General features: G+C 45.7%; 95 protein-coding genes, 5 tRNA genes and 1 pseudogene (1 of these 101 running past the window's edge). 64 read left to right on the top strand and 37 right to left on the bottom strand.

What is annotated here, in order from left to right:
* Both ACQY3H_RS04935 and ACQY3H_RS04930 read left to right on the top strand, forming a co-directional pair.
* A protein-coding gene (locus ACQY3H_RS04935; protein ID WP_428075458.1) for a SixA phosphatase family protein crosses the window boundary here: on the top strand, window positions 1-254 show its 3' portion. The gene continues 202 nt to the left of window position 1, outside the view; only the last 254 of its 456 coding nucleotides appear in the window; the start codon falls outside the window, past its left edge; its stop codon occupies window positions 252-254.
* A gap of 1 nt (window position 255) precedes the next feature.
* On the top strand, window positions 256-1,041 hold the full coding sequence (locus ACQY3H_RS04930) for an undecaprenyl-diphosphate phosphatase (RefSeq protein WP_428075456.1): 786 nt from the start codon (window positions 256-258) through the stop codon (window positions 1,039-1,041).
* 77 nt (window positions 1,042-1,118) lie between these two features.
* Here ACQY3H_RS04930 and radA read toward each other — a convergent pair whose 3' ends face one another.
* The 16 genes from radA to ACQY3H_RS04850 all read right to left on the bottom strand — a co-directional run bounded on the left by radA (window position 1,119) and on the right by ACQY3H_RS04850 (window position 16,243).
* The gene (radA, locus tag ACQY3H_RS04925) at window positions 1,119-2,486 is read right to left on the bottom strand and encodes a DNA repair protein RadA (RefSeq protein ID WP_428075454.1); all 1,368 of its coding nucleotides are present in this window, start codon (window positions 2,484-2,486) and stop codon (window positions 1,119-1,121) included.
* 2 nt (window positions 2,487-2,488) lie between these two features.
* On the bottom strand, window positions 2,489-3,784 hold the full coding sequence (locus tag ACQY3H_RS04920) for an MlaD family protein (protein WP_428075452.1): 1,296 nt from the start codon (window positions 3,782-3,784) through the stop codon (window positions 2,489-2,491).
* Between the two features lie 30 nt (window positions 3,785-3,814).
* Complete coding sequence (locus ACQY3H_RS04915) at window positions 3,815-4,579, bottom strand: ABC transporter ATP-binding protein (protein WP_428075450.1); 765 nt, start codon at window positions 4,577-4,579, stop codon at window positions 3,815-3,817.
* A 2-nt stretch (window positions 4,580-4,581) separates the two neighbouring features.
* On the bottom strand, window positions 4,582-5,334 hold the full coding sequence (locus ACQY3H_RS04910; RefSeq protein WP_428075448.1) for an MlaE family ABC transporter permease: 753 nt from the start codon (window positions 5,332-5,334) through the stop codon (window positions 4,582-4,584).
* Window positions 5,335-5,357: 23 nt separating this feature from the next.
* Window positions 5,358-6,464 (bottom strand): alanine racemase, encoded by a 1,107-nt coding sequence (gene alr / locus ACQY3H_RS04905; protein WP_428075446.1) that lies wholly within the window; start codon window positions 6,462-6,464, stop codon window positions 5,358-5,360.
* Between the two features lie 3 nt (window positions 6,465-6,467).
* Entirely contained in the window at window positions 6,468-7,895 is a 1,428-nt protein-coding gene (gene dnaB / locus ACQY3H_RS04900; protein WP_428075444.1) for a replicative DNA helicase, read from the bottom strand.
* Between the two features lie 148 nt (window positions 7,896-8,043).
* Window positions 8,044-9,885 (bottom strand): LTA synthase family protein, encoded by a 1,842-nt coding sequence (locus ACQY3H_RS04895; protein WP_428075442.1) that lies wholly within the window; start codon window positions 9,883-9,885, stop codon window positions 8,044-8,046.
* A 137-nt stretch (window positions 9,886-10,022) separates the two neighbouring features.
* Window positions 10,023-10,535, bottom strand: a complete 513-nt coding sequence (rplI, locus tag ACQY3H_RS04890; protein WP_428075440.1) for a 50S ribosomal protein L9 — start codon at window positions 10,533-10,535, stop codon at window positions 10,023-10,025.
* A 14-nt stretch (window positions 10,536-10,549) separates the two neighbouring features.
* Entirely contained in the window at window positions 10,550-10,864 is a 315-nt protein-coding gene (gene rpsR / locus ACQY3H_RS04885) for a 30S ribosomal protein S18 (protein ID WP_428075438.1), read from the bottom strand.
* Between the two features lie 20 nt (window positions 10,865-10,884).
* The gene (locus tag ACQY3H_RS04880) at window positions 10,885-11,334 is read right to left on the bottom strand and encodes a single-stranded DNA-binding protein (RefSeq protein WP_428075436.1); all 450 of its coding nucleotides are present in this window, start codon (window positions 11,332-11,334) and stop codon (window positions 10,885-10,887) included.
* Between the two features lie 12 nt (window positions 11,335-11,346).
* Complete coding sequence (gene rpsF / locus ACQY3H_RS04875) at window positions 11,347-11,667, bottom strand: 30S ribosomal protein S6 (RefSeq protein WP_428075434.1); 321 nt, start codon at window positions 11,665-11,667, stop codon at window positions 11,347-11,349.
* 169 nt (window positions 11,668-11,836) lie between these two features.
* Window positions 11,837-13,084, bottom strand: a complete 1,248-nt coding sequence (locus ACQY3H_RS04870; protein WP_428075432.1) for a hypothetical protein — start codon at window positions 13,082-13,084, stop codon at window positions 11,837-11,839.
* A gap of 100 nt (window positions 13,085-13,184) precedes the next feature.
* Window positions 13,185-13,913 (bottom strand): RecB family exonuclease, encoded by a 729-nt coding sequence (locus tag ACQY3H_RS04865; RefSeq protein WP_428075429.1) that lies wholly within the window; start codon window positions 13,911-13,913, stop codon window positions 13,185-13,187.
* Complete coding sequence (locus ACQY3H_RS04860; RefSeq protein ID WP_428075427.1) at window positions 13,903-14,508, bottom strand: RsmD family RNA methyltransferase; 606 nt, start codon at window positions 14,506-14,508, stop codon at window positions 13,903-13,905. The genes ACQY3H_RS04865 and ACQY3H_RS04860 overlap by 11 nt, the downstream gene beginning before the upstream one ends.
* A gap of 12 nt (window positions 14,509-14,520) precedes the next feature.
* Window positions 14,521-15,165: a response regulator gene (locus ACQY3H_RS04855; RefSeq protein WP_428075425.1), complete on the bottom strand. Its 645-nt coding sequence runs from the start codon at window positions 15,163-15,165 to the stop codon at window positions 14,521-14,523.
* Between the two features lies 1 nt (window position 15,166).
* The gene (locus tag ACQY3H_RS04850; RefSeq protein WP_428075423.1) at window positions 15,167-16,243 is read right to left on the bottom strand and encodes a sensor histidine kinase; all 1,077 of its coding nucleotides are present in this window, start codon (window positions 16,241-16,243) and stop codon (window positions 15,167-15,169) included.
* Between the two features lie 126 nt (window positions 16,244-16,369).
* On the opposite strand from ACQY3H_RS04850, the gene ACQY3H_RS04845 reads away from it, so the two are divergent.
* From ACQY3H_RS04845 to ACQY3H_RS04825, 5 genes are read left to right on the top strand one after another with little or no spacing between them, the layout of a single operon-like run.
* Entirely contained in the window at window positions 16,370-18,499 is a 2,130-nt protein-coding gene (locus ACQY3H_RS04845; protein ID WP_428075421.1) for a penicillin-binding protein 1A, read from the top strand.
* 20 nt (window positions 18,500-18,519) lie between these two features.
* A complete protein-coding gene (locus ACQY3H_RS04840; protein WP_428075419.1) occupies window positions 18,520-21,663 on the top strand; it encodes a transcription-repair coupling factor in 3,144 nt (1,047 codons plus the stop codon).
* A 12-nt stretch (window positions 21,664-21,675) separates the two neighbouring features.
* Entirely contained in the window at window positions 21,676-22,509 is an 834-nt protein-coding gene (locus ACQY3H_RS04835) for a peptidylprolyl isomerase (RefSeq protein WP_428075417.1), read from the top strand.
* Window positions 22,493-23,650 (top strand): peptidylprolyl isomerase, encoded by a 1,158-nt coding sequence (locus ACQY3H_RS04830; protein WP_428075415.1) that lies wholly within the window; start codon window positions 22,493-22,495, stop codon window positions 23,648-23,650. Before ACQY3H_RS04835 ends, ACQY3H_RS04830 begins: the two co-directional genes overlap by 17 nt.
* A gap of 54 nt (window positions 23,651-23,704) precedes the next feature.
* The gene (locus ACQY3H_RS04825) at window positions 23,705-24,616 is read left to right on the top strand and encodes a PdxA family dehydrogenase (RefSeq protein ID WP_428075413.1); all 912 of its coding nucleotides are present in this window, start codon (window positions 23,705-23,707) and stop codon (window positions 24,614-24,616) included.
* Here ACQY3H_RS04825 and ACQY3H_RS04820 read toward each other — a convergent pair.
* Window positions 24,613-25,158 (bottom strand): type IV pilin protein, encoded by a 546-nt coding sequence (locus ACQY3H_RS04820; protein ID WP_428075411.1) that lies wholly within the window; start codon window positions 25,156-25,158, stop codon window positions 24,613-24,615. The genes ACQY3H_RS04825 and ACQY3H_RS04820 overlap by 4 nt on opposite strands.
* A 143-nt stretch (window positions 25,159-25,301) precedes the next feature.
* On the opposite strand from ACQY3H_RS04820, the gene ACQY3H_RS04815 reads away from it, so the two are divergent.
* The 5 genes from ACQY3H_RS04815 to ACQY3H_RS04795 are packed head-to-tail and all read left to right on the top strand — an operon-like array spanning window position 25,302 to window position 29,699.
* Window positions 25,302-25,757 carry a type IV pilin protein gene (locus ACQY3H_RS04815; protein ID WP_428075409.1) on the top strand — a complete coding sequence of 152 codons (456 nt, stop codon included), beginning with the start codon at window positions 25,302-25,304 and terminating at the stop codon, window positions 25,755-25,757.
* Window positions 25,758-25,786: 29 nt separating this feature from the next.
* Window positions 25,787-26,488 (top strand): biotin--[acetyl-CoA-carboxylase] ligase, encoded by a 702-nt coding sequence (locus ACQY3H_RS04810; RefSeq protein ID WP_428075407.1) that lies wholly within the window; start codon window positions 25,787-25,789, stop codon window positions 26,486-26,488.
* Window positions 26,485-26,706, top strand: a complete 222-nt coding sequence (locus ACQY3H_RS04805) for an OadG family protein (protein ID WP_428075405.1) — start codon at window positions 26,485-26,487, stop codon at window positions 26,704-26,706. Before ACQY3H_RS04810 ends, ACQY3H_RS04805 begins: the two co-directional genes overlap by 4 nt.
* 24 nt (window positions 26,707-26,730) lie before the next feature.
* Window positions 26,731-28,527 (top strand): biotin/lipoyl-containing protein, encoded by a 1,797-nt coding sequence (locus ACQY3H_RS04800; protein ID WP_428075403.1) that lies wholly within the window; start codon window positions 26,731-26,733, stop codon window positions 28,525-28,527.
* Between the two features lie 8 nt (window positions 28,528-28,535).
* Entirely contained in the window at window positions 28,536-29,699 is a 1,164-nt protein-coding gene (locus ACQY3H_RS04795; RefSeq protein WP_428075401.1) for a sodium ion-translocating decarboxylase subunit beta, read from the top strand.
* A 168-nt stretch (window positions 29,700-29,867) separates the two neighbouring features.
* On the opposite strand, the gene nth is transcribed toward ACQY3H_RS04795, so the two are convergent.
* The 4 genes from nth to ACQY3H_RS04775 are packed head-to-tail and all read right to left on the bottom strand — an operon-like array spanning window position 29,868 to window position 32,973.
* Window positions 29,868-30,512, bottom strand: a complete 645-nt coding sequence (nth, locus tag ACQY3H_RS04790; RefSeq protein WP_428075399.1) for an endonuclease III — start codon at window positions 30,510-30,512, stop codon at window positions 29,868-29,870.
* A complete protein-coding gene (locus tag ACQY3H_RS04785; RefSeq protein WP_428075397.1) occupies window positions 30,505-31,311 on the bottom strand; it encodes a metal ABC transporter permease in 807 nt (268 codons plus the stop codon). Before ACQY3H_RS04785 ends, nth begins: the two co-directional genes overlap by 8 nt.
* On the bottom strand, window positions 31,304-32,095 hold the full coding sequence (locus ACQY3H_RS04780; RefSeq protein WP_428075395.1) for a metal ABC transporter ATP-binding protein: 792 nt from the start codon (window positions 32,093-32,095) through the stop codon (window positions 31,304-31,306). The genes ACQY3H_RS04785 and ACQY3H_RS04780 overlap by 8 nt, the downstream gene beginning before the upstream one ends.
* Window positions 32,083-32,973 carry a metal ABC transporter substrate-binding protein gene (locus tag ACQY3H_RS04775; protein ID WP_428075393.1) on the bottom strand — a complete coding sequence of 297 codons (891 nt, stop codon included), beginning with the start codon at window positions 32,971-32,973 and terminating at the stop codon, window positions 32,083-32,085. Before ACQY3H_RS04775 ends, ACQY3H_RS04780 begins: the two co-directional genes overlap by 13 nt.
* A 70-nt stretch (window positions 32,974-33,043) precedes the next feature.
* Here ACQY3H_RS04775 and ACQY3H_RS04770 point away from each other — a divergent pair, with 70 nt between their 5' ends.
* The 4 genes from ACQY3H_RS04770 (at window position 33,044) to ACQY3H_RS04755 (ending at window position 38,018) form a co-directional block, all read left to right on the top strand.
* Entirely contained in the window at window positions 33,044-33,937 is an 894-nt protein-coding gene (locus ACQY3H_RS04770) for a DMT family transporter (RefSeq protein WP_428075391.1), read from the top strand.
* Window positions 33,938-34,037: 100 nt separating this feature from the next.
* Entirely contained in the window at window positions 34,038-34,907 is an 870-nt protein-coding gene (locus ACQY3H_RS04765; protein ID WP_428075389.1) for a DUF4912 domain-containing protein, read from the top strand.
* Between the two features lie 2 nt (window positions 34,908-34,909).
* Window positions 34,910-36,532 (top strand): glycoside hydrolase family 57 protein, encoded by a 1,623-nt coding sequence (locus ACQY3H_RS04760; protein ID WP_428075387.1) that lies wholly within the window; start codon window positions 34,910-34,912, stop codon window positions 36,530-36,532.
* 169 nt (window positions 36,533-36,701) lie between these two features.
* Window positions 36,702-38,018: a hypothetical protein gene (locus ACQY3H_RS04755; RefSeq protein WP_428075385.1), complete on the top strand. Its 1,317-nt coding sequence runs from the start codon at window positions 36,702-36,704 to the stop codon at window positions 38,016-38,018.
* Window positions 38,019-38,089: 71 nt separating this feature from the next.
* Here the strand turns inward: ACQY3H_RS04755 and ACQY3H_RS04750 are convergent, their stop codons facing one another.
* A complete protein-coding gene (locus ACQY3H_RS04750; protein WP_428075383.1) occupies window positions 38,090-38,560 on the bottom strand; it encodes a GreA/GreB family elongation factor in 471 nt (156 codons plus the stop codon).
* 72 nt (window positions 38,561-38,632) lie between these two features.
* Here ACQY3H_RS04750 and ACQY3H_RS04745 point away from each other — a divergent pair, with 72 nt between their 5' ends.
* The 8 genes from ACQY3H_RS04745 (at window position 38,633) to ACQY3H_RS04710 (ending at window position 46,727) form a co-directional block, all read left to right on the top strand.
* Window positions 38,633-39,415, top strand: coding sequence for a S1C family serine protease (locus ACQY3H_RS04745; RefSeq protein WP_428075381.1), 783 nt, complete (start codon window positions 38,633-38,635; stop codon window positions 39,413-39,415).
* A gap of 96 nt (window positions 39,416-39,511) precedes the next feature.
* The gene (locus ACQY3H_RS04740) at window positions 39,512-41,644 is read left to right on the top strand and encodes a hypothetical protein (protein ID WP_428075379.1); all 2,133 of its coding nucleotides are present in this window, start codon (window positions 39,512-39,514) and stop codon (window positions 41,642-41,644) included.
* A 136-nt stretch (window positions 41,645-41,780) separates the two neighbouring features.
* Entirely contained in the window at window positions 41,781-42,335 is a 555-nt protein-coding gene (locus ACQY3H_RS04735) for a hypothetical protein (protein ID WP_428075377.1), read from the top strand.
* A 9-nt stretch (window positions 42,336-42,344) separates the two neighbouring features.
* Window positions 42,345-43,073: a hypothetical protein gene (locus ACQY3H_RS04730; protein ID WP_428075375.1), complete on the top strand. Its 729-nt coding sequence runs from the start codon at window positions 42,345-42,347 to the stop codon at window positions 43,071-43,073.
* A 7-nt stretch (window positions 43,074-43,080) separates the two neighbouring features.
* The gene (locus ACQY3H_RS04725; RefSeq protein ID WP_428075373.1) at window positions 43,081-43,527 is read left to right on the top strand and encodes a HAMP domain-containing protein; all 447 of its coding nucleotides are present in this window, start codon (window positions 43,081-43,083) and stop codon (window positions 43,525-43,527) included.
* A complete protein-coding gene (locus ACQY3H_RS04720) occupies window positions 43,524-44,822 on the top strand; it encodes a TolC family protein (protein ID WP_428075371.1) in 1,299 nt (432 codons plus the stop codon). Before ACQY3H_RS04725 ends, ACQY3H_RS04720 begins: the two co-directional genes overlap by 4 nt.
* Window positions 44,822-45,775, top strand: coding sequence for a patatin-like phospholipase family protein (locus ACQY3H_RS04715; protein ID WP_428075369.1), 954 nt, complete (start codon window positions 44,822-44,824; stop codon window positions 45,773-45,775). The genes ACQY3H_RS04720 and ACQY3H_RS04715 overlap by 1 nt, the downstream gene beginning before the upstream one ends.
* The gene (locus ACQY3H_RS04710) at window positions 45,762-46,727 is read left to right on the top strand and encodes a tetratricopeptide repeat protein (protein WP_428075367.1); all 966 of its coding nucleotides are present in this window, start codon (window positions 45,762-45,764) and stop codon (window positions 46,725-46,727) included. The genes ACQY3H_RS04715 and ACQY3H_RS04710 overlap by 14 nt, the downstream gene beginning before the upstream one ends.
* Before the next feature lie 17 nt (window positions 46,728-46,744).
* Here the strand turns inward: ACQY3H_RS04710 and ACQY3H_RS04705 are convergent, their stop codons facing one another.
* Entirely contained in the window at window positions 46,745-48,406 is a 1,662-nt protein-coding gene (locus tag ACQY3H_RS04705; RefSeq protein ID WP_428075365.1) for a metallopeptidase TldD-related protein, read from the bottom strand.
* Window positions 48,403-50,106, bottom strand: a complete 1,704-nt coding sequence (locus ACQY3H_RS04700; RefSeq protein ID WP_428075363.1) for a metallopeptidase TldD-related protein — start codon at window positions 50,104-50,106, stop codon at window positions 48,403-48,405. Before ACQY3H_RS04700 ends, ACQY3H_RS04705 begins: the two co-directional genes overlap by 4 nt.
* Window positions 50,107-50,180: 74 nt before the next feature.
* Between ACQY3H_RS04700 and ACQY3H_RS04695 the strand changes: the two genes are divergently transcribed.
* The 10 genes from ACQY3H_RS04695 (at window position 50,181) to ACQY3H_RS04650 (ending at window position 59,065) form a co-directional block, all read left to right on the top strand.
* A tRNA-Thr gene (locus ACQY3H_RS04695) sits at window positions 50,181-50,253 on the top strand.
* 307 nt (window positions 50,254-50,560) lie between these two features.
* Window positions 50,561-51,499, top strand: coding sequence for a TerC family protein (locus tag ACQY3H_RS04690; protein WP_428075361.1), 939 nt, complete (start codon window positions 50,561-50,563; stop codon window positions 51,497-51,499).
* 64 nt (window positions 51,500-51,563) lie between these two features.
* A complete protein-coding gene (gene rpmB / locus ACQY3H_RS04685) occupies window positions 51,564-51,758 on the top strand; it encodes a 50S ribosomal protein L28 (RefSeq protein WP_428075359.1) in 195 nt (64 codons plus the stop codon).
* A gap of 104 nt (window positions 51,759-51,862) precedes the next feature.
* Window positions 51,863-54,181, top strand: coding sequence for an outer membrane protein assembly factor BamA (bamA, locus tag ACQY3H_RS04680; RefSeq protein ID WP_428075357.1), 2,319 nt, complete (start codon window positions 51,863-51,865; stop codon window positions 54,179-54,181).
* 7 nt (window positions 54,182-54,188) lie between these two features.
* The gene (locus ACQY3H_RS04675) at window positions 54,189-55,058 is read left to right on the top strand and encodes a hypothetical protein (RefSeq protein ID WP_428075355.1); all 870 of its coding nucleotides are present in this window, start codon (window positions 54,189-54,191) and stop codon (window positions 55,056-55,058) included.
* Window positions 55,059-55,069: 11 nt separating this feature from the next.
* Complete coding sequence (gene lpxD, locus ACQY3H_RS04670) at window positions 55,070-56,143, top strand: UDP-3-O-(3-hydroxymyristoyl)glucosamine N-acyltransferase (RefSeq protein WP_428075353.1); 1,074 nt, start codon at window positions 55,070-55,072, stop codon at window positions 56,141-56,143.
* Between the two features lie 2 nt (window positions 56,144-56,145).
* Complete coding sequence (lpxC, locus tag ACQY3H_RS04665) at window positions 56,146-56,976, top strand: UDP-3-O-acyl-N-acetylglucosamine deacetylase (protein WP_428075351.1); 831 nt, start codon at window positions 56,146-56,148, stop codon at window positions 56,974-56,976.
* Window positions 56,970-57,458, top strand: coding sequence for a 3-hydroxyacyl-ACP dehydratase FabZ (gene fabZ, locus ACQY3H_RS04660; protein ID WP_428075349.1), 489 nt, complete (start codon window positions 56,970-56,972; stop codon window positions 57,456-57,458). Before lpxC ends, fabZ begins: the two co-directional genes overlap by 7 nt.
* A complete protein-coding gene (lpxA, locus tag ACQY3H_RS04655) occupies window positions 57,451-58,254 on the top strand; it encodes an acyl-ACP--UDP-N-acetylglucosamine O-acyltransferase (RefSeq protein WP_428075347.1) in 804 nt (267 codons plus the stop codon). The genes fabZ and lpxA overlap by 8 nt, the downstream gene beginning before the upstream one ends.
* Complete coding sequence (locus ACQY3H_RS04650; protein WP_428075345.1) at window positions 58,241-59,065, top strand: LpxI family protein; 825 nt, start codon at window positions 58,241-58,243, stop codon at window positions 59,063-59,065. Before lpxA ends, ACQY3H_RS04650 begins: the two co-directional genes overlap by 14 nt.
* Before the next feature lie 62 nt (window positions 59,066-59,127).
* Here the strand turns inward: ACQY3H_RS04650 and ACQY3H_RS04645 are convergent, their stop codons facing one another.
* Window positions 59,128-59,610, bottom strand: a complete 483-nt coding sequence (locus ACQY3H_RS04645; protein WP_428075342.1) for a type IV pilin protein — start codon at window positions 59,608-59,610, stop codon at window positions 59,128-59,130.
* Between the two features lie 220 nt (window positions 59,611-59,830).
* On the opposite strand from ACQY3H_RS04645, the gene tpiA reads away from it, so the two are divergent.
* From tpiA to ACQY3H_RS04575, 14 genes are all read left to right on the top strand, one after another.
* Window positions 59,831-60,586 (top strand): triose-phosphate isomerase, encoded by a 756-nt coding sequence (tpiA, locus tag ACQY3H_RS04640; protein WP_428075340.1) that lies wholly within the window; start codon window positions 59,831-59,833, stop codon window positions 60,584-60,586.
* 1 nt (window position 60,587) lies between these two features.
* Window positions 60,588-61,232: a deoxyribose-phosphate aldolase gene (gene deoC, locus ACQY3H_RS04635; RefSeq protein WP_428075338.1), complete on the top strand. Its 645-nt coding sequence runs from the start codon at window positions 60,588-60,590 to the stop codon at window positions 61,230-61,232.
* A complete protein-coding gene (locus tag ACQY3H_RS04630; protein WP_428075336.1) occupies window positions 61,229-64,549 on the top strand; it encodes a DnaA ATPase domain-containing protein in 3,321 nt (1,106 codons plus the stop codon). The genes deoC and ACQY3H_RS04630 overlap by 4 nt, the downstream gene beginning before the upstream one ends.
* Window positions 64,550-64,552: 3 nt before the next feature.
* The gene (locus ACQY3H_RS04625) at window positions 64,553-65,002 is read left to right on the top strand and encodes a hypothetical protein (protein ID WP_428075334.1); all 450 of its coding nucleotides are present in this window, start codon (window positions 64,553-64,555) and stop codon (window positions 65,000-65,002) included.
* Window positions 64,999-66,108, top strand: coding sequence for a hypothetical protein (locus ACQY3H_RS04620; RefSeq protein ID WP_428075332.1), 1,110 nt, complete (start codon window positions 64,999-65,001; stop codon window positions 66,106-66,108). Before ACQY3H_RS04625 ends, ACQY3H_RS04620 begins: the two co-directional genes overlap by 4 nt.
* A gap of 2 nt (window positions 66,109-66,110) precedes the next feature.
* On the top strand, window positions 66,111-67,649 hold the full coding sequence (locus ACQY3H_RS04615) for a YifB family Mg chelatase-like AAA ATPase (protein ID WP_428075330.1): 1,539 nt from the start codon (window positions 66,111-66,113) through the stop codon (window positions 67,647-67,649).
* Window positions 67,646-68,782 (top strand): DNA-processing protein DprA, encoded by a 1,137-nt coding sequence (gene dprA, locus ACQY3H_RS04610; RefSeq protein WP_428075328.1) that lies wholly within the window; start codon window positions 67,646-67,648, stop codon window positions 68,780-68,782. Before ACQY3H_RS04615 ends, dprA begins: the two co-directional genes overlap by 4 nt.
* Window positions 68,783-68,797: 15 nt before the next feature.
* A complete protein-coding gene (topA, locus tag ACQY3H_RS04605) occupies window positions 68,798-71,086 on the top strand; it encodes a type I DNA topoisomerase (protein WP_428075326.1) in 2,289 nt (762 codons plus the stop codon).
* Window position 71,087: 1 nt separating this feature from the next.
* Window positions 71,088-71,975 carry a site-specific tyrosine recombinase/integron integrase gene (gene xerA / locus ACQY3H_RS04600; protein WP_428075324.1) on the top strand — a complete coding sequence of 296 codons (888 nt, stop codon included), beginning with the start codon at window positions 71,088-71,090 and terminating at the stop codon, window positions 71,973-71,975.
* Window positions 71,972-72,937 carry an ROK family protein gene (locus ACQY3H_RS04595; RefSeq protein WP_428075322.1) on the top strand — a complete coding sequence of 322 codons (966 nt, stop codon included), beginning with the start codon at window positions 71,972-71,974 and terminating at the stop codon, window positions 72,935-72,937. Before xerA ends, ACQY3H_RS04595 begins: the two co-directional genes overlap by 4 nt.
* The gene (gene lptC / locus ACQY3H_RS04590; RefSeq protein ID WP_428075320.1) at window positions 72,938-75,130 is read left to right on the top strand and encodes an LPS export ABC transporter periplasmic protein LptC; all 2,193 of its coding nucleotides are present in this window, start codon (window positions 72,938-72,940) and stop codon (window positions 75,128-75,130) included. It abuts the gene before it with no gap.
* A 171-nt stretch (window positions 75,131-75,301) separates the two neighbouring features.
* Complete coding sequence (locus ACQY3H_RS04585; protein WP_428075318.1) at window positions 75,302-75,820, top strand: OmpA family protein; 519 nt, start codon at window positions 75,302-75,304, stop codon at window positions 75,818-75,820.
* Window positions 75,821-75,847: 27 nt separating this feature from the next.
* Window positions 75,848-76,528 (top strand): tetratricopeptide repeat protein, encoded by a 681-nt coding sequence (locus ACQY3H_RS04580; protein WP_428075316.1) that lies wholly within the window; start codon window positions 75,848-75,850, stop codon window positions 76,526-76,528.
* 16 nt (window positions 76,529-76,544) lie between these two features.
* The gene (locus ACQY3H_RS04575; RefSeq protein ID WP_428075314.1) at window positions 76,545-77,837 is read left to right on the top strand and encodes a DUF5050 domain-containing protein; all 1,293 of its coding nucleotides are present in this window, start codon (window positions 76,545-76,547) and stop codon (window positions 77,835-77,837) included.
* A gap of 104 nt (window positions 77,838-77,941) precedes the next feature.
* On the opposite strand, the gene gatB is transcribed toward ACQY3H_RS04575, so the two are convergent.
* Window positions 77,942-79,387, bottom strand: a complete 1,446-nt coding sequence (gene gatB, locus ACQY3H_RS04570; protein ID WP_428075312.1) for an Asp-tRNA(Asn)/Glu-tRNA(Gln) amidotransferase subunit GatB — start codon at window positions 79,385-79,387, stop codon at window positions 77,942-77,944.
* Window positions 79,388-79,422: 35 nt separating this feature from the next.
* Between gatB and ACQY3H_RS04565 the strand changes: the two genes are divergently transcribed.
* The gene (locus ACQY3H_RS04565) at window positions 79,423-80,937 is read left to right on the top strand and encodes a lipid II flippase MurJ (RefSeq protein WP_428075310.1); all 1,515 of its coding nucleotides are present in this window, start codon (window positions 79,423-79,425) and stop codon (window positions 80,935-80,937) included.
* Here the strand turns inward: ACQY3H_RS04565 and ACQY3H_RS04560 are convergent.
* From ACQY3H_RS04560 to ACQY3H_RS04545, 4 genes are all read right to left on the bottom strand, one after another.
* On the bottom strand, window positions 80,911-81,900 hold the full coding sequence (locus ACQY3H_RS04560; protein WP_428075308.1) for a glycosyltransferase family 2 protein: 990 nt from the start codon (window positions 81,898-81,900) through the stop codon (window positions 80,911-80,913). The genes ACQY3H_RS04565 and ACQY3H_RS04560 overlap by 27 nt on opposite strands.
* A complete protein-coding gene (locus ACQY3H_RS04555; protein ID WP_428075306.1) occupies window positions 81,873-82,955 on the bottom strand; it encodes a glycosyltransferase family 4 protein in 1,083 nt (360 codons plus the stop codon). Before ACQY3H_RS04555 ends, ACQY3H_RS04560 begins: the two co-directional genes overlap by 28 nt.
* A 10-nt stretch (window positions 82,956-82,965) precedes the next feature.
* Complete coding sequence (locus tag ACQY3H_RS04550; protein WP_428075304.1) at window positions 82,966-83,973, bottom strand: glycosyltransferase; 1,008 nt, start codon at window positions 83,971-83,973, stop codon at window positions 82,966-82,968.
* A gap of 116 nt (window positions 83,974-84,089) precedes the next feature.
* Window positions 84,090-84,163, bottom strand: a tRNA-Met gene (locus ACQY3H_RS04545).
* A 94-nt stretch (window positions 84,164-84,257) separates the two neighbouring features.
* Here ACQY3H_RS04545 and ACQY3H_RS04540 point away from each other — a divergent pair.
* Window positions 84,258-84,806, top strand: coding sequence for a type IV pilin protein (locus ACQY3H_RS04540; RefSeq protein ID WP_428075302.1), 549 nt, complete (start codon window positions 84,258-84,260; stop codon window positions 84,804-84,806).
* 267 nt (window positions 84,807-85,073) lie between these two features.
* On the opposite strand, the gene ACQY3H_RS04535 is transcribed toward ACQY3H_RS04540, so the two are convergent.
* The 4 genes from ACQY3H_RS04535 to ACQY3H_RS04520 all read right to left on the bottom strand — a co-directional run bounded on the left by ACQY3H_RS04535 (window position 85,074) and on the right by ACQY3H_RS04520 (window position 88,047).
* The gene (locus tag ACQY3H_RS04535) at window positions 85,074-86,801 is read right to left on the bottom strand and encodes an ABC transporter substrate-binding protein (protein ID WP_428075300.1); all 1,728 of its coding nucleotides are present in this window, start codon (window positions 86,799-86,801) and stop codon (window positions 85,074-85,076) included.
* Entirely contained in the window at window positions 86,798-87,754 is a 957-nt protein-coding gene (locus ACQY3H_RS04530) for a C39 family peptidase (protein WP_428075298.1), read from the bottom strand. Before ACQY3H_RS04530 ends, ACQY3H_RS04535 begins: the two co-directional genes overlap by 4 nt.
* Window positions 87,755-87,760: 6 nt before the next feature.
* Window positions 87,761-87,833 (bottom strand) — tRNA-Pro (locus tag ACQY3H_RS04525).
* Window positions 87,834-87,973: 140 nt separating this feature from the next.
* A tRNA-Ile gene (locus ACQY3H_RS04520) sits at window positions 87,974-88,047 on the bottom strand.
* 87 nt (window positions 88,048-88,134) lie between these two features.
* On the opposite strand from ACQY3H_RS04520, the gene ACQY3H_RS04515 reads away from it, so the two are divergent.
* The 4 genes from ACQY3H_RS04515 to ACQY3H_RS04500 all read left to right on the top strand — a co-directional run bounded on the left by ACQY3H_RS04515 (window position 88,135) and on the right by ACQY3H_RS04500 (window position 90,161).
* A tRNA-Gln gene (locus tag ACQY3H_RS04515) sits at window positions 88,135-88,205 on the top strand.
* A gap of 262 nt (window positions 88,206-88,467) precedes the next feature.
* The gene (locus ACQY3H_RS04510; protein ID WP_428075296.1) at window positions 88,468-89,067 is read left to right on the top strand and encodes a DUF488 family protein; all 600 of its coding nucleotides are present in this window, start codon (window positions 88,468-88,470) and stop codon (window positions 89,065-89,067) included.
* Window positions 89,064-89,507: a DUF488 family protein gene (locus tag ACQY3H_RS04505; RefSeq protein WP_428075294.1), complete on the top strand. Its 444-nt coding sequence runs from the start codon at window positions 89,064-89,066 to the stop codon at window positions 89,505-89,507. The genes ACQY3H_RS04510 and ACQY3H_RS04505 overlap by 4 nt, the downstream gene beginning before the upstream one ends.
* Before the next feature lie 6 nt (window positions 89,508-89,513).
* On the top strand, window positions 89,514-90,161 hold the full coding sequence (locus ACQY3H_RS04500; protein WP_428075292.1) for a dual OB domain-containing protein: 648 nt from the start codon (window positions 89,514-89,516) through the stop codon (window positions 90,159-90,161).
* A 167-nt stretch (window positions 90,162-90,328) separates the two neighbouring features.
* Here the strand turns inward: ACQY3H_RS04500 and ACQY3H_RS04495 are convergent, their stop codons facing one another.
* Window positions 90,329-90,964, bottom strand: coding sequence for an ankyrin repeat domain-containing protein (locus ACQY3H_RS04495; protein WP_428075290.1), 636 nt, complete (start codon window positions 90,962-90,964; stop codon window positions 90,329-90,331).
* 80 nt (window positions 90,965-91,044) lie between these two features.
* On the opposite strand from ACQY3H_RS04495, the gene lysS reads away from it, so the two are divergent.
* The 6 genes from lysS to ACQY3H_RS04465 all read left to right on the top strand — a co-directional run bounded on the left by lysS (window position 91,045) and on the right by ACQY3H_RS04465 (window position 97,044).
* Window positions 91,045-92,559, top strand: a complete 1,515-nt coding sequence (gene lysS / locus ACQY3H_RS04490) for a lysine--tRNA ligase (RefSeq protein WP_428075288.1) — start codon at window positions 91,045-91,047, stop codon at window positions 92,557-92,559.
* A gap of 129 nt (window positions 92,560-92,688) precedes the next feature.
* Entirely contained in the window at window positions 92,689-94,167 is a 1,479-nt protein-coding gene (locus ACQY3H_RS04485; RefSeq protein WP_428075286.1) for a hypothetical protein, read from the top strand.
* 49 nt (window positions 94,168-94,216) lie between these two features.
* Window positions 94,217-94,714, top strand: a complete 498-nt coding sequence (locus tag ACQY3H_RS04480) for a type IV pilin protein (protein WP_428075284.1) — start codon at window positions 94,217-94,219, stop codon at window positions 94,712-94,714.
* 49 nt (window positions 94,715-94,763) lie between these two features.
* Window positions 94,764-95,981, top strand: coding sequence for an ABC transporter permease (locus ACQY3H_RS04475; RefSeq protein ID WP_428075282.1), 1,218 nt, complete (start codon window positions 94,764-94,766; stop codon window positions 95,979-95,981).
* A gap of 3 nt (window positions 95,982-95,984) precedes the next feature.
* Complete coding sequence (locus ACQY3H_RS04470) at window positions 95,985-96,650, top strand: ABC transporter ATP-binding protein (protein ID WP_428075280.1); 666 nt, start codon at window positions 95,985-95,987, stop codon at window positions 96,648-96,650.
* A 10-nt stretch (window positions 96,651-96,660) separates the two neighbouring features.
* The gene (locus tag ACQY3H_RS04465; RefSeq protein ID WP_428075278.1) at window positions 96,661-97,044 is read left to right on the top strand and encodes a tetratricopeptide repeat protein; all 384 of its coding nucleotides are present in this window, start codon (window positions 96,661-96,663) and stop codon (window positions 97,042-97,044) included.
* Between the two features lies 1 nt (window position 97,045).
* Here ACQY3H_RS04465 and ACQY3H_RS04460 read toward each other — a convergent pair whose 3' ends face one another.
* Entirely contained in the window at window positions 97,046-97,570 is a 525-nt protein-coding gene (locus ACQY3H_RS04460) for a type IV pilin protein (protein ID WP_428075276.1), read from the bottom strand.
* 34 nt (window positions 97,571-97,604) lie between these two features.
* Window positions 97,605-99,968 (bottom strand): DUF3536 domain-containing protein, encoded by a 2,364-nt coding sequence (locus tag ACQY3H_RS04455; protein WP_428075274.1) that lies wholly within the window; start codon window positions 99,966-99,968, stop codon window positions 97,605-97,607.
* A gap of 118 nt (window positions 99,969-100,086) precedes the next feature.
* Here ACQY3H_RS04455 and ACQY3H_RS04450 point away from each other — a divergent pair, with 118 nt between their 5' ends.
* The 4 genes and pseudogenes from ACQY3H_RS04450 to ACQY3H_RS04435 all read left to right on the top strand — a co-directional run.
* A complete protein-coding gene (locus tag ACQY3H_RS04450) occupies window positions 100,087-101,412 on the top strand; it encodes a PhoH family protein (protein ID WP_428075272.1) in 1,326 nt (441 codons plus the stop codon).
* A 163-nt stretch (window positions 101,413-101,575) separates the two neighbouring features.
* Window positions 101,576-105,949: a DnaJ domain-containing protein gene (locus ACQY3H_RS04445; protein WP_428075270.1), complete on the top strand. Its 4,374-nt coding sequence runs from the start codon at window positions 101,576-101,578 to the stop codon at window positions 105,947-105,949.
* 3,235 nt (window positions 105,950-109,184) lie between these two features.
* Window positions 109,185-109,391, top strand: a pseudogene (locus ACQY3H_RS04440) (DnaJ domain-containing protein); the annotation flags it as partial.
* A 1,700-nt stretch (window positions 109,392-111,091) separates the two neighbouring features.
* On the top strand, window positions 111,092-115,343 hold a 4,252-nt coding region (locus ACQY3H_RS04435), incomplete at its 3' end, for a DnaJ domain-containing protein (RefSeq protein WP_428075268.1).

The raw sequence follows: 115,343 nt of genomic DNA, 5'->3' as shown, positions 1-115,343 counted from the left end.
TTGCCGAAAAATTACATGCACCCGTAGAAGAAGTAAAATGGCTAAACGGATTTTTTAGTGACGAAGAAGTAGCCATCGCATTGCGCGAACGGTTAGCAAAAACAGATACGATAGTAGCCGTCGGGCACAACCCCAATATTACCTGTGTGCACAACTTACTGTGCGGACAAATCCGTCCGTTTTCACCGGGTTCGTTTGCCGTGTTGGAAATGGACAATTCCGGAAATTTCAAACAAATTTCCGCGGGAGAATAAAATGACTATTACAAATGCTATCTTGCTTGGTTTGTTACAGGCCCTTGGCGAATTTTTGCCGATTTCAAGTTCGGCACATTTGGTTTTGTTGCCGTATTTGCGCGGGCAAGTTTATCAGGGGGTTGCCTTTGATGTTATCTTGCACGCGGGAACATTGCTGGCGGTACTACTTTATTTTTGGCGCGATTGGTGGGTGCTTATCAAGCAAGGGCTCACCGCGCCCAAAAGCCGCGAAGGCCGCATGCTATGGTATTTGGCGGCGGCAACCATTCCGGCCGCCATATTGGGCTTTCTGTTTGAAGATTTAGCGGAAAACACCTTTCGCAGTCCTGCTTTAATTGCCATCAATTTGATGATTTTTGCGGCGGTACTTTTTTGGGCAGACAAAAAAGCAAAAGCCGAAAGCAACCCCCTTTTTGATGTTCCGTTTATGACGGTATTTTTGATTGGTTGTGCGCAAGCATTGGCGTTGATGCCCGGCGTATCACGCAGCGGAATCACCATTACGGCCGCCTTATTTTTAGGTCTTTCACGCAGCACAAGTGCGCGTATTTCTTTTTTACTTTCCGCGCCGATTATTGCAGGGGCCACGGTATTAAAAATCACCCAATTAACCCCCGCCGATTTGAACGGAGCCCTATTAGCCGGATTTGCAAGTGCATTTTTGGGGGCGGTGTTGGTAATCGGTTGGTTGATGAAATACATTAAATCACATACATTTAATGTATTTGTCTATTACCGGTGGATATTAGGGGCCGTGATTTTAGCCGTGTATTTTTGGCGGTAATGTATTAACAACAAATCTTTTTGAAAAATGGCACAAACTATTTTAGTTTGTGCCATTGAATCTTTAAGGAATCATATTTACCGTAGTTTCATTGCCAATCCGTTTAGGTCAGCCAGTTCCACTAACGTCATACCGTTAAGTTTAGATTTTTCTTGTTTGGAAAGCATAGCCGTATAGGTTTTAGTAAAGCCCAAACGGCGCGCTTCATCCATACGTTTTTCAATAAGTGGCACTTTGGCGACTTGCCCCAAAATACCCACTTCTGCCATAAACACGCTATCGTGCGCAATCGGGAAATCTTTGCACGAACTGATGACCGCCGCGCAAATAGCCAAATCTAAAGCGGGGTCTTTTAACTTGGCGCCGCCTGCCAAACTGACAAAAATATCTTTATTGTCCAGTGACAATCCGATATGTTTTTCAAGCGCGGCAAAAAGCATTAAACAGCGGTTCAAATCTACTCCGGTAGCCACGCGGCGCGGATAAGGAAAGCGCGTTGGCGAAACAAGGGCTTGCACTTCGGTGAGTAGCGGGCGCGAACCTTCCAGCGCCAGAGAATAAGCGCGGCCTTTTAAGGCACGTTCACGCGACGTTTCGGCAAAACATTCACTCGCGTTTTCTACCGAAATGAGTCCGCTGGCGCTCATGCGGAAAAGACCGATTTCATCGGTAGAGCCGAAACGGTTTTTATGCGGGCGCAAAAGGCGTAAAACATTATCTTTTTCCGTATCAAAGTACAATACGGCGTCCACCATATGCTCTAAAATTTTAGGGCCGGCCAGTTCGCCGTCTTTAGTTACATGTCCCAAAACAAACGTAATAATACCTTTGGGTTTGCACAGCCGCACGAGTTCGCTCGTGCACTCGCGCACTTGCGCTACCGTACCGGCAGAAGAAGTAAATTCGGGATGATAGACCGTTTGAATAGAATCTAAAATCAGCACGTCCGGGTTGACATTTTTCACCATCTCTACAATTTTCTGAATATCGGTTTCACACAACAGAAAAATGTTTTCCCCTTTCACACCCAAGCGTTGCGCGCGGCCGGAAATTTGGCTGATACTTTCTTCGCCGGAAATATACAGCACTTTTTGTGTTTTGGAAAGTTCCGCCGCCACCTGCAACATCAGCGTAGATTTGCCGATACCCGGCGCACCCGCCAAAAGAGTTAATTGCCCTTTGACAAGCCCGCCGCATAAAAGACGGTCAAATTCACTAATATGCGTAGGAATACGCACTTCGCTTACGGATTTACTGTCGGCAAGTTTTACTACTTCGCTGGAAAAATCGGTAAAACTGCGCGTGCGCGCGGGGGCTTTTTTGCTTTCCTGCGCTTTGACTTCTTCCACTAAACTATTCCACTCTCCACACTCCGGGCATTTTCCGGCCCATTTAGCAGATTCATAGCCACATTTCTGACAGACAAAAACCGTTTTGAATTTCATACTTATCTGCTGCCCGCCATAGCGGCTAACCCAAAGAACGAGGAGATATCTTGGTCGTTAAACGACAAGTTGGCCTTAACGGCAAAATCGTTAGTTTCCAACGCATCGCGCATCCACGCGCCCATGGAGAAATAGCGGTTAAACCGGAAATCTACCCCGTAGGTTAAATTCGGCTTATTAAAGTCGCGTCCGTTAATGGTGCGGTCGCGGCCCCAATCATAAAATTCGCCCGTAAAGGTAAATCTTTCTAAGAAATCAACATCTTTGAACGGTTGTAATTCCAAGGCCACACCGCCACCGCCGCGAATTAAACCGGCAGACAGTTTGGCCCAATCGTTATACAACCCGAAGCGCAAATCAAATTTGTTTTTCTCTATATAATCTCCCTCTTTAAGCCGGTCATCTTCGTTGCCCAAGTTAGCCATTCCCGCGCGGTAAAATGTATAACCGCTGGCCGGGTAAATTTCAAGGGCTAAATCACTGGAGGATAAATGCGCATCGGGCATATAGAAGAAATCATAATCCCAATACACTTTAAAGCGGCTCATCTTACCCACAAAGGTTTTGACTTCAGCCATAGTGGACTTCAAATCGGTTACGCTTTCTTTCACTTCTTCTTTCATTTGCGGATCTTTTAGCAAACTGCCGATAACACCCTCGCCGTTATTGATACTGGTAATAAGGGCATCGGCTTTAGCCATTAAATCGTCCAACTTAACGCTGGCCGAGTCCAAATTTTCCATGGTGCGCGTCATATACGGGCGCAAGGTAGCCACCATTTGATTTAAGTTGGCAGACAGTTGGCGCACTTCGGTCATCGTATCGTTTAAGCGCGCCCCAAATGCACCTTGATTATTGACACTATCTACAAAATCTTTGATACTTGCCATGGTTTGCGTGACCATAACATCTAACGGAACTTCATCAACACCGTCTAAATAATCACCGTTTTGATAGGCAGGGGCATTTTCATCGCCTTGTACTACTTTTAAGTATTTAGAGCCGATAATACCGGTCATCACTACGGAAAATTGTGCCCCGCGGTGAATGGGGATTTCGCGGTTAATTTCGGTAACGACAATAACGTCACCGTTTTCAATTTTAATTTTTTTAACTTTACCGACTTCTACGCCCGACAATTTAACAGGGGCTTTAACCGGAAGGCCGGAAACATCTTCAAATTTGACGTTTAAGTCGTAAGTGCGCGTAACGGAAAGGCCGCCTAAAAAATAAAGCGAAAAACCAAAGACGACTAGTCCAAGTATAGTAAAAATGCCTAATTTTGTTTCTGCTGTCATGAATTATTTTCTCCCTTAAAAGTAGGCGGATTATTCCCGCATCAGTTTCATTTGAATCGGCCCGTGACTGGAACCGCTCACAAATTGTTTCACATACGGATTATCCGTTTTACGAAATTCTTCCGGTGTGCCGTACAGTAAAATTTGTCCTTCATATAAAAACGCGATATAGTCGGCTATTTTGAAAGCCGAGCGCATATCGTGCGTAATCACCACTGAAGTTACCCCCAGTTTGGCTTTTAAATCTAATACCAAATCGCTGATAATATCCGACATAATGGGATCTAGCCCGGTTGTCGGCTCATCATATAAGATGACTTTGGGATTAACGGCAAGTACCCGCGCCAACGAAACGCGTTTTTTCATACCGCCGGAAAGTTCGCTGGGGTTTAATTTAGCCACATCTTCTTTAAGTCCCACCAAAGCCAATTTTTCGCGGATAATTTTAGGATATTCGCTTTCCGGCACGTTGGTTAAGTATTTTAGCCCAAACGCCACATTTTCCCCCACTGTCATGGAGTCAAACAAAGCCCCTTCCTGGAATAAATACCCAAAGTGACGGCGGATAGCGGAGAGTTTAATCTCGCTGGTAATTTTGGTAATATCTTTTCCGTTGACGAGAATTTGGCCGCTTGTAGCATCTTCCAAACGGATCATACACTTAATCAATGTACTTTTCCCGCAGCCGGAACCGCCTAAAATACACGTAACTTTGCCTTCCTCAATCGTCAAATTGACATTTTTAAGGACTTGTTTTTCGCCAAAGTTTTTTTGTAAGTTGCGTATTTCTATCATACTTAAATTCCAAATGCGGTCAAAATAGCCGTTAAGAAATAATCTAATACTAAAATTAACACAATCGTCGTAACGACGGCCCCGGTGGTAGATTTACCTACCCCTTCGGCTCCGCCGCGCGTGCTGATCCCTTTATAACAGCAGACCGTTCCTATCATAAACGCAAACAGGAACGACTTAATAAAACCGTGCATAAAATCGCTCACGCCCATAAAGGTTGTAATATCGGTTAAATATACTTCACCGGGAACCCCCAGTGCATACACTGCTACTAAATAGCCGCCTAAAATACCGAAGATATTGGAGAAAAGCGTCAAAATGGGCATTGTAAGCATAAAGCCAAACATACGCGGAATGACTAAATAACGTATGGGATTTGTCCCTAACGTATAGAGTGCATCAATTTGTTCGGTAACGGCCATCGTACCGATTTGCGCCGTAACGGCTGCCCCCGCCCGACCGGAAATAACGACCCCCGTCAGCACCGGGCCCAATTCGCGGATGAGCGAAAAGGCTACAATCGTACCCACAAAAATCGGATCACCGAAGATATTGCCAATCGTATTACCGGCCTGCAGCGCAAGCACCATGCCGGTAAACAAACTGGTCAGTGCCACTACACCAAACGATTCTACGCCGATAATCACACTTTGCTCTACGGCTTGATGCCATTCAAACCGAGCATGTAACGTCCAAAAGGCAGACGAACTAACCATGCGGGCGGCACCACCCACTTGGCTCAGCAAATTCGTCATATATTTTCCTACTGCCTTAAACATTATCTTTTATACACCCTTGGCACGCGAGCCGACAAAAGCGTGCATAATTCGTAATCAATCGTCCCGGCCTTTTGAGCCAGTTCGGCCAGCGTAATTTCTTCGCTGCCTTGTTTGCCCACCACTACTACTTCTTCGCCTACTTGCACAGGGGCCACACCGGTAATATCCACCATCATCATATCCATGGTGATATTGCCAAGTACCCGGCAACGCTTCCCCTTAATAAGCACATCGGCCTTATTGGAAAGTGCGCGCAAATAACCATCCCCATAACCTATGGGCAACGTGGCTACTTTAAGCGGTTTATCTGCTATAAAACTACGCCCGTAACTAATACTCGCACCCGCAGGAACATCTTTCACATACACAATCTGCGTTTTGAGTGATAAAATCGGTTGATATCCTTTTTCCAACCCATACGCACTATGTCCGGGGCGCACCATATCATAATGGATATCGGGCCGGGCCACTAGCGCAGCCGAGGCCGCTAAATGGCGATAGTTGACCTTGATACCGCGCAGTTGCATATTGGTTAACGTATCGCGGTAATAACCGATTTGTTCTTCGGTATAGGCAGGGTCGGTATCTACGCTGGAAAGGTGAGAATATAACCCATCCAACACAATATAAGGATGATTGGCTAATGCTTCCAACACCTCTACCACTTTACCGCGGCGCGTACCGATACGCCCCATTCCCGTATCTTGCTTCACATGGCAAAACGCGGGTTGTTTGAGTTCTTCGGCAATTTTACATACTGCCTTGGCGGCTTCCAAACTGGCAATCGTAACGGCCAGTTTGTTTTTAATAGCATATTCAAACGCTTCAAACGGGTAAATACTTCCCAACACCAAAATAGGTAATTTTACCCCCGCTTGGCGCAGTTGCATGCCTTCTTCCACCGAGGCTACACCTAGAAATTCACACAGTTGTTTTTCCTGTAAAAATTGGCTAACCGACACCGCCCCGTGCCCGTACGCATTGGCTTTTACCAGCGTAAGCAATTTGACTGAAGGCGCTACTTGCGTGCGAACGCGCGTCAAGTTGGCGGCTAGTTTGGTCAAATCTACTTCGGCAAAAGTGGGACGCAAAAACGTTTCGCTCATACGTTACTCCGGCAGCGGCCCAATTTCCGTATTTCCCGCGCTCCCTTGGGCATTTTCCATTTGCTCGGGAGCCGGATTGGTAAATAACGCATATTCACCAAAGAAGGCCAAATCGATCTCTCCCACCGGGCCGTTACGTTGTTTAGCAATAATCAGCGTGGCTTTGTTTTTCTCGGCATCATCGTGTGAGTAATACCAATTGCGGTGCAACAAGGCCACCACATCAGCATCCTGTTCAATAGAACCAGATTCACGCAAGTCCGAAAGCATTGGCTTCTTATCCGCACGGCCTTTTTCTTCGTTCTTACGGCTCAACTGCGACAGGGCCATCACCGGCACTTCTAACGTACGGGCCAAATCTTTAAGCATGCGGGAAATTTCGCTCACTTCCTGTTGGCGGCTTTCCACCCGCCGTTCTCCGCCACGAATTAACTGCAAATAGTCAATAACGATAAGCCCTAGCCCTTTGCCGCCTTGTTTTTTAAGTTCGCTGTCTAACCGGCGCGCACGCATACGAAGTTCGGTAATGGAAATGCCGGATGTATCATCTATAAAAAATGGAGAGGCGGCTAACCGACCGAGTTCACGGGTTAAATCACCCCATTTCGCTTTTTCCATCCAACCGTTACGTAATTTAGAAATTTCCACTTGTGCAGCCGAACCTAACATACGCTGAAAAATACTGTGCCTACCCATTTCTAACGAGAAAAAAGCAACCGGAATTCCGCACTCTACCGCCGCATGATGGGCAATGTTAAGCGCCAGTGCCGTTTTCCCTTGGCTGGGGCGCGCACCTAAAATAATTAAGTCCGCTTTGCGAAGTCCCCCGGTACGATAATCAAACGTATCCAACCCGGTGGGAACACCTTGAATGGTATTTTTATCCTTAATGGCCTGCTCTAATACACGCATTACTTCGGGCGCAAATTCTTTAGCCGAAATAAACCCGGATAATTTCTGTCTTTGGCTCAAGCGATAAATTTGATCAGCCGCCGAATCAATCAAAATCTGCGGGTCATCATCTTCTTCTTTATAAGCGCGTTGGACCAAGTGAGTGGCGGTTTGAATTAAATCGCGCACGACAAATTTCTTATACACAATTTCGGCATAGTGTTTGACGTGTGCCGTCGTAACGACTTTATCTACCAATTGCGCTAAATACACTTCGCCGCCCAGTTGGGTAAGCAGTTTGTTCTTTTTAAGTTCTTCGCTTAATGTAACGATATCAACGGCTTGACCGCGTTCGGCTAAGGTTTGCATAGCCGCATAAATTTTTTGGTGGGCTTCTTTATAAAAATGTTCGGGTTTGAGAATTTCTAACGCATCATCCACCGCTTCGGCAGATAATAACATGGCCCCTAAAACGGCCATTTCGGCATCTAATGCTTGCGGGGGAACACGGTTTTCCAATAAATTACTTGTTGTTGCCATACATACTACCTCATAAAGAGAAAAAAGTCCTGCCCTTTTTTGTGGGTAAAAAAGGGATAAGAGTATTGTAGCAATTTAACACCCGATTGGAAATGAAAAAATGAATTAGGACTAATTAGAAAAAGGGGGAGTATCATATCCAAACAGTTTATTTGGCCCAACGGTTATTTTTAAGCGCTAAGTAAACCGCTTTATTTAGCGCAATCATAGCGCGGTGCACATCCGATTTACTATCTGCACGCACCAGCCCGTCCGGTGTCACAAATCCAAAGTCATCTTCGGATAAATTCACAAAAGTCCATGTTTTATGGGGATCTGCCAAAACACTTTTCCCCATAGCCGCGTATGGTACAGATATATGCAACAAATCTACTATCGTGGGCAAAACATCCGTTTGTCCGGCTACTACCTCGGTTTGTCCGGCAGAGATAATGCCCGGAGCCGCCAGAATAAACGGAACGTGAAAACGCTCCCCCCCTTTGACCGGGCGTTCCCTGCGGATATGATCCCCTACTACTATAAATACAGTATCCTTATCTAACCCTTCTTGATGCAAGGTATCTAAAAATTGCCCGATACTCCAATCGGTATAAGATAAAGCCAATAAATACGGTTCCCCTTGGAATTTTTGTTCCAATTCGGCTGAAAAGTGTTTCGGTTGCAACATACCCAGCGGCTCATGGGTGGCTGTAGAAAAGAAAAATCCGGCAAAAGGCTGGGAACTTTGTTTCATCTTTTCGGCCAATACGTGTAGGGCATCTGCATCATACACCGCGGAAGCGCCATATTCTTTGCGGATTCGTTCTGTTCCGTAAGAATCAAACCCCAATAAGCGACTGATCGGACCGATATACATAGAACCGTCCTCGCAAGCACGCACAAAAACCGTTTCATATCCGGCCTGACGTAAAACATCACCCAACCCACGTTGGTTCACTTGTTCCAGTCCACGGCTATAATAAGGGAACCCTGCTACTTTGCACACACCGGACATCAACGCTCCGATTCCCACCAAACTAGATCCGTCCGTACATGAGTAAAACCGGTTGAAACTAAGTCCTTGCCGTACTAATTTATCCAAATGGGGAGTCGCCCCATATTGCGTACCGGATAAGGCATCTATATAGCGCGCGTCTAAACTTTCCAGTGCCAAAATAATGATATTTTTAGGGGCTTTTGCATAGGTAAATCGGGTACGGGTGCGTTGAAAGGGATATTGCGGATCGGGTTGTTCTCCAGGCATGATAAGTAATTCTTGCGTGACTTGTTGGCTTTCTTCATTTCCTATTTCTTGCAAAGACGGATGCGTATGATGGGCTTTGGCAGACAGAATATAGCGCGACGGATTCAAACTATACACCACACTAAACACTCCGTTTAAGGTTAAATGTCCTTGCTCTATTTGTTGGGTATAAGCCCATTGCGTAGAAATGGCTTGAAAACAAAAAAAATATCCCCGTTCGCCAAACCATAAGAAAAACCCTAACAGAAACAAAAACAAACCTTCATACAAAATAGGGCCTTTGCGCACCGGAGTCAAACGGCAAGCATATACATAAGCCCCATAAATTCCCGCCGACATACATACGCCCGCCACCAGCAAAACCGGCCAATAAGAGTAGATGGCCGTTTTAACGATTAACGGAACCGATAAGAAGAAATCAAATATGGCCGAACCGATATGTTTTTGGACATACTTGAAATAGACAATGTCTGCTATCCATAAAAAACTATACACTTCCAACACAACAATAGCCAGAACAGCCACAATACGTTGATAAACGCGGGAACGTAGGGGTAAATTCAAAAGGATAAGTACCGGGCCGCCCACTAGACAAAGCATAGAAAAATCATACACTACACCTCGCCCCATACTAATTAACAATTGCGTCCAAGTAACCGTATCAAAGATAGCCGGATATAAGAAATAGAGAAAAATGCGGGCCAGTTGGGACAAACCTAAAAAAAGCAATACAAAAAGGAGTGTCATTCTCAAACGTGTAGAATCACCACGTTTAAAAGTGATATATCCCCATATCAAGAAAAAACAAATCGTATAAATCATCAGTTATAAAAATTCCCCATACCCCGAAAGGTATGGGGAAATACAAAACGCAAACGGCTAATTTATTTGGTTTCGGCCTTTTCTTCGGCTTTCGCTTCCGGTTTGGCGTCGGCGATTTTTTCTTCTACCGTGGTCAAGGGGTTAATTTGTACCTTGATGGTGGCAGTAACCGTCGGTTTCAAATAAATGCCGACTTCCGTTTCACCCAAGGCCTTAATCGGCATATTGAGTTCAATAGAGTCTTTGGCAATTTTGTGACCCAACGCTTGCAACGCTTTGTAGATGTCGGCTTTGTTGACAGAACCGAACACTACGCCATCGGCATTGACCGTTTTGGTAAAAGGCAATACTACGCCGGTTAATTTTTCAGCGATTTTGCGCGCTTCGGCGAGTTCCGCATCAATGCGTTTTTGGCGGCGTTCTGCGCCGAGTTGCCAATTTTTAATCGCGCCTTCGGTGGCGATTTCCGCCAAGTGGTGCGGGACTAAAAAGTTGCGGGCATAACCGGGTTTTACTTCAACAACAGAACCCACCATTCCCAAATTTTTGACGTTTTCTTTCAAAATAACTTTCATGTTCGTCCTCCAACTTATTTTTTGGGTAAGGAATACGGCAAGATAGCCAAGTTGCGGTCACGCTTAATCGCTTTGGTGATTTGGCGTTGGTGTTTGGCGCAAGTGCCGGTAATGCGGCGAGACAAAATTTTGCCGCTTTCCATGGTGAAGGACTTTACGAACTGGAAGTTCTTATAGTCGATGTTGTCAATTTTTTCTGCGCAGAGTTTGCAAACTTTACGTCTGCTTTCAAAGCGCTTTTTCCCAAACGCACGCGCGGGTCTTTCCGGGCGGGCGGCCGCAGACGTAGAAGCCTCGGCAGCGGGAGTGTTAGTAATTTCTTCGGACATTTGTTTCCTCATTTTTTAGTTTAGAAAGGAACGTCGTCTTCCATTACTTCCGTAGTGGGAACGTCGTCCTTTGCGGCCGCTTGTGCGCCGTCATCGTAGGCGCCTCCGGCGGCGGCTGCGGACTCTAATAATTGAATCCGCCGGGCCGTAACCTGCAAGTTGCGGCGGGTTTGACCCGTAGTTTTATCGGTATATTCGCTTAATGTAAGGCGGCCTTCTACACTGACAGGCGTACCTTTTTTCATGCGGTCTTTGCACCGATCGGCTGCCGAGCCCCAAACCACAACGGGAACAAACACAGTATCATCTTTCCACTCGTTTGTGGTAGCATCTAAATATCTGCGGTTCACCGCAATATCACAACGGCACACGGCTTGACCTTTCTGTGTAAATGCCACGTTAGGGTCACGTGTCAACCGTCCGACTAGAAGGACTATGTTTTGTTCCGGCAATTTGATTGCTGCTGGCATACGTTAACCTTTTTATTTGACTACGACAGGAGCCGGTTTGGCTTTTACTTCCACGGCGTTCATCGTCATGGAGCGTAGTACATTTTCGTTGAGTTTCAAAGCATTGTCAAATTCTTTAATAAAAGAAGGTTCGGCTTTGAATTTCAAGTAGAGATAGAAACCATCGCGAACGTGATTGATTTCATGGGTAAATTTACGACGACCCAATTTTTCTTCGCTGGTTACTTCTCCGCCTTTGTTCGTGATAAGGGCTTTGGCCTTGTTCACGAATTCACCCACTTCTCCGTCGGAGAGTTGGGGTCTTACGATAATTACACTTTCGTACGTTTTCATAGACTAATTTTCTTTGCGTTTTGTTAGGCAAAAAATTCCGCAGGTAAAACCTGCGGCTTTTTACCTTGTATATATTATAACAAAATTTTACTAAAAAGAGCGATGTTTCGGAGTTTAAAAACACCCCTTAACTAAATAAGGGGTGTTTGCTAAATTTTATAACTCGCGTTTAGCGTTCCGGAACGAACGTACCATCCGCGTCGTCTAAAATATAACCCATACCGGGGAAATATTCCCGTATCGGCGCATTGGGAATACCCTCAAACACTGTACCGACCATCCAAGGGGCTCGGGATTTCGGGGTCGTTACCGGGGTGTTTTGAGTTCCCCCAATCGGTCGCAAAGTCAAATCGGCATCGTTCGCAATTTCCACCCCTTCTTCCGGGAAGGTTTGACGTACCGGGCCGGATACATTTTGCGGGTACCGTTGACGCAAGGAAACCGCTTCCATAGCCGGGCTGGGTGATAATTCCGCCGGTACAAGCACGTTGCTTAAGCCTCTATTAAAGTGGATCTCATTTTCCGGCGTCCAATTTAAATCGCGCGGGAATGCAACGTCCATGCTCAATTGTCCGGTAGCGGTATTGACGGCAAATTGCGGCACACCGGCTAATTGTTCATGATACCGTATATTACGGGCAGAGAAAGGTTCTAATCGTTCCTTAATCTGTTGCACAATTTGCCAAGGAGACATGGTCTCTGTGCCATTCCAGTCCGGGTTGGAATAATTTTCCGCCTGAGGAGCCTCCAACCCCTTGTGATTATCTGCCAATAAATATACATCTACTGTTGTGGCACGGGGATCTACGGCTTGTTTGAAAAACGTATCGGATTGGCCTTCCCCGATTTGGGTTCTTCCGTCAACGTGAGCCACGCTGACACGCAATACGCGCGGGCCTTGTTTGCTCACAATAGCCACCCCAACGCATTGATTGAGCCCGAAAAGCCCTACCCAACGAGGAGATTGAGCCGGCGTAGCCGAGAAAAACTCTTTCATCCCCACCAAAGACACTTTTTGTGATGGCTCAAACGGTACAAATTTGGGTGCTAACATGGCCTTTACGCGGGCCTCACTGCCGGCTTTCACCGCAATCAATTTGTCAGCTTGCTCCAAATCGCGTACGACGGCATCTCCCGCAGAACTTCTTACGAAATCTAAGGGGGCTACGGTCAATTCTTCATTATTACGGATACCTACTCCCATATCCGGGAAAATTTCACGATACTGAGTAGTTTGCGCTTCCCAAATAGAACGGGTAAGCGTATTGCGAACAGCATTCGGCATTTCTTTTGTTACTTTACTTACAGTTTCAAGGCCTCGTGCTGCCTCTTCTACCAGATTAGTTTGCGCATAAGCGCTTATACTTACTGTGCCTAAAAGCACAACTGTTCCTAATGTTTTATGTAATGTTTTCATGCGTTTATTGTAATAAAAAAAATTTTTAGCATGCAAGCGAAAAAAAGGCCCAACGGCCGGCTGGGTCTAAAGACCTAAATGCCTGTTGTGGGTAATCCTGTTAATTTTCAGGTGGTAAAACGGCTTGATCGCAACGATCCTTAAACAAACAGTTGGGGCAATTAGCACAATTGGGCGAAAAATCTTGCGCCACAATTTTTTTACCTGTTTCAATAAAAGTATCTATGATTTTGCGTTCATCAAACGCTTCAAACGGAGCACTTTGCACTTGGTCAAACGCCACAAAATAAAAGGTGGCTTTTCCCCGTTGCATATTCCATGCGCGCCGCGCGCCAACCGCATAAATACCCATTTGCAACGAATCGGTTACCGCGGCGGTAACATCCGCATCTGCTCCTGTTTTATAATCTATCACTTCCCACGAACCGTCCGGGAGTTTATCAATGCGGTCAATTTTTCCGCGAAGCGTCCACTCGCCTTCCTGAAAAATGAATTCACGCTCGGTACTATCTACGACAGTTTTACGTTCATACTCGCGTTGGGCATACGTTTCCAACATGCGTTTCCCTTTCAAGTACCATTCCATCTGTTCGCCCGCACTGGCGTATCCGGCCCCCATCCAACAATCATCATAATAGGAAAGCAGTTCGCTTGGGTCGTTGCTTTGGGCATGGTAGGCCTCCAAGGTGCGGTGAATAGAAACCCCCAAGGAAGACGCCGGCACCAAGCCTTCCCGCTTACCTTCTATATACTTATATTTATAGGCAAGCGGACATTCGCGATAAGTTTTGATTTTGGAAAAATTCAGTTCATGCGAATCACTCTGCATGGGTACTCTCCGATTTGGCACGCACCGCGCGCAAAAAATGGACCAGCGTATCACCGTATTTTTCCACGCGGTAAATTTCCAACGCTGCCGGGACAGCAAATTCTTCGGTTTTGTGAGTTTGTAAGATGATAATACCGTTCGGAGCCAGCAACCTTGCTTGTGCCACGTTGGCGAGTGCCGGTTCGGACAAGGCCAACATCTTATTATTGATATCGCGATACGGCGGGCCCATAAAAATAATGTCATACCCTTCGTTATCGCTATACGCAAGCAGATAATCTAACGGTTTTAACACGTCTCCGCGCAAAACTTTCGCACGGTCAACAAATCCCAAATGTTCCAAATTGCGGTGAATATTTTTAATACAGGCAGGCTCCCGGTCCACCATCACGGTACGCAAAGCGCCGCGCGAAAGAGCCTCTAACGACACGTTCCCCGTTCCGGCAAATAAATCAAGCATCATGGCGCCGGGCAAACGCGGACGGATAATGTCAAAAACCGATTGTTTGATCCGATCCGAAATCGGTTTGACGGGTAAATTTTTAGATACCGAAAATATCCGGCGTCCACGGGCTGTACCAGCAATAATACGCATAGTTTTCTTTCCTTATAATTGGGCAATCCCTTCTTTAAGGGCAAAGCGCACCAGTTCGGTTTGTTTATGAATACCCAATTTTTTCATAATATTGTTACGGTGCACATGAATGGTATTAAGCGACAAATGAAATGTTTTGGCAATTTGTTTGCTGCTATACCCTTCGGCAATCAACTGTAATACTTCTTTTTCTTTGGGAGTAAGCCCCGTTGCATCACGTTTACGCGAATTTGTTTTTCCCAAAAATCCTTGGACAATATATTTAGAAACCTTATTACACAGATAAAACCGTCCGGCACAGATTTCTTCAATAGCATTTATAATTTCATCGGCAGCAGATACTTTAACAATATATCCTTTGGCTCCGGCTTTGAGTGATTTTTCTACCGATATTCGGTCATCATACATACTGAGCATCACAATTTTAATATCCGGATGGCACTTTACCATCTGCTCTACCGCATCAATACCGTTAATAACCGGCATAGAGATATCTACAATATAAATTTCGTCCGGATGCGTTTTGGCATATTCCACCAATTCTTTTCCGTTAGATAACTCCGCCGAAATTTGCATTTTCTGTCCCAGCCGTTCTAATACAGCCCGTACACCGGTACGGACAATAGCATGATCATCTGCCAGTACAATTTTTTTCATACTAATTTCCCCCATAAACAACACATGGGCAAACTACTGTAATTTGCGTGCCTTTCCCCGGCGCACTCTTTACAGTAATAGAGCCCCCCAATAATTCTACGCTGTCTTTCATGGCCAACAATCCGATATGTTCTATGGAAAGTTGTTGGTCAGGATCAAACCCCATACCATCATCACATACTAACAGGTTGATATCGTTTTTTACCCGTTTAAGTTGTACACGGATATGTTTTGCATGGGCATGTTTGACCGTATTTGTCAGCGCTTCCTGTACAATACGATACAGTAAAATTTTTACATCATCAGACAACCCGAAATGATCGCCTTCTTCATCATAATCAAAAGTATATGGGATATGGCTTAACGAACTTACGTTTTCTAACAAATCACGTATAGCCCCTTCAAGCCCGCCTTTATTTTCCAAAGAGGGCGGACGTAATGAAACGATTACATTTTTTAACCGTTCAATACTTTCTTTGAGTTGTTGGTCTAATTGTTCCAAATCGCGCAAGGCCTGTTTGCTGTTGCCGGTTTTAACGCTGGCACGTACCAAACTTAACAACGCCGTTAGCATGACCGCACTGGAACCCACCTCATCATGCAAGGCTTTTGAAATACCTTTCTTTTCGGTCTCACGGGTGGCTAAAAGCAATTGAGCGAATGTGCGCGGGGCAACCGGTTCTTGCAATTCCAGCGAGATGTTCCCGTAACTTACCGGTCGGCTGATATCCCGCGAGAAAGATAATATCCCCGCCGTTTGGCTGTCCGGCAACGGCAAAGACACACAGGAAGTTTGATACACTTTGCGTGTTTTTCCGCGGGTAAACAGCCACTCGTAATGGTAAACGCCGCGTTTAAGCGTTTCTTCCCAAGCCAAACGGTGGACCGGATCTTTTTGAAAAATAGTAGCCGGCTGGTGTACCGGGCCGCCAAGTTGCCGGCTACGCCCCGTATCCATATCCGTAATCAACACAAAATCATATCCGTAAAACGTTTCCCCCTGGATTGTTTTTGGGGTGGCTTGCTTCCCCACACGTTTAACAGATTTTGATTGTTTTTTTACTGTTTTGCGTACCATAAAAATAACTCTTATTAAGTAGGAAATGCTACAAAGTATTTCTATTTTACAAAGTTTGGACGTATTTTTCACACCGACACGTAAAGTTCAAACGCGACGCGGGGCTTTTTGATATAATTTGTATATATGGCCCGAAAAAGTTTTTTCTTTTCTAAACCGTTTATTTTTACTGCGCTAGCCGGACTGTTCGTTTTGATTTTAGTAAGCGCAGTATTTATGCGTTATATTTTCTCGGGCTTGCCACCGGTATATGAGATGGAAGAATATACCCCGTCTTTAACCACCAAAGTGTACGACCGTAACAACCAGTTAATTCACGAATTTTCCATTGAAAAACGCAGCATGGTACCGTTGGAAGATATTCCGGTAGATTTACAAAATGCCGTCGTCGCCATGGAAGACCGCGATTTCTTCAAACATGCCGGATTTTCCATTCGCGGTATTATCCGCGCGTTACTGCATGACTTAATTACCGGACGCGCTAAACAAGGGGCCTCTACGTTAACGCAACAACTTTCGCGCGGTGTGTTTTTAACGCAAGAGAAAAAACTAATCCGTAAAATCCGCGAGATTATTTTGGCTATTCAAATTGAGCATAAATTCAGCAAGCGCGAAATTTTACAACTTTACTTAAACGAAATTTATTTAGGCAGCGGAGCGTATGGCGTCAAAGCGGCCGCCAAAAAATACTTTGACAAAGATTTATCCGAACTTACCACCGGTGAGGCCGCTTTGCTTGTTGGGTTAATTCCGGCTCCGGGGCGTTACAATCCTTTTGCCAACCCCGAACTGGCCCGCCAACGCCGCAACTTAGTATTAGATGTCATGTACGAACAAAATTACATTTCGCAAGAGGAACTGGAAAAGGCCAAGACCGAACCTCTCCCGGTCAAACCGCCGCAACTGGAAAAGAAACCGGGGCAATACTTTATTGAATATATCCGCCGTATTTTAGAGCCCAAATACGGCATGGACGTATTATGGAAAGCCGGGCTGAACATTTATACTACATTAGATATTGACCAACAAGCCAAAGCGGAAGAAATCATGAACCGCAAGTTGCAAGAGTATGATGAACAAGTGGCTAAAGGGCTCGGTATAGAAATTGACCCCAACGACTCGGAAGCCGATGCACCAAACCCCAATCAAGACGAAGAAGAAACCCCGGCAGAAGAACGCACCGATTATCCCCGTCTACAAGGGGCCTTTATGGTGCGTGATGTTAAGTCCGGCGCGGTGCGGGTGCTAGTGGGCGGACGCGAATTTGACGAAAGCAAATTCAACCGCGCCACCCAAGCCAAACGCCAACCGGGTTCGTCTTTCAAACCCTATGTATGGATGGCCGCCTTGCAAAAAGGATACACGCCCGCGACACTTGTTAAAGATTTGCCCACCATGTTCTATTACGACGGACGCAACTGGCGCACTTTTAATGAAAATGCCGATTTATATTCCTTAGATTTAGCCAAACAATCTTTTATTGCCAGCAAAGATTTTAATGTGTGGGTTCCGCAAAACTACGGTGGCAAGAGTGAAGGGTGGGTAACGCTGCGCAAAGGGTTGGAAAAATCTAAAAACTTAGTAGCGGTCAATTTAATTGATGCCGTTTCCCCCAAAGCCGTTATTGCCGTAGCGCGCAAAGCCGGGTTAACGGCCAAACTGCCCAACGTTCCGGCCTTAGCTTTAGGGGTAAGCGTCGTGGAAATGGACGAACATTTAGCCGCTTTAACTACTTTTGCCAACGGCGGTATCCACACCGATAACTATTATATAGAGCGCGTGGAAGACGCTAACGGACGCATTTTAGAACAACATATCCCGGTAGAAACCGCTGCGTTCTCTCCGCAACATTCTTATTTACTTATCAATATGATGAAAGGCGTAACCCAACGCGGAAGCGGTGCGTATGTAGCACGGCTTGGGCGTAACATCGCCGGAAAAACCGGAACGACACAAAGTCACCGCGATATGTGGTTTGTCGGTATGACACCGCACACCGCAGCCGCCGCATGGATGGGATATGATGATGATACTTCCCACGAAAACGGTGCCCGCTTTACCGGAAGCACCACGGCACGCTGGTGGACGGAAATTATGGAACAGATTTTGAAAGATGAACCCAATGATGATTTTGCCGTTCCGGAAGGAATTTCATTCTCGTATATCAATCCCATTACCGGCAAATTGGCTACGCCGGCCGACCGCAATAAATTTTTAGAAGCCTTTATCACCGGAACGGAACCGGAAAGTTTTTAATTTAACTGAATTATCCGCGTATGAAGGATACCCAACCGCCGTTTTCTTCTTTTATTTACGGGCTACCCAATGGGGCGGCTAAGGCGTATTTTATCTGCCGGGAAATTTTACCCACCTCGCCAAAAACGGTTTTGGTAACCGAAAATGACAGCGATGATATTGAAGCCGCCGCACGCGAATTTTCCCCGGAAAACACGCAAATCCTTACTTTCCCGCCCACAGATAACGGGCGCATCGCCGCCTTGTATCAATTACTTATCGCCCCCAAAAATTTCCAATTTATCATAACTGATTATGCGGGGCTGACTGCGGCGTTACCGACACGCCATGAATTTGAAACCCGCTTGCTGACACTTCGGCGCGGACAAACGATCCGCCGCCAAGAATTGGTAGATACGTTAGAGCAGATCGGTTATACGCGTGAAGATTATACAGAAAGCCCCGGACAATATGCCGTGCGCGGCAGCGTAGTAGATATTTTTTCTGCACAAGAACCGTTACCCTTGCGGTTATACTTTTCCGGCAACCGATTAGAAATGATTAGTGCTTTTGATTTGGATACCAAAAACACTAAAAACCAAACAGATAGCGTCGTTATTTTACCGCTCGGCTTTGAACAAACTCCGGCTACGCTGGCCGATTACCTTTCCGGCGCGGTCTGGTTATTTGACGAACCGGACAGTTCCTTTGATTTTACCGCCCACCCCAATGCACGTTTTATTACTCAACTGCCCCGCGAGGGGGCCCATAATGCAGGCCTAAAATCGCCGGTAAGTTTCCAAGCCAATATGGAACTGGCGGACCGTGAAATTTTCCAACTGCAACAGCAAGGGTACCGGGTACAAATTTGTTGTCTTAACCGCGGCGAACTGGACCGTATCGGTACGTTGTTAGCCGACCAACCGCACGCCGGGAAAGTGCCACTGGTTATTTCTTCGTTAACGCAAGGGTTTTATAGTCCGAAAGACAAACTCGCCTTTATTACTTCTAACGATTTACTCAACCGACGTTATAATGCAACGCGCGTATTAAACCGTTTTGATGTAGAAGGAGCCAAACGGGTCCGTTTCAAAGAATTGCAAGCGGGAGATTATGTCGTTCACCAAGAGCATGGTATCGGGCGGTATTTAGGGTTAGAGATTATGGATAAAGACGAAAACCCTACCGATTGCCTGATTATAGAGTACCGCCGCGGCAGCCGCTTATATGTACCAATGTATGATTTCAAAAAAGTACAAAAATATATCGGTGTAGGCGGCAAGCGGCCTACGTTATCAGTTTTGGGCGGCATCAAATGGCAAGAAGTTAAAAAACATGTCAAAGAAGAGGCGCAAAAAACGGCCCAGGAAATTTTGAAATTAGAGGCCTTGCGCCAAGCCACGCCCGCCCCCGATTTACCCGGAGACGCGCGCATGGAACGGGAATTTGCAGACTCTTTCCCTTATATCTTAACTCCGGGGCAGGAACAAGCCATTTCCCAAACGCTGCACGATTTATCCCTTTCCAAACCGATGGACCGAATTTTAGTGGGTGATGTGGGCTTTGGCAAAACCGAAGTAGCCATGCGGGCTGCGCTCAAAACGGTTCTATCGGGCAAACAAGTAATGATGTTATCCCCCACCACTATTTTAACCGCCCAACATTATAAAACATTTACTAAACGCATGGCGGGGTTTCCGGTCAACGTGCGTATGCTGTGCCGTTTCCAAACGCCAAAAGAACAAAAAGAAGTAGTACAGGAAATCCGCAACGGGCTGTGTGATATTATTATCGGTACGCACCGCCTGTTAAGTAAAGACATTGCTTTCAAAAATTTAGGGCTGGTGATTATTGATGAAGAACACCGTTTCGGAGTCAAACAAAAAGAAAAAATACGCGCCAAATGCGCCGGTGTCCATTCGCTGATGTTAAGCGCCACGCCCATTCCGCGTACGCTCAACCAATCGCTTTCGTCTTTGCGCGACATTTCGCTCATAGACACTCCCCCGCGCGGGCGCACGCCGATACAAACCGTTGTTACTCCGTGGAACGATGAATTAGCCGCCTCGGCTATCTCGCGTGAAATCGCCCGCGGTGGACAAGTCTATTATGTATATAATAGCGTACAAAGCATGCAATCGCGCGAATTACTACTCAAAAAATTAGTGCCGCATGCGCGCATTTGTGTGGCGCACGGGCAAATGGATGAAAAAGAACTAGAACAAACATTGTGGGATTTTAACAACGGTAAATATGATGTGTTACTCGCTTCTACTATTATTGAATCGGGCTTGGATATTACTAACGCCAACACGCTGATTGTAGAAAATGCGCATAACTTCGGCCTAGCTCAACTATACCAACTGCGCGGACGTATCGGGCGGGGTAACACCAAAGCCTATTGCTATTTATTCCACCCCGATTGGTTATTCAAAAAAACGCCGCACGAAGAAAATAACTTTGCCGATCTGGCCGCCGTCCGTTGGCACGAACGCGACGAAAAAGATCCCACCGAAGCCGCTAAACAACGCTTATCTGCGCTGATGGAATTTAGCGAACTGGGCAGCGGTTTCAGGCTCGCTTTACGCGATATGGAAATACGCGGCGCAGGCGAATTATTAGGTGTTAAACAACATGGACCTATTAGCGAAGTAGGATTAAGTTTATATTGTGATTTGGTGGCGGCGGAAGTCAAAAAACTGCGCGGCGGAAAAGCCGAGCCCACTCTGCGCGCTACCGTCAATTTACCGCTGGCCGCTTATATTCCCCCCGATTACTTACCCGATGACGCAGAACGTCTAAAATATTACAAAGCGCTGATGGGTGCAGACGAAGCACAAACCCAACAACTCCTAACGCGATTAGCCGATTTGTGCGGCCCGGTACCGCCGGAAATACATAACCTGACAGCGTTATTTGCACTCAGTCAAACTGCGGGAAAATTAAATATTTATCACGTAGATTATACGGACGGCAAATTAGAATTACTTTTTGCAAGGCGCTTTCACATGCCGGAAAATTTCCCGGCAGAACTCTTCAACCGTTTCGGTGCAGCGCACGTCGCATTTACAAAATCACATAGCGGAGATGGGGTGTTACTGACCCCTCCGCCCGAAAAAACACCTTTAGATTTCGCGCGCGAAACAGTAACTTTTTTAAGCACGCTACTTAAACTGCAAAAATGATATAGTATTACTATGAAGTATTTACGACTGGGTTGTATCGTGTCCGTTTTATTTTTGACCGCTTGTACCCAACAAGAGGGAACTTCTGTTGTGTGGGAAAAAACCACGAGCAAACAAGATGTCCCCACGATTACCGAGGCAGATGTACAAAAACGATTGGCTCAATTATCCAAAGAAGATACCGCCTTTGCAAGCACCCCTATCGGGCATCAAAATTTACTACAAATTATTCTGCGTGAAAAACTGATTGAAGCAGACGCCCTTGCGCAAGGGTTGAATCGCTCGCCCGATTACCAAAAATTTTCCACCGATAAACGCATGCAACTAAACGAAATTTATCAGGCTTATACACATCAGTTATTAGAAGATTTATGGTACGAAAAACAACGCACGGACGGAGTCTTAAAAGTAACGGATCAAGAAATTGAGGAATATTATAAACAATATCCTTATGAAATGACCGTTCAACAAATCATTGTAGATAATGCCCAAACTGCCGACGAAGTATTACGCACGCTGAAAAGTTATCCTTCGCGCTGGAACGATATGTCGCGTAAATATAATATCGCGCCGGAAGCCCTCCGCAACAGCCAATTTACTTTTATGCCCGGTGAGTTTTTGCCGGAAATTGAAGTGATTGCCGCCAATTCCGTAGTCGGCAGCGTACAAGGTTTTATCAAAACCGCGTTTGGATTTCATATAATAAAGAAGACGAAAGAAAGACGGCTTTCAAAAGAAGATGCTGCGCCGCGTATCCGCGCAGTGTTAGAAAATAAGAAGTTGGACAAAGCCATCGAAACATTACAAAAAAAATACGAGGTAGTTATTTATGCACAAAACGAATAAATACATAGGGGCTATTCTGGCAGCCCTATTAGTCAGTTTCAATGTGAACGCCAAAGTATTGGAAGGTTCCGTTGCCACCGTTAACGGGCGGCCGATTTTGGCGTCTGAGTATAATGCGTATTTACAAGGGGTATTAGACCAATATCAAGCCACTATGCCCCAAGCCCTTGAGCAACCGCATGCCAAAGATATTTTAGGCAAAGAAGTATTGCAAGAACTCATTACCAAGGAATTATTATTCCAAGCCGCCGAAGAAGCCAAAATACAAGTAAAAGATTCCGAAATTGATGCCGGCATCAACGAAATCAAAGCCCGGTTTATCATTGACGAAAAAACCGGCAAAGAAGATAAAGCCGGCGCCGACAAACGCTTTAACGAAGCCCTTAAAAAACAAAACATGACGTTAAAACGCTACAAAGAAAAAATCAAAAAAGAAGTAGCGGTACGTAAACTGATGACGGAACAACTCACCAAAACCGTCAAACCGGTACAAGAAGCCGACGTCAAAGCCTTGTTTGATAACGTACAAGCCGTCTTGAAAAACGACACCAAAAAGATGAAAGCACTTGAAAAGAAAGATCCGGCTAAATTGGAAGAAGCCCAAGCCATCGCGGCCAAACTCAAACAACTCACCGCCGAGCAAGTGCGTATCGGACATATTTATTTAGCCGTTACGAAAGACATGAAACCGGCCGACGTCAAAAAGAAAGAAGAACTGGCCAAACAAATCAAAAAAGAATTGGATAACGGGTTAGATTTTTCTGCCGCCGTTCAAAAATACACCGAAGATAAAGCCGCTCTTGCCAGCGGAGGCGACATGATTTTAATTAAAGGCATTGCCCCGAAAGAGATTGACGAAAAAGCCTTCACGTTAGCCGTGGGCAAAGTCAGCGCGCCGATTAAAACCGACCTCGGTTTTCATATTATTAAAGTAAAAGAAAAACGCGCCGAACGCACCGTAGAATTTAACGATATTGCCCAACAACTCGGCCAATATATTGCCCAACAACGTGTGCAAGAAGCCATGGGCGAATATGTCAAAGGGTTAAGCGACAAAGCCGATATCAAAATTACCAAAACATTTGATATGGACAAAGAAGCCCCCAAAGCCGAAGGCAAAAAAGAAGAAGTAAAAAAATAGTTTTTAATTTACCGCCCCTTTATCCAAACAGATAGAGGGGCGGTTTTATTTTGTATGAAAAAACCACTCGTCTTAATTACCGCCGGAGATCCGCTGGGTATCGGCCCGGAAATTACCGTTCGCGCTTTGCAGAACCTGCAAGTACGGCGCAGTTGTACGCCGGTAGTTATCGGCGAGCCGACTTCGCTTTTGCGCGCCGGGTGGACGGATAAATTAGGCCGTTTAATTGCCGTAGAAAGTATCAAAAAATTACCCACTAAACACGCCCCCAGCCGCGTGGGCGGAGCGGTTTCTTTTCAGGCAGTCAAATTAGGAATTAAACTATCGTTGCAACACCATGTTCCATTAGTAACCGCACCTATTTCCAAACAAAGTTGGACGTTGGCAGATGTGCCTTTTACGGGCCACACCGAACTCTTGCGTCATGCCACCCAATCAGACGGGCTTATGATGTTTGTCAGCGAACATTTACGTTGTGCGCTAGTTACCGAACATTTTGCGCTGGCCCACTTGCCGCTTTCCAAAAAGCGCGTGGAAGAAACAGCCCTTCACTTTTGTCAAGCACTCAAAAATTTAGGAATTAAAACACCAAAAATAGGGCTTTGCGCCGTTAATCCGCATGCGGCCGACAACGGCAAATTCGGCACCGAAGAAAATGAAATCTTACGCCCCGCGATAAAAAATTTACGGCGAAAAGGCCTAAAAATAGAAGGGCCTATTGCGTCAGACGCGGCGTGGTTGGCTCACCTAAAAGGCCAATACGACGGCCTACTTTGCACCTATCATGATCAGGCCTTACTCGGTCTAAAATTAGCCGCCAAAAAACCGATTGTTCATTTAACAGCGGGGCTGCCGTTTTTGCGCACTTCCCCCGCGCACGGCACCGCATTTGATATTGCAGGCAAAAAAATAGCCGACCCACAAAGTATGGTATCGGCTATCCTGTTTGCAGTAAAAAAGAATTAGTGAATCTTATACACCGTACCGGTCCCGATTCGCGAATTGACCGCAGAGAAAGCTTCCCCGGTTACCACCGTTCCGCCTAAACTTTTGCACACTTTATTGGCGATATCACCGTTAGCCACGCAACGGATTTCCCCCGGGTGGGCCGAATTATCCAACCACATCAAATAAGCCAATTTAATGTTAGTATCCATACCGGCTACGGTTAACTGTCCGCTATCCATCCGGTCAAAATAAATTCCGTTCGGGCAAATAATCCAACTGGTGCCGTCGTGTCCGCTACAATCGGTGGCCACTTCCACCGCAAAGCCGACGTCGGTGGCACTGTCGCCGTCCGGCGGATAACCGCCGTTAGCCATATGATATATTTCCATACCCTCTTTCATGGCTTTTACGGTGGGAATCAGTTTAGTAAATTTACTTTTGGCAACCGCCACTTGATATTGCGGCAAAGCCACCGAGGCTAAAATACCGATAATAAGCACTACTACTAAAAGTTCGATTAACGTAAATCCGCTCACTGCGTCCGACATATTGGTTTTCATAAAAATGCTCCCTTTTACTACTTCACATCGTTTTATAAAATCTAGCAATAAAAAAAACCTCTGTCAAGTATTTTAGCGGTTGCATCGTTTATACAAAAAAGCAATAATATAGTTACACAAATCAAAAAACAAGGAAAACTTTTATGAAAAATAATCAAGCCTTTACCCTTATTGAATTGTTAGTGGTAGTTTTAATTATCGGTATATTGGCAGCGGTAGCACTCCCCCAATATCAAAAAGCGGTGGAAAAGGCCCGCATGAGCGAAGGCATTACTTTAGTAGAATCTATTGCCAAAGCCAATGATATATACAAAATCGCTTCCGGCGATTATACCAATAACATTGCCGATTTGGATATTGAATACCCGGGCGAATTAGCCAACTATTGCGGCATTGTTTCTAAAAAAACAAAAAACTTTGAAGTAACCGCCAGTAATTGCGTGGGAGACCAACACTTAAAAGCCCTTGCCCAACGGATTCCTGCCGGTGAGAAATATGCTTTAACTATTTATTTCAGCGGAGCCAGATCCTGTGTGCTTTATGCCAAAGCATCCACTTACGAACGGCAACTCTGCAACGCTTGGGCCGCCGGGCAGTAAACCCACTCCTAATTTGATATAATATCTACATGAGCCGGTTGCTACATTTAGACGAGGTAGATTCTACCAATACGTACTTAAAAACGCACCGGGCCGAATTGTCCCATGCTACCGTGGTATATGCCGACAAACAAACCGCCGGCCGCGGCCGTTATGACCGCACGTGGGTATCACAAGCGGGTGGACTTTATTTTTCCGTTCTTTTAAAACCGCCGTACAATCCTTTTTTACCCAACTTAACCCAACTGATGGCTGTAAGTATTTGTAAAGCGTTGGAACAATTTTCGCTAACGCCCACTATCAAGTGGCCCAATGATGTGCAAATAAACGGCCAAAAAATCAGCGGTATTTTAAGTGAAGCCGTTTTTGATAAAACTGTTTTTCAAGCCGTTATATTAGGAGTGGGTATTAACGTTAATCAAACCGATTTGGAACACGTCGGGCAACCGGCTACGTCGCTTAAATTAGCGGGCGTGCAAACAACCCGCGAAACGGTGTTGGAAAACGTCTTGCACTTTTTTTGGCAAGATTATCCGGCCTTATGCGAAAAAGGATTTGAAACGATTTTTGCCGCATATACCAAACGCTTTGCGGCATTAGGTAAAGAAATTACCGTCAAAGACGGCGATAAAACAATTTTTGGCAGGGTGGAAGGAATTTCCCCGCGCGGTACTTTATTACTGCAAACCGCCCAAGGCCCAAAAGAAATATATATAGGAGATGTATTATGAGTGCAGATAGTTTAATTTTGCAAGCACTTAACATTACCGTTATCGGTATGCTGATTGTGTTTTCGTTCTTAATCTTGCTGATTTGCATGATGAAGATTTTAGGCGCGTTTGTAGCGTGGATGGAAAAGAAATTTCCGGATGCTGTCCCCGCCGCTGCCGGAGCGGATAATGCGCTCTTGGCCGTTGCTATTGCCACTGCAAAAAGATTTTCAAAATAATTTATAAAAGGAAATAAAAACACTATGAAAAAAATTAACTTTATGCTCACTGCGTTTCGCGACGGATTTCAATCCGTTTACGGTGCGCGCGTACTCACCAAAGACTTTATGCCCGCGGTAGAAGCGGCCCGCCACGCCGGAATTTCCCACATGGAATTTGGCGGCGGTGCGCGCTTTCAGGCGTTGTTCTTTTACTGCAACGAAAACGCCTTTGATATGATGGACACTTTCCGCAAAACCGCCGGACCGGATGCCAACTTGCAAACCTTGGCCCGCGGTGTCAACGTAGTGGGGCTTGACAGCCAATCTTCCGATGTCATCAAAGCCCATGCCGAACTTTTCAAAAAACACGGCACCACCACCATTCGCAACTTTGATGCATTAAACGATGTGAACAATTTAATCTATTCCGGCCAATGTATCCACGACGCCGGGCTTAAACACGAAATCTGCGTAACCATGATGTCCTTGCCTGACGGTTGGGACACCACCGGCAAAATTCATACGGCTGTATTTTACGAAAAAGTACTTAAAGATATTTTGAAATCGGGCGTTCCGTTTGACTCCGTTTGTTTCAAAGACGCTTCCGGTACTTCTACGCCTAAAACCGTCGGCGAAACCATTGCCATGGCGCGCCGCGTTTTACCGCAAGGCACCAAAATTGTTTTCCACACGCACGAAACCGCGGGGAACTCTATTGCCTGCTGTTTAGAAGCCATTAAAGCGGGGGCGGACTCGTTAGATTTATCCATGAAGCCCGTTTCCGGCGGCACCTGCCAACCCGATATTTTAACGATGTGGCATGCCTTACGCGGTACGGAATATACGTTAGATATTGACCCGAAGAAAATTCAAGAAGCCGAAAACGTGTTCCAAGATTGCATGAGCAAATACTTCTTGCCGCCCGAGGCCACCAAAGTCAACCCGATTATTCCGTTCTCGCCGTTGCCCGGCGGTGCGTTAACCGCCAACACGCAAATGATGCGCGACAACGGCACCTTTGACAAATTCCCCGAAGTCGTTAAAGCAATGGGCGAATGTGTAAAACTCGGCGGATTCGGTACGTCCGTAACTCCTGTTTCGCAATTCTATTTCCAACAAGCATATGCTAACGTTATGTTTGGCCCGTGGAAAAAAATTACGGAAGGGTACGGCAAAATGGTACTCGGTTATTTTGGTAAAACTCCGGTCAAAGCCGATCCGGAAATTGTCAAAATCGCGAGCGAACAATTAAAACGCGAACCCACCGACAAAACGCCGCTTGAAATCAATGACGCCGACCCGAAGAAAGGCTTAAAAGTGGCAGAAGCCAAACTCAAAGAAGCCGGACTTCCTGTAACCGATGAAAATAAATTTATCGTCGCCACGTGTGCCGACAAAGGGCTTATGTACTTAAAAGGCGAAGCCAAAGTGAACGGTATTCGCTGGGCGGCGGATGCTAAACCGGCTACCAAACAAGAAGGCCCGGTCAGCGTAACCGTGGAAGGCAAAACGTACACCGTGTCTTTTGAAAATGACTCCACTGCTGTCGTCAACGGCAAACGCTACAATGTGGGCGTCGGTGCGGCGGCAAACACGCCGGCCGCAACCAAAGCCGCAACGGGCGGAGCCGGTGCTACCGTCAATGCACCTGTACCCGGTGCGGTACTACGCTTTAGCGTCAAAGAAGGCGATAATGTAGCCGAAGGGCAAGAAATTCTCGTCATGGAAGCGATGAAGATGGAAACCCCGGTTGCCGCTACGACCGCCGGAACGGTACACTTTGTTGTTAAACAAGGCGACCAAGTACAAACGGGCCACGCATTAGCTGAGATTAAATAGGAGTTGCTATGGACTTTGCACAAGCATTTAATCAAATTTGGCAAACAACGGGTATTTACTCCGTTTCGTGGCAACAATTAGTCATGATTGCCGTTTGCTGTTTCTTGTTGTGGCTCGGCATTAAAAAACAGTTTGAGCCGCTGCTTCTCGTGCCGATTGCCTTTGGCGGATTACTGGCCAATATCCCCATGCCGGTTGGCGAAGAAATCGCCGGGCCGAACGGCTTTTTAGGCATTGTATTTAACGCCGGGATCAATACGGGATTATTCCCGCTGTTTATCTTTATGGCAGTTGGCGCGATGACAGACTTTGGGCCGCTGATTGCTAACCCCAAAATGGCATTACTGGGCGGTGCGGCGCAGTTTGGTATTTTTGCTACGCTTATTGGTGCAGTAGGTTTATCGTACGTTTACATCGGCGATAACCAACTGTTTGCCTTTGGCTTAAAAGAAGCCGCTTCCATTGGTATTATCGGCGGGGCGGACGGCCCGACATCTATTTATTTGACGTCACGTTTGGCACCCGATTTACTCGGAGCCATTGCCGTAGCCGCTTATTCATATATGGCGCTCGTGCCGATTATCCAACCGCCTATTATGAAACTTTTGACCACCGATGCCGAACGCAAAATCCGCATGACGCAATTGCGCCCGGTATCTAAACGTGAAAAAATCTTGTTCCCGATTGTTATTTTGTTACTGTGCGCGTTGTTGTTGCCGTCTGCCGCACCGTTAATCGGGGCACTAACGTTTGGTAACTTGGTCAAAGAATCGGGCGTAGCCGAACGCTTGAGCAAAACTTTGCAAAACGAATTTTGCAATATCGTTACTATTTTGCTCGGGTTGTCCGTAGGATCCAAATTACAGGCCGATCACTTTTTAGTTACCGAAACACTTGGTATTTTGGTACTGGGTATTATTGCGTTCTCTATTGCCACCGCGTCAGGTGTGCTATTGGCTAAACTGATGAACGTATTTAGCAAAACAAAAATCAACCCGCTTATCGGTTCCGCAGGCGTATCTGCCGTACCGATGGCCGCACGCGTATCTAACAAAGTAGGGCTTGAATATGACAAGCAAAACTACTTGTTAATGCACGCGATGGGCCCCAACGTAGCGGGAGTCATCGGCAGCGCAGTAGCGGCCGGTGTATTACTGGCGTTGTTAAAATAAAAACAATCGTATCCTTATAAATATACAAGCAAGGCCGCAAACACATGATTTGCGGCCTTGTTTGCGTATTTCCGATATTCCAACCGAATTTATCCATTGAATTGACAAAGAAAAAAATTCTAAAGGGAACTTCTCTGGGGAATTTTCACAGCGTGTAGGCCTATACACTCAACTAATTTTCACACCGCGTTTAGCACAGTATTTTGCAAGTGTGCATTTGTCGCACGCAGGTTTTCGCGCCGGGCAAATATTGCGTCCGTGTAAAATAAGCGCAATCGCCACCCACCCCCAATACTTATACGGAATAAGTTTTGTCAGGTCTTTTTCCACTTTAACGGGATCTGTTTGTTTGGTAAGTCCCAGCCGAAACGCCAAGCGTTTGACGTGCGTATCCACCACAATACCCGCGGGTTTTTTGAAATAATCGCCGAGCATCACATTGGCCGTTTTGCGCGCCACGCCGCGAAGCGTCAGCAAATCATCCATCGTTTGCGGGACTTCGCCGCCGTACACATCACAAATGCGCTTGGACATTTCTATCAAAGAAAGGGCTTTGCTATGATAAAAACCCGCCGAGTGGATAATTTTTTCCACATCTTTAATATCGGCTTTGGCTAAATCATACACGGTAGGGTATTTTTTGAATAAATGCGGTGTAATGGTGTTCACGCGCGCGTCGGTACACTGGGCCGATAAAATAACGGCACATAATAACTCCCACGCGCTTTTGTGGTGCAAAGGGATCACATGTTTGGGATATAGTTTTTTTAATTCTTTTAGCAGCTGCTCAACGGGAAGTTGCTTGTTATTCACGGCCCACCCCTTTGCATACATAGCATGCCGCCAAAACAATCAAATTGACTAAAATAATCGCCGCGCCCGACGGGATATTAAGCACGAACGACCCATACACCCCTACCCACACGCTGGCCACCGCAAAAACGGCGGACAGCCATAATACTTGCTTAAACGTACGCGAGACAAGTAGCGCACTGACGGGCGGAATAATAATAAGGGCGGAAATCAAAAAGATACCTACTACCTTAAACGATAGCACTACGGCTACGGACGTAATCAGTACAAGGGCCGTATTGACCGTGTGCGTAGGAACACCGCGCGTATGGGCAAAAGATTCATCAAAGCACGTCGCCACAAGTAAACGGTAAAAAGCCAAAATTCCCCCCGCCACTATGGCAAGCAATACACCACACAAGAGGGCTTCACCTACGGTGACCGTTAAAATACTGCCGAATAAATAACCCAGCAAATCGGTATTAAACCCACCGGCCAGTGCCGTCAAAAGCAACCCGACAGATAACCCCGCCGCACTTACAATACCGATAGCCGCATCCCCGTAAATTTTGAATTTTTGTGTCAGTTTCATAATTCCCAAAGACGCCGCCATCACTACCGGGATAGACACATACACCGGGCTTGCACCCATCAGTAATGCTACCGCCACCCCCGTCAAACACACGTGGCTCATGCCGTCGCCGATTAAAGACAATCGCTTGAGCACCAAAAATACACCTAAAAGCGCACACGCGGCGGCCACCAAACTCCCTGCCACCAACCCGCGTTGCACAAAACCATAACTTAAAAACTCAATCATGGTGGCACTCCTTACAGTTAGCCCCGAGCGGACAATGCCCGTGCGTATTATGTAAATGGTCAATAGTATGTTGGGCAAAGGGGCCTAATTTTTTGGCAACGGCCGCCGAGTGGCAAAATTCTTCTTTCGTGCCGAAAAACACAAGCGATTTATCCACATACATAAATTTAGAAATATATTTTCCCACTTCGCCCGTATCGTGCGTAATCAGTAAAATGGTGGTATGATATTTGGTATTAAGTTCGCCCAGTAAATCAAAAAACATTTCGCGAGACTGGGCATCCAACGCGGTGGACGGCTCATCTAAAATTAAGAGTTGCGGCTTGCTGACGAGTGCCCGCGCTAAAAGAACGCGTTGTTGTTGCCCGATAGATAAATCGTTAAAAAGCCGACCTGCGTATTTGCGCGTGCGGGTTTGTTGCATAGCATCATATACTTCTTTTAATTCGTTGCGGCTGACACCGGCCCCGCGGCCGGGAAGCCCCATCAAAACAACTTCTTCGGCACAAATCGGAAAGCGGCTTTGTGCTACCGGGCTTTTTTGCGCCAAATACCCGATTTTATCCCACCCTGTAAATTTTTCCAAGGGTGTACCGAACAGGTTGATTTCTCCCTTGCCTTTTTGCAAACCAAGCAACACTTTCAGTAGCGTCGTTTTTCCGCCGCCGTTCGGGCCGATAAGGCCGATATAATCGCCCGCTTGCACCGTAAACGAAATGTTTTCCAATACGGGTAACCGAGCATAGGCAAACGTCACATTTTTCGCGTTGATTACTTCTGACATTTTAACCCCTCTTGTAAACTTGCTAAGTTCCGGTGCATCAATTCCTGATAAGTGGCCCCGCGCTTGAAATCATCCTTGGAAATATCTTCTATTGTATATAAGGGTAACAGTTGCGCTCCGGTTTCTACTGCCACCGTTTGGGCTAAACGCGGCGAAACGGCATCTTCCGTAAATAACGCTTTTACGTTAGCCGCACGGATATGTTTAACAAGTTCCGTAAGCCTTTTGGCCGAGTGTTCGCCGTCGTGCGACGACCCCGCCAGCGCGGTAAGTGCTAAATTATACCGCTTGGCAAGTGCCCCAAAAGCCAAATGACCGATATGAATAATTTCGCGGTTTTCACACGATAATAATACTTGCTTAAATTCGCCGTCCAACGCGGAAATTTCTTGGGAAAAACGGGTAAAATTTTCAGCATATAGCGAAGCGTTTTTCGGGTCAAGTTGTGATAAAGTTTCTTGCACCAGTTGTGCCATTTTGACCACATTATCAAAGTCCATCCAAACGTGCGGATCATCCGTAGGAATAACCGCATCAGCTAAAGCCACCACACGCGTATTTTCACCGGCGGCGCCCAACACGTCTTTAACCCAAGGCTCCAAGGTGGGCGAAACATAAAAAAATGCTTGCGCGTTATGCACCGCAATCAGACTTCCCGGGGACGGCTCAAAACTATGCGGTTCGGATCCGGGAGCAAGTAACATTTCCGGCGTGATACGTCCGCCGCTGATTTCGCGCACTAATATATACGGCACATAGCCCGACGTAACAACCGCGACTTGCGAAGCAGCCCTTTTCGGGGAGACCGGTTTTCGCAAACAAAACACCGCCCCTACGATTAAAATAATTACAAGCACAAATCCTAAAAATTTTTTCATCCTATATATTATACGATTTCCCACGAAATTGCGGTTATTTTACGACGCAAAATTTATTATAATAAAAAATATGAGTTATGTTTTGGCATTTTGTTTGGCCCTGTGTTGGGGAACGGCTTATTTGGCTACCAAAAACATGGTAGAAGTTCTTTCGCCGTGTTGGGGAACATTCTTTCAAGTAGTAGCTGGGCTGATATTCTTTTTATTTTTCTTTCGTTTCCGGAGGGAACATTTTCAATATCCGGTGCGTGAATTATGGAGACCGGCTCTCATTAGTTTTTTGCTGATTTTATTGCCGTTTGCGGCGCGTGCCTGGGCGTTGCAATATACCGCCCCCACCGTGGCCGGAATTTTCAACGGGACATCCCCTATATGGAGTTTTATTGCCGGCGCTATCTTGCTAAAAGGCGTAGACCGCTTTACATGGCGGCGGGCGGCAGGAGTGCTGATGGGGTTGGCGGGGATGATAGTCATTATGTATCCGCAACTACGCGCAAGCACACCCGAGAATATGATGGAGTTGTTGGGTTGCGGGGCACTGCTTATTATGGCGGTTTCGTATGGGCTGGCCAACGTACTTACCAAAAAAATCATGGTAGATAAGACTTCCATTTCGTGGCAAGCCAATACCCAATACCAATATATTTTCGCCGCGATTCTATTGTTACTGGTGGCATTAATTACCGAGCCGTTGCCGCACTTGACCGACTTTACCCCCAAAGTAATTATTTCTATTGTGTGTGCGGGGGTATTTTCTTCCGCGATTGCTTTCTTATTGATGGTAGCCTTAATCAAGCGCTGGGGCGCTACGCGTATGGCCTCGGTAACGTATATTGTTCCCATTGTGGCTATGGGAACCGATATTATCTTCCGCGGGCGAATCCCCCATACCACAGAACTGATAGGGCTGAGTTTATTATTTATCAGTTTGTGGCTCATACAAAAGAAAGTAGACGCAAAATAATTACCCCCGGTTTGTTTTCCCCTTTTTAAGGTTCAAAAATGGTATAATAATAAAGAGTAACAAAACTATCATTTTGAACTATATAAAGAGGAAAAAAATTATGGAAAACAACTTATCTTCGGGGTCACTCGTAAGAAATATACAAAAAGATATCCACGCGGAAGCTGACATCCCCGCTGGATACGGCAAAACAGAAAGTTACCTTTTGCCCAAAGACCCGGCCTGGTTATTCTTATTTTGGGAAATCACCCAAAACACATTAGATTGTGTAGCCAGCCAATACGGGCAAGAAACCTTGAATAATGCCCGCACCATTATCCGCTTGCACGACGTAACCGATGTGGAAGTATTTAACGGCGAAAATGACGTTTGCCATTATGATATGCCGGTTATTTTTGAAGCACGCAGTTGGTACATCAACGCCCCACAATCCGGCCGCAGTTATGTAGCCGATTTGGGTTATCTAACCGCTGACGGACGTTTTATTCTCGTTTCGCGCAGCAATATGACCGCGTTGCCGCCCGGCAGAGTATCCGATATTATTGACGATAAATGGATGATTGTGGAAGGTGACTTCCAAAAACTCTTAAAACTTTCCGGAGCCGATTATATCGGTTTAGGCGCCAGCGAACGCATGCAAGTAGTCAGCCAACGCTGGAAACTGACCGAACTGACACCTTCCGGCGCCCCGAGTTCGTGGTCGTCTTTCTCTTTGCATTTGGATAAAGTACAAGAAGACGAAGATATTTGGCTCAAAGCCGATTGCGAAATCATCATTTACGGATCGGCTTCCAGAAACGCCATTGTCAGTATTAACGGGAAAGACATTGAACTTAAAGAAGGCAAATTCTCCATCCGCCAGCATTTGCCGGCGGGAAGCGTGGTAGATTTGCCTATCCACGCGCGCAACGCTAAAGGCGATAAGACGCGCCATATCAACATCAAAGCGCTCCGCGAACAAGGGAAATAAGTATGGGACAAGAAAAAGGATATTTAGCACTCGTCTTACACGCGCACTTGCCGTTTATTAAACACCCGGAATATCCGGACTTTTTGGAAGAAGATTGGTTTTACGAAGCCATGGTGGAAACCTATATTCCGCTGCTTAACGTCTTTGAAAACCTGACCGAAGAAGGTACCGATTTCCGCCTGACCATGACGCTTACTCCGCCTCTTTGCAACATGATGGAAGATCCGCTCTTAGTAGAACGGTTTGCCCATTACTTAAACCAACGGGTGGAATTATCGCAAAAAGAACTCAACCGCACCCAAGGTACCGAATTTGAAGGCGTAGCGCGGATGTATTTTAACAAGTTCCGCCGTTACCAAGATTTATTTGAAAACCGCTATCATCGGCACGTCTTGCAAGGGTTCAAAAAATTCCAAGATATGGGCAAGTTGGAAATTATCACTTGCTGTGCGACACACGGTTATTTACCGCTGATGGTGCACAAAGAAAGTGTCAATGCCCAAATCAAAATTGCCGCGCATGACTACCGCAGCCGCTTTGGTAAAAATCCGCGCGGAATCTGGCTGGCCGAATGTGCCTATAATCCGGGCGATGATAAATTTTTACGTGATGAAGGAATCCGCTTCTTCTTTACGGAAGCCCATGGTATCTTGCACGGAACCCCGCGCCCCAAATATGGTATTTACGCCCCGGTGTATTGCCCGCAAACGGGCGTAGCCGCGTTTGCGCGCGATATGGAATCGGCCCAACAAGTGTGGAGTGCCGAATCGGGTTACCCCGGTGATCCGCGCTACCGCGAATTTTACCGCGACCTTGGCTACGATTTAGATTACGATTATATTAAACCGTATCTACACTCCGACGGTGTACGCCGCAATATCGGTATGAAATACCATAAAATTACCGGTAAAGTGGCCTTAAACCAAAAGCAAGCGTACGACCCGTATGCCGCACGTGAAGTGGCCGCCCAACACGCCGGAAACTTTATGTTCAACCGCCAAAAACAGATTGAATATTTAAGCACCATTATTGACCGCAAACCGCTCGTCGTTTCTATGTATGACGCGGAACTCTACGGACACTGGTGGTATGAAGGGATTGATTTCTTAGAGTATTTATTCAAAAAAATCTATTACGATCAAAACGAAATTAAACTCATTACTCCCAGCGAATATTTGGAAATGTACCCGCAAAACCAAGTGGTACAACCTTCCATGTCCTCGTGGGGCGACAAAGGATACCACGACGTATGGCTTAACAGCGGTAACGACTGGATTTACCGCCATTTGATTAAATCGTCCGAACGCATGATGGAATTGGCTAATAAATTCCCCAATGCAGACGGTTTATTGCGCCGTGCGTTAAATCAACTCGCGCGTGAACTTGTATTGATGCAATCGTCCGATTGGGCGTTCTTGATGACAACCGGTACCGCTAAAGAGTACTCTACCAAACGCACCAAAGATCACGTCAAACGGTTCAACGAATTGTATGAGCAAGTACAAGGCAACCGCATTAACGAAGGATATGTCTATGAATTGGAACAAAAAGATTCTATCTTCCAACAAATGGATTATAACGTCTATTCGTCTGCGTCCAAAGAAGCCGTCTTGCGCAAATACTAATTCAACGTTGTCATTTTCCCCCGCCTGTCTTACAGATAGGCGGGGTTTTTTATAAAAAAGTCCCAGATATACTTTAGGCCTTTTGGCCCTTGCACTTGTTTTAATTCTCGCATACAATATAAGTACCGAAGCACTATAAACCGACTATATAAACAGGGAGATTAACTCCATGAACATTTTTAATAAACAAATCGGATATATACTAATTGCCTTGCTATTAGGAGCCCTGCCGTCGGTCGCCCAGGCCCCCGAGGAAATAGCCAAGGGCGTCGGTGAAGCACTCAACACGGCTATCCGCGCTTCAGAGCGGGCGGTAGGACAAGGCACCCGAGCCGCAGAGCAAAGTGCGTATTTAATGACATCTCATGCAAACGAAACGATCACAATTCCTCTCTTACAAATAGACAAAAATGTTAAGTTTGAAGGCAGTTTATATCCCTATACATCCGATTATGTATGGCGAACTTACAAAGATGTCCAGACCGGAAAATTCGGTACCTCCCAAACACATGACATTTCCACGAATCCGGAAACACGCCGTATTGATTTGCTCCAACAAACACAGGAAACCCGCGCTTTAGAAATGCATGCAAAGGAACAAAAACTTTTCCACACGCTTACGCAGGACGGAATTGCATTATATACCGAGGCCATGCAAAGTTTGGATCCGCACTATGTTACTCCGCAATCCATAGAATGGGTACAATCACATGTGGATAAATTACCGGATTATTCTCTGCGGGAAGTATTAACCAATTCTCTTATACGCGGGGACCAAGAAACTTTCTTAAAAGACGTATCCGATTATTATGCTTTAGAAGGGGACGTTATTGATTGTGCCATCAGTTACTTAACCCGTAATCCGCACAAAATGACTATGTGGCTTAATAATATGATGTACAATCCGTTAGTTACGCCGACGTTTCGTAAACTATTCAGAAATTTCTTGTCGGCCAGTACGATTTCGGCCAACCAATCGCCTATTTTGCGCTCGTTATTAGAGAAAATCCGCGACAGTTACCAAATACGGATTTCCATAGCACAAGACCAACAAATCATTAAAGATCGTCATGACTTTTTACAAGATACTATTAAAAAGACAACCGAATTTATTGAGAGAAACGGCCGACGCCCCAGCCGAAATACATTAGATCCGGAAGAACAAATTTTAGTTTTAGATGTGGAATGGGGCTTAATCGTTATGCCGGGATATACTAATTTTGAACCGTTAATTTCCGATTTGAAGCAACTTCAAACATTGTGGGAAGCAAACGAACCGGTCTTATGGGAATATGAAAAAATGATGGAAGAACTGGAAAAGTTCTATGTGCAACATCATACGCTCCCCGGTCCGTATACCCAAGGCGGAAATGTTTCGGCCCAAGAAGCGGAGTTATATGACCAATGGATGGGATGGGCACTCAGAGACTCCAAAACCACGTATGACACCACGCTTATGCAACATAAATATAAGGTCGCTGATTAAATTTGGCAATGTATCACAAAAAAGGAACGGCTTAAAAAACCGTTCCTTTTTTGTTGGATAATTTACAGCAATTATTTATATTCCAATTTGATTAGTTTATATTTTTTCGGTCCGCGCGGCAAAATGGCTTCAAATTCTTCGCCTTGTGCATGTCCAAGCACTCCGTTGGCCAACGGCGATTTGACCGACAACAACCCTTTCTCCGGGTTTGATTCCATAGATCCCACCAATGTATAGGTAAATTCCAAATCGGCATCTATATCTTTAATAGTAACGGTTGCACCGATACGGGCTTTTGTTTTATCTACGGCTAAATCATCCGTAATTTGGCAATTACGAAGTCGCGTTTCCAATTCGTCAATGCGCCGCAACGTTTCGGCTTGTTTTTCTTTGGCGGCATGGTACTCGGCATTTTCTTTCAAATCGCCTTGTGCGGCTGCCTCACCGATTTCGTTGGACAGTTGTGCTTTCACTTCCTGCAACTCTTTGAGTTCATTGACTAACGCTTCATATTTTTTACGGCTTACATAAAATTGTTCCATACGTTTTACTCCTTACTACTTAATTAGTCTACAATTTATCCACAATTATTTCAATTATTATATAATCAAACTATGCGGAATTTATTGACATTTTTGTTGATTTTTTGTGCATTTGCCGCCGTGGCCGAAGAACAACCTCGGGAACGTATCGCGCGAGAAAACACCCCGGCAATCGTGGCAATCAATGTGCTCAAAGAAGATGGCTCTACGTTTACCGGCACGGGGTTTGTGCTCACTCCGGACGGACTAATTGCCACTAGCCGACACGTTACCGCAGATGCCACTTACGCCAATGTCACCTTTAGCAATGGGGCCGTTTCCGGCGAAGCCAAAACGCTCGCCCAAGCGTCCAATGTAGATTTGGCTTTGCTTAAAATTGAAGCACAAAATTTACCTACCGTTGTAGTAACCTCATCGGCGGTTGTCCGCCCCGGACAAGAAATTACCGTTATTGGCAACCCGCGGCGATTGCAAAATACGGTTTCTTCGGGGTTAATCAGTCAGGTGCGTAAAAAAGCCGACGGTACGATTTGGCACCAAATCAGCGCGCCGATTTCCCCCAGTTCCAGCGGCAGCCCGGTTTTTAACCAAGACGGAAAAGTTATTTCCGTCGCATTTGCCAGTTATCCCGGAGAAAATAACCAAAACTTAAACTTTGCCGTTCCGTCCGATTATTTATTACGCTTGGTGCAGGTAGCCGGTTTCCAACTGCCGCAGACCGATAACGACCAAGCCCAACTGCCAGCTACGGTCAATGAAAATCCTTTGGCCCGCCATTGTAAAAAAGCCTGGGAAATACTCAAACGATTATTTAATCAACCTAGGTCTAAAGGCCCAACCCAATCTAGGGCTTAATATTTCTTGCAAATCGCCGTCAAAACAACTACACTATTAAAAAGATAAACGGAGAAAGATTTTTCTCCGCATATCCTCTTTGGATAAGGAGTTTTTATGAAAAAATTAGTTAAATATTTAGGCATAACGGTTTGCGTAGCCTTGTTTATTTTTTTAATGTTACCTTTTTTAGAACCGCCAACCTTAAATAACGATAAAGCCAATACTGAAAAATCAGAACAACTTATCCCGCAAATTTTTACGTCTAATCCGCTTACCGATATCGTCAAACGTATTGCCCGTTTTTTTGGCAAGAAAGAGACAGGCGACCAATCAAAAAATTCGTTAATGGTTGATCGTGCCGGCGTTGCGTTAGATGCCCGCCACGCTGCCTTGCCGGAAGACGAACGCAATTTGTTGATTTCCGCAGCCGCCGGAGCCAACGTAATTCCGGCAGATATTAACGCGGAAGATCCTACTTCTTATCAAGTACAAGACGAAGAAGGTGGATGGGTGCTCGTCCGACAACGCATGCCGGAAGCCGCCCAGTTGGGAATGCACGAAATTTCCGTTAAAGATGACGCTTATGAACGTTACGTCAAACAAGAACGCGCCGACCGTTTCACACCTACTATCGTAAAGAAGAGACAACAAGCGGTCCCTGATTCCAAATTAGCCCAATTGTTTAAGCCGATTAAACAGTTCTTCGGTTTTGATAACGATGCAACAGCCGCTAACCATCCGCAGGGAAGTACTACGGATAACAAATTTGCAAATTACTCCTTGGCAACCGATACCGGACGTACTTCACGCCTCGGCAAAAACAATAATACGCCGACACGTAAAGCACCCAAAGCATTAGAGGCCGATTTACAACCCAAAGATTTTCAATCGGTCAAAAAAACCGGATCTTCTGCCGATATTGATGCGGCCGGAGCCGCCTTGCAACAGGAATTGGATATGTTAAGTGTCGTTAATTCGGCTGCCAATTTAGTGGCCAATTCCACGCCGTCCTCCGGCAATTCCCAACAAGACCAACAACAACGAGAACAAGTCCGGCAAGATAAATGGAACGAATATACCGACCTGTGGAAAGCGGCTAAAGAAAAAGATTTGATGAACCGGAGCGGCGGGCAAGCAGCCGTTGATTCTTTGCCGGCCAAAGAAACGGGGTGTGACGTACACAAAGGCTTGTTGGAACCCGTGTCAGAAGGTATCTGCAGTGGGGAAATGAAAACCGCCGCCGAATTGGCTGAGAAAAACCGGGAACACTTTTTGGAACAGTTAGCCTTGGATGCGGCGGTAAGCGCCGGCGAACATCCGGATCAGACGGCGCCCGATTATTCCAAACGGGACAAGGCCCTTTCCCAAGCCCCTTTGATCCCTATATTGGGAGTGGCAGATGCTTCTTCTTATGATCAAATTGAAATTGCTCAACAAGATATAGATGAGAGATCTCCGCAATGGGCTACGAAAATGCTCTATCTGTATATGCTTGAACAAAATAATTGTTCCAATAATTCCTGTTTCTGGGTAGCCAATTCCCCGCAACCCAACCCGGACCCATCCGTACGAAGAGCCGAAAGCGAACTTCCGGAGACGGTGGAAGCGGCCGGATTTGCTTTTCAAGGAGACCCCTTAAATCTCTATCCGCAAATAAAACAACAATGGATGAACGAGCAAATGGCTGCGTACGACGAGTACAACCGGGATAACCCGGAAGCAACCCCGGAAGATCGCCAGCAATTTGAAAAAGATTTACAACAAGCCGCACCGCCTTACGTGCTTTATTCAAACGAAAAAGCCCAACAATTGGCACAACGATCACGCATGGGCAACCATAATCAAGATGCAAAATTGCCACATAATGCTGTTGTCTATTTTGCCGATGCGGCTGATGCTAAGGCCTTTTCCGACCGATACGGTTATGATACCCGCGTCGCCTATGGTACCACCGGGCACGCCGTGTTCACCAAATTTGGTCCATCCAATAATCCAATCATGGGGCTGAACCCAACGCCAACGGAGCCCGCCGAAGATTCTTTAGAAACACGTTCACGCAAATTAACCGATCACGTGGTTAACAGTGTGATCCTTTTCCGTCATGTTTCTAATGAAATTCAACAAAAGGCACATCAGGAAGCCTTACAGAATGTGGTAACCCCCAAAATACAACAAATTCAAAAAGAGTTGCAGCAGCAAATGAAGGATATTGACAGCAGTATCGATGCCGGTACGCATTCACGCTAATATTTAGCAAGAGAAACCCCGCCAAAAGGCGGGGTTTTTTTATAAATAAATTTACGGGTTTATTTTCCCCCCAAAAACGGGTATAATTTGTAGAGTGGGCAGTAAGCCCACTATCTCACTAAAAACAGGAGTTTTTATGTTGAAAAAAATAATCCCTTTTGTTGTATTATGTTCGCTCATATTTGCGGCCGGATGTGCCGGACGCAAAAACTCGCCCTATAACCGCAATCCCGAAGATACATATGAACAATTTTTAAGCAAACACGTTTTCGGTGCGTGTGAAAATATAGATAAACCTTATGCGCTTTATTCGCTGGCCAAACTCAACAAAACCCCATCCAACGATGATCCGCGCTATAAAATTACGTTTGTCAATGGCCCCTGTAAAGGCCAAACCGTTTGGACAACCCGCGTCATTGTAAAAACCGAACCGGTCGGTGCTGAAGAAATTCCCACCGGCACGGTGTTACTTCGCAACTACCGCAACCCCGAACCGAATGATAAAGAAAAAACCGATCGTTGGAACGTCGGCATTGTCACTAGCAACAGCCGCGTTAAACAAGGCATTGTAGATTTGGCTTTCCCGCGCGACCGCAACGATTTCAACCCGGCACGCGAAAGTATTTATACCCATAACGTACGCTACATCGTCCAACCGGAAATAAAAGATGTGCGTGTGTTTATTCACTAAAGGAGCGTTATGAAAAAATTTTTAACTCTGTTTGTTAGTTATGTTTTGTTTCCCGCGGTCTTGTGCGCTGCCGTAGGCGACCCGGTTAGTTTGGAAACAAATATTTTAGATATTCCCACCGCCGACGTATTAGACCATTACCAAGCCTCCTTTTCAACACGTGCCTATGACCATGGGACTGTAATGGAAACCATTGATTTTGGCGTCTATCCGCGCATTAATTTAGGGTTTTCTCTGGCCGCGCATGAACTCATCGGCTCATCCGATTCGGTGCGTGTGCTCAACCCGGATTTTCAAGCCAAGTGGAAAATTTATGACGGCAGTTTATATTTGCCCGCCATTGCTATCGGTTATGACGGACGCCGTTACGGATATGGCTACGATAGCAACCGCCGTTATACCCGCACTAAAAAATATTTGGATGACCGCAAGGGCGGATATTTAACTTTTTCTCGTGAAATTATTGTACCCGGCTTGAATGCCTCTATCGGCGGCAACTTTTCCGATTTTGATTTTGACCGCTTATACGGTTTTTTCGGTTTATTTTACCGCATAACCGATTATATTAACATCTTGGCGGAATGGGATAACATCCGCAACGTGCGCGATTCGCGTGCCAATGTGGGAATGCGTTTTTATTTACACCCGTCGCTCGCGTTAGACGGAGCCGTGCGCCGTATCGGGCGCGGAGATGAAAGCGAACGCATTTTGCAAATCCGCTACGTGACAAATTTTTAGGAGCGTTATGTCCACTCAACAACCTACTGCCCGGCGCAATACAATTTTTATTAAAAAGAAGTTACAACTTCGCTATATGTTGCTGATTTTTTTAAGCGTGCTGTGTGGCTTAGCCATTATGACGTTTGAACTCACTGCCACATTAAGCGATTTATTTGATGCGCACCCGGTACTTATGCAACCGGTATATGATGAATTTATCCCGATAGTTGCTAACTTCTTCTACAAGATTATGATTTATCTGCTCTTTGTAGTAATTATCTCGGCCTTTTTATCACATAAAATGGCGGGGCCGGTATATCGTTTTGAACAAGTCTGCAAAGCAATTGCCAAGGGAGATTTTTCCCAACGGGTACACTTGCGCCGCGGCGATCAATTTACCGAATTACAAGATGATTTCAACGCTATGATGGATAAAGTAGAAGAAGAAATCAATAAAAATAAAAACAAATGAAAAAAATAATTTATCTATTCGCATTTTTTTTACTCACGCTTCCGGCAACCGCCCAACAAGAGTACGGGCTAAAATTTTCCAGTTTGATTAGTGATAATCTTTCGCTGGAAAATGCGATTCGGTTAGGGTTAGAAAACAATTCTGATTTTTTGACTGCCCGTCAAGAAATCATTGTGGCTGAACAAAAAGTCAACGAAGCCAAATTCCAATTTTTACCGCAACTGGCCTTGCAGGGAACAGCCACTTGGTACGACTTAGATTACCCGATGGTATTGCCCGATTCGGTAGCCAACCGCTTTTTGCCCGGCGCCAGTTTAGCCGATAAAAGCAACCAATTTTTCGGCGTAGGTGTAACGGCCACCCAATATCTCTATTCCGGCGGACGTATCCGCAATACATTAAAAATTGCCCGGGCCAATTTGAAACAACTTCAAAGCCGGTACGAAGCCATTAAAAACGCCACGGTATTAGACATTAAAAAATCATTTTATAACTTACTGTTTGCCCAAGAATATAACAAACTGATACAACAAGTAAGCGACCAAGTGACCGCGTGGAATATACGTTCGTCCGGCGATGTATGGGCGCAAATGCGCATACAAAGTGCGTTAGCGCGTTTGCAAGTTAGACATCACGAAGCCACCCGCCAACTTGCCCAAGCACGACTGGCTATGCTGGTCAGTTTGAACAAAGAAACCAACGCCGATTTATCCATTACCGGTGATTTTTCCCCGGTGCGTGTAGATAAAGATTTAGCGCAACTCAATTTGCGTGCTATGGAATATCGCCCGGAATTAAAATCTGCTCTGTATGCATTAGAGTTAGATAACATCGCTATTGATTTGGCATTGTCTAAACGCTATCCGGATATTATCTTAAACGGTACCTATGAACAACTCGGCGACGATTCGCTAGGCGATACAAACAAACAAATTTCATTAGCCGTACGTTTGCCGCTACCGTATAATTTCTCGTCACAAATCTCGCAGAAAAAGGCCCAACAGCAAAAAAGCACGTTGCGTCGCGCGATGATTGAAGATAAAATCCGTGTGGAAGTAGCGCGCAGTTTTGAAGAAGTACGCTTTTGGCAAAACGAAGTATTATCTCGTCAAGAACAATTTACTACGTTAAAAAATTTATTTGACAAAGCAGAGCGTTCCGCCGCCAAACAAGGGGCGGCCCCCATTGAAGCGGCGTTGTTTTATACACAAACCGCCTATGATTATCTAGACGCCCTACGCCACAACTTAACCGCCAAAGCCGAATTGGAATGGGCCGTCGGGCAGGATTTATAATGAACAAAATGCGGCGTTTTATAATTACACTAGCGCTGTTGTTAGGGTTAGGTATATTTTCCACCGCCGCAGAAATGCAAACCGACGACGATGTCTTGCGTGATTTTTTATGGCAAGATTTTATCAACCGTCCCGCTGAAATCCGTCCTAAAATCGGGTTGGCCTTATCGGCCGGCGGAGTACGCGGATTTGCACATGTAGGAACGTTAGAAGTATTGTCCAATGCCGGAGTTCCCATTGATGTAATCTCCGGTACATCTATGGGTGCGGTAGTCGGCTCGTTATATGCGGCCGGGTTACCTACGGACAAACTGTGGCAAATCAGTTCTCACTTATCCATGCAAAATATCACGCCGGATTTGAACGTCATAGGGTTATGGCGTTTTTTGTTTGCCAAAAAATTACCGTCGTCAGCCAATTTGGCGAATTTCTTTCACGAGCAAGTAGGAGATGTCCGTTTTGAAGATTTGAAAATTCCTTTTACTTGTGCCGCCATGGACGCAAAAACCGGTGAACGGGTAGTGTTTAACTCCGGCCCGCTAGCCATTGCGGTGCGGGCCAGTATGAATTTGCCCGGCGTATTTGAGCCTGTACAATACCGACACCGTCTACTTGTGGACGGAGCCGTGGTAGATTATTTACCGGTAGAATCCGTAAAAAAAATGGGCGCTGATTATATTATTGCCTCTGTTACCCCGCCTGATTTTTTCTCCAAAACGCCCCAAACCGTAGCCGCTTATTTGCTGCGCGTAGGGGATGTGCGCGGAGCCGCCATGATTGAAGAAGCCGCCCAAAAAGCCAATTTCGTTTTAACCAACCGTGTCTTAGATGTAGGCACTTTAGAATTAGATAAATTACACAAAGCCGGAGAAGTGGGAGTCGTGGAAGCACATCAACATTTAGAGGAGTTGCAAGAATCTATCTTGCTATTTGCTTTGTATGACATCTTATAAAAATTATTTGGTAATCATAACGGGGCTACTCTGTTTGGCAGGCTGCTCGTCCGGTTTTTTAGGGATTGCGCCGCTTGGCGACCGCAAAGAATATGTGCACGCACGGGAAGAATATGACGTGGGGAATTATCAGGCAGCCGCCCAAGAATTAAGCGATTATATCTATAAAGCCAAAAACGTTACCCGGCGCGAAGCGCGCGCTTACCGTTTATTGGGGCTTAGTTATGAAAAAATCGGCTTGCCGGAAAAAGCCTTGGAAGTTTATTCCGAAGCGCTGGAATTTCACCCCAAAAACGTACCGTTGTTATTAGAAGCCGGAAGATTATATCAAGCCAACGGACTTACCACCCAATCTATAGAAATGTATGAACGTACGCTTGCCCAAGATCCCAACAACGAAACGGCACTTATCGGACAAGCCGAAAATTATACCACGTTAGGTTTTTATTCCAAGGCACGCCAATTTTATGACCAATTTTTTACAGTCGCTCCGGAGATTTTGCCCATTTACCGGGCCCGCTATGCGCGCACTTTCTTACGTGAACGCAATTACGAACAAGCCTTTTTACTCATTACCCAAGCCCTGCAACAAGAAAATACGCAACCTGATTTTTGGCGTATCAGCGCGGAAGCCTTGCGCGGGTTAAACCGTCCGCAAGAAGCACTTGACCATTTGGAAATCGCGCTTATCTTAGAATCCGAACGAATTGATTTGCAAGCCCAAAAAGCCTTATGGCTTTACGAAGCCAATGAAATAAATTCATCCTTACAAACCGCACAAGAAATACTGAGCAAACACCCGGATAATGCACTCGCCCAACTGATACAAGCCTTAAATTGGCAGAAGCAAGGCAAAAAAAAGGCCGCGCAAAAGCAGTTAGAAAAAATTGCCCAAAATACACCTAACTCTTTTGTCGGCCAAGTAGCCAAAAAACTATCCGAAAGAAAATAAATTTATTTTCGCAAACTTTATTTAGGCCGCTCAATAAACGGCTTACGATGCGGCTTGGGATCTTTGGGAACGAGTTCCATTTCGCTAAGCAAAATGGAAGGCGTAATGGTTACCTCATAATCATGTACCAGTTCTTTCTTTCCGCCAACAGCAAGCACACTACGCAAATCCCGTGGCATAAAATTGAAATTGTCGGAATCGGTATTCAAATCAAGTATAGTTTCTTTGTGTCCGTCAGCCGTATAAATACGTTCTATGCCTAACGGGCCGAACCCATCATATATGATATACCCATATTCTAACCCTAATTCACGACAACGTGCCAATAATTTTTCTTCCATTTGCCGGTCAGTTAACTGTTCCTTGGGTTCTACAAATACGTTCGTTAACCGCTCGCGCAAACTCTGCACAGTTACATTCATGGCAAAATAGTCAAAAAATCCATGGCCGTTACTGCGGTGTTTAGGTGAAATCGGCCGTTGGGAAAGCGGTATCTCTTTGACATATCCGTTTTCCACTAATGTAATATTTTCACTAGCCACGCCTTCGTCATCTACCGGAGAAAACCGGGCCAGAGCAATCCCTTCAAAATCACGCGCAAGCGGACGATCGTAAATAGTGAGCAAATCGGTACTGACGCGCACGCCGCGTTTTTTATTTAATTTACCGGCGGAAGGGTCGTCATCATCATGCGTATCTGTGCGAAGCAGCGGCTTGGTTTGCTGCATATCATTCAAAATCGCATTCCACAACAGGGTGGCAGCCATTCGGGGTTTTAATAACACCGGCCCAATATACGTATCCCCCGATTTTGCACCGTGAGCCCGTTCAATGCGTGCTAAAAATTCTTGTGCATATACTTTCATCTGGGCGAGTGAGGCGTCCGATGTGTCCGGCAAATCGTACTTTAACATTTCATTTTCCTTTTTGCCATTGGGTTGACGCCAGGATGCACGCAAGGTTAACGATACTTGCGGACGCATATATTGTGCAAATGCTCCGCGACTGTTTAAGAAATATATATCATTTCGGCCACTATTTATACCGGCCGAAAAATTCTCTATAAAAGCAATTTCATTTCCCAAGGCAGACATTTCTTTAACGGCTTGTTCTAACCGGGGCAAATCGGGCCGCTGAAACGGCGGGATTTCTTCTACAAATCGGCCCGGTTTAGCCGGCACAATATCCGGTAATTTATCCTGAATGTTTTTCTTTTGTTTATACGCTTTTTTGGCTTGATACAAATTTACTACGCTCAAATATATATCATCCGTCAATTCCCATAACGCTTGACGTATAGATTCATACCCTACCGGGACAGACGCGCGCGTACTTAATATCACACCGGGCATATACGTTGAAGCATCCACAAAATTCAGTGCATCTTCTTTATCCGATCCCACCGACACCAACGCGCTTATTTGAACGGGAATTTTATTTTTGCTTGTGTCTGCCATAGGCACTAATGTACCCATTTGAGCCCTAACGTTAACCGAATGCGATTGTTTGGCCCAATACGCTACATAATACGGATCCGGATGCCCTTTCAAGCGCAATTGTTTGAGCGTGCGTTGCATTTCATCATTCATAGCGCGGAAGAACTCGTTATTGGGCCATGGTGCGGCGGTTAATATTCCGGGTACTAAAAACAAAACCATTACATATAAGATACGTTTCATTTCTTCTCTCCTTGCAAGGCATACGGGGGCGGTAACAACGGCGGCTTAAAATTGCTTTTCCCGGTTTTTTCTATTTCCAATGATCTTATCAATACACTGGGTGCAATTGCCGATACCGGCACCCAACCCGATTCGGCCCCGCACGTACCGTTAAATACCGCGTCATCATTGGCCGCCGCCAGTATTTGGCTAAAACTGACTAGCGGCGTACCTACAATTTCGGCCCCGCGTACAACTTCTTTTCGGCCGTCGGGATATAAGCGATAAACTAATTTAGGTTCCAATTTGAATACCTGCGGAAAAAAAGTATCCGTCATGGTAAAACCACCGGACAAATCATCAATAATATAGCCATACGGTTTATGTTGGGCACGAATTTCAGCCAGTAATTTTTTTTCTAATTCATCATACGAAACTGTTTGGCTGGCCATAAGCCGCGTTACCCCCATGCGGGCAACCGGCAAAGCCCCAAGTTCAGCCCGCCCGTGTCCATTGGAAGTCGGAAAGCCGTTAATAGGACTGCTGGACATCAAAAACCCGCGCAAAATACCGTTTTCCACTAACGTAACGGGACGGACTTTAACGCCTTCATCATCATATTCATAAAATCCGCGCAAGGGTTCGCCGTTAAATGAAGATAAAGTGGCATCATCCACAATAGATATAAACGGAGCCGTAACCAATTGGCCGACTTTACTTGTAAATGTTTTTCCGAACGAATCTAATTTTTGGCGGTGGCCTTCTACGCGATGGCCGAGCACTTCATGCACAAATACTGCCATCGCGCGGTTTTTCAAAATAGCGGGAACGGTTATCGGGTCGGCTTCCGGGGCTTTAGATAACTTTTCCAATTCTTCTAACGATTGCCGCACATCGGCCAGCAATTGCTCTTTCGTGGGGAGTTGATTCTCGTTAATTACATCATACGTACGAAAACGATATAATTCGGATCCGTCATCCAGTAAATTTATCAAATTATAAGATAACCGGGCAAAGAGTACGGGTGTTTTTAGTTGTGTACCTACGGAATCGGTAAAATAACGGTGTCCTTGTTCCAATGAAAAGGAAAAATTGCTGTCCTGCACAAATTTGTTTCCGCGGACCAACGTAGAGACTTCGTTAAGTAATTCACCGATTTTTTCCAAATCAAATGATTGCGGCTCTTGTTCGTGGCAATACATAGAAGCGGGTGGTAAGACAAAATCATCCGAATCGTCTTGGCGCACCGAAGCCGTTTTGCTGTTAATTTGTACGCGGGCAAATCCTTCTTGGGCTTTTTCCGCCATATTTTGCGTAGCCGACCATAAAGCCATCTTAAACGCAAGGGGATTGTCATCAAACGGCGTTACTCCCATTTTTACTTGTAACGAATTTTCGCCTTCCGCATTACCGCCTTTTAACGGACGGGTATTGTCCATTTTGGGGCTGCCGGCCCGGGCAAACACCGAAACAGCGGTCGTACGATCGCCTCTGGAATATAACGCGCCTTGTCGCGCCAATAACGTTTGTCTGGTGGTATCTTCATACGTATAAGAAAGATAATAGACGGGTGGCTTTAACTTTTTGAATGTTTTGATACTGCGTTTAATTTCGGCAGACATTAGTTTTAACGGAAGTTCATCCTGTACACGGCAGTTTTCCTGCGCTAATAAAACCAACGAAGAACTGAAGAAAAAGAAAAGAAATAATAATTTTTTCATAGTACGCTCCGTAAATGATTATAGCAAATCATTGGAAGATTACCGAAAAAATGATATGATATAAGTAGAAAGTTGCCGAGGTAGCTCAACTGGCAGAGCAACGGTTTTGTAAACCGTAGGTTGTGGGTTCGATTCCCATCCTCGGCTTTTTTGTTGCCCATTTTGTCTTAATACTTCGTCCTCGCTCGTTCGGATACCTCGGGCTCCGCCCTTTTACAGTATACGCTCACTCGCTGCGTTCTCGTCTTAAAACAAAATTGTTACAAAAACACGCTGCTACTAACAAAAACATAAGCGCGAGGCCCGGCCCGTAGGTGTTTTGTGTCAACAAAACAACCGTAGGGGACTCCCATCCTCGGCTTTTTTGTTGCCCATTTTGTCTTAATACTTCGTCTTCCTCTTCAAACAAAAAAATAACAAAATGATATAATACCTTTACTTCTTTGGGGGTATTATGGAACCTGTTTCTACATCTGTTTCTGTCGGGCTATGGATTGCATTTTGGGTCGTTGTATTAGCCGCCTTGTTTGTGGACTTAACCGTTCTCAATAAACATCATGGTAAGGTAAGCATTAAAGAAGCCGGGCTCATGGTCTGTGCGTGGATATCATTAGCGCTTGTTTTCGGTGGAGCAATTTGGTTATTGGAAGGCTCTAAACACGCTTTAGAATTTTACACCGGATACGTGTTGGAATATTCTCTTTCCGTAGATAATATGTTCGTATTTATCCTTATCTTCGGTTACTTTGCTATTCCGCACGAATTGCAACCTAAAGCCTTATTATGGGGTGTATTGGGAGCCGTCGTTTTGCGGTTTTTATTTATCTTTTTAGGCGTCAAACTGATTTCGCTTTTTTCGTGGACGATTTATGTGTTTGGGGCACTCTTAATTTTTACCGCATTAAAAATGTTACTGCAAAAAGAAGACGACAAATTTGATCCGCAAAATTCGGCCGCGCTTAAAATTTTGCAAAAATTTTTCCCCTTAAAAACCGATTATCACGGCGAAAATTTTTTCGTTGTGGAAAAAGCCAAACGTTACGCCACGCCGCTATTGGCTGCGGTGGTAGTGATAGAAATGTCCGATCTCATTTTTGCGGTAGATTCTATCCCGGCGGTTTTATCTATTACGCAAGATACATTCTTGGTTTATTCGTCTAACATTTTTGCCATTATCGGTTTGCGCTCGCTGTATTTCTTACTTTCCGGCATGGCGGGCAAATTTCCGTATCTTAAATACGGCATATCGGTTATTTTATTTTTCGTGGGCGTCAAAATGCTGTTGTCGCACGTCGTTCACGTGCCGATTGTACTATCGCTGGGGATCATTGTGAGCATTTTGGCGGTCTCTGTACTGGCCAGTAAAATGTTCCCCCCGGAAAGACAAAACTAGACAGCGCCCCGATTATTTACTACAATATAGTAACTTAATTTATTTCATATAAGGAAGGAAAATTATGGCGTATAAATGTGCAATTTGTGGCAAAGCCCCGGTTTCCGGCGGTTCTTACAGCCACTCTAACTTGAGAACCAAACGCTCGTTCAAACCGAACTTGCAAAAACAAAAAGTCGTCTTAGAAGGCAAAACGCAAACTGCGTACATCTGCGCGAACTGCATCAAAAGCGGCAAAGCGCAAAGACCGACTAAATAGTTGTTTTGTTAGAAAACGTGCCCGCGCTAACTTTAGTGCGGGCTTTTTGTAAGGAGGATAGGCTTACGTTTGGAAAAAGAACCTCAGTTTTAATGTTGAGCCTTTTGGCTTTTTTTTCATACGCGCGCGCGGACGAACCAACGCCCGTCGAATTAGACCCTAACGGTCCGTGGATGATTTGCCATATCGGCGTACAAGGCAATAAAAATATCCGTCCCAAAACCGTTACCAAACACGCATCGGCTAAAAAAGGCCAGTTGTACGAAATTTCCCAAGTATCCGACGACATCCAATCCATTTCCGCGTTAGGCAATTTTGTTAGCGTAGATATTGACATCACCCCGGAAAACGGCACCCGCAAAACCAAAGAAGGCGAAGCGGAACTTTGCCACCGCTTAACGTATATCGTAGCGGAAAAACCGATTTTTGATCATTTATCTTACGAAGGGCGCAAGCATTTAGGCAAAGGGGCCATCACCCAAGCCATGACGCTCAAAATTAAAGACCCGTTTAATGAAACAAAACTTCAAGCCGATCTGGAACGCATCAAAGCCAAATACGCCGAAAAAGGCTACATCAGCGCGGAAATCTCTTATGAACTGACACAAGACGAAAAACAAAATGTCGTCTATGTCAAACTGATTATCAACGAGGGCGAACGGGTACGCGTGGGAGATGTTACGTTAGAAACGGCCCATGAACTGCCCGCCCAGAAAATTATTAAAAAAGCATCCAACCGCCCCGGCAAAGTATTTAAGCCGCAAAACTTACAACGCGATTGGGTCAAAATGATGCTTTACGGGCGCAACAAAGGATACAGCGAATTTAATTTGTCCCAACCGCAAGTTACCTTTAACGACGAGAAAACAAAAGCCAACTTGGTTTACCGCCTTACCGAAGGCGAAAAAGTAGATTTCGGGACGGTAGCGTTTGAAGGCAACAATGTTTTTACGCAAGAAGAATTACAAAAGCAAGTCTTCTTCCGCGACGGGCATCTCTACAATCAAAAAGATTTTGACGATACACTCGCCGCCATTCAAGAACAATATGCCAACAAAGGGTATTTGCAAGCCCGCGTAGAACCCATTAAAAACATTCAAGACGGCAAACTCAATTTGACGTTTGATATTTCCGAGGGCAATATCTTTTACATTGATAACGTGGACGTTACCGGATACCAAGACACCAAAAAATACGTCTTTACGCGCGAATTGGCTATCCACCCCGGCGACTTATATGACAACGCTAAAATACGCCGCAGTCAAACTAAAATCATGAACTTAGGTTTCATTAACGACGTTCAAATTGATTTGCAACCCACCGCCGATCCGCAAAAAGTAGATTTGGATTTTAACGTCGTGGAAGGTCGCCCCGGCATGTTCACCGCCGGGCTTGCCATGAGTTCTATGGACGGTTTGTACGGGGAATTGTCCGTCAATCACATGAACTTATTCGGGCGGGCGCAACGTTTGTCGTTACGCACGTTATTTGGTAAAGAAATTTTGGATTACACCGTCAGTTGGATGACACCGTGGATATACGATAAACCGACGTCTTTGGGTGTAGATTTATTTAATACCCGCCGTTACCGTTCGTTCTCCACCGACAATCAGGCCTATACCGAAAAACGCATCGGCGGACGTGTTAAAGTCGGGCCGCGTTTTAAGGATGATATTTATTTACTCTCTCTGGGTTACTCGTTTGAGAACATCAATATTTATGACGTAGATGACCGTTTCAAATGTCAACCCGGGCAAGACCCCGCCACCTGTATCGCTGACGGGAAAACCGATTTATCTACCTTTAGTGTAGATTTTGCCATTGATACGCGCGATAATATCTGGGATCCGACAACCGGGTGGCGCAACTCGTTAGGGTTGGCTATTGCCGGTGGGCCTATCGGCGGCGATTTAGATTTGTGGTATGCAAACGCCCGGTCTATTTTCAACTATACAGTGATCAATCCCGGCGGAAATTATCCGATCGTGTTTGTACTCTCTAACAAATTCGGTTCGGTCAAACGCTATGGCCGCACGCAAGAAGTTCCCCCCTATGAAAAATTTTTCTTAGGTGGTGCAGATACCATCCGCGGCTATGAACGTGCCGGAGAAATCGGGCCGGAGTACGGCGGCGAATTGTATTATGTAATGAACGCGGAATTGCGCTTCCCGATTGCGCGCGAAGGCCGACGCAATATGGCACAGTTTGCGTTCTTCTTTGATTTAGGAAACTCGTGGAATCATTTTGACGATTTGAAGTTCTCACTCGGGCCGGAAGAAGAACAGTTCAAAGCCGGCGTCGGGGTGGGGTTGCGTTTTACAACGCCCTCTTTGCCTATTCGTATTGACTGGGGATACGGCTTAAATCACCGCCCGGGCGAAGATCGTTCCCACTTCTACTTCAATATCTCAAATATGATGTAAGACGCGTATGAAAAAAAGTTGGGCAGTTTTTCTAGCCGTATTATTGACCGGTGTTGCGGGGGCGCAAACGTCCGACACGCCGGATACGCTGTCGGCCCAAGAAGCCGCTGCGGTAGCGGCTTTACTCGCCAAAGATGCCGCAAACCGTGAACAAGCCGCTAAAGAGCAAACCCAACAAACCGCCCCCGAAAAAGAAGAATCGCAAGAATCCGCGCCGGAAGAAACATCCAAAAATGCGGTCTGTTTGCCCGTAGCCTTTGTGGATATTGATGAAGCCTTTAACGAACATCCGCGCACGATTGCCGTCAAAGAACAAATCCGCGAAAAAATCTTAGCCAAAGAGCGTGAAGTGGCTCAAGCCAAAGAGGATATTGAACAACGCCGCCAAGAAAATGCGCGGCTGACCGCGTTGGGGCGCGAACTCAAACCGTTTTACGAACATATTGTAATAGAACCACACCCGTTTTTACCTAAAATAGAAGAATCCGCCGATTCGCTGGCGCTAAACAATTTATTAAACCGCCTGACATTTGCACAAACAACGGTGCTGACCGCCAGCCCCTTAGATACACCCGCACAATTAGAAGATATCACCGCGCGCATTGCGGAAAATAAACGCGTGATTGAAAAGCAAAGTTTTTTTATAGATAATTATAAATATACTACACGCGAAGAAATTTTAAAATTAGAACAACAAGAAGTGCAGGAAATTCTGCAAGACATTTACCGGGAAATAAAATCGTTTGCCCAAAAGCGTAATATCGGGGCTATCGTACGCAAAGATGAACTTTTATACGGTAATAAACCCGTCAATGTAACGCAAGACTTTATTAACCGGCTTAAAAAATCACGCAAATACCGCAAACGCGGCAAATAACAAGGAGAATTATGCAACTGACTATCACCGAAATTGCCAAAATTACTCAAACCCAGCCAAATAAAACTTCCGATACGGTAATTACCCGTTTATGCTCGTTGGAAGATGCACAAGAAGGCGGCATCTGTTATTTGACTTCGTTAGACAAATCCGATTTACTCAAAGACTTAAAAGCATCCGCCCTGATTGTGCCGCAACAGGCCCAAGATAAAGATCTTCCGTTTGCGGGAACGCTCTTATATGCACAAAACCCGGAGTGGTCATTTATTTTACTCATGAAATATATAGATGCTTTGCGCACCAAACATACTCCCGGCATCCACCCCACCGCCGTCATTAGCGATAAGGCCAAACTGGGGCAAAACGTATCCGTGGGAGCCTACACCGTTATTGAAGACGGCGTAACCGTGGGAGATAACACCGTTATTTTCCCCCAATGCTACATCGGCAAAGATGTCACTATCGGCAAAAACTGCTACATCTATCCGCAAGTAGTTATCCGCGAAGATTGTGTCTTAAAAGATTATGTAATTTTACAACCCGGCGCGCGTATCGGTGCGGACGGTTTCGGTTTTACCTTCCATGACGGGCGCCACCAAAAAATTCCACAAGTGGGCAATGTGGTACTCGGCAACGATGTGGAAATTCAAGCCAATGCTTGTATTGACCGCGCCAAAATCGCCAGCACTGTCATCGGCGATAACACGAAAATTGATAACTTGGTTCAAGTTGGGCACAATGTACACGTAGGGCAAAGCAGTATTTTCTGCTCGCAAGTGGGCATTGCCGGCACAACCGAAATCGGCAACGGTGTTATTTTAGCCGGGCAAGTAGGCTTGGCCGGACACATGAAAGTGGGCGACCGCGCCCAAATCGGTGCGCAATCGGGCGTGATGGGAGACGTCCCCGCCGGGCAAACGTATTTCGGCTTTCCGGCTATTCCGCAAAAAGAAGCCTTCCGCCAAATGGCCGTTGTGGCCAAATTGCCGGAAATCTATAAAGAATTTAAGCAACTTAAAAAGCAACTCCAAGAAACGCAACAACTGTCTTTCTGGGGCAAACTTAAAAAACTGATAGGACGTTAATTATGCGAAAAACATTAGCACAAACAACCGTTATCAAAGGCATCGGCTTACATACGGGCGCGCCGGCGGTTATGACGTTCAAACCCGCCGAAAACGGTATCACTTTCTTACGCACCGATATCGCCGGAGCAAAACCGATTATAGCCGATGTTTTCCACGTCGGTTCCACGCTGCGCGGTACTAATTTGAAAAACGACACGGCCGAAGTCTGCACGGTGGAACATGTACTGTCTGCCTTGCATGCACTCGGTATTACCGATGTATGCGTGGAAATGGACGGCCCGGAACCACCGGTTACCGATGGCGCCAGTGACGTCTATGCGGACGCTTTCTTGCAAGCGGGTTTGCGTGAATTATCTGCCGAACAACCGCTTTTAGATATCAAACGCACTATCACATACACCAGCGGCAACATTTCGTACAGTGCTACTCCGGCTGATAAACTTACTTTTACATTCGTGTATGAACATAAACATCCGCTTGTTTCGCATTTAGAATACACCTTGGAATTTACACCGGAAAATTACATGAATGAAATTGCCCGTGCGCGCACCTTCGGGTTTGAAGAAGAATTGGAATTCTTAAAGGCCCATGGGTTAGCCAAAGGCGGTAATTTAGAAAATGCCGTCATTATCGGCAAAGACCGTTTCCTAAACGAACGGCGCTATCCCGATGAAATGGTACGTCATAAACTGTTAGATTTAATCGGCGATATCAGTTTAACCAAGCACAAACTCCCCCCGCTTACGATTGTTTGCCGCGGCGGCGGGCACAAACACAACGTAATTTTTGCTAAAATTTTACTGGCGAATAAAGAGGAAAAAGGATGGTAAAAACAACTTCGTTAAAACATTTTTTGACGCTTCCTGTTCAAACTGTTTATAGTTTAGAGGATATCAAGGCCAACATTCCGCATCGCGAGCCGTTTTTACTGGTGGACGAAATACGGGTATTGGAAAAGCGCAAAAAATACATCGGCGTACATCAAGTACGTGCCGATGAGTTCTATTTCAAAGGGCACTTTCCGGGCCATCCGGTTATGCCGGGAGTGTTGGTAGTGGAAAGTATGTCGCAAACGCTCGGCGGGGCTTTAATGCCCGAAGTAATACAAGAAGGTCGTTCCTTACCGCTCTTTTTGAGTATAGAACAAGCCAAATTTCGCGGGATGGTTTGTCCCGGCGATACATTAGAAATGCCCATTGAAATTTTACGCTTGGGCCGTATTTCCAAAATTTACGGTGAAGCGTACGTCAACGGTAAATTGTGCACGCAAGCCACACTTAATTTTATTGTAGGAGATTCCCCCCATGACTAAAAATATTCACCCCACCGCAGTTATTGATCCTTCCGCCCAAATTGACCCCTCTACGGTCATCGGGCCTTACACCGTTATCGGGCCGGACGTTGTTATCGGTAAAAACAATCACATCGGACCGCATTGTGTAATAGAAAATACCACCATGGGCGACAATAATGAACTGATTGCCAGTTCGTTTATCGGTGTCAAACCGCAAGATTTATCCTATAAAGACGAACATACCCGCGTGGTATTGGGCAATGGTAACAAAATCCGCGAGTGTGTAACTATTCACCGCTCCACCGATGTCAATGTACCGACCACAGTCGGCAATAACTGCCTGTTAATGGCCAACTCACATATTGCGCACGATTGTCATTTAGGTAACAACATCATTATTGCCAATAGTACCGCCGTTGCGGGACATATTACCATTGAAGACCGCGCGGTCATTTCGGGCTTAATCGGTATCCACCAATTTTCTCGTATCGGCACAATGGCTATGTTATCGGGCGGCACCATGGTGCACCAAGATGTTCCGCCTTATTGTATTGCCCAAGGGGCACGCGCGCGCTTAATCGGGATTAACTTAGTAGGCTTGCGCCGAAACGGATTATCCAAAGAAGCCATTTTAGAAATTCGCCGCGCTTATAAAGCCTTATTCAGAAGCGGTAAATTACTCGGTGAAGCCTTGGCCGAGTTGGAAGCCACCCACCCGTGCCCGGAAGTGCAACATATGATTGATTTTTGCAAAAATTCCAAACGCGGTGTAATTGCCGCTAAACGCAGCATGAGAGAACATGACGACGAATAAAATAGGACTCATCGCCGGCGAAGGGAAAATGCCCGTTTATATCGCCCGCAAAGCCGCCGCCAAAGGATATGAAGTGGTGGTAGCGGGCATTAAAGGCAATGCCTTTGCCGAAGACTACTCCTGCGCAAGCGTTTTTCAAACCATGCGCATGGGGCAGTTGGGGGCGTGCATCCAATTTTTCAAGAAGAATGGCGTTTCGCGCGTGATTATGGCAGGACGCGTGCAACATACCTCTATATTTTCTAATATCGTACCGGACCTACGCGGCGCGAAATTTTTAGCCACCTTAAAAACTATGCAGACTAAAAATATTCTCTCGCGGCTGATTGATGAGTTCAAAAAAGACGGTATTGAATTTGCCAGTTCCGCTTCGTTTTTGGAAGATTTCTTACCGGAAAAAGGCGTTTTATCCAAACGACAACCTACCGAAGAAGAACAAAAAGCCATTGATTTCGGATTTCAAACCGCTAAACAAATTGCGGGGATGGACATTGGTCTTACGTGCGTAGTCAGCCAAAGTGCGGTCATTGCCGTAGAAGGGATGGAAGGGACTGACCGCTGCATCCGCCGCGCCGGGGAACTGGTCAAAGAAGGAGCGGAGAAAAAAGCCGCCGTAGCGGTAGTGAAAGTGGCCCGCCCGAATCAAGACAACCGCTACGATTTACCCGTTATCGGCAAGGGCACCATTGAAAGCGTCGTGCAAGCGGGCTTTAGCGTGCTTGCCTTTGAAGCCGGGAAAACTTTAGTGATGGACTTGGAAGAAGTAGTAGCATTAGCCGACAAACATAAAATCTGTTTGTGCGCGGTGTAATAAGTTAACACAAATTGTAAAAATCCCCCGCTACTTGCTGTATAAGCAAAGGCAGGGATATTTTAGTATATTTGATACCGTATATAACTTCCATCGTCTCCATTTGGTAAAACCGACCCATAACTTTTACAAACCTTTTCGTACATGGTGTTTTTAGGCACATAACAATAAGTCATTCCTGCCCATTCCGGTTTATCACTGCGGTGGTCAAAACTGGTTACAATATCCATCAATAATGTACTCCCTTGATACATATTTGCATGAACAGTTCCAGCACTCACACCCGTAGCAATTAATTCCAATGTCCACCCGGAAGGCAAACCGCCTTCTACCGCTATTTCTTCCATATCCGCCGTATAGGTACCATTGGCTAAATAATACACTTCCTCGGCATTTTTCACTGTTTTCATATAGGAAAGCACTTGCGCCACCCTACTTTTGAGCACTGCCTTATTGTATTGTGGCAACGCCACCGCCGCCAAAATGCCGATAATAAGTACAACGACCAATAATTCAATAAGCGTAAAAGCCCGATTGTTTTCCATAGTTATCTCCTTTTTTGTTTCCTTGCTTTATTTTATAAAATCTAGCAAAAAAAACAAATCAAGTTTTTCCTTGCAAGCAGACAAAAAAACTAAAAATTTTTATCCATAACCTAAATTTAACTTTTCTTTTTGCCCTATTTTATGATAGTATTTAATGGAAGGAGTCTCGCCCCAACAAGCGAGAGGCCATTACTTTATATATTACAGAGGAATTTTAATTATGACACAACGAACTCCCATCATTGCCGGAAACTGGAAGATGCACAATACTATTACCGAAGCCGCCGCGCTTGTTACCGCGCTTACCAAAGCCGGAAATAAAAACCATGCGGAAATTATCGTCGCTCCGTCTTATACATCGTTACACATTGTTACCCGTCTTACCAAAGACAGCGAAATTCAAGTAGCCGCGCAAGATGTACACTGGGAAGATAAAGGTGCTTTTACGTCTGCCGTTTCCCCTATCCAAGCCAAAGATGCAGGTGCCACTCTTACCTTAATCGGTCACAGCGAACGCCGCAGTGTGTTCGGCGATACCGATGAAATTTTAAATAAAAAAGTAGCCGCCGCCATGCGCCACGGATTAAAAGTAATTTTCTGCGTCGGTGAAACCTTGCAAGAACGCGAAGCCGGAAAAACCATGCAAGTGATTGAAGGCCAACTTAAAAACGGACTTGCCAATTTCACCGAAGAACAATTAAACGGCATTATTATTGCGTATGAACCCGTATGGGCCATCGGCACCGGCAAAACCGCCACGCCCGAACAAGCGCAAGAAGTGCATGCGGCTATCCGCGCGTATTTAGCCAAAACGTATAGCGATAAATTCGCCCAAGCCACCCGCATTTTGTACGGCGGCAGCGTCAAAGATACGAACGTAGATGAAATTATGGCTAAACCCGATGTGGACGGTGCGCTCGTTGGCGGCCAATCGCTTATTGCGGAAAAATTCGCGCGTATTATTAACTTTAACTAATATGACCGTCGCCCAACACATTGACCATACGCTCTTAAAGTCTGCCGCCACGCGGTCAGATATTCGCCGCTTGTGTGAAGAAGCCAAACAGTACGGCTTTTGCAGCGTATGTGTCAATCCGTTTTGGGTGTCTTACGCCAAAGAATTACTCGGCGGCAGCCCTGTTAAGGTATGCACCGTTATCGGTTTTCCGCTCGGAGCAAACACAACTGCCGTCAAAGCCTATGAAACGGCGGAAGCCGTCAAAAACGGCGCAGACGAAATTGACATGGTAATTAACATCGGTGCGTTGCGGGCCAAAGAATATGAGATAGTGTTGGCCGATATACAAGCCGTACGCCAAGCGTGTGCGGGCAAAGTGCTTAAAGTGATTTTGGAAACATCGCAACTGACAGATGAAGAAAAAATCAAAGCCTGCGAACTGGCCACCAAAGCCCAAGCCGATTTTGTCAAAACGTCCACCGGATTTGTAGGGGGCGGAGCCACCGTTAACGATGTGGCACTCATGCGTAAATCTATTGCGCCGACCATGCAGGTAAAGGCTTCGGGCGGAGTACGTACACGCGCCGATTACGACGCGATGACCGCCGCCGGAGCGACTCGCATCGGGGCCAGTAGCGGTATTGCAATTGTAGAGGGAAAATGATTACGAATTGGGATATTATTTCGCAAAGCAACTCCATCGGAAACGCATTTACACTTGTAATAGACGGAACCGAGCAAGACGTCCGTTTAATTGCGCGTAAATTAGCCGGCTATGTGCAAACGCCCAAAGCCGCCCAAGCGCCGTTTACCTATGCTTTCGGTTTGCCATCTAATTTAGATGAAACTACCTTAGAAAAAATTCGTACCGCTGTGCGGGAAGTAGTTGCCCAATCAGGTAAAATCAATGAATTTGCCGCCGGAGGAAATCTGGGCAGCCCGCTATTTAACGGGCAAACAAACGACTCTGCCGCTAAAGAAAACACACCGCAAGTGGACATTAACCCGCAAGACAGTTTTTTAAGCAGTAATAATACCCCCACCGATTCCGGGGCCGCCTCTTTGGAAGAAGTGTTCCAAGACAAAGATGCCCCCCAGGAAGAAGAACAAGCCGATTCCAACGATTTGCCTTTTAGCGATAAAGATATGTTGATTAAAGATATGGAAGATACGCTACTTGGCAAAATGCCGTTACAGGATATTTTCTCGGCAGAGACCAAATACGATATGTTTTTGGATGTCAATAAGATTAAGGCCGACAAATCATCACAAACGGCTCGCGATAAAAAACTGGATCAAGCAGAAAATGCTTCCGGTGCGGGAAACGGATTTAATATCTTTGACCAAAAAATCAAAGACCAAACCAGCATTTTAGATTTAGACCAACTCAACGCTATGGCGGAAACATTACCCGAACAAAACGCCGTAGAACAAGAAGTATTAAAAACATCTTCGTTACTCAAAGATTTATCCGTACAAAGCATCCAACCGGATACGGAAGAAACTATCCGCGTAGATGCCATTACGCATGTGCCTTGCCCGGTACCGGAAGAAATGAAATTAGAAAATACGGTCCCGCCGGCGGAACTCGTCACCCAAAACGGTCAGGACAATCTGCCCGATATTACACCGCATACAGAAGACTCGGATGCTTCAAGCCGTGAAGTGGAATCTTTGGAAAAAACCTTCAATTTAGAGGCGACTATCAGCACCGAAGTCATGCGTTCCCAGTTTGCCAAATCGCAACATACGGAAAAAGAATTGACACCGCAAACACCGGACGTACCGGAAAACATGGATACGCTGACCGAAGAAAATTCGCAAAATCCCATGTATGAAGTTTCTACTATTTCCACCCAAGAAGATGACGACGAAGAATCGGAAGAAGTTTCTGTTGATACCAAAGATATGACGCGCATTGATATCCCGGACGATTTAGATGTTACGCCACAACCGATACTTGAACCGCAACCGGCTGAACAAAAGGCACCCGCTGCGGCACCCAAAGCGCAAAAACCGGAAATATCCATGCCGGAAATTCCTATTCTCGCCCCCAAAAAGGCCGCCCAAGTCGGCACTTCGGAAATCACACCGGACATTGAACCGATCACCGAGCCAAAAATAACCGAACAAAAACCGGCCGTATCGGATCAAAAGGCCCCATCGGGAAAAACAATTTTACACCTGCGGACGCCACAGCAACCGCCCGCTACTCCAACACAGGATGCTCCTATTGCGGAACAACCTGAATCTATTGTTACTCCGGCACCCGTTGCTGTGCCGCAACCTGAAGAAGAACCCTTAAAAACGGCACCGTCAGGTAAAACTATTTTACGTCTGCGAGAGCAAACACCATCTGCCGAACCGGTTGCCCCGGCTCCGACTACACCGAGGACTCCTATTATGCCTAAAAAAATTGTTATTCCGTCAGTTACTCCACCTGCTGCACCCAAACCCGTTGCGCCGAGTGCGCCGGTTCCTCCGCCACCCGCGGTTCAACCGCCCCAAGCACCGGTAGCGCCTGCAGCCCCGGTGGCACCGACGGCTCCAATAGCCCCGGCAGAGATGACAACGCCTCCGGCTCCGCCAGCCATACCGGCAGTTGAGCAACCCGCTGCCCCTATACCGGCACCGGCTATGCCTTCTTTGCAACAATCTTCCATGCCGGAAATGCCGAGCGCATCCGCCACTCCGGCTCCCCAAATCCCGGAAGAAAATGATCCTATGGAAAAAACAAAAACAATTGACTATTCCATTGAATTACCTCTTTCGGAACTCAAAAAACACAATTGGCCGTTGGAAGTGCCGTTACTTCCGACATATACCTTGGAAAATTTGGTATTGTCCGTCAACCGTTTTGCACACGCTACCGCTATTTCCGTATTGGATAATCCGGGCAAAATGTATAACCCGCTTGTGTTCCACGGAACAACAGGGACCGGTAAAACCCACTTCTTAAACGCGATGGCGTATGGGTTCTCTAAGAAATTCGGGCAAGAAAATATTTTCATGACCAACGGGGTGCGTTTATCCCGCGGTATCCAACGCTATGCGCTGGAAGGCAACATGGAAAAATTTGAAAAATTTATGGACACCGTCAAAGTGCTTTTGATTGACGATATCCACTTGCTTGCTATTAACGAACAAAACCGCGCCCACATTTCAAAATTACTTAATAAATTTTTGAAAGAACAAAAACAAATTGTGGTAACGTCTAAATATCCGCCGGAAAGTTTAGGCAAATTGGAAGATTTAATCCAATTCCATTTAGACTCCGGTTGGATCTCCGAACTCAAGGCAGCCAGCGGGCATTCTCATTTCAAAATCGTTAAAACAATGCTCATGGGAAACGGCGTAGATTTAACCGATGCCCAAATTTCCCAATTCTTTAACGATACACACATGACGCTTAGTGCCATCAAACGCAGTATTCACCGGCTGAAAGTGTTGGAAAATTTAATTTTCCCACACATAGACGAATCCCAACGCTCCCAAGCGGATATGTTGGAAAAATTACTTGCTACGACCGGAGAAGACCCCAACAGCGAATTATTAACCAAAGAACCTGCCTCTATTTCCTCTATCAGCACCGTAGGAAACGGCGAATGGGGACGCATCGGTTTCTTCTACCCGAGCAATAATTCCAGCGCGATGAACTGGATGGTTTATGCCTTGGAACAACGCGCCAAAGAATTAGGTATTAGCGGTGGGTTTGATATTGCGGTACGCTCGTCATACTCTACTGAAAATATCATTTCGTCGGCCTTTAAAATTGCCAACTTGTGTGATAACAAAAAATTACACGGAGCCGTGATTTTAGGGCCCGCCTTAAACGTATGCGAACCGTCTGTGCGCGAAAACTTCTATGATATTTTAACGCATATGTTGGAAATTATGCTTATCCGCTGCGGTGTTATCAATACCGAAGCCATGCGTTTGCCTAGCACGTATGTAAAGGTAATCGCCGAATTGTTGAGATAATTTATGAAAAAAATATTCTGTCTGTTCGTATCCTTAATTTGTTTGGGAGCCTGCTCTTCCGGCTTAAAAACAGCCGTCAAAGACGGAAAAATTGCCCCGTCTTTCAATGATATGTTACTAACGAACGATTATTTGTGGGTTCGCGGCTTGGGTGCGGTTAATCCCGCCCACACCAGCGATTCACAACGCCGCATCATGAGTCGTGAAGCAGCCATTGCGCATGCCTACCAACGTGCTACCGAAATTTTGTACGGGGCCCAATTAGATAGCCACGTGCAAGTAGTAGATGCCGTTTCCGTTGGCAGTACCGTGGAAACATCCGCACAAGGGCTTATTCAACACATGGAACTCATTTCCACCGAATATTTAGACGATGGCGGATGCAGTGTAATTATGCGGGTAAACCGCGCCGCGCTTAAACAAGCCGGAATTGAGCCGGAGCAAAAGAAATGAAAAAACAACTGGCTTTTGTATTAACTGTTCTACTTACTTTAACCGCCTGCAGTGCTTGGCGTATCGGCCCGAAAGGCGAAGGCGAATATGTTATCGCCGAATCATTAGTACCGTATGATGAAAACAACTTGCGGCAAATGAAAAAAGACGGTATTTTAGCCGCCCAAAAAGCCGCCGTAGAAAAAGTAGCGGGGGTATTTATTTCTTCGGCTACTACCGTTGATCAAGCCCAAATCGTAGAAGATAAAATCACCTCTAAATCGGCCGGGTTTATTCGGCACAGCCACGTACAAAAGGCCTATCGCAAAGGCGATGAGTATTACACTAAACTCAAAGCCATGGTGTTAGTCAAAGACATTGGCGACATCATCAAACAATCGGAAGCCGATTCCTTCGCTAAAAAAACGACCATTATCGTGGCTTCACACGAAACAGTAGGTGAGGAAGTTTCCCTGCGCCAAGATTGCAAACAAGCCATTTACCGCGCCTTAAAAGCGCAACCGTTTGCATTGGTCAATGGGGATAATTTAAGCCAAAATAATATAGACAACCCCAACCCGACTATTGATAAAGCCCGCACGGAAGGCGCCCGCTTTTTAATTGTTGCCGACACGGCTACCAATCCGTTGGAAAATTTAGCCACCGCTACGGTCTCTCCGTTCAAAACGTACCGTGCGCGCGCTAATATTCGTGTGTATGCGACTAACAATTATGCCGTCGTAGCAGAAGGAGCGCAACAGCAAAGCGGTTTGGATCCGTTGCCGGAAATTGCGGCCCAAAAATCTATTTCCGCTGCGTGTGAAAATGCCGCCAAACAACTCATTGAACCTGTCAATGCCGCTATCAATTCCGCCAAAGTTTTTCACTTAACCGTTAAAGATGTCAAAACGATTGAACGGCTTAAACAACTGCAAGATATCTTGAAAGAATTGCGTGAAATTGAAGATTTCAATTTGGTACGCTATGCTAACTCCAGCGCCCAATTTGATATATCGGCCAACACCTCCACATCGGAAGAATTGACCGCTAAAATTATTCGCAAATACAATACAAATTTTACGGTAGTTTCAACTACTCCGTCCGGCATTGTGTTGAGTTTTAACTAATTATGTTAGCCAATATCCGTACAGGAGCCATTAAAGGGATAGAAGGGTTTGAAGTCTCGGTAGAAGTTGATATTGCGCCGGGGCTTCCTTCGCTTTCCGTGGTGGGATTGCCGGATATTGAAGTGCGAGAAAGTAAAGACCGCGTAACCGCTGCCGTACGTAATAGCGGTTTTGATTTTCCATCCAAACGCATTACCGTTAATTTAGGGCCGGCCGAACTACGCAAAAGCGGCACCCATTTTGACTTGCCGATTGCGCTGGGCATATTGGCCGCCAGCGACCAACTCTCTGCTAACGCTACCCAAAAATTATCCCGATTTTTAGTCCTTGGGGAACTGGCACTGGATGGCTCGTTGCGCCCTTGCGCGGGCGTACTGCCCATGTTGATTTCATGCAAGAAACTCAACAAAACAGCCGTTATCCCCCCGCAAAATGTATTAGAAGGGCAAGTGTCAGCCGCCCCGTTCATTACGCCGCACACACTGCGGGAACTGGTAGATTATTTGGAAGAGCGCATAGATGAAACGGCTGTTAAAATCCAATTTATTCCGCAGGAAGAAACAGCCCCGCAAACGGAATTAGATTTTTCGGATGTTAAAGGCCAAGCATTAGCCAAACGTGCCTTAGAAATTGCCGCTGCCGGCGGACATAATGTGCTGATGATCGGGTTGCCCGGTACGGGTAAAAGCATGCTTGCCAAACGTTTCCCCGGTATTTTGCCTCCCCTTACGCAAGAAGAAGCGTTAGAGATTACCAAAATTTATTCTATTTGCAACTTGATGGGCAAAAGCAAACTCCTAACGCAACGTCCGTTTCGCGATCCGCACCATACCATTTCCGATGTGGCTTTAATCGGCGGCGGTTCTAATCCGCGCCCGGGCGAAGTGTCGCTGGCGCATAACGGAGTGTTGTTTTTAGACGAATTTGCCGAATTTTCCCGTTCGTCGCTGGAAGTATTGCGCGAGCCGTTGGAAAACGGACAAGTAACCATTTCTCGCGCGAAAGAAACCGTTTCGTATCCGGCACGTTTTACGCTGGTAGCGGCCATGAACCCGTGTCCGTGCGGCAATTTAGGAAACCCCTTAAAGCCGTGCACGTGTACGCCCATGCAAATCAACCGTTACAAATCGCGCATTTCGGGCCCGTTGTTGGACCGCATTGATTTAACCGTTAATTTGAACCCCGTAAAATATACCGATTGGAACAAACACAGCGAAGGCGAAACATCCGCCCAAATCCGCGAGCGCGTATTAAAAGCGCGGGAAATTCAGCGCAAGCGTTTTGCCGGCACAACCACTACCGCAAATGCCTTCATGACTCCCGCACAACTCAAGGCATTTTGTCCGCTACCGCCGGGGGCGGATACTATTTTAGAAGCCGCCATGCGCAAATTCGGTTTAAGCGCACGCAGTTTAGATAAAATTTTGAAAACAGCCCGCACCATTGCCGATTTGGAAGGCAGCGAAAATATTGAAACCAAACATTTAATAGAAGTGATGCAATACCGCCCGTTAGACCGCAAAGGAGTGGCTGACGTATGAACCCATCCATTTCATCTGCGGAACGCTTAGCGCGTATCCAATTAAATGCCTTTTTATATTTACGGGCCGACTGGTTGGAACGGCTGATTGAAATTTTCGGCTCCGCGCAAGAAATTTTGCGTCAAGATGCCCAAACATTAGCCGCGCAAGCCAATTTGAACCCCGCTACTGCCGCTAAATTATTACAAGCGGCTTTTTCCGTTAACCCGCAAGAAGAATGGGATAAAACCGCCGCACTGGGCGGACATATTTATCTGCCGGAAGATGATGAATATCCGCAATCATTACGCAATTGTAAAGAAGCACCGCTAGCCATTTATGTACTAGGCAAATTGCCGCCGGAAGCGCACGCGTGCGCGGCACTGGTCGGCACGCGCAAAATTACACCTTACGGCCGCCGGGTAGCACGCAAACTTGGCGAAGAACTCGCCCAATGCGGGGTAACGGTTGTCAGTGGGCTTGCCCGCGGCATTGACAGCGAGTGCCACGCCGCCTGTGTGCGCCTTAAAAAACCGACTATTGCCGTAATCGGCACCGGTATCGGGCGGTGTTATCCGGCGGAAAACCGCGCCTTGGAAAAAGCGTTATTAGAACAGGGCGGTGCAGTTATTTCCGAACTTCCTTTTCACAGTCCGCCAAATGCATTTCACTTTCCGCGCCGAAACCGTATTATTGCGGCTTTATCGCAACCGGTCGTCGTTATTGAAGGCGAAGTAAAATCAGGCGCACTCATTACAGCTAAACTGGCGTTAGAAATGGGAAAAGACGTTTTAGCCGTCCCCGGCCCGATAGACAGCCCACAGTCGGGCGGGCCTAATATGCTCATTCGCCAAGGGGCGGGGGTTGTAACTTCCGTCGCAGATATACTAGACTATATACCACAAGAGTCCCGCTTTGGGTTAGACCCGCGGTTTTTTGAACGTGTGGAAGATACACCGGTAAAACCGCAGGAAACTTTGTCGCCGCGCGCCAAGCAAGTGATGGAAATTATCGGCACGGGCAGTTGCAGTTTAGACCAAGTAGCCGAAGCCCTACAAGCCGACGTGCCCGAAACGGCAGGACTGTTATTTGAACTGGAAGTACAAGGATTTTTATCTTGCGAAAACGGATTATACAGCAAGAGCAAATTTTAAGAAGGAAGTGAAATTATGGTAACTAATGTAAAAGGGAAAAAACTCGTTATTGTGGAGTCTCCCACCAAACAAAAAACAATCAGCAAAATTTTAGGAAGCGACTATATTGTACGCAGTTCATTCGGGCACGTGCGTGATTTGCCCGAACGTGATATGGGAGTAGATATTGATAATAATTTTACCCCCACCTACCGCCCGGTGGACCGCGCCAAACGGTTAATCGGCGAACTGACTGCCGTAGCCAAAAACGCGCCGGAAATTTACCTTGCTACCGACCCTGACCGCGAAGGGGAAGCCATCGCGTGGCATTTGGTGGAACTGTTAAAACTTCCCAAAGAACGTTATCAACGTATTTTCTTCCACGAAATTACGCCGGCAGCCATTAAAGAATCTTTTTCGCACGCACGTAAAATTGACGAAAATCTCGTCAATGCCCAACAAGCCCGCCGTATTTTAGACCGCATTGTAGGTTATAAATTGTCTCCGTTACTTTGGAAAAAAATTACCCGCGGTTTATCAGCGGGGCGTGTACAATCGGTGGCGGTGCGGTTACTGGCCGAACGTGCCAAAGAAATCGCCGATTTTAAAGAACAAGAATATTGGACAATCGGTGCCCAATTTGAAAAACCGCAAACCGCCCCTAAATTCTGGGCGCGTGTAACGAAATGGCAAGGCAAAAACGTGGAACAAACGACCACCTATCACCTATTTGCCGAAGATTACAAAGTTAAAAATACCGTCTTTGACAGCGAAGCCAAATTAGCCCCGATTAACGAACTGTTACGCAAAGGCCCTAATACCGTTGTTAAGGTAGAAAAAAAGGAAGTCAAACAAAAACCAAAACCGCCTTTTATTACCAGTTCCATGCAACAAGATGCGTATAACAAATTAGGGTTCTCATCTCAAAAAACCATGATGACTGCCCAAACGCTCTATGAAGGTATTGAAGTGGAAGGGCAAACCATCGGGTTAATTACGTATATGCGTACGGACTCGTTTAACGTGTCTAAACTGTTGCAAGAACAAACGAAAAAATTTATCGGCGAGAAATACGGCCCGCAATTTGTTCCGGCCAAACAACCCGTCTACAAAAGTAAAGTGATGGGCGCACAAGAAGCACACGAATCTATTCACCCGACCGACGTACGCCGCACGCCGCAAAACATGAAACCGTTTTTGACGGCCGACCAATACAAACTCTACGAACTGATTTGGTTACGTTTTGTGGCCAGCCAAATGGCCGATGCCGTGTTCAATACTGTAGCCATTGATATTGCCGCCGGGGATGAAAAAACCTGTTTGTTACGTGCTAACGGACGGACGGTTAAATTCCCGGGTTATTTATCTATCTACAAAGATCAAGACGAAGAAGAAAATAACGAAGACAGCCAAAGCGCGTTGCTTCCGGCGTTGGAAGAAGGCGACCAACTGACCGTATTGGATATCAATTCCAAAGCGCACAAAACAACTCCGCCGCCGTGCTACAACGAAGCAAGTTTGATTAAAACACTTGAAAAACACGGGATCGGTCGTCCGTCCACTTACGCGCCCACCATCAAAACGATTTTGGACCGCAAATATATCGCCCGCCAACCCAAAACGAGTAAATTAGTGGCTACCGATTTGGGCATTACGGTAACGGAAAGTTTGAAAGGATTTTTCAAAGAAATTATGGACTTATCCTACACCGCAGGCGTGGAAGAAAAATTAGACCAAGTGGCCGAAGGCGCCCAACAATGGGTGGCCTTATTGTCCGATTTCTACACTAATTTCAAACGCGAATTAGAAGAAGCCGACAAAGGCATGCAACGTCCCGCCGCCCAACAAACGGAAGAAAAATGCCCTGTCTGCGGTAAGTTTATGCTTAAAAAACGCAGCCGCTTCGGGGAATATCTTGTCTGCAGTGATGAGACGTGCAAAGGCAAAATCAACCTCTCCAGTTCCGGCGAAAAAGTCGCTCCCGAACAAACAAACGAAGTGTGTGACAAATGCGGCGCCCCGATGGTGCTTCGCACCGGACGGCGCGGGAAATTTTTAGCCTGCTCGGCTTATCCTAAATGCAAAAACACCTACTCGGTGGACGCCAACGGAAACAAAGTGGCCTCTACGGGCCCGATAGTCACCGACCGCAAGTGCGAAAAATGCGGGAAGCCGTTTGTGTTGCGCTCGTCAAAACGCGGGGAATTTTTGGGCTGTTCCGGATATCCTAAATGCAAAACAATTGTGCAAGTAACGCCGGAAGAAATTGCCCAAATCAAAGCCGCGCACGAAGCCAAACAAAAAGCCAATTCAGCGGAGAAATAACGTGGAAGAATGGGTGTATGCGTTTTTGCTACATTTGCAAAATAAAAACTTCTCGCCGTTAACGATTAAAAGTTACCGGGCCGATTTAGAGGAGTTTTTGGACTTTTGCAACAAACGGCAACTAACCGATATTAAAGAATTTACATCGGCCAATATCCGTTCGTTTTTAGCTGCGCTGCAAACCCAACATAATCCGGCCCGTAATACTATTTTACGCAAGATTGCATCCTTACGCAGTTTTGCGGCCTATTTACTGGACCAAGGGGAACTGGCGCAAAATCCTTTTAAGTTACTCCCCGCTCCCAAACGTCAAAAATTATTACCGAAATTTTTAACCGAATCGGAAACCGAACAACTCTTAGATACCGCCGCCCATACCAAAATGGCCCCGCGAGATCGGGCGTTATTTGAACTGATGTATTCCAGCGGACTACGCCGAAGTGAAGTAACAAACTTAAAAATTGCAGATGTAGATTTTTTTAACGGCATTGTTAAAGTGTTCGGGAAAGGCTCCAAGGAGCGGCTTGTTCCCGTTACGGATACTGCCCTTGCCGCCTTAAAAGATTATTTGGCAAGCCGCCCCAACCCCCAACCGCAAGAGGCACTTTTCTTAAACCATAACGGCAAACCCTTAACGGGTGACGGACTTGCTTATATTTTCAAAAATACCGCTATTAGCGCGCATTTGGTACGCAAAGTAACTCCCCACAGTTTACGTCACTCGTTTGCAACACACTTACTTAACAACGGGTGCGATTTACGCAGTTTGCAAGAAATGCTAGGTCATAAAAGTTTAGCCGCTACGCAAGTGTATACGCACGTTTCGGTGGAGCGGTTAAAAAGCGTATATCAAAACGCTCATCCCAAAGGGAAGGAGAATTCACTATGATTGGCGTAGGTGTTGATATCGGCGGAACATTTGTTAAATTTTTCGTACTCAATGAAAAAGGTGAAATTTTACGCACCGAAAAAATAGAGACCGATTATGCCCGCGGGGCGAAAGGATTTATAGATCAAGTTGCCACATATATCAACCGTTTCAAACAAGAATATGCCCCCGAACCGTTAGCGGTAGCCGTCGGCGCACCGGGTGATGTGGATAACCAAAAAGGAATTTTACGCTACAACCCCAATTTAAAATTTACCGATGTGGACGATTGGCCGATTGCCCAACAACTACAGGAAAAAACAGGTATTTTACCGCGTGTGGTCAACGACGCCACATTAGCCGCATGGGGTGTGTATGAAACCGATTTGCACCGCCAAGGCACCAATGTATTAGTTGTTACATTAGGCACCGGTGTCGGCGGCGGGCTTATTCTTAACCGCGAACTTTACCAAGGCTCCAACGGCACCGCGGGCGAAATCGGTCATATGAAAATTGAGGACACCGCTACCGGCCCGTTGTGTGGCTGTGGCTCTCACGGCTGTTTAGAAGCCTTTGTGGGCACTATCGGTATTAAACGCCGCGTACATCAAGCCGTTGAAAAGCACCCGCAAAGCGAACTGGCACGATTAGTCGGCACGTCAGACGATTTTAAGATAGAACCCGTTTTTCGGGCGGCTCAAAACGGTTGCCCTGTCGCCCGACAAATTTGGGAAGATACCGGCCGTTATTTAGGTGTAGGTATTGCCAATTTAGTATTAGTGTTAGATATAGATACCGTTGTACTTACCGGCGGCGTGTCGGGCGCGGCACCGTATTTTATGCCTGCACTCAAACACGTATTGGATGCTCAACCGTTCAAGACGCCGTTTCGTGCGTTAAAATTGCTCGTATCTAAAAACCCCAATATCGGAGGAGTAGGCGCGGCCTTATACGCTATTCACCACGCTAAAAATTTCCGTTAAATGATGCATAAGACTTTTTGGAAATCGTTTGCCTTGTTGTGTTGTTGCACCGCATTTGCCGCGGCGCAAGACCGCACGTTACCCGCGCCGGATAATGACGGTTTTATTTATTTCACCGCCGACAACGCTACCGTAGAACCTTATTCCAAAAAAGTTAATCTGACCGGAAACGTAACGATTATTCAAAAAACGCCCGACGGCAAAAAACGCACCGTTACGGGAGAAAATTTAACATACGACCAAGAAAACACCACTTTTACATCGGTCGGCCCCATTACTTTGGAAGACGGACAAGGCGGTGTTTTGCACGGCACCAACGTTACCGGTAACTACACCACCAAAGATTTCAAAGCCGAAAATTTAACCACCGAATATCCCCCCTTGCGCATTTTAGGGGCAAAGGAAATTTCATCCAAAAACGGCAAACAAAAATTGCGCCATGCCGAAGTAACCTGTTGCGATTGCGAAGATCCGCACTATACGCTTTCCGTCGGGAAGTTGACCGTTTCGCCGCAAAAGCGTGTGTTTGGCACCAACGCAGTTATGCGCGTAGATGGCGTGCCGATACTGTATTTACCTGTTTTTTGGCGGTCGTTAGATTCCCAAAAACCGTGGACGACGTATGTAGATTTTACCCAAAGCAATCACGTGGGGTTTGGGGTGTTGACTTCGTCCGTATTTAAGCCGATACTCGGCTTGCGCCCGATATTAAATTTAGATTATTACACCCAATCGGGTGTGGGAATCGGGGCGGGGCTTACGGCTGTTGAGTCGCCCACCTTGCGCGGTAGTGCGGAGTATTATTTTATTAACGACCAAAACGCGAAAGAACTGGAACTCTCCGACAAAAAACGCTGGGGGCTTAAAGGCGGTTACTGGTGGGAAATATACGATTCTTCCGATCATTTCAATAACGAATCCGGGGCCTTGTATCAATTACAAACGCAATTTCGCCAAGTGTCCGATCCGTATTTTAACGATTCATTCTTCCGCAGCAACCCCTATATCTTCATGCCCGACCAAGAAACCAACTTATCCGTGGCACGCCAAACACGTCGAACGACTTTGCGCGTATCGTACGAAGAAAAAGATATTTTCGCGTGGAACAAAAACGAATTTATGGCCGAAAAACGTGTGCTGCCGGAAATTAAATATATGATTTTGCCCGTCAACGATCCTTTGTTAAAATTATCGCACCGCTTTGAAGTAGATTTCAATAATACATCCAAATTGCAATACCAAAACGACCGCCCCAACGAAGAAGGCCCGTATCAGCGGCAAGGCCACGCGCGTTGGACGGCAGAAAAATCTTTTCGTTTAGGGTATTTTACGTTGATGCCCAGCGTATTTTACGATCAAAAAATTACGTTTGATGATACCCATTATAATGATAAAGATGCTTGGGTAGGCCGCGTGGGAACGGATGTTAATATGCAAACCCGCTCCTTACTGGGCAATACCGATTTCGGCTATCAATTCACCAAACGTCTGTCCACCGGTACCATTTCATCGGATAGTTTATCACCCGATAAAGGTATTGAACGCAACCACTTATACGTCAATCATTATTACCGCCCCACGTTGCACACACACGTTAAATTGGGAGCCGGGTTTAATTTGTCCGACTATACCTACGATTTAACCGATGGTTTCGGGCGAGAAATTACGTGGGAACATCTCAAAGAACGCATAGAGCCGTTCTTAGCGGAATGGGGCTACAACTCACCGGACGGAACTATCAATTTCTTTATTCAAGATCAATACGACTTAATCAAGAAGAATTTGAATTTTATTGCCCAATCTAACTTTAATATTAAAGGACAAATACTCGGCTTGGGCTTAAATAACTTTGCCGATTATACAGACCCCGGATCTCGCTATACCACCAATGCAGACCGCTATACCGTTACCACCACGCTTGGCTTGCGTCCGCCAAATCAAAAATGGAAATTAGATTTAGGGATAGATGCCTCGTTTTTCCGCGGAAGCGTAATTGGGTTTAACAAAATGGCTCGTCTTGTGCATGATTTTCACGATGCACGGCTGGATTTAACCGTCCGCCACCGCAACGACAACTTATCTTTTGCCCTACGCTTTACGATTTTGTGCGGTGCTAAAAACCGCAACAAAGCCCAACTGCCCGAAGATACCTATTGGTATCCGTGGCGACAAGAAGGCGATTTACGCGACTAGACATTCTCTAAAAAAACAGGCCCAAAAATGTAAAAAACCGGGGCCGGAATTATATATCTTGTAATTTTCCGGTTTTCTACTCCAAAATTACAAGGTTTTTTCGTTGACCAGCATACTAAAAAGTTAGTATCATTAGTATTGTAGAAATACAAATCTAAAATGGAGAAGCACATGAAAAACTTACTCAACGTAGTTTTAGTTTTCGCCTTGGCCGCCACCTTGACCGCCTGCAAAAAGAACGTTAAAGATGATGCCAATGCGGACTTGACCGCCGGTACCAACTCCGGTGTAGAAATGACATTGGAAGAAACCACTGTGGAAGACGTAACCATCCCGACGCAAGAAGTTGCCTTGGGTGCCGTATATTTTGCGTTAGATAAAGCCACCTTGACTTCCGATGCCCGCAAAATTGTAGAAGCCAACGCGCAAGCCATCAAATCGGCTGCTACCGTAGCCAACTACAAAGTAACCGTAGAAGGCAACTGCGACGACAGAGGTACCACTTCTTACAATATCGCCTTGGGTCAAAAACGCGCCGAAGAACTCAAAGCCAACTATGTGCGCTTGGGTATTCCCGCTGCGAACATTGAAACCGTTTCTTACGGGGAAGAAAAACCCGTTTGCACGGAAGCAACCCAAACCTGCTGGGCGAAAAACCGCCGCGCAGAAACGCTCTTAAGCGTCAAATAAGGCTGTTTTGGCAAGGAGCCCGAACGCATGAAAAACTTTACGAAACTTATTTTTATGGCCGGTTCGGGCTTTTTGCTGTCCGGTTGTATTGCCAGTCAAAACGATATCAGCACGCTTAAACTGCAATTACAAGAACTTAATCGCACCATCGTCCAAATGCAGGCCAACCAAGCGGAACTGGCCGGAAAAATGGACGAGTTAAATCAAAATTTATCCGTATCTAACGAGAACTTGTCCCAAATGGACGAGCAACTCTCCAAATTTTCCACTAAATTAGATGACCTCGCCGCCTCGGTTACACGTCCGGCGGAGACCAGCAAACCGTCGGCCACCATGTTGCCTTCCGATTTATTTGCCCAAGCCAAAACGCATTTAGACAAGGCGGCTTATGACTCGGCCGCTACCGGATTCAAACTCTATATTTCCACTTATCCCGACGGAGAAAATGTAGAAGAAGCCTATATGTATATGGGCGACGCTTACAGCGCGCAAAACAAAAATAAATCGGCCGCGGTAGCGTATGCTACCTTATTACAAAAATTTCCGAAAAGCAAATTGATACCGGCGGCCCGTCTGAAATACGCACGCAGTATTATCCCGTTAGATAAAAAAGACGAAGCCAAAAAGTATCTCAATTCTATCGTGCGCCAATATCCGTCCGCACCGGAAGCCGCACTTGCCAAAGAAGAATTGGCAAAATTAAAATAAACCGGGAAACTTTATCATGAAAAAACTTATTTCATTAGCGGTTATTACAACCGTCCTTGTATGTCTTTGTGCGCCGGTTTTCGCCGCGCCCAAAACCGATGTGTATATCGGTATTACTTCGGTGGGTGACAAACACCTACCTGCTATTGGCTTACCGCAATTTGTCGCCGATGCTCAAAGCGAAAGTGCCGCCCAATTGGTACGCGAAACTTTACGCGCCGATTTACTCTTTGCACGCTATTTTGACATCAATGAAGACGGCCCCGCGTTTAACGCATCTAAACTCAGCCAAACCATGACCGGTTGGGCACGCGCCCGGGCAAGTTACTTACTCGTGGGTTCTATTTCATATAGCGAGCCGTACTATACGATTAAAATTTACGTCTATGATTTATCCACCCGCACCGCGGTATTTTCAAAAGCGTTCAAAGGCACCAAAACCAGTTTGCGCCGCTTAGCCCACATCGCTTCCGATCAAATCACCGCGGCACTTACCGGTAAACGCGGCATTGCCGATACGAAAATTGCGTTTGCCAACAACGCTACCAAACACAAAGAAATTTATATGGTAGATTACGACGGCGAGAATTTGCAAAAACTTACCAACGATAAAAGCATTGCTTTACTCCCGCGCTGGTCTAAAGACGGACGCATTTATTACACCACCTACAAATACCGCAACCCGGATATTTTTGCTATTGACTTAAAAGCGGGCAAAATTGCTCCGGTCATTATTCGCGGCGGGCTTTCACTTATCGGCGGTGTATCGCCGGACGGAAAAGCGCTTGTCTTTACGTCATCCGGCGGAGCGAACCCGAGTATTTACATTTACAATTTAGAAACACATAAAAAACAACGCATTACCAACAAGGCGTCTGTGGACGGCTCGCCGTCTTATTCACCCGATGGCAAATATATTACGTTTGTATCTAACCGTGCCGGCAATCCGCAAATTTACGTCATGGAATTAGCCACCGGGCAAACGCGGGCACTTACCAAAAATTTCAACTGGTCGGATAGCCCGCAATGGTCTCCCACCGGGGAATGGATTGTATTTTCCGGACGCGAAGCCCCGTATCACCCGATGGATATCTTTTTGGTCGATTTAACGGGCACGCAAATTCGCCGTTTAACCACCGATGCCGGCTCTAACGAAGACCCGACTTGGTCTCCCGACGGGCGGTTTATTGCATTTACTACCACCCGCAACGGCTCGCGACAGTTGTATTTAATGGATATGGACGGCAGCGCGCCGCATGTGTTGGCTGATTTACCCGGTGATTCTTTCACGCCGCATTGGAGTTTTTAATAATAAAACGTTCTTATCTTACGTTTTTGCTTTTTCAAAACACAACGCACAAAATCAATTGATTTTGTGCGTTGTTGTTTTTAATCAGGAACTTAATCGTTTCGTTATCCCAGCAATTTCGCCAGTATTTGGCTGATTACCCGGGGGTTGGCTTTACCTTTGCTCAACTTCATTACGCCACCCACCAGCGCTCCGATAGCGGCCTTGTTGCCTTTTTGGTAATCGGCTACGGCTTTGGGATTAGCGGCAATGGCTTCTTTGGCCCACGCTTCTAATTGGCCTTCGTCAGTTACTTGCACCATACCGCGTTTAGCGATAATATCCGCGGCCTTGCCGCCATGCGCGTAAATCTCGTCAAACACTTCGCGCGCTTGTTTGCGGTTGATTTTGCCGCCTTCCACAAATTCTAACAGTTCGGCCAATTGCACCGCCGACATGGGCGAGTTTTCAATTTCTTTTTTCTCTGCGTGGAGCATACCGAGCAAATCGGTTTGTATCCAGTTAGACGCCGTCTTAAGCGACACTTTACCGCTTTTGGTCACTGTTTCAAAATAATCGGCAATTTCGCGCGAACTGGTCAATACACCCGCATCATAAGCAGATAATCCCGCCGCCATAAAGCGCGCTTCTTTGCTTGACGGCATTTCGGGCATACCGGCTTTGATGTTCTCCAGCCACTCATCTTTCAGCACGAGCGGCGGCAAGTCCGGCTCCGGGAAATAGCGGTAATCTAACGCATCTTCTTTCGAGCGCATGGGGCGGGAAACACACTCCACTTTATCCCACAAGCGCGTTTCTTGTTTCACTTGTCCGCCGGCATTTAACACTTCGGTTTGGCGGTTAATTTCAAATTGCAATGCATCACGAACAGCCTTAAATGAATTTAAGTTTTTCAGTTCGGTACGTGTGCCGAATTTTTCCGTTCCGACCGGGCGCAAAGACACGTTTACATCTACGCGCAATTCGCCTTTTTCCATATCACAGTTGGACGCCCCCACCCAACGCATCAAGCGCTTAATTTCGGTGAGATACGCATAGGCTTCGTCAGGCGAGCGCATATCGGGCATAGACACAATTTCAAGCAGCGGGCTGCCCGAACGGTTAAAATCTACCAAAGAGTGATCGGCAAAGTGCGATGATTTGGCCGCATCTTCTTCCAAATGCGCGTGGTGAATACCGATACGTTTTTTCTGTAAATTATCTTTGGGGCCGAAAGTAATTTCCACATAGCCCGCACCATTAATCGGCTCATCAAATTGGGTAATTTGGTATCCTTTGGGTAAGTCCGGATAAAAATAATGTTTGCGTGAAAACGATGAGCGTTTTTGCGTTTCACAATGTAGGCTCAGCCCCGCACGCACCGCCAGCGCCACAGCGCCTTCGGTCAGTACGGGCATTGTGCCGGGGTGCCCCATACAAACAGGGCAAACGGCGGTGTTGGGTTTTGTATCTTCCCCCACACCGTTAGGACAGGTGCAAAACAATTTTGTTTTGCTGGCGAGTTGGACGTGTATTTCCAACCCGATAACAGGTTCAAATTGGGTTGTCACAGTTAAAGTTCTCCTAAATTACTATAATACTAAATATGGTTCATCTTTTTAAGCCCACTTCATACCGTACCGGGGCGGCGTTAGCCGTCGGAACGACCGCTTTGTGGAAAGGACTTTCCTTTATCAATGCACTTCTTATAGCGGCCTATTTCGGCGCGGACAGCGCCACGGATTTGTATTTTTATCTGTTAATTACCGTCGGTATCGGGTGGTATTTTTTACAGCGTCTCAATATCGCCGTCATTATTCCGCAGGCCATGATGTTAGACGAACAACAAAAGTTCGGCGGGCGCAATTTGTTAAACGGTTATCTCTATTTATACACCGCAGCAGCCATAGGGCTCATCTTATGCGGTTGGTTGTTTCCGGTTGGGTTGGTACGATGGTTTTCGCGCTTTGATATGGCTTATTTAAGCGCACAACACACGTTAATTTTTGCGGCGTTTGTCATGTTCGCATTGCAAATATTATCAACGTATTTACTGGCCATATTGGAAATGTATAAACGGTTTGCCACCGCCCTGTTTAACCCCTTAAACGCTTTATTGCCGCTTATATTTTTGCTCATTTTCGGGCGCTCGTATGGAATTATCAGCATGTTGTGGGGATTTATTCTATCATACGGCCTACAAACGCTCGTGCTTCTTATCATGCTTAAAAAAGAATTACATTGGCAATTTACTCACGGCGAAATTTTTCACTCCCGCCAATTTATGCAAAACCTGCTAAGCAACCAATGTTTGGAAGTGGGCAACATTATGGTTGGCTTATTGCCTCTCTATTTGCTCAGCGGGTTAAACGCCGGGACGGTCAGCGCCCTAAACTATGCCAAGCAACTATCCGATTCATCTAACGAAGTTTTTGTGGCGCGTATTACAAACATTTCTAAAATTCAACTAACCGAATACAGCGCCAAACAAGATTGGTCGTCCTTATCCGTGGCCTATAATACGGCGCATCATTTGTTATGGTTTTTCGTAACTCCGTTGGTAATTTTTACGATAGGATATGCTCCGCAAATTGTTACCTTGTTTTTTAAGCGCGGGGCCTTTAGCGCACAAAGCGTATATGAAACGGCTGCTTTCTTGTGCCCGTTAATGATACTGGTATGGTTGGTTGTACCGGTTTTAATGCAAAGCAATATTGCTATCGCCGTGCGAAAATTAAAAGAGTTTTTACCCTATGCGTTAAGCGGAATTATACTCTTTGTTGTTACCGTTCCGTTTGCTATTACTTATTTCGGGGCGGTAGCGTACGTGTACACGCAAGTGATTACCGTAGTTGTCGGGCTGGGTATTAACGCTTTGTTTTTTAGAAAATACACCCCGCAAATATCGCTCAAAACTTCTTTACTGGACGGTCTACGGCTTTTATCGTGTAATATAATTGCGCTTGTTCCCGCGCTTGTATATAAGTGGTACGGTGCCGGAGAAAATGTATGGTTAAGCGTAGGAATCGGCGGGTTAATTTTTGTAGCCGTGCTTGCCGCGTTGACGTGGTACAGCGGCGACCTGAAACGCTTTTTACGCGCGGTAAAACAAACGGCGTAAAAAACGCATCAACCGGCTGTACGAGAAGGAACCTTTCAAACTTTTCTCAAAGAGATACTGACGCAAACGGAATTTCAACGGACGGGTAGCAAATGTTCCCGGTGGGATTTGTAATTCGTCGCGGTGGGTGCGTAAAAATTGTTCTTCTTCGCCGGTAATGCCGTATTTCTCCATAAAACTACATAACGCTACCCGGAAAATATACTCAAACCCCGCTGCCAAATCAGTATATGTACCGTGTTGTTTAAGGATGTTACGCGCTTGCAAAAAACCTTCTGCCAAACTGATAAACCGTTTTTCCCCGCTATGGCTTTGCGAGTTTTCGCGCTGGCGGTAAAAATAATGTGCGTTAGGGGCAAAGGCAATTTTATCGGCGCGGGAAATTAACGCGGCCGCCGGAGCAATATCTTCCGCATTAGAAAGCGTGCTTGCTTGCCACGTAAGTTTATGTGCTAGTTCGCGTGCGATCAATTTACCGCATAAAGCCATAGCCGCAGAACCGTCTTCAAAAATATTCACGCGTTTTTTGCCGGATAATTCGCCGCCCTTAAAAAGGGGCGGCACGCTAAATTGCATAGGAATTTCGCCCGCGAATTTGATCAGCGGCGCCACGACCAATGGGGCGCGCGTATCTTGAGCCGTTTGGTACAAAGCGGCCAAATACTCGGGAGAAATTGTATCATCTCCGTCCACAAATGTAATATATTCACCGCGCGCTTGTGCAACGCCCGTGGCACGGGCCGCCGCTAAACCGCTATGAAGTTGATTGATGACATGGGCATGGGAGTATGTAGCGGAAAATTCGTTTAAAATTTTTTCACTACCGTCGGTAGATCCATCATTTACAAAAAGAATTTCAACGGAGTCAAACGCTTGTGCGGCTAAACTATCCAAGCAAGCAGTTAGCCAATTTTGCACATTATAAATAGGAACAATTACGCTGATAAGCGGGCGGTTTGACATAAGCGTTCGTAATCATCTAAATAATTTTCTAATGAAAAACGTTGGGTAACTTCACGGGCGCGCTCACCAAAAGCGCGACGTTTTTGTTCATCTTGCATTAAATCGGTAAGCGCGGCGGAGAAAGCCGAAACGTCATCTTGCGGCACTAAAATTCCGTCCATATCATGGCGGATAATCACGTCCGGCCCGGTACAGTTAAAACTGACCGCCGGAACACCTAACGCCATGGCTTCCAGCAAAACGAGCGGAAAACCTTCCGCCCGCGAAGACATCGCCAAAATCTGCGCGTGCACGTAAGCCGAAAATACTTCTTTTTGCGGCGGCACGAAATCTACACTTGTTGCAATTCCCAATTTGTCGGCTTGTGCTTTGAGTTTTTGTTCGTCCTCTCCGCCGCCGATAATGGCCAGCCGCCATCCGTCTTTTCGGGCCGTTTTCCACGCGGGCAAAAGTCGGTCAAACCCTTTTTGTGAAGTTAAACGTCCCACCGCAAGCACATAATTACAACCCGGTTTCATAAATGCCGGGCGAGCATACTCGGTTTTAGACGGCACAAGTGCGGGATTATATACCACCTGTGCGCGCCAACCCGGGTGATTCTCTTGTAAGAATTGTAAATCTCGCCGGGACAAAACCGTTACACTATGCGCAAAACGGAGTAAAAAATTTCGCAAAATTTCCCATTTGCGCGAATAGGTTAAATGACGAACGTCCAAATGATCTGCGTAAATATACGGAACATGCAACAGCAAGCAAGACGCCAGCACACTGATTGTCATAAAACTGATAACCACTTGCGGGCGGGTTTCTTTTAACGCACGTGTTAATTTGAATAAGCGCGCCATCCCGCCGAATATTCCGGCGGCGCGAAAAGAAGGCAAATGCACACGCGCCCGCGTCACAGACGCGGGCAGCGTATAAAAATCGGGGACGGTATCATCCAGTGTTAACAGGGTAATTTGATGGCCACGCACGGCAAGTCCGCCACACAGATACGTCATCATACGCTCCGCGCCGCCGCCGCCCAAATTACCAATCACACAGGTGATACGCACAAAATTCCCACTATTTTAATAAAGCGCAAACGGCTTGCATAAAGGCAGCAAAAGGATAGCGGTCTTTGTGTTTGCTGGCTTCTACCGCCATACCTACGCGTTTGCCCCAGTTAACCATTAAATCGTCTAACGCAATCGTAAAAGGTTCTTCTTCGCCGGCGTTGACAATAACACCATTGACGCCATTGGTAATAAGTTCCGTAACGGCCGCGGATTCGCACGCCACGCACGGGAGTTTGCTGGCCATAGCATCTAACAAAATATCAGCGTGAGCCGGGTTTAATGCCGGATACGCAAAGATATCGGCGTTGCGCAAGAAACTGTAAATGTCGCTTTTGGCCGGAACGATTTCGGTACTATCTTGTAAATTATGTTTAGCAATAAATTTTTGCAAAGTTGATTTTTGTGTTCCGTCGCCCACAATCGTTAAATGCCACGTTTTGTGTGCAGGTGCCAAACGTGCCCACGTTTGCAAGAGCGTATCAAAACCGCTTTCTTTAGTAAGCGGCCCCACGGCTAAAATATTATTTTCTTTCTTAAAGCAAGTGGGTTTATCATAGTTGTAATGTTCTACCCACACGGCCGGCTCCGTAACGCGTTGTGCATTGGCACCGTATTTGGCTTTGGCAAGCGGTTTATCGTCACTTCCTAACACAAGCACGCGTGCCGCTTTTTGCAACAAGGCTTTTTTCGTTTTGACGGGTTTATCTTCTTTGAAATTTTCATACTCTACATAGATAAACGGTACTTTGGCCTGCATAGCGGCTTCACACGTGCGTAAATTCATCACGCTAACCAACATATCCGTGTGAGATTTAGCAAGCATATCGGCTAGTTTTTTAGTAGTTGTTAAATTGGTATATTCTTTGACGGCCACGGAAGTGAACACATCTCCTTTGCCTTTGGGCGCAAACAAACTGACCTGATGACCTTGCCCTTGTAAAAATTCCGCCACTTTCACACCCAATCTGGCGGCACAAACGGTTTTACTTCCCCCTAAACTAACAACAATGTTCATAAGAAATCTCCTTACTCTAAAAATCTTTACCTTTATTTTACATAAAAAAGGGGGATCCCGCCAAAACCTCATAAAAAAACCGCCCTTTCGGACGGTGGAGATATTGTTATGAAAAATTGCGGGGGTTGGATTTGAACCAACGATCTCAAGGTTATGGGCCTTGCGAGATACCAGGCTTCTCTACCCCGCAAAATTATTATAGCAAATTGTAATCGGCGGAGCAAATTTGAATAAGGGAAATTATATATAATAAAACTAGCCACAAGAACGAAAGGAGATGTTTTATGAAAAACAACCGCGCATTTACATTGATTGAATTATTAGTTGTTGTACTGATTATCGGCATATTGGCCAGTGTAGCACTTCCGCAATATAATAAAGCGGTGGAAAAAAGCAGAGCCACAGAAGCATTATCTTTACTCCGAACCATTAACCAAGCCGTGGATGCTTACTATTTAGCATCCGGTGAATATCCTGCGTCCTTTGACGAATTATCTATAGATATCCCATGGACAGGTCGCGAAGTCGGATATGCTAGCAGCGTTGTAAAAGACAGCCGGTCTAACGGAAATTGGTCCGTACAGTTGGAAAAAGCCGGTTGCCAAAGTATTATTGCTACCCGTTTAGATGGCAAATACAAGGGAGGTGGATTTTTCGTAGAAAAAAACTGTTCAACCTCTTACCCTTGGAATAATCATGAAATTTATTGCACGGAATTTTTAACCGGGAGTAAAGTTTTTTCCGGCACGGCTGGAGATTTTTGCACAAAAATCATAGGGGCTTCGCTTAAAGGCACTTCTTCTGCTTTGCGGGCCTATACGTTACCCTATTAAGGCACAGCAAATACAAAACAATCTAAAACACAAACGGCAGACATAAGTCTGCCGTTTGTGTTTTAGATACGAAACTTACGAAGAGCCGTTTTCAAATCAGCGCGATAAGAACGAAGGCCAACACCCGGTTTTCAGTTTTTGTGCCTAGGCAAGGCCGCAAGTTGAGTGACGCGTACGTCCGCAAGACAACGCACCGCGTTGCAAGTACGCGAGCGAAAGTCGGCCTTGGATAGGCCAAAAATGGAAACCGTTACAGCGCGGTATAAACTACTTATACATCGGATAGAAGTAGATGCCCATATATACCGGGTTGTCTATAAACCCTTTCACGTTTTTATTCATCGCCCACAAGCCGGTCGGGTGTACGGTATAAATCTGCATAGCATCTTCATGCATCAAATTATGTACGGCTTTGTAAAGCGCGTTACGTTTGGTTTGATTAGTTTCTGCCACGGCTTTTTCTATCAGCACGTCCACCGCCGGGTTTTGATACCCTTGCGACAGGGCATACCGCCCCTGGCTATGCAAAAACGGGAAGTAAAAATTGTGCGCGTCCGCATAATCGGCCACCCAACCGCGGGCCCACATCGGCATTTGGCGGCGGGCTGTTTTTTCCAAGAACGCAGGCCACGTAACGCCACGCAAATCAATTTGGAATTTCGGGTTTAATTTTTCCACATTGCGTTTTAGAATTTCGCTGGCAATTTGGCGCATTTCGCCGCTGGTGTTGTAGGTAATGGTAAATTTGAATCCTTTTTCCCACACTTGGCCGCCCCACGCTTTTTTGAAGTGTTCCTCGGCTTTTTTCAAATCAAACGTATAATGTTTGAAATCATTATCGTATTTAACAAGTCCCGCCGGAGCAGGCCCGAGCGCCATTTCCGCACGGCCTTCCATAGATTCTTTCAAAAAGGCGTCGTAATCAAATGCATATTCAAACCCTTTGCGAAGATCTTTATCGCTAAAGAAATCGGACGGGATACCTTGTCCGTCCAACTTGCCGGAGCCGACATCGGGGTTGGCATCCATATTGATATCCAGCGTAAAGAAAATGACCGGATCCGTACGCAAGCGCGGCAGATTATCATATAAGTCAATCGTTTGGCTGTCTTTTAACTGCGAAATAAATTTAGGCGATAGTTCCGCCACGTCCGCATCGCCCGATTCTAACATGAGACGTAGTGTACTCGGTTCATCCACCGTCATCATTAAAATCGTTTTGAGTTTGGGCGCGCCTTCAAAATAATTTTCGTTGGCGGCCAATGTCAGGCGTTTGGCGGCAATATCCCAGCGGGCTACCTGAAACGGCCCGGTGCCGTTGGTTTTATCAAATAATGCATCGGCATCTTTGGCAAAGTTATTAAACTGTTTCCACGTTTCTTCGCTGCCGTCCCATGCGCCTTGCTCTACCGCCCACGATTTATTCATCACATACCCCCACCGCGCCAAAATATATAAGAACGGCGCAAACGGACGTTTGAGCGTGATGACTACATTGTTTCCGTCCACGCGCACGGCCTCGGCCGCGTCTTTATAACTGACGACAATTTCGCCTTTATCGTTGCGGGTGGAAGAAACCCCTAAAATCGGTTCTAATAATAGGCTGGACGGCCCGCCGGAAATATCAGAAAGCAAAAAGCGTAACAAAGAGTAGCGCACATCTTCGGGTGTTAAATCGCGCCCGTCGTGGAATTTGACTCCTTGCCGGATCGGAAATGTGTACGTGCGGCCGTCCGCGGAAATCAAGCCGTTTTCTTTAGTGGGAACTTGCGTAGATAACGACGGCAACAGTTCGGTTAAAGAACTGCCGTTAAATTTTAAGAGCGTATCATACACGTTAATAAGCATACCATGCGTTACACCGTCGTAGGAAAAAACAGGATCTAACGATTCCATTTCCCCTTTATGCGCCACGATAAGCGTATCGGACGCGGTTTGCTTGGCGCACGCGCCAAACAGCAAAACTGCACTTAACAGAAGTAATAATTTTTTCATCGTTTCCTCAAAATATACGCCGCCCCTTGTTTATTTTTAAGCCACGCGCGCGCAAAAGGGACAGCATCATACGCACGCAATACTCCGCTTGAAGTTTCGGCAGCCGGATCGGCCACTAAAATTTTGCCGTCTTGATAACCGCCGATAAGCACTAAATGTCCGGCCGTTTGCGGTTGGGCGGCATCGGGCAATTCATTTTTAGCATACGCAATACTCGCAACGACCAGCGAATTAGGCGTACAAAATCGTTCCAATTCTTCCAGCGAACTAAACCGCCGGAAATACACATCAAGCCCCTGTTGGGAAGCATACGCCGTATTAAAAAACCAATTTCCGTAAATATCGGCGGAACGGTCATACACATTTTGCAGCACACGCACGAGTGCGGTGCGCCGCCCCAAAGCATTGAGTGCCATACAGACGGAAGTCGGGCTGCAAATGCGGTTTTTATCGGGCGATTTTTGCTCTTTTTGGGAAATAGGTTCTATGCGCATCCAAAATTTTCCGCGCGGCAAACGGGCGGCTTTTTTCTCGTTAAACACAAACGGCGTGCGTACCCCGCTAACGCCTAAACCACGCAAAGGGACTTCGCCTTCCATACGTAACCGAAAACGGTAATAACGCATGGGCACGGACAAAATAAGTTCATCTGTGCGTACCAGTCCCCAACTGTTTAGTTGGTCGGGAAAACTTTGTTGGAAAGTTTCGGACAATAAACCGAGTTTGAAAAAAGGACTCCAATTTTTGCCGTCGCCTACTTGCACTTCCACAAGTAAGCAACCGTCAAAACATGCGCCTAAATTAACAGATAACACCAACGAGGAAAATGCGAACGGCGCTTTTTGTGGCTTGGAAATAACCGTGCAAATCCCGTCGGACACAGAACGCCCGACTACTTCCGCTAAGGTATGAACGCGGTTGAAGATACAAGAAGGATTTAGCACGTTAATCATAAAAAATCGGGGCACCCGGACTTGAACCGGGAGCCTCCCGCTCCCAAAGCGGGCGCTCTACCACTTGAGCCATGCCCCGTTGGTTACATTGTAGCAAAAAAGGACAAGGGGGATTTAACCGTTTTGCTTTTGCGTATTCGAACCCCGGCCGAAGATAAAACCGCGTGCTTGATTGAATAAAAAATTTGGGCTATCCACAAGGGATAACCCAAATTTTACTGCGCCCACCAGGACTTGAACCTGGAACCCATCGATTATGAGTCGATTGCTCTAACCAATTGAGCTATAGGCGCGAACTCTTAATTTATTATAACAAATTCTCACCCAACCCGCGGGAGTTTGTGCGTCTTAGAAAAAATGTGATAAAATATAATTGTCACTCCGGGATGGTGTAATGGTAACACGGGTGCCTCTGGAGCATTAATTCTAGGTTCGAATCCTAGTCCCGGAAAAATTTAGGCCTCGCATATGCGGGGCCTATTTTATGGGAAGAAGGCACATTCCTGGTAAGCATTTACGCAAGCAATCTATGAAACCCTTGGGCACTTTTTGGGCACACTATATCTGCCAATTCTACCGCCCTAACGTAATGTTAGATTCTATAAATAGGTGTGCCATTTTTCATGCTTTTGGGCACAGTTAATATAAAAACTCATCATGAAATAAAGCTAGTGTTATTTGCTACAATGTAGTTAATTCACCCCCGAACGCCTATGAAAAGAATATATACCATTGGATATGCCGGTTTTGATATCGACACATTTTTAACTACTTTGCGCCGATACTCCATTTCTGTACTCATTGATGTTAGAAGTGTTCCAAAAGCATCTGAATACTATGAAGCATATAGCAAGGAAAATCTTAGACCTTTCCTTGAACAAAATGGAATTATATATAGGAACTATGCACATGAGTTTGGGGCTAGACAAAATAATAGAGAATATTTTACAAATGGCTATTTAGATTTTAAAAAATTTACTCAAACAGAGACATTCAAGAGCGGAGTAGAAAAAATTGAGAAAGGGTTATCCCTAAACTATAATTTTGTGTTAATGTGCGCAGAAAAAGACCCTATTAATTGCCATAGAAATATTATGGTGGCAAAAGCAATGCGAGATATGGGGTTTGAAATATCACATATTCTTTCCGATGGTTCTCTGCAGACTCAAGAAGAAATGGATACACGATTGCTTGATTTGTACTTTAAATATCCTTCATTGTTTGATGCACCAATGGATCAAAAAGCAATGCTAGAGGAAGCATACCGACGGCAAAATGAAAAAATTGGATTCAAGGAGAAAGATATCAAATGAACTTATACACTATTGGCTTTACGCAGAAAAACGCACAAGAATTCTTTACTCTCCTAGAGCATAATCGGGTTGAATTACTAATTGATGTCCGCTTAAACAATAAATCCCAACTTGCTAGCTTTACAAAAGATCCGGACCTCAAATTCTTTCTAAGTAAGATCTCTAATGTACAATATGCACATGATATTTCATTTGCCCCCACGAAAGAACTTTTAGATAATTACAAAAAGAAACTTATTACATGGGAAACTTATGAAGCAGAGTACAATGATTTAATCACAAAACGGAAAATTGAGCGAGCATTTACAGAAATCGTTCAAGATAAATATCAAAATGTTTGTTTATTGTGTAGCGAACCCACCCCAGAACATTGCCATCGTAGGCTTATGGCTGAATATTTAAAACGTTGGAATCCCACAATCCAGATTATTCATATTTAGAGGTATATGAAAAAAGAAATTCTCCTTTTGGCTAAATCTCCCAAAAATCTTAAACTCTGTGTTGTGGGTCTTGATTTAGAAACGGGCACATTTGTTAGATTATTATCAAAAATTGGAAGCGAATTAATGCCTAATCATTTAAGATGTTCCAATGGTATTGATGCGGAAGTATTGGATGTTGTAGAAGTTGATTTTTTGGCTCCCGCTCCTTCTTTTTGTCATCAAGAAGATTGGAGAATTAATACAGATATTCCCTTCAAGTATTTATGTCCTTTCGGAGTAAACGATTTAAAAGGGATTTTGTCCACAGATCCATTTATCTTTGGAAACACCAACTATGCTCTTAGTCTTGGAGAAGCCAAGGTAGTAACGAAATCAATTTTACTAGTTAAAATTACTGATATTCAAAATACAATTTCCGTTTCTTTAACAACTAGGAAAATTAGAAATAAACTTTTTTTTAATTACAAAGGAAGGGCTTATGCAGATTTTGCAATAACTGATTTTAAATACAGGCATTCGCGTTCAAAAATATCATATAAGGAAGCGCTTGCAGTTATGACTCTTGCTAATCCTATAGATACATATAGTCAAGAACATGGACTGTGTTATAAATTCATTGCTCAGTTGTTTCCCTTAGACGATCCCATGTGAAAATCAGATAGCATATAAGCTATATCTTAATTGAAGAAGGACCGGGAGCTATAAAGAAATAGGGCACTATTTTGGTCACTCCCCCGTCGGTAGAATCCCTCTTGGTGGGCGCAAAAACTTACCCCTACCGCAAGGCAGGGGTAAATTTTTAATTTATCCGATTTGTTTTATTTCTCTTTTTCCGTTGCTATGCGCGGGCGCGGGCCGATAATAGATAAGACTTTAAGCGCAAGCGCATAATCTTCTTTTTCGGTGTCGGAAAATTTTTCATTTTTCGCCAAAATATCCGCGATATTTTGTCCGTCAGCGGGCTTAATATCCGGATCGGCACCGGCACGCAATAATTTTTTAACCATGCCGGGTGTATTAAATTGTGCGGCAATCGCAAGGGCCGTATAGCCGTCGCGGTCGGCGGCGTTGATGGGCGCACCCGCCGAAAGCAAATGCCCCAGGACCGGTTCGGACATATTATACCGTGCCGCCACCATGAGAACCGTTTGCCCGATACTGTCTGTAATGGTAGTATCAGCCCCTTGTTTAATCAAGTGTTCAATCATTTCCGGATCGGCATTATGTTGCACCGCATAGAAAAGAGCGGTCCGGCCTGTTTTATCCCGTTCATTGAGGTTATCGGCATGCCGAATCATCCGCAACACTTTTTGCTGTTCGGTTTCCTGTTCAAAAGAGCGCATCAATTTGGTGGCTCCGCGCTCGTCGGCTGCATTCGTTTTATAGCGGTAATAAAATCCGCCGCCGAATAACAAAACAACTACAACTAAAAAAATAGTAAAGTTTTTGTTCATAGTTGTATTGTAGCACTTTTTCGGCGGATACCTACAAATTTGATAAAATATAAGTAATTATTTATAAACGAGGTTTTATTATGGCTGACAATACACAAGCCCAACACAACAATTCGTTAGACGAAATTATCAAGGAGCGTTACGCCGAAGTGGATGAAATCCGTAACATGGGTATTACTCCTTATCCCAACCGCTGCGAAAAAACAATTTCCTGCGCGGGCGCTAAAAACTCTGCTGAAAATGCCGAAGTCGCCACTGCCGGACGCATTATCCAACTGCGCTTAATGGGCAAAGCCGCGTTTGCACACTTGCGTGATTTTTCGGGCCGCGTGCAACTGTACGTTGCCAAAGACCAATTGGGCGATGAACCGTATCAATTCTTCAAAAAACATATTGCCGTGGGTGATTTTGTATCCGTTAAAGGGCACATGTTTGTTACCAAAACGGGCGAAAAAACCATTAAAGTTACGTCTATGACGTTACTCTCCAAAGCCATCCGCCCCATGCCGGAAAAATATCACGGCTTGCAAGATACCGAAGTACGCTTTCGCAAACGTCATTTAGATTTAATTGCGAACGAAGAAGTCAAAGATATTTTTGTAAAGCGTGCCAAAATCATTTCCTCTATTCGCAAAACATTAGATGAAAAAGGATTTTTGGAAGTAGAAACGCCGATTTTGAATCCATCTTCGGGCGGTGCGATTGCGCGTCCGTTTGAAACGTATCACAACGCACTAAAAATGCCGCTCTATATGCGTATTGCGCTGGAACTTCACCACAAACGCTTAATTGTGGGCGGGTTAGATAAAATTTATGAAATCGGGCATATGTTCCGCAACGAAGGCATTGACACCACGCACAACCCCGAATTTACAATGATGGAGTTGTACCAAGCGTATGGGGATGTCAATTCCATGGCTGATTTGTTTGATGAAATTTTAGGCAACGCCGCCAAAGCCATCGGCGTGGAGCAAATCCATTTCCGTGGCTATGACGTAGATTTGCGCCCGCCGTTTAAGCGCCTTTACATTCCGCAAGCGTGGCAAGAAAAATTCGGTCACGATATTCACGAAGTCTTAAACGGACGCCAATTCAACCGCGCCAAATTGGAAGAAGTCGCGCGTGAACAAGGTGTGAAATTTACCGAAAACGACAGTGATTCCGCCATTTTTGACGAACTCTTTGAAGGCAAATTACTCGCCGATTACCACAACCCGGTCATCGCGTTAGATTATCCTACCGCCGTCAGTCCGTTTGCCAAAACCAAACCGGGCGACCCGGAACTGGTAGAACGCTTTGAAGTGTTTGTGAACGGGCAAGAACTTGGCAATGCTTATACCGAGTTAAACGATCCGGCTGACCAACTTCAACGCTTAAAAGACCAGGCCGCCGCTAAGGCCGCCGCCAAAGGCGAAGATGCCGAAAATGCCGATATTTTGGATGCCGATTATATTGAAGCGTTGGAAAGCGGCATGCCGCCTACCGGCGGGATGGGTATCGGTATCGACCGTATTATTATGATGCTGACCGGACAAGATTCCATCCGTGAGATTATCTTGTTCCCCACGCTTAAAAAATTAGACGAAGAAAAATAACCGCCGTCATTACGTTTCGCATAACACAAAACCCAAAACATTTGTTTTGGGTTTTGTTAATTTTTGCTTGACGTTTCTGCGTTTCCTATCTATACTATAAATATCCTCTACAAGTAACAGGGAAAACGTATGAAACGGATATTTTTTCTGGGGGCTCTCTTGCTAACAGCGCCGTTATCGGTGTGGGCGCGCACTCCGTGGGCTATTTATCAAGGGGCCGTGCATGACGATTCCTTTGCCGTGGACCATTTAATAGACCAGCGGCCCATCCTTTATGCGGTTTCCGATGAAGTCACCCCGGCCGAAGAAACAATTTTCAAAGAAAACATGCTCCGCTGGTTACAGGGAACCGAACAGTTAATCATAAAAAGCAAACGCACCAACGAGTTTCAAGACGTGTTGGATATCTTACACCACGGCCTGACGTTACGCCGCGTATCTTCGCCGGCGGAAGCAAACATTTATCTGAATGTTACGGAAGAACCGAACTGCGGCGGAAATATAGCCTGTTTTGAAGATAAAGGATACAACCCGTATCATACAATTTGGGTGCATAAACAAAACAGAGATAATATCTCGCACATTACCTTGCATGAAATCGGCCATTTTTACGGTTTGGCCGATCAAGATGGAAAATGGATTATTTTTGCTTCCGCCAATCACTCTTGTGATGTGAACCCGCAAACGTTAATGGCGAGCGTAGCGCCCGATTTAACCTACGACGATGCCGACGGTTTTATTAACTTAATCGATTTACATTTGGCCCAACGTCACGACGGTAAATTTTCCAAACGTGCCCAAAAAGGATGGAAGAGTTTAGATCCCGATTCCCGCAACATCTACCAAAATGCCCAAACCATTACCCGCCAAGCCGCGGGAACGTGGGTAGCGGAACAAGGGGACAATAAACGCGTGATTTCCCGCACTTATAAAAAAGGCACACTACAAGAAGAAAAAAACGGGTGGCTCCAGCAATCTCCGATGGAAATTTTCTATATCTCCGGCAGCGGGACCATATTGCGTGATCCCAAAACCCATCTTATTTCTTCCGTAAGCACGGTGGAGCGGCAGACGCAAGCCACCTACGGAAGATATTTCACGTACGGTAATCCCGTCAAAAAAGACGGTCAAACCGCCATCCCGGTATCTGTCCGGGAAACCATCAACGGAAAAGAATTTAACCGCCGGGAAGTATATATCAATGCCGCGGGAGAATTAACCGGAATTGAAAATATCTATTTGACCAAAAACCGCTATAATACCACGATTCCGTTGTCCAATCAAACTCTGTCTATTTACTTGGATGGCGACTTAACCGACCCCGCACACACCAGGTACACAGTGCTTGATTTTAACCAACCCCAATCGATATTAAAAGGGGAGATTAACGGGCAAATGGCCGACTTTGTATATAATGGGTATTCGGAATCTTATCCTATGCCGCCGCAAACGTGGCAAACCTTTTACCCTTTTTATTCGTTGGCTACGACTCACATGTCCTATGTGACGAGTTTCTATAAAAACTTTTACGAGCCTTTATTTGGCTTGTCGCAACAACAAGAACAAATACGCGATCAACTTAATAAATCATTGAGTACACACCGATAAAACCTTTTTTGCTGGATACCCAAACAAGATCTATACACGGATAATTTTTATGAACAACAAAGCATTTACACTTATTGAGTTATTGGTGGTGGTACTTATCATCGGCATTTTGGCAAGCGTGGCTTTGCCGCAGTATAAGTTTGCCGTAGCCAAAGCGCGTGCCACACAACTTGTTACCACTGCTAATAGTATTGTTCAGGCCGAAGATCGGTATTATTTAGCCAACAATGCTTATACTAACCAGTTAGATGACTTGGACATTGAATTTCCCGATGCGAACAAGCCGGTCGGCCAAGGAAACCTTTTAATTCAATTAATTTTGCAAAATTCTACTAATCCTGACCATGTCGTTGTTCAGGATAGACGTTTAACCGGTGTCGAGTTACGTTTTGGCTATTCGCATACTTCTTGGACCGCTTGGCAAAATTGGAGAACTTGCTATGCTACAAAAACAAATGATTTAGCCAATAAATTGTGTGCGCATATTGCCAATTCCAAATCAAAACAAGATAACGGTGGCGGAAGTTGGGTATATACCCTGCAATAGTTCTTATAAGTTTTGGGCCGTCGTTATTATTTAGTACAATAGTAATAATATGAATTTTGAACGGTTCGTCGCCACGCGCTATTTAACCCGCCGCCAAGGGTTGTTTGCCTTTATCACTACGCTTATCGGTGTGGCGGGTGTAGCCGTTGGGGTAGCCGCCCTAATTACCACTTTATCCGTTATGAACGGCTTTCAAACCGATATTAAAGATAAAATTATCGGCGCGCAAAGCCATATCCTTGTTTTCGGGCGGATGAACCCCGATACTTACCAAGAAAAAATTAACCAAGTACGCCAAAACCCCCTTGTTGCTGCGGCCGCACCGCACATTTACGGGCAAGGCATTATTACGTACGCGGGCCAAAGTTTAGGTTTAGTGGTACGCGGGTTAGACCCGGAACAAGAAAAAAACATCAACACACTTGCCGACTCTATTACCGAAGGAACTTTTACCCCCGAATGGGCCGAAGATGCACCACCGCCGCTCGTGCTCGGCACCGAACTGGCCGATAATTTAGGGTTAGATATCGGGGATGACGTGGTATTGATTTCCCCCCAATCTATCGCCACGGGCGCGGGGATGTTTCCGCGGATGAAAAAATTTCGCATCAGCGGGTTACTTCGCACCGGATATTATGATTTTGACAGTACCATCGCTTATACACTTCTCCCGCACGCAAGCGACTTTTTAGGCCTTAAAAACGGCGTAACGGGCATTTCCGTTAAGTTAAAAAATATCAATACGGCTGACGAAGCCGCCGAACAAATTCAAGAAATTGTAGGCTATGATTACTCCGTCAAAACCTTTGCCCAAATGAACAGCACGCTCTACGCCGCGTTAAAGTTAGAAAAAACGATGATGTTTATTATTTTATTCTTGATTATCGGGGTAGCGTCGCTCAACATCGCAAGCAACTTAATTTTACTCGGCACAGAAAAACTGCGCGATATCGGCATTTTGCGTGCAATGGGTGCCAGCCCGGCCCATATTCAAAAGATTTTTATGTGGGAAGCGTTAATTATTGCTACCATAGGCATTGTGTTGGGCTTACTGCTGGCGGGTCTGTTGTGTTGGATAATTGCTACCTTTAACATTGTAGAACTGCCCGGCGATATTTATTATCTCACCAAAGTACCGGTACGTATGCAATGGTTAGATATTGTAGCCGTCATTAGCGGCAGTTATTTAATTTGTTTTGCGGGCGGGTTGTATCCGGCAATAAAAGCCTCGCGCGTGAACCCCACCGACGCTATCCGCTATGGGTGATGTATGATTACATTGGAACACGTTACGAAAATTTACGGGCAAGGCCAAGAAAATTTATGCGTATTGGAAGATATATCGCTTACCTTGGCGCGCGGGAAATTTACCGTTTTACTCGGGCCGAGCGGCTCGGGGAAAAGTACGCTGCTTAATTTGATTGCCATGTTGGATAAACCCACCGACGGTAAAATCTTTGTGGACGGTACCGAAATCACCGCCCTTAAACGGGAGTCCGCCCGGTCGGCCTTGCGGCTTAAAAAAATGGGATTTGTGTTTCAATTTGACGGACTATTGCCGGAATTTTCGTTAGCCGAAAACGTAGATATGCCGGCCCGCTTGCGCGGAAAACCCGATTTGGCAGCCGCTACGAAATTACTGGAAAATTTTGGCTTGAAAGATAAAGCGGGCAAACTTCCCGCTGATTTATCCGGCGGAGAAAAGCAACGTGCCAGCATTGCGCGGGCATTGCGCAACCACCCGGCTTTACTGCTTGCCGATGAACCGACCGGCAATTTAGATGCCGCGCGCAAAATTCAAGTATTTGAAGATTTTGCCCGCATGAGCCGCGAGCAAGGTTTAACGGTAGTCATGGTGACGCACGATACACACGCCACCCAATACGCAGACGAAGTTTATACATTAGAAAACCGTAAATTAGTAAAAACAAAATAACGAGGGAATTATGGAAATTATAGAAATGCGTACAGGTATCACTTCAATTTTCGCGTTAGCGGTAGCGTTATTTTTCTTACATAAATACGCGGCTAATCCGTTAAAAACACTCCTTGCCAAAGCCGCTAAAAACGATCCGGAAGCCCAATATCAAATGGGACAAGTGTATTATAAAAACGAAAAAGAATTTGACCATTTCAGACAAGCATTCATGTGGTTTGAAACAGCCGCCAACAATGGGCACGTCCGTGCCATGATTGCGCTAGCCGATATGCTTAAAGTAGGCGAAGGCTGCAATAAAAACCTTAAACGCGCCACCAATTGGTATAAAACCGCCGCCGATATGGGCGATGCAACCGCTAAAGAACGCCTGACGCAATTAGACGAAAAATAGACTAATAATACCAATCTACATTATCCGAATTGACACTTTTGCTGGTGCCGCCGGCATCAGATTTACATACTTGATTTTGCGTAGATGATAAATTGGTATTTTTTGCCCGGCACATACGGCGGCCCGGCGTTACGGAAGAGTATTGGAAGTATTCATAATAGTTAATATCGTCTTTTAGGCTGGAACATCCCACGCGCGAGCCCCACGTATCTTCCGCCGCGACCCAACAAGATCCCCACGAAAATGTACGGGTTTCCGTAGTCGCATCCGAAGAAGATCCAACATATGCGGGAGAATCAATATCCAATTCTTCAAAATTCGGGCTATACATATTATTTGCCAAATAATATCTTTCTTCGGCTTGGGCAATAGCGGTAGCCATGGTTTTCAACTGAACCAGACGGGACTTCATCACCGCTTTTTTATATTGCGGCAACGCTACACTCGCCAAAATGCCGATAATTAAAACCACCACCAGCAACTCAATCAGCGTAAAACCTTTTCGGTTTATTCTTATCATGTTCATTTGAAACCCCTTTTTAGCAGTTAGCCTGCCACCATTATAACGCAATTTTTAATTTGCGCGCCAGTGCGCGTAAAATATCACGCGTAGCGGCTTTGTCGCCTAATTGTTTAAGCCCTAAAAAGACGAACTCTTGCGCTTTAATAATATCGGGCGAAAAGCCGAAAATCTCCGCATAATTTAGTAATTCCACCAGTTTCATAGCGGCTTGCGTACTTTGCACATCACGCGCAAAGGCGAACGCAAGTGATGTTACTTTGTCGGTTACTACCCCGTTCACATGCGGGGCAATTTTTAACCCGAGCGCTTTAACATCTTCCATTAGTTCTTCCAGTGCCCCGATATTGATATCAGCCGCGCGAATTTCATCCTTAATATCAGCGGCCAGTACCCGCTCGGCTACCGTTAAAAACGGCTTGGGAGCAGGCGCTCCGATATTTTGCAACGCACGCACAATGGGATATTGCATCTCAAACAACCGCGCAAAAGACTCATCGGTTTGCGTGTCCATGCGGCGGAAGGTGTTTTCCATGACTTTGTGACGGACATCGTTGATCATCCACGCAACCGGATATTGCTGCGGCAAATGCGAAACAATAGACTCATGCAACTCATCATATTTTTGGGCATTAAATAATGTTTCCCACTCATTACACCAAGCGGCAATTTCTTGACTACCCCGTTCGGCCGCGGCACATGTAAAGACGCCCGCCCCGCGGCGAAGAACGGCGAAACAAAGTGTTTTTTCTACTAACGTTATCGTGGATTTTAGCGTAATATCCCCACACCAAAATCGTGCATTGGCGGCAGAGAATTTGCGCGGATGGAACGACAACACATCGCACGAAAACGCACGTGCCGGATTGACGGTTTCATCGGCCATGAGCGAAACAATATGCTCCAACGTTAATTTCTCGGCACAGGACGCTTGCGGTTTTACGTATTTTTCATACACACGCGCTCCGTTTTTAAGTTCGCGTATATTGCTGGGAGCCAAGGCTAATTTTTCAATAAATGCAGGCTCCAAATCGTTCCCCGTTAAACGTTTATTAAGTTCTAACGCGCGGCAGGCATATTGCATAATCTGTACGGTCTCAATACCGCTGATTTCGTCAAAGAACCAACCGCAACTGGTGTACATAAACAGCGCATTTTTTTGCATTTCTAGCAGCATAAGCGCCCCGGCGCGGTCGTTCCATGCTTTTTCGGTAGCGTGTTTTAAGAAGAAACAATGCTGCGCGTTCAAACTGCGGTCTAACATCAGTTCCACATAATCGTTGCGTGCGGCCCACGGATCCTTAAAATACTCCCGCCCGACGGTTTCAAACGTCTTAACGAGTTCGTCGCGTACAAAATCTAACGCATCGCGTAGCGGCTTGCGCCATTTTTGTTTCCACCCGGCACGTCCCGAATTGCACCCGCAATCGGCCCGCCAACGCTCTACCCCGTGGCAACAACTCCACGATGAGTTTTCTACAATTTGCGCTTCGTAGCGCGGTGGATTTTTTTCCAGAAATTCGCCATATACCGTTAATTCTACATCCGGTGTTTCTTCCACTTTTTTCAAGCAATACGCCAGTGCCATGTCGGCAAATTTTTGATGGTGTCCGTATGTTTCGCCGTCGGTAGCAATGTGCATTAACTGGTTTTCTTCGCTATCGTTATAGGTACTTAAAAGACGGTCGGCAAATTTTTCACCCGACGACAACGTGTCCGAAAAGGCAATCCCTTGCGAAATAGGTCCGTCGTAGAAAAACAGTACAATGCTTTTCCCGTTCGGTAAATTACACAAATAGGCACGTTTAGGATCAACACCGCCGCCGACTTCTTCCCATTTTTCACTGCCGATTTTGCGCACCCGCGCACATTGACCGGGGGCCAAAATTACAAATTTCATACCGGCATCGGCCAGTGCACACAACGTCGGCGTATCACACGCTGTTTCGGCCAGCCACAAGGCTTCGGGTTGTCTGGCAAAGCGTTTGACAAAATCGGTAATACCCCATTTGATTTGCGTTTCTTTATCATGTGCGTTAGCGAGCGGCAAGATCATGTGATTGTACACTTGTGCAATCGCGCCGCCATGACCGCCAAAACGCGTTTGGCTGATTTTATCGGCTTCCAAAACGGCTTGATATACTTCCGGCGCGTATTGCTCCATCCACGACAGCAATGTCGGCCCGAAGTTAAAACTAATACGGGAATAATTGTTGGTAAGTTCGGTTAAATTTTGTTGTCCGTCTAACAAACGCGCTAACGCGTTAGGACCATAACACTCGGCACAGATACGTTCGTTCCAATCATGATACGGGGCTGCACTATCTTGCCGATCAATAAGTTCCAGCCATGCATTTTCGCGGGGCGGTTGATAAAAATGACCATGTATGCACAAATATTTCATATATATATTGTAGCCAATTTGACACCTAAAAAAACATTTACGACTATAAATGCTTGATTTTCCGCTCAAACAAGTCTATACTTATAGTAGCGGCGTTACGCCCCAGCGAGGAACTATCATGAAAAAAACTTTTATTTTAGATACCAATGTGTTAATACATGATGTAAATTGTCTGCACGCTTTTGAAGACAACGATATCATTATCCCCATGGCAGTAATTGAAGAATTAGATGCCTTCAAAAATGAAAGCGATACCCGCGGTAAAAATGCCCGTATGGTATCGCGCGAATTAGACAAAATGCGCGAACTGGGGCGGCTCAATGAAGGCGTAGCACTTCCTACCGGCGGCACACTGAAAATTGAATTGGATAAACCCAACTCACTTCCGCAATCACTTGCATTTAACAAAGCCGATAACTCTATTTTGAATATTGCTTATACACTAGGTAAAAAAGAAGGCTCGTATAAAAAGAATGCGCGTCCGGTGTTTGTCGTTACCAAAGATATCAATATGCGTTTGAAAGCCGAAGCACTCGGCCTGTGCGCGCAAGACTACACCAGTGATAAAGTCAATGTGGACGAACTCTACACCGGGGTTACCGAAGTAGAAGTGGATCCTTCCCAAATTGACACGTTCTATCAAAAAAAGCAACTCGCTATGGATCCGACTATTTATGTGCCGAACCAATTTGTTATCTTAAAAACAAATGACGGCAGTAAAAAATCGGCCATCGGGCGTATTTCCAATGATGGCAATTTTATTCTGCACCCGCTTTCCAACCAAGAACCCGTCGCTTGGGGCATTAAACCCTTGAACAAAGAGCAACGCTTTGCGATGGAGCTGTTGTTGGATGACAGTTTGGATATTGTTACGCTCGTGGGTACCGCCGGAACGGGTAAAACGCTTATTACGTTGGCCACCGGTTTGCAACGCACCATGGACGAAAACGCTTACCGCCGTTTGGTAGTTTGCCGCTCCATCGTGCCGGTTGGTAAAGATTTAGGTTTCTTGCCGGGGACTAAAGAAGAAAAATTAGAAGCGTGGATGGGTGCCATTTACGACAACTTGGCCTTCCTCGCCGACCGCAAAAACCCCGATGAAGGCGAAGAAAAAGCGCATTATTTATTGGACAGCGGCAAAATTGAAATTGCCTCCGTTACCCACATGCGCGGGCGCTCTCTGCCCGGGCAATATATGATTGTGGACGATGCCCAAAACTTAACTCCGCACGAAATGAAAACCATTCTCACCCGCGCGGGCGAAGGAACAAAAGTGGTGATAACGGGCGACCCGTACCAAATTGATACGCCGTATTTGGACGTACAATCTAACGGGCTCACGTATTTGGTAGATCGCATGCGCGGCCAAAAATCGTATGGCCACATTACATTTACCAAAACGGAACGCAGCCATCTGGCTGATTTGGCCTCTAAATTACTGTAAAAACGAGTCAGTTACGGCCCGCCGCAACCAAGCGGCGGGCTTTTTTGTTCTAGGTCCAAAGCCCCAGACAGAAATAGGCCTTTTTTCTTGTCAAATTGGGCCTTTTCAAATAGACGAAAAACAGTATAATAACAGTATAGATGTATATACTCAGGAGGCTCTTATGCTAACGTGGATAAGCCGCATTTTAATTTTTGTTTTTATCTTCAATACGATATCTCCCGAACTCTTGTGGGCACAACAAAATACCCGCCCCGACGATTTGTCCGCGGATATTTCGCGTTCATTAACATTAGCGGTCCGAGAACAAGTTCATGAGATCGATTCTTCGTGTTTCCTAGGCGTTATGCCGGAAGAATTGGAGAAATGCTATACCACGCAAAAGCAAAAACTGATGGAACTTTATAACTCCATCAATGCCATTGAAGATATGGCCGGTTTTTCTATGCTTGCAACCGTAGTGGAACAATTACATTCGTTACGGGCTGCATATCGTAAACGCCTTAACGAGTTAGCAGCAGCAGCCGACTTCTCAAATCCTCGTTTCAAACCTATGGAACCCGTTGCCGATGCCCTTTATGTTGCTCCGCGCCCGGATATGGCCTTGCGCGAGGAGCAGCTCAAAGGAAGGACCTTTTTAGATGAATTAGCCGCTAATAAATATGATTTGAACGATTTAATAGAAAAAATAGACCCTATTGAAGAACAATTTTCTCCGCTTATCAGTGCTTATTCGGCGGAAGTTATATTAAATACGTTAAATCAAAGTTTATCCGGGTTAAAAAGCGGGCAAATAGATCCTATGGCATTTGCGCTTACATTACCGCGCATACAAGTACGGGCCTTGTATCGTTTAAATCGCTTTGAGTCGCCGGAGGGAGACGAAGACAAAGCCATAGATACGCAACTCAACAGTTCTAAACCATGGTTTCCGGAAGATAGCATCATGTTCCGCGGTACATTACGCATTCTGCTTTACCAAATTCACCGTTTGTATCAAGAAATGGGCTTGGAAGACCCCATGACCGTCAAATGGGAAGAATCAGTATCTGCCATCCCGTTTATCCGCCCGACCCAAGAAACCTATCAGAAGGCGAAGAACCGATTAGAGGAAATGCACACCATGACGCCGAACACTAACAATATTGAACTGGGTACAGTATTTCCTAGCCTACTTCAACTGGATTATGACTCTTTCTGCCAATTTTACCAACGCCCCCTTGCCCAAGGCGAAACTATCCCTACCGGGTGGGAAGTTGTCCAAGAAGTAAGCGGCACGCGCACGATTAGCAAAGATGAAAGCATTTTCCGTGAATTTATGAAGAAATTTATAGATGAATTTAAGGAATTTCATAAAAAAGCCAAACCCGGCAAAAGCGCCTATGCTTTCCTCAATTTGCAAACCCAATATGTGGTACGCTATGCTTTGTTGGCGGGGTTCCCCCTTGAAATTCTCACTATGGTTGCCGTCTTGGAAGGAGATGAAGCCCCGGAAAACGAAAAAGATATCGTAGATTTCAAACTGAAATTCGGCAGTATTTTGGAGACCTTATTCGGCACCATAACGGAAACTGCCAAAATATATCCGATAGACAATGCCACGGTCGGTTTATTGCAACTTGAATTAGTAAACTTAGCCGGGCCGCAAAACGCAACAGCTACCCGTGCTTTGGCATTAAGTGCGGCGGGGTTGCTCCATGTTTCACAAAAATGGAACGCTATGGAAAATCCCTACAATAACGAGTGGTTAAACGAACAACAACGCGTGTATGCTTCCGTTAACAACAATTTAGCGTTTAACGATGACTACCGCCAAAAATTAGCCGCCTATGCGGTAGATTTGTATGCTCCCATGCAGTATCGGGTACGTCCGTTCGTATCGTCTCCCAACCGCAGCCAAGAAACTTATGGGTTGGATGCTGACCAAATGTTGGCTTTCTCTGACCAACTGACAAATGCTATTGACAATCTTTGTCCGTTACAAGAGCCCAATACTGTATGGACAAACGAACATGGTTATATCGCCGATACGGAACATCTCGTTACCATTACCGATTTAAACCGCGGCCAATTCACGGGGCAACTCCCCAACGGAGAACTCTCCAGCGGTACTATTCCCGTATTTATGTTTGATTCCAACAACAACGTGTTTGATGTGTATTTGCTGAATGCACTCAACCAACGTCAACGCCGCTTGGAAGAAGCAAAAGTTTATGTTAAATTGCTTTTTGAAGCCGCATTATGGGCCTTTGGCGGAGAGATTATTATGTTCGGTATCCGCGCTTTACAAATGACACATGGCGCCGTCGTCATGGTGCCCAAAGCCTTCCAAGCCGCTAAAGCCGCTAATAAAGGGGAAAAGTTAGCCGAATTCGGCAAGACGGTCCAACAAGGTTGGCGCTACGGCAGCACAAACTTCCGCGCCACCCATGTAGGGGCTACCTTTACCACCACCCGGACCGAAGAAGTCGTCCGCCATACGGCCGAATCCGGTGAACATATTGTCAACGGACAAAAAGCCGCACGCACCACGTTAGAAGGCGTGGGAGCGACAGAAAAAATACAAGCCCCTGTTACACGTTATGGTTCCGGGTATTACAACCCAACCGCTATGGATATTACCGGCGCGGAATATGCCGGAAAAGGTTGGTTGGGCCGTACATGGAACGGCTTTTGGCACGGAACGCCGGAAATTGAACGCGTAACCGTTTTCCAAAACGGACAAGAATTTACTCTCAATGCCAATAGATTAGGTGAATTAGGCGTCAATACCCGCCGGCTCTCTACGAGTGATAAAATTGCGATCTGGCGTGAAATTGAAGGGATGGAAGGGTTCAGCCTTAATCCGTATAATTATACCCATCCCAACTGGTTACATCCTTTTGATTTTGGCCGGTGGTTTGGCGGAAGAAAGGGCGGATTTGGCGGTTTTTCCAGACCGGGTACCACTAGCAGTAATGCCATGTCCGAACAAAGAGCCGCTGAAATACTTGGATTAGAGGGAGACATCACAGAAGCCTCTTTGAAAAAAGCCTATCGCAACCTTGCACTTAAATGGGCCCCTGATCGTTGGATGGCTACCGGTACCGAAGCGGAAATCGCTTTTGCTTCTAACAAAATGGCTGAAATTAACGCAGCATATGAAATGCTATCCAAAGGTGGGGCTTCCGGCCTTCGCATGTCCGCCACAGTCGGCATGCCGGAAGGTTTTGATATGCCCTTGCAATTAACCCGCAATGCAACTTCGCCTTCAGCCCGTCAAGTATTATGGAACAATGCGTTGCATCGCGGTTGGAACACATTTACCGATGCCGCCACTTGGTTTGGGCAATCGTATTGGGCCAACTTAAAATTCTTTACCTTGTGGCACTTGTGGGATAAAGCCATTTATCCGGCCCAATGGGCGATGATGGATCATACCATCACTACTCAAACGCAAGAGGCGATGGATAAATATGGCAATTCGTTCAAACCCGATCCGTCAGATCCGGCGCCCAATCCGTATGCAGCAGAAGGCCGCGTGGATGTGGTAAGCGATGTCAATAATTCTGCCAGCCAACGTACTGCTTACCAAGGGGCTTTAATTTCCACCCCGATATTAGGCACTATGATCTTGTTTGGCAAAGATTTTACCAAAGGCCAAACGCAAACGCAATTGAGAACCTTGTCCAAGAGAATAGATTATACACGGGCTCTCAATAAACGGTCGCAAGCGCAAAACCAAGCACTGTTTGACAGCAATGTCAAAATGCACTTAGGGGCTTTGGCTCGCCAACGCCAATCTTATCAACAGCGTATGGCGAAAGATAAAGAGCACCTCTTTACACAAGAATGCAAAGCCATCTTACTGGAAATAGATAAAGCCGAGGCCACTTTGAACCAACTTGCAAATAGTGAAGATAAACTGGCCGATAAGTTCACCCAATTTGTTACTTGGGCCGAACTGCCGGACTTACATAAAGCAGAAAATGCATATTGGCTTAAGATTATAGATACAACTATCACCCAAATGGAAGAGAATATGCTCTTGGTAGGAGATGGCTTGTCCAACGAACAACGCTATCAAATCCATCAACTCTTAGCGCAAGCCAAACAAAAACGTGCGGCTAAAGATATTGATGGCGCTCTACAAGTCATAGAAAACATTAACAAGACTTGGACCGAGGAAAAAGCAGCCACGGCGGCGTTGACCTTGGAGCAAGAACGCGCCTTAGCCCAAGATGATGCATTGGCTATGTTAGCGCTCTATGAAGAAACTTATTCTTCCGTAATAGGTTTGACTCCTAAAGAGCAACGTCAGTTAACTAAGCAGATAAAGGCCCTTACCAAACAAGCAAGGAAAGAAATTCTTAATGTCTCGAAACAAAAAGACTTGACGTTGTCGGAATTACAAATTCAGTATACAGACATTTATAACAATCTGTGGTTACAAATCGAAACGGTGCTTAGTGCCTATGCCAAAGACAAGCCTTCATCAAAAGTTACCACCAAAGGTATAACGGAAATAGATGAAGACAACGAACTTGGAATTCAATAGATTGTTCCGTTCCATATCCCCCGGCTTAACCCGGGGGATATTTTTTCTAGGCCTAAAGCCCCAGAGAGGCATAGGCCTTTTTTCTTGTCAAAACGGGTCTTTTCAAATAGACGAAAAACAGTATAATAACAGTACAGATGTATATGCTAAGGAACCCTTTATGCTAACGTGGATAAGCCGCATTTTAATTTTCGTTTTTCTGTTTAATACCGTTTCCCCCGAATTATTGTGGGCCGAATCGGCTACCGCAACGCCAAATTCTTTGCGTCAGCAAATTGTAGACAACCTTCAAGAAGAAATAGAAAACTCTTATGAAGAAGATTCAGATTTGCCTTCGCTTATTACGCACGCCCCGCAAGACGAATGGGAAGCAAAAGATTTAGATTATGCCACATTCTTATTCCTCCACAAAATAGATAAAGAAGATTTAACAAGTGCCAAAGACGTCGGCAAATTACGTGAGCACTATGCCGACATCGCTTGCTCTCTGCGTGATATGTATAATATCTTGGACACAAACGGACAAGGGGATGCGCTACGGGCCTTATGGAGACTCTTAGAGGCCATGCATGATTGGGGCCAACGATTTACTGTCGCCAAATGGACCCGCTTTCCGCACACCCAAAATCTTACTTCCTATCAAGTGTGCCTGTTGCGGGACAAAAAACTCGCCAACCAATTCAATCCACACGGCAAGGACCCATGGAAAGCCTCTGCCGCAAACGCAACGATAGACGATTTTGATGTAACCACCCCGGCAGATTTTTTAGCCAAATTAAAACGCGGAATTTTCTCCCTTGAAGATCTCATGGAATTTTTGGACCCGCTAGACCGATTTGATAACGATTCCGTAACAATTTCCGCTTATGCGGCAGATGTCATCACGCAAGAATTAGCCGCTACTTCCATTCAAAATTTATCGCCGGAACAGATAGAGGAACTTAAACCCCTAATTCTTCGGTTATGGTTGCGGGCGGTGATGGTTCAGAATAAAGTGTTTCATAATCTACCGACAAACTCTTTGCCCTCTCTATCAAGAAACAATGATGAGGAAGAAGAACCAAAACTATTGGAAGAGTTTGCTCCCGGTGAAGATATCGTCATCCTTGGCACACTACGCAGGTTAATACTCGTGCTTGATCAATGGATGAAAGCATTAAACATCCCCTTTCACACGCACGTAACTACCGGAAATACAGACATAACGGTTTGGAAATTACGCCCCAAAAAAGAAGCCTACGAAAAATTTGTACAAGACGTTGAAAAAAAACGTATTAAAATTGAAGGAGAAATTCCTTCTTACCGGCAGTGGTATGCCCAACATGTTATGGAATATATGGAAGAACCGGATATTACCATCCCGTCTGACTATTATTTATCCGAAGAAATAAGACGCATAGCGGACGACGAATTCATCACTAAAGATCAAACCCTACAAATTCTTGATAAGGCTTTACGGGACATACACTATGTGGATTCTTCAGAGCTCCCCCATGTCTATGCGAAAATGCAAACACGAATACAATATTTTGTCACGTATGCATTGGAAGGGAATCATCCCGAATATTTACGAAAACTTTTAGATAAATTCACCAAACTGGATGCACCATCCTCCGGGGATGCAACCCTAGCAAACATTGGCAATTTGGTATCGGAATCATTCGGAGGGAAGGGCGTTGAGCAACCCAGCCGGGACAATATTGAAGACATAAACGATGTAACGGCCCGAGATTTCATGGAAGTACTCTTTGCTTCTATCCCATATGCGGCACAAAGCAATCTGGTTACCCCAGCCACGTTAAATGCGGTCAAATCATTTTTAATGCAAGAAGCCGGATGTCGCACAACGGCCAGACGCGTCATGGCCATCGGAGCCGCGGCCGTTATGAACTATAATGCCAACCCCGTTTATTGGGGAGAGACCGACAGCCACGCCTATCCGCAATTGGGTTTTTCGCATGATCAACGGCAGAAATTGGTCGGTTATGCGGTAGATATTTATGCCCCGATGCAATGGAAAACAGATGCGCCGTATCATCCGGCCGGTTTTTCCGCCCCGAACCGCAAACAAAAGACTTACGGATTGGACAGCCAACAAATGGTGGCACTGTCCGATCAATTAGCAGATTCTATTGAAATGTTTTTGCCGGTGACAGCCCCGACCAGCGTCCGCGTAGAGCATACGGAAAGCCATCGGGCGCCTGTTGAATATGTACCCGGCCCAAAATTTGAACGGGAAAATATGTGCACTAACGACATAACTTACAAAACTCCCAAAACCGACGGGCAACCCGGTTTTATGTATAAAGAGGGCATTGTGCCCCTCTATTTCTACGATTCCAACGGAGAAGTCTTTAACGTAGAACCGCATAACACTCCCAACGCTTACAAAGTATATGCCGAACAAGAAGCCGCCTGTGCAGCCTTTGTGTTTGACATTATAGAATGGTTTGTGCTGGGCGGTGCGTTCAAATTGGTGTTTAAGGGTATTAGTCTGGTACGCAATTATGTCATCGTCGGTCGCGCTACCTTTTGGAGCACCCAATGGGGTGGCACATTAGGAGTCGGCCGCAAATTTGCCGCAGCACAACGCCTGGCTAATACGAGTACCAAATATAAGTGGGCATCCACGACCCGTATAGAAAACGTTAAATATGCCAACCAAACAGCATCGGGCACCGGTACGGGCGCCGCTGCAATTGGCAGGAATACGGCCAAAGCAAAAAAATGGACAAATCCCCTCCAAAGAAACAAAGTTCCTCAAATACCCACCTCGGTAACGCGCAACGGCACTAATTTTGGTGTGGGAAATCTGACCGATGTAAAAGGCGCAGCAAGGTGGTGGCAAAGACCGTTTATGAGACCATCAAACATCGAAGAAGTGACGATTTTGGCTTACGGCAAGCCGATTTCGCTTGGAAAAGAAACTTTGAAGAAAATTTTAGGTAAAGAAGTCGGCCGTCTTTCCCAATCGGATAAAATGAAGATTATAGAGTGGGTGGAAGCCAATATGGACATTCCGCGAAGGGCGTTGTCCTGGAATATTAAACAAGGCATTAAGAATATGTGGCAGGCGGACCGTACCGCTGATTTCTTCAACGCAACCCGCAAAGCTCTTGAAGCCGACAAAGCCGGCAGTGAATTCTTTGACTATTGGGCTTTTAACGGTAAGGCTTGGGAACGTATTGACCCGACAGATTTTTATCAACGGTTAAATTTCTTAAAAGTCGAAGAAATGGCTTTGGGTAAAGGCGGATTCCCGAATTATTATGAAATCTTGGGGGTTGAACGCGGTGCTTCCAAAAAAGTCCTAGAGAAAGCCTATCGTAAATTAGCCATGAAATACCACCCCGACAGAAACCCCGGTGATATGATAGCGGAAGAACAATTCAAAATTGCCGCCGAAGCCTATAATGCCTTAACAAATGCCGGCAAAAAAATCACTATTGGCACAAGGACCTTGACTCTCGAGCAATATAACCTTGCTTTAGATGAAGCCCTTGCTAAAGTCGGGCAAAACGGAAGCACTCGTTTACTCAATCCGACCATTCCGTCCAACGCCAACGGTATCTCGTTGGCAATTACCCCTACTTGGGGTGGCGATATCGCTCTGGTTGAAGAAGCCGCGTTTAATCCTTTATCCGCAAAGGCCGGCGGAATCGGTATCGGTGCGGCCAATGCCGATATAGATATAGGCCAAACATTAGCCGCCCACTTGGTTCAAACCGGACAGACCGAAAGTTTGCCGATTTGGTTTCAATTGATACATAATAGCGAAATCAAATCGCTTTTCTCCATCGCCAGTTTCTTTACTAAGTGGAAATTGGGAGATATAGCACTCTCCCCACTGCGCGGGTATTATACTTCCATCGCAATTCCGGACAAAGCCCAGGAACAAGCCGAAGCGTATAATCCCGCCTATGCCACCCAACCGGAAGATTCGGAACTTGCTGATCATTCACCGGCAAGTCATCTCCTTTATCCGATTTCAACGATACAGCGCAGTGAACTATCAAGCACGGAAGGGAGTCTGATGGTAGCCCCCGTCTTAACGGGAATGCTCCTATTTGATAAGAAATTTTATAATGAGACGGCTGTCAATATTGCCGCCAGGAAAATGGAACTGAACCGCGCGTTACTCAAACGGAGCAAAGCCAAAAATCAAATCATTTTTGACAACAATGTCAACATGCAGTTAGAGGCTTTGGCTCGCCAACGCCAATCTTACCAACAGCGTATGGCGCAAGATCAAGGGCACCTCTTTACGCCAGAATACAAAGCCATCTTACTGGAAATAGATAAAGCCGAATCCGCTTTGAACCAACTTGCAAATAGTAATGACGAATTGGCTGATAAATTCACCCAATTTGTTACTTGGGCCGAACTGCCGGACTTACATAAAGCAGAAAATGCGTATTGGCTTAAGATTATAGATGCAAATATCACCCAAATGGAAGAGAAGATGCTCTTGGCAGGAGATTTCTTGCCCAACGAACAACGCTATCAAATCCATCAACTCTTAGCGCAAGCCAAACAAAAACGTGCGGCTAAGGATATCAGTGCAGTCAGCGACATAGAACAAATCAACCTCATTATCGCAGGGGAAAAATCGGTTCCGGCGTTGACCTTGAAACAAGAACGTGTCTTAGCCAAAGATGATGCATTGGCTACGGTAGTGCTCTATGAAAAAACTTATTCTTCTTTAATAGGTTTGACAGGTTTGACTCCTAAAGAGCAACGTCAGTTAACTAAGCAGATAAAGGCCCTTACCAAACAAGCAAGGAAAGAAATTCTTAATGCCTGGAAACAAAAAGAACTGACGTTACCGGAATTACAAATTCGGTATACAGACATTTATACCAATCTGTGGTTACAAATCGAAACGATGCTCGATGTCTATGAAAGAAGCCAAATTGAGTCTTCATCGAAATCTACCGGCAGCATAATAGAAATGGATGAAGACAATGAATTAGGCGACTAATAAATTCGTAATTTACTATCCCCCGGCTTAATCCGGGGGATATTTTTCTAGGCCTAAAGCCCTAAAGAGGCATAGGCCTTTTTTCTTGTCAAAACGGGTCTTTTCAAATGAACAGGAACCCGTATAATAATAATATAAGTATATATATCAAGGAGCCCTTTATGCTAACGTGGATAAGCCGCATTTTAATTTTCGTTTTTATGTTTAACGTCATTTCCCCTGAACTATTATGGGCCCAACAAAATACCCGCTCAAACGATATTGCGCAAGACATCACACGTTCTTTAGCCCAAACTGTATATAAACAATTTATCCAATCGGATCCTACCTGCTCCACTGCTCAAACACAAACAGAATTAGACAAATGCCGTATAGAGCAAAAACAAAAACTGATGGAAATGTATAACTCTATTAATCCCTGGGAAGACCCCACGGGATTTTATACCTTAAGCAACGTGGTGACCAGTTTGCATGCCCTACAAAACGAGACATCTTCTTCCCCTTTTCACCCGGATATCAGCAACTTTGATGAAAAAACAGGCAGCCAACTCTCTACGTTTTTGGAAGAATTGGCGGCCAATAAATACGAAGTTACAGATTTGGTGGAAAAAATAGACCCTATTGAAGAACCGTTTAATCCGTGGGAAAGTGTCTTTGCGGCGGAAGTGATATTCAATGAACTCCACCAAATTGAACTTAGTGCGCAATCCGGATTGGTCAATGTTCCGTACCTATCTTCATTACTGCCGCGTTTGCAAGTGAGAGTCCTGCATAGTTTAGAACGGTTGGACACTCCGGCCTATGTAAAATTTTTCAATAACTACGAGAAAAAGGAAGCCAATTTTGCTATTTATCGCAAGGCTAAATCTCTCGCAAATAAAACGGTAACGCCCTGTTTCTTAACCAATTGCGCAATGGAATTGCTTAAAGAAAAAACGGTGCTTCCCCATCGAGAGGTTTCCATTGCTTTTTTCGGGACGCTACGCATTTTACTTTACGAAATTCACCGCTTATATGCAGCAATCAATGTAGAAGATCCGTTCACAACACGGATAGAAGAAACGCAAACCACCCAAACTTTTATCCGCCCCACCAAAGAAATGTACAGACAATATGTAAACCATGTGGGCACCGGTTTATCAAGTACCTTTTCTCTTTCCGGACGGGGTATAGAAATGGCGGAACCTCCGGTGAATGTAATTTCCAATTATGAAGCATTTTGCAATTCTTTCAAACGTCCTTTTATGGAAGAAGATACCATCCCCAACGGGTGGGAGGCATTCCAAGAAACAGAAACGAAGCGTTCCGTTTCCAAAGATGAAAGCATCTTCCGCAAGTTTATGGATGAATTTATGGACGAATTCAAGGAATTGTATAACGAATCTAAACCCGGAGATAGCGAATTCGCCCTGTTAGATTTCCACACGCAATACGCCATACGTTATGCTTTGTTAGCTGATTTTCCCAACGAAATGTCCTCCATGGTAGAAATTTTGGAAGGCAAAGAAAACCCGGATGATGAAGATGATGTAACCAAATTTGACGTCAAATACAAAACCGTTCTGCAAACCTTATTTGCTACCGCTACGGAAACGGCAAAAATCTATCTATTACATAAGGATGCTATCCGCCAATTAAAACTTCAGCTGCTTTCCTTTGCCGGCCCGACCTATACAACAGCCACGCGGGCATTAGCCCTCTCTTCGGCCGGACTACTTAATGTAGTAGATAAATGGGAAACGAAAGCTGTTATGGATGACTGGGTGTCATATGCCCCCGATTCATGGAAAACTTCTCTGGAAAACAGCAAACGCCAAGAACTCGATAGCGTAGCAAACCATATAAACTTTAGTGATGAAAGCCGGCAAAAATTAGCCGCGTACGCGGTGGACTTATATGCCGCCATGGCCCCCAGAGGGAGAACCTTCTCCTCCGTAACACCTCGCAAGCGGAAACGATACGGATTAGATGCGTACCAAGTGCAAGAATTACGCAACCAATTAGCAACAGCCATTGATAATTTATTACCGTTACAGGAGCCCAATACGGTGTGGACAGATAACGGATATGCCGCCGATCCCCAACACCTAATTACCCTTACCAATATGCACCGTAATCAATTTGTGGCCGATAACAATCAAACCATTCCATCGGGAACGATTCCGGTATTTATGTTTGATTCCAAAGGCGGGATAGCGGATGTATATCTAAACAATGGCATTGACTACCGCCAAGAAAAGCGGGATGATATTTGGAAAACAACCAAAATATATGGGAAAATACTCCTTGGAGCCGCCTTCTGGGTATATGGGGGAGAAATTCTTATATTTGGTGTCCGCGCGTTGCGAATGACACAAGGTGCAATCGTTATGATGCCTAAAGCCGTTGAAGTAGCCAAAGCGGCTGACGAAGGCAAGAAATTGGCCGGATTTGGCAAGACGGTCCAACAAGGCTGGCACTATGGCAGCACAAACTTCCGCGCGACACATGTAGATGCCACCATCTTCGCTACCCGAACGGAAAGAGCCGTCCGTTATACCGCGGAATCCGGTGAGCATATTGTCAACGGACAAAAAGCCGCACGCACCACGTTAGAAGGCGTGGAGGCGACAGAAAAAATACAAGCCCCCGTTTCCCGGTTAGGTTTAGATTACTATAGTCCCATGGCGCAGGATATCACCGGTGCGGAATATCACGGTGCTAATTGGTGGGGCCGTGTATGGAACGGCTTGCGGCACGGAACACCGAAAATTGAACGTATAACCTTGGTTCAAGGGGATCGCGTATTTACATTGGCCGGCAAAGAACTAACCAGCACGATATCTAACACTCGCAGTCTTTCCACGGCAGATAAAATCGCTGTTTGGAAAAAATTTGAAAGCATGCCGGGGTTTAATCCTAACCCGTTTAATTATACCCATCCGGAATGGATCCACCCATTCCATTTCTCTCGTTGGTTCAACGGGAAACGAGGCGGATTTTCCAACCCACAAACGGTTAGTAGCACCATGTCCGAACAAAGAGCCGCCGAAATACTTGGATTAGAGGGAGATATCACAAAAGAATCTTTGAAAAAAGCCTACCGCGAACTTGCACTTAAATGGGCCCCTGATCGTTGGATGGCTACCGGTACCGAAGCGGAAATCGCTTTTGCTTCTAACAAAATGGCTGAAATTAACGCGGCATATGCAATACTATCCAAAGGTGGGACTTCCGGCCTTCGCATGTCCGCCACAGTCGGCATGCCGGAAGGTTTTGATATGCCCTTGCAATTAACCCGCAACGCCACTTCGCCTTCAGCCCGTCAAGTATTACGGAACAATGCGTTGCATCGCGGCTGGAACACATTTACCAATTTTGCCATTTGGTCCGGCAAAGCATACTGGGCCAACTTAAAATTCTTTGCATGGTGGTACTTAGGTGATGCGGCTATGGCTCCGTTGCAAGAATATATGATGCACAGCACCGTAGAAAAACAACAACAGGCCGAGATAGACAAATACGGGGATACATTCCAACCCAATCCGGATGACACCACCCCTAATCCGAATGCAACCAATACCCGAGTGAATGTGGTAGATGAAGTGACCGCTGCTGCTCACCGGCCTTATTCTCCGCAAGGCGCGCTGATTTCCACCCCGATATTAGGCACCATGATCTTGTTCGGCAAAGACTTTACCAAAGGGCAAGTGCAAACGCAATTGAGAACCTTGTCCAAGAGAATAGATTATACACGGGCCCTCAATAAACGGTCGCAAGCGCAAAACCAAGCGTTGTTTGACAACAATGTCAACATGCACTTAGAGGCTTTGGCTCGCCAACGCCAATCTTATCAACAGCGTATGGCGCAAGATCAAGGGCACCTCTTTACGCAAGAATGCAAAGCCATCTTGCGGGAAATAGATAAAGCCGAGGCTACTTTGAACAAACTTGCAAATAGTGAAGATAAACTGGCTGATAAGTTCACCCAATTTGTTACTTGGGCAGAACTGCCTGACTTACATAAAGCAGAAAATGCATATTGGCTTAAGATTATAGATGCAAATATCACCCAAATGGAAGAGAATATGCTCTTGGTAGGAGATGACTTATCCAAAGAGCAACGCTATCAAATCCATCAACTCTTAGCGCAAGCCAAACAAAAACGTGCGGCTAAAGATATTGATGGCGCTTTACAAGTCATAGAAAACATTAACAAGACTTGGACCGAGGAAAAAGCAGCCACGGCGGCGTTGACCTTGGAGCAAGAACGTGTCTTAGCCAAAGATGATGCATTGGCTACGGTAGCGCTCTATGAAGAAAGTTATTCTTCCGTAATAGGTTTGACTCCTAAAGAGCAACGTCAGTTAACTAAGCAGATAAAGGCCCTTACCAAACAAGCAAGGAAAGAAATTCTTAATGCCTGGAAACAAA

Source organism: Candidatus Avelusimicrobium luingense (assembly GCF_902757105.1).
Taxonomy (GTDB): Bacteria; Elusimicrobiota; Elusimicrobia; order Elusimicrobiales; family Elusimicrobiaceae; genus Avelusimicrobium; species Avelusimicrobium luingense.
Note: the sequence above shows the minus strand (reverse complement) of the source record. Positions and strands in the feature narration are given on the sequence as shown.

Excerpts from the sequence above, each read along its gene's own strand:
- ACQY3H_RS04450 (WP_428075272.1), top strand. The coding sequence starts at position 100,087 with ATGAAAAAAACTTTTATTTTAGATACCAATGTGTTAATACATGATGTA.
- ACQY3H_RS04585 (WP_428075318.1), top strand. The coding sequence starts at position 75,302 with ATGAAAAACTTACTCAACGTAGTTTTAGTTTTCGCCTTGGCCGCCACC.
- lpxD (WP_428075353.1), top strand. The coding sequence starts at position 55,070 with ATGCAACTGACTATCACCGAAATTGCCAAAATTACTCAAACCCAGCCA.
- deoC (WP_428075338.1), top strand. The coding sequence starts at position 60,588 with ATGACCGTCGCCCAACACATTGACCATACGCTCTTAAAGTCTGCCGCC.
- ACQY3H_RS04495 (WP_428075290.1), bottom strand. The coding sequence starts at position 90,964 with ATGAACAAAAACTTTACTATTTTTTTAGTTGTAGTTGTTTTGTTATTC.
- dprA (WP_428075328.1), top strand. The coding sequence starts at position 67,646 with ATGAACCCATCCATTTCATCTGCGGAACGCTTAGCGCGTATCCAATTA.
- ACQY3H_RS04650 (WP_428075345.1), top strand. The coding sequence starts at position 58,241 with ATGACGACGAATAAAATAGGACTCATCGCCGGCGAAGGGAAAATGCCC.
- ACQY3H_RS04760 (WP_428075387.1), top strand. The coding sequence starts at position 34,910 with ATGGGACAAGAAAAAGGATATTTAGCACTCGTCTTACACGCGCACTTG.
- lptC (WP_428075320.1), top strand. The coding sequence starts at position 72,938 with ATGATGCATAAGACTTTTTGGAAATCGTTTGCCTTGTTGTGTTGTTGC.
- ACQY3H_RS04775 (WP_428075393.1), bottom strand. The coding sequence starts at position 32,973 with ATGAAAAAATTTTTAGGATTTGTGCTTGTAATTATTTTAATCGTAGGG.
- ACQY3H_RS04750 (WP_428075383.1), bottom strand. The coding sequence starts at position 38,560 with ATGGAACAATTTTATGTAAGCCGTAAAAAATATGAAGCGTTAGTCAAT.
- ACQY3H_RS04920 (WP_428075452.1), bottom strand. The coding sequence starts at position 3,784 with ATGACAGCAGAAACAAAATTAGGCATTTTTACTATACTTGGACTAGTC.
- ACQY3H_RS04895 (WP_428075442.1), bottom strand. The coding sequence starts at position 9,885 with ATGACACTCCTTTTTGTATTGCTTTTTTTAGGTTTGTCCCAACTGGCC.
- radA (WP_428075454.1), bottom strand. The coding sequence starts at position 2,486 with ATGAAATTCAAAACGGTTTTTGTCTGTCAGAAATGTGGCTATGAATCT.
- ACQY3H_RS04865 (WP_428075429.1), bottom strand. The coding sequence starts at position 13,913 with ATGCAGAGTGATTCGCATGAACTGAATTTTTCCAAAATCAAAACTTAT.
- lpxC (WP_428075351.1), top strand. The coding sequence starts at position 56,146 with ATGCGAAAAACATTAGCACAAACAACCGTTATCAAAGGCATCGGCTTA.
- ACQY3H_RS04880 (WP_428075436.1), bottom strand. The coding sequence starts at position 11,334 with ATGCCAGCAGCAATCAAATTGCCGGAACAAAACATAGTCCTTCTAGTC.
- ACQY3H_RS04445 (WP_428075270.1), top strand. The coding sequence starts at position 101,576 with ATGCTAACGTGGATAAGCCGCATTTTAATTTTTGTTTTTATCTTCAAT.
- ACQY3H_RS04470 (WP_428075280.1), top strand. The coding sequence starts at position 95,985 with ATGATTACATTGGAACACGTTACGAAAATTTACGGGCAAGGCCAAGAA.
- ACQY3H_RS04870 (WP_428075432.1), bottom strand. The coding sequence starts at position 13,084 with ATGAAAACATTACATAAAACATTAGGAACAGTTGTGCTTTTAGGCACA.
- ACQY3H_RS04825 (WP_428075413.1), top strand. The coding sequence starts at position 23,705 with ATGAAAAAACCACTCGTCTTAATTACCGCCGGAGATCCGCTGGGTATC.
- ACQY3H_RS04580 (WP_428075316.1), top strand. The coding sequence starts at position 75,848 with ATGAAAAACTTTACGAAACTTATTTTTATGGCCGGTTCGGGCTTTTTG.
- dnaB (WP_428075444.1), bottom strand. The coding sequence starts at position 7,895 with ATGGCAACAACAAGTAATTTATTGGAAAACCGTGTTCCCCCGCAAGCA.
- ACQY3H_RS04715 (WP_428075369.1), top strand. The coding sequence starts at position 44,822 with ATGAACAAAATGCGGCGTTTTATAATTACACTAGCGCTGTTGTTAGGG.
- ACQY3H_RS04710 (WP_428075367.1), top strand. The coding sequence starts at position 45,762 with ATGACATCTTATAAAAATTATTTGGTAATCATAACGGGGCTACTCTGT.
- ACQY3H_RS04930 (WP_428075456.1), top strand. The coding sequence starts at position 256 with ATGACTATTACAAATGCTATCTTGCTTGGTTTGTTACAGGCCCTTGGC.
- ACQY3H_RS04730 (WP_428075375.1), top strand. The coding sequence starts at position 42,345 with ATGAAAAAATTTTTAACTCTGTTTGTTAGTTATGTTTTGTTTCCCGCG.
- ACQY3H_RS04530 (WP_428075298.1), bottom strand. The coding sequence starts at position 87,754 with ATGATTAACGTGCTAAATCCTTCTTGTATCTTCAACCGCGTTCATACC.
- ACQY3H_RS04840 (WP_428075419.1), top strand. The coding sequence starts at position 18,520 with ATGAAGGATACCCAACCGCCGTTTTCTTCTTTTATTTACGGGCTACCC.
- rpsR (WP_428075438.1), bottom strand. The coding sequence starts at position 10,864 with ATGTCCGAAGAAATTACTAACACTCCCGCTGCCGAGGCTTCTACGTCT.
- ACQY3H_RS04560 (WP_428075308.1), bottom strand. The coding sequence starts at position 81,900 with ATGTCAAACCGCCCGCTTATCAGCGTAATTGTTCCTATTTATAATGTG.
- ACQY3H_RS04745 (WP_428075381.1), top strand. The coding sequence starts at position 38,633 with ATGCGGAATTTATTGACATTTTTGTTGATTTTTTGTGCATTTGCCGCC.
- ACQY3H_RS04550 (WP_428075304.1), bottom strand. The coding sequence starts at position 83,973 with ATGAACATTGTTGTTAGTTTAGGGGGAAGTAAAACCGTTTGTGCCGCC.
- ACQY3H_RS04725 (WP_428075373.1), top strand. The coding sequence starts at position 43,081 with ATGTCCACTCAACAACCTACTGCCCGGCGCAATACAATTTTTATTAAA.
- tpiA (WP_428075340.1), top strand. The coding sequence starts at position 59,831 with ATGACACAACGAACTCCCATCATTGCCGGAAACTGGAAGATGCACAAT.
- rpsF (WP_428075434.1), bottom strand. The coding sequence starts at position 11,667 with ATGAAAACGTACGAAAGTGTAATTATCGTAAGACCCCAACTCTCCGAC.
- ACQY3H_RS04455 (WP_428075274.1), bottom strand. The coding sequence starts at position 99,968 with ATGAAATATTTGTGCATACATGGTCATTTTTATCAACCGCCCCGCGAA.
- ACQY3H_RS04835 (WP_428075417.1), top strand. The coding sequence starts at position 21,676 with ATGAAGTATTTACGACTGGGTTGTATCGTGTCCGTTTTATTTTTGACC.
- ACQY3H_RS04830 (WP_428075415.1), top strand. The coding sequence starts at position 22,493 with ATGCACAAAACGAATAAATACATAGGGGCTATTCTGGCAGCCCTATTA.
- ACQY3H_RS04505 (WP_428075294.1), top strand. The coding sequence starts at position 89,064 with ATGAACTTATACACTATTGGCTTTACGCAGAAAAACGCACAAGAATTC.
- ACQY3H_RS04765 (WP_428075389.1), top strand. The coding sequence starts at position 34,038 with ATGGAAAACAACTTATCTTCGGGGTCACTCGTAAGAAATATACAAAAA.
- ACQY3H_RS04630 (WP_428075336.1), top strand. The coding sequence starts at position 61,229 with ATGATTACGAATTGGGATATTATTTCGCAAAGCAACTCCATCGGAAAC.
- ACQY3H_RS04645 (WP_428075342.1), bottom strand. The coding sequence starts at position 59,610 with ATGGAAAACAATCGGGCTTTTACGCTTATTGAATTATTGGTCGTTGTA.
- ACQY3H_RS04475 (WP_428075282.1), top strand. The coding sequence starts at position 94,764 with ATGAATTTTGAACGGTTCGTCGCCACGCGCTATTTAACCCGCCGCCAA.
- ACQY3H_RS04460 (WP_428075276.1), bottom strand. The coding sequence starts at position 97,570 with ATGAACATGATAAGAATAAACCGAAAAGGTTTTACGCTGATTGAGTTG.
- ACQY3H_RS04700 (WP_428075363.1), bottom strand. The coding sequence starts at position 50,106 with ATGAAAAAATTATTATTTCTTTTCTTTTTCTTCAGTTCTTCGTTGGTT.
- ACQY3H_RS04850 (WP_428075423.1), bottom strand. The coding sequence starts at position 16,243 with ATGGTACGCAAAACAGTAAAAAAACAATCAAAATCTGTTAAACGTGTG.
- ACQY3H_RS04690 (WP_428075361.1), top strand. The coding sequence starts at position 50,561 with ATGGAACCTGTTTCTACATCTGTTTCTGTCGGGCTATGGATTGCATTT.
- ACQY3H_RS04855 (WP_428075425.1), bottom strand. The coding sequence starts at position 15,165 with ATGAAAAAAATTGTACTGGCAGATGATCATGCTATTGTCCGTACCGGT.
- ACQY3H_RS04915 (WP_428075450.1), bottom strand. The coding sequence starts at position 4,579 with ATGATAGAAATACGCAACTTACAAAAAAACTTTGGCGAAAAACAAGTC.
- alr (WP_428075446.1), bottom strand. The coding sequence starts at position 6,464 with ATGAGCGAAACGTTTTTGCGTCCCACTTTTGCCGAAGTAGATTTGACC.
- ACQY3H_RS04675 (WP_428075355.1), top strand. The coding sequence starts at position 54,189 with ATGAAAAAAAGTTGGGCAGTTTTTCTAGCCGTATTATTGACCGGTGTT.
- ACQY3H_RS04770 (WP_428075391.1), top strand. The coding sequence starts at position 33,044 with ATGAGTTATGTTTTGGCATTTTGTTTGGCCCTGTGTTGGGGAACGGCT.
- ACQY3H_RS04735 (WP_428075377.1), top strand. The coding sequence starts at position 41,781 with ATGTTGAAAAAAATAATCCCTTTTGTTGTATTATGTTCGCTCATATTT.
- ACQY3H_RS04465 (WP_428075278.1), top strand. The coding sequence starts at position 96,661 with ATGGAAATTATAGAAATGCGTACAGGTATCACTTCAATTTTCGCGTTA.
- ACQY3H_RS04620 (WP_428075332.1), top strand. The coding sequence starts at position 64,999 with ATGAAAAAACAACTGGCTTTTGTATTAACTGTTCTACTTACTTTAACC.
- ACQY3H_RS04910 (WP_428075448.1), bottom strand. The coding sequence starts at position 5,334 with ATGACGAATTTGCTGAGCCAAGTGGGTGGTGCCGCCCGCATGGTTAGT.
- ACQY3H_RS04535 (WP_428075300.1), bottom strand. The coding sequence starts at position 86,801 with ATGAAAAAATTATTACTTCTGTTAAGTGCAGTTTTGCTGTTTGGCGCG.
- ACQY3H_RS04500 (WP_428075292.1), top strand. The coding sequence starts at position 89,514 with ATGAAAAAAGAAATTCTCCTTTTGGCTAAATCTCCCAAAAATCTTAAA.
- ACQY3H_RS04615 (WP_428075330.1), top strand. The coding sequence starts at position 66,111 with ATGTTAGCCAATATCCGTACAGGAGCCATTAAAGGGATAGAAGGGTTT.
- ACQY3H_RS04510 (WP_428075296.1), top strand. The coding sequence starts at position 88,468 with ATGAAAAGAATATATACCATTGGATATGCCGGTTTTGATATCGACACA.
- ACQY3H_RS04720 (WP_428075371.1), top strand. The coding sequence starts at position 43,524 with ATGAAAAAAATAATTTATCTATTCGCATTTTTTTTACTCACGCTTCCG.
- lysS (WP_428075288.1), top strand. The coding sequence starts at position 91,045 with ATGGCTGACAATACACAAGCCCAACACAACAATTCGTTAGACGAAATT.
- ACQY3H_RS04845 (WP_428075421.1), top strand. The coding sequence starts at position 16,370 with ATGGCCCGAAAAAGTTTTTTCTTTTCTAAACCGTTTATTTTTACTGCG.
- ACQY3H_RS04485 (WP_428075286.1), top strand. The coding sequence starts at position 92,689 with ATGAAACGGATATTTTTTCTGGGGGCTCTCTTGCTAACAGCGCCGTTA.
- ACQY3H_RS04565 (WP_428075310.1), top strand. The coding sequence starts at position 79,423 with ATGGTTCATCTTTTTAAGCCCACTTCATACCGTACCGGGGCGGCGTTA.
- ACQY3H_RS04540 (WP_428075302.1), top strand. The coding sequence starts at position 84,258 with ATGAAAAACAACCGCGCATTTACATTGATTGAATTATTAGTTGTTGTA.
- ACQY3H_RS04755 (WP_428075385.1), top strand. The coding sequence starts at position 36,702 with ATGAACATTTTTAATAAACAAATCGGATATATACTAATTGCCTTGCTA.
- ACQY3H_RS04480 (WP_428075284.1), top strand. The coding sequence starts at position 94,217 with ATGAACAACAAAGCATTTACACTTATTGAGTTATTGGTGGTGGTACTT.
- ACQY3H_RS04800 (WP_428075403.1), top strand. The coding sequence starts at position 26,731 with ATGAAAAAAATTAACTTTATGCTCACTGCGTTTCGCGACGGATTTCAA.
- ACQY3H_RS04780 (WP_428075395.1), bottom strand. The coding sequence starts at position 32,095 with ATGTCAGAAGTAATCAACGCGAAAAATGTGACGTTTGCCTATGCTCGG.
- ACQY3H_RS04805 (WP_428075405.1), top strand. The coding sequence starts at position 26,485 with ATGAGTGCAGATAGTTTAATTTTGCAAGCACTTAACATTACCGTTATC.
- ACQY3H_RS04815 (WP_428075409.1), top strand. The coding sequence starts at position 25,302 with ATGAAAAATAATCAAGCCTTTACCCTTATTGAATTGTTAGTGGTAGTT.
- rplI (WP_428075440.1), bottom strand. The coding sequence starts at position 10,535 with ATGAAAGTTATTTTGAAAGAAAACGTCAAAAATTTGGGAATGGTGGGT.
- ACQY3H_RS04820 (WP_428075411.1), bottom strand. The coding sequence starts at position 25,158 with ATGAAAACCAATATGTCGGACGCAGTGAGCGGATTTACGTTAATCGAA.
- ACQY3H_RS04860 (WP_428075427.1), bottom strand. The coding sequence starts at position 14,508 with ATGCGTATTATTGCTGGTACAGCCCGTGGACGCCGGATATTTTCGGTA.
- ACQY3H_RS04625 (WP_428075334.1), top strand. The coding sequence starts at position 64,553 with ATGAAAAAAATATTCTGTCTGTTCGTATCCTTAATTTGTTTGGGAGCC.
- rpmB (WP_428075359.1), top strand. The coding sequence starts at position 51,564 with ATGGCGTATAAATGTGCAATTTGTGGCAAAGCCCCGGTTTCCGGCGGT.
- fabZ (WP_428075349.1), top strand. The coding sequence starts at position 56,970 with ATGGTAAAAACAACTTCGTTAAAACATTTTTTGACGCTTCCTGTTCAA.
- lpxA (WP_428075347.1), top strand. The coding sequence starts at position 57,451 with ATGACTAAAAATATTCACCCCACCGCAGTTATTGATCCTTCCGCCCAA.
- ACQY3H_RS04810 (WP_428075407.1), top strand. The coding sequence starts at position 25,787 with ATGAGCCGGTTGCTACATTTAGACGAGGTAGATTCTACCAATACGTAC.
- ACQY3H_RS04575 (WP_428075314.1), top strand. The coding sequence starts at position 76,545 with ATGAAAAAACTTATTTCATTAGCGGTTATTACAACCGTCCTTGTATGT.
- ACQY3H_RS04740 (WP_428075379.1), top strand. The coding sequence starts at position 39,512 with ATGAAAAAATTAGTTAAATATTTAGGCATAACGGTTTGCGTAGCCTTG.
- ACQY3H_RS04785 (WP_428075397.1), bottom strand. The coding sequence starts at position 31,311 with ATGATTGAGTTTTTAAGTTATGGTTTTGTGCAACGCGGGTTGGTGGCA.
- ACQY3H_RS04595 (WP_428075322.1), top strand. The coding sequence starts at position 71,972 with ATGATTGGCGTAGGTGTTGATATCGGCGGAACATTTGTTAAATTTTTC.
- topA (WP_428075326.1), top strand. The coding sequence starts at position 68,798 with ATGGTAACTAATGTAAAAGGGAAAAAACTCGTTATTGTGGAGTCTCCC.
- ACQY3H_RS04795 (WP_428075401.1), top strand. The coding sequence starts at position 28,536 with ATGGACTTTGCACAAGCATTTAATCAAATTTGGCAAACAACGGGTATT.
- ACQY3H_RS04705 (WP_428075365.1), bottom strand. The coding sequence starts at position 48,406 with ATGAAACGTATCTTATATGTAATGGTTTTGTTTTTAGTACCCGGAATA.